Annotated in this window: 104 protein-coding genes, 1 tRNA gene, 1 pseudogene and 1 riboswitch (2 of these 107 only partly in view); of the genes and pseudogenes, 28 read left to right on the top strand and 78 right to left on the bottom strand. The window is 43.5% G+C overall.

The features are described 5' to 3' along the window. A protein-coding gene (mnmA, locus tag IGI66_RS04410) for a tRNA 2-thiouridine(34) synthase MnmA (RefSeq protein WP_114524043.1) crosses the window boundary here: on the bottom strand, positions 1-233 show its start. 886 nt of this gene lie to the left of the window's left edge; the window shows 233 of its 1,119 coding nt (coding positions 1-233); the start codon lies at positions 231-233; the stop codon falls past the left edge of the window. 181 nt (positions 234-414) lie between these two features. On the opposite strand from mnmA, the gene IGI66_RS04405 reads away from it, so the two are divergent. Genes IGI66_RS04405 through IGI66_RS04395 form a run of 3 tightly spaced genes read left to right on the top strand, consistent with a single transcriptional unit; the run spans position 415 to position 2,685 of the window. Further along, the gene (locus IGI66_RS04405) at positions 415-783 is read left to right on the top strand and encodes a GntR family transcriptional regulator (RefSeq protein ID WP_010781448.1); all 369 of its coding nucleotides are present in this window, start codon (positions 415-417) and stop codon (positions 781-783) included. Positions 784-788: 5 nt separating this feature from the next. Further along, positions 789-2,165 carry a PH domain-containing protein gene (locus IGI66_RS04400; protein WP_438847747.1) on the top strand — a complete coding sequence of 459 codons (1,377 nt, stop codon included), beginning with the start codon at positions 789-791 and terminating at the stop codon, positions 2,163-2,165. A gap of 22 nt (positions 2,166-2,187) precedes the next feature. Then, positions 2,188-2,685 (top strand): GNAT family N-acetyltransferase, encoded by a 498-nt coding sequence (locus tag IGI66_RS04395; RefSeq protein WP_314580558.1) that lies wholly within the window; start codon positions 2,188-2,190, stop codon positions 2,683-2,685. 58 nt (positions 2,686-2,743) lie between these two features. On the opposite strand, the gene lepB is transcribed toward IGI66_RS04395, so the two are convergent. The 7 genes from lepB to IGI66_RS04360 form a co-directional block, all read right to left on the bottom strand. Then, entirely contained in the window at positions 2,744-3,286 is a 543-nt protein-coding gene (gene lepB, locus IGI66_RS04390; RefSeq protein WP_114524039.1) for a signal peptidase I, read from the bottom strand. A 174-nt stretch (positions 3,287-3,460) separates the two neighbouring features. Continuing rightward, positions 3,461-4,066, bottom strand: a complete 606-nt coding sequence (locus IGI66_RS04385) for a metallophosphoesterase family protein (protein WP_435934095.1) — start codon at positions 4,064-4,066, stop codon at positions 3,461-3,463. Between the two features lie 138 nt (positions 4,067-4,204). After that, positions 4,205-4,849: a hypothetical protein gene (locus tag IGI66_RS04380; protein WP_314580553.1), complete on the bottom strand. Its 645-nt coding sequence runs from the start codon at positions 4,847-4,849 to the stop codon at positions 4,205-4,207. Positions 4,850-5,094: 245 nt separating this feature from the next. Continuing rightward, entirely contained in the window at positions 5,095-5,442 is a 348-nt protein-coding gene (locus IGI66_RS04375; RefSeq protein WP_010781454.1) for a DUF1831 domain-containing protein, read from the bottom strand. 64 nt (positions 5,443-5,506) lie between these two features. Then, entirely contained in the window at positions 5,507-6,652 is a 1,146-nt protein-coding gene (locus IGI66_RS04370) for a cysteine desulfurase family protein (protein WP_438847744.1), read from the bottom strand. Between the two features lie 316 nt (positions 6,653-6,968). Continuing rightward, positions 6,969-7,940: a ribose-phosphate diphosphokinase gene (locus tag IGI66_RS04365; RefSeq protein ID WP_010781456.1), complete on the bottom strand. Its 972-nt coding sequence runs from the start codon at positions 7,938-7,940 to the stop codon at positions 6,969-6,971. Between the two features lie 43 nt (positions 7,941-7,983). Next, positions 7,984-8,547: a hypothetical protein gene (locus IGI66_RS04360; RefSeq protein WP_010781457.1), complete on the bottom strand. Its 564-nt coding sequence runs from the start codon at positions 8,545-8,547 to the stop codon at positions 7,984-7,986. A 146-nt stretch (positions 8,548-8,693) separates the two neighbouring features. Between IGI66_RS04360 and IGI66_RS04355 the strand changes: the two genes are divergently transcribed. Continuing rightward, complete coding sequence (locus IGI66_RS04355) at positions 8,694-10,601, top strand: M13 family metallopeptidase (RefSeq protein ID WP_438847741.1); 1,908 nt, start codon at positions 8,694-8,696, stop codon at positions 10,599-10,601. Positions 10,602-10,650: 49 nt separating this feature from the next. Here the strand turns inward: IGI66_RS04355 and IGI66_RS04350 are convergent, their stop codons facing one another. From IGI66_RS04350 to IGI66_RS04320, 7 genes are all read right to left on the bottom strand, one after another. Continuing rightward, entirely contained in the window at positions 10,651-11,487 is an 837-nt protein-coding gene (locus IGI66_RS04350; RefSeq protein ID WP_010781459.1) for an SDR family NAD(P)-dependent oxidoreductase, read from the bottom strand. A gap of 96 nt (positions 11,488-11,583) precedes the next feature. Further along, positions 11,584-12,201, bottom strand: a complete 618-nt coding sequence (locus tag IGI66_RS04345; protein WP_438847739.1) for a hypothetical protein — start codon at positions 12,199-12,201, stop codon at positions 11,584-11,586. Between the two features lie 42 nt (positions 12,202-12,243). Then, positions 12,244-14,364, bottom strand: a complete 2,121-nt coding sequence (locus IGI66_RS04340; RefSeq protein WP_086305571.1) for a hydantoinase/oxoprolinase family protein — start codon at positions 14,362-14,364, stop codon at positions 12,244-12,246. A gap of 37 nt (positions 14,365-14,401) precedes the next feature. Further along, positions 14,402-15,730, bottom strand: coding sequence for a citrate transporter (locus tag IGI66_RS04335; RefSeq protein ID WP_086305570.1), 1,329 nt, complete (start codon positions 15,728-15,730; stop codon positions 14,402-14,404). A 245-nt stretch (positions 15,731-15,975) separates the two neighbouring features. After that, positions 15,976-17,265: an MFS transporter gene (locus IGI66_RS04330; protein WP_367377695.1), complete on the bottom strand. Its 1,290-nt coding sequence runs from the start codon at positions 17,263-17,265 to the stop codon at positions 15,976-15,978. A gap of 74 nt (positions 17,266-17,339) precedes the next feature. Further along, the gene (locus IGI66_RS04325) at positions 17,340-18,188 is read right to left on the bottom strand and encodes a shikimate 5-dehydrogenase (protein ID WP_010781464.1); all 849 of its coding nucleotides are present in this window, start codon (positions 18,186-18,188) and stop codon (positions 17,340-17,342) included. A gap of 18 nt (positions 18,189-18,206) precedes the next feature. Continuing rightward, positions 18,207-19,061: a sugar phosphate isomerase/epimerase family protein gene (locus IGI66_RS04320; protein WP_010781465.1), complete on the bottom strand. Its 855-nt coding sequence runs from the start codon at positions 19,059-19,061 to the stop codon at positions 18,207-18,209. 262 nt (positions 19,062-19,323) lie between these two features. Between IGI66_RS04320 and IGI66_RS04315 the strand changes: the two genes are divergently transcribed. Further along, positions 19,324-20,226, top strand: a complete 903-nt coding sequence (locus IGI66_RS04315) for a LysR family transcriptional regulator (protein ID WP_010781466.1) — start codon at positions 19,324-19,326, stop codon at positions 20,224-20,226. Between the two features lie 61 nt (positions 20,227-20,287). On the opposite strand, the gene IGI66_RS04310 is transcribed toward IGI66_RS04315, so the two are convergent. Next, positions 20,288-21,028 carry a hypothetical protein gene (locus IGI66_RS04310; protein ID WP_438847735.1) on the bottom strand — a complete coding sequence of 247 codons (741 nt, stop codon included), beginning with the start codon at positions 21,026-21,028 and terminating at the stop codon, positions 20,288-20,290. 180 nt (positions 21,029-21,208) lie between these two features. After that, a riboswitch (THF riboswitch) is annotated at positions 21,209-21,305 on the top strand. Positions 21,306-21,341: 36 nt separating this feature from the next. Between IGI66_RS04310 and IGI66_RS04305 the strand changes: the two genes are divergently transcribed. The 3 genes and pseudogenes from IGI66_RS04305 to IGI66_RS04295 form a co-directional block, all read left to right on the top strand. Then, positions 21,342-21,872 (top strand): folate family ECF transporter S component, encoded by a 531-nt coding sequence (locus tag IGI66_RS04305; RefSeq protein WP_010781468.1) that lies wholly within the window; start codon positions 21,342-21,344, stop codon positions 21,870-21,872. 184 nt (positions 21,873-22,056) lie between these two features. Next, positions 22,057-22,956 (top strand): oligosaccharide biosynthesis protein Alg14, encoded by a 900-nt coding sequence (locus IGI66_RS04300; RefSeq protein WP_114525333.1) that lies wholly within the window; start codon positions 22,057-22,059, stop codon positions 22,954-22,956. Between the two features lie 9 nt (positions 22,957-22,965). Continuing rightward, positions 22,966-23,058: pseudogene (locus tag IGI66_RS04295) on the top strand (helix-turn-helix domain-containing protein); the annotation flags it as partial. Positions 23,059-23,137: 79 nt separating this feature from the next. Here IGI66_RS04295 and IGI66_RS04290 read toward each other — a convergent pair. The 17 genes from IGI66_RS04290 to IGI66_RS04210 form a co-directional block, all read right to left on the bottom strand. Continuing rightward, the gene (locus IGI66_RS04290; RefSeq protein ID WP_438847733.1) at positions 23,138-23,956 is read right to left on the bottom strand and encodes a CatB-related O-acetyltransferase; all 819 of its coding nucleotides are present in this window, start codon (positions 23,954-23,956) and stop codon (positions 23,138-23,140) included. Between the two features lie 89 nt (positions 23,957-24,045). Continuing rightward, a complete protein-coding gene (locus IGI66_RS04285; protein WP_438847731.1) occupies positions 24,046-25,527 on the bottom strand; it encodes a hypothetical protein in 1,482 nt (493 codons plus the stop codon). 16 nt (positions 25,528-25,543) lie between these two features. Continuing rightward, the gene (locus IGI66_RS04280; protein ID WP_438847729.1) at positions 25,544-27,604 is read right to left on the bottom strand and encodes a Mur ligase family protein; all 2,061 of its coding nucleotides are present in this window, start codon (positions 27,602-27,604) and stop codon (positions 25,544-25,546) included. A gap of 209 nt (positions 27,605-27,813) precedes the next feature. Further along, complete coding sequence (locus tag IGI66_RS04275) at positions 27,814-29,610, bottom strand: CapA family protein (RefSeq protein ID WP_438847727.1); 1,797 nt, start codon at positions 29,608-29,610, stop codon at positions 27,814-27,816. After that, on the bottom strand, positions 29,603-31,120 hold the full coding sequence (locus tag IGI66_RS04270; RefSeq protein WP_438847725.1) for a glycosyltransferase: 1,518 nt from the start codon (positions 31,118-31,120) through the stop codon (positions 29,603-29,605). Before IGI66_RS04270 ends, IGI66_RS04275 begins: the two co-directional genes overlap by 8 nt. A 207-nt stretch (positions 31,121-31,327) precedes the next feature. Beyond that, a complete protein-coding gene (locus IGI66_RS04265; RefSeq protein ID WP_316407348.1) occupies positions 31,328-32,044 on the bottom strand; it encodes a helix-turn-helix domain-containing protein in 717 nt (238 codons plus the stop codon). Positions 32,045-32,059: 15 nt separating this feature from the next. Further along, the gene (locus IGI66_RS04260; protein ID WP_438847723.1) at positions 32,060-34,027 is read right to left on the bottom strand and encodes a hypothetical protein; all 1,968 of its coding nucleotides are present in this window, start codon (positions 34,025-34,027) and stop codon (positions 32,060-32,062) included. 62 nt (positions 34,028-34,089) lie between these two features. Next, a complete protein-coding gene (locus IGI66_RS04255; protein ID WP_438847722.1) occupies positions 34,090-34,791 on the bottom strand; it encodes a class A sortase in 702 nt (233 codons plus the stop codon). 66 nt (positions 34,792-34,857) lie between these two features. Continuing rightward, positions 34,858-40,101 carry a MucBP domain-containing protein gene (locus IGI66_RS04250; RefSeq protein ID WP_438847720.1) on the bottom strand — a complete coding sequence of 1,748 codons (5,244 nt, stop codon included), beginning with the start codon at positions 40,099-40,101 and terminating at the stop codon, positions 34,858-34,860. Between the two features lie 81 nt (positions 40,102-40,182). Continuing rightward, entirely contained in the window at positions 40,183-46,119 is a 5,937-nt protein-coding gene (locus IGI66_RS04245; RefSeq protein ID WP_438847719.1) for a MucBP domain-containing protein, read from the bottom strand. 59 nt (positions 46,120-46,178) lie between these two features. Continuing rightward, positions 46,179-47,825 (bottom strand): hypothetical protein, encoded by a 1,647-nt coding sequence (locus IGI66_RS04240; protein ID WP_438847717.1) that lies wholly within the window; start codon positions 47,823-47,825, stop codon positions 46,179-46,181. 30 nt (positions 47,826-47,855) lie between these two features. Continuing rightward, positions 47,856-48,146, bottom strand: coding sequence for a hypothetical protein (locus IGI66_RS04235; RefSeq protein WP_316407978.1), 291 nt, complete (start codon positions 48,144-48,146; stop codon positions 47,856-47,858). 15 nt (positions 48,147-48,161) lie between these two features. Then, positions 48,162-48,884, bottom strand: coding sequence for a DivIVA domain-containing protein (locus IGI66_RS04230; protein ID WP_438847715.1), 723 nt, complete (start codon positions 48,882-48,884; stop codon positions 48,162-48,164). A gap of 17 nt (positions 48,885-48,901) precedes the next feature. Next, the gene (locus IGI66_RS04225) at positions 48,902-49,501 is read right to left on the bottom strand and encodes a DivIVA domain-containing protein (RefSeq protein ID WP_316407975.1); all 600 of its coding nucleotides are present in this window, start codon (positions 49,499-49,501) and stop codon (positions 48,902-48,904) included. Between the two features lie 9 nt (positions 49,502-49,510). Next, a complete protein-coding gene (locus IGI66_RS04220) occupies positions 49,511-50,926 on the bottom strand; it encodes a glucosaminidase domain-containing protein (RefSeq protein WP_438849274.1) in 1,416 nt (471 codons plus the stop codon). A gap of 201 nt (positions 50,927-51,127) precedes the next feature. Further along, positions 51,128-51,529: a DUF1149 family protein gene (locus tag IGI66_RS04215; protein ID WP_438847712.1), complete on the bottom strand. Its 402-nt coding sequence runs from the start codon at positions 51,527-51,529 to the stop codon at positions 51,128-51,130. Between the two features lie 426 nt (positions 51,530-51,955). Beyond that, positions 51,956-53,062: a tyrosine-type recombinase/integrase gene (locus IGI66_RS04210; RefSeq protein ID WP_438847711.1), complete on the bottom strand. Its 1,107-nt coding sequence runs from the start codon at positions 53,060-53,062 to the stop codon at positions 51,956-51,958. Between the two features lie 554 nt (positions 53,063-53,616). On the opposite strand from IGI66_RS04210, the gene IGI66_RS04205 reads away from it, so the two are divergent. The 5 genes from IGI66_RS04205 to IGI66_RS04185 all read left to right on the top strand — a co-directional run bounded on the left by IGI66_RS04205 (position 53,617) and on the right by IGI66_RS04185 (position 56,190). Next, positions 53,617-54,342 carry a hypothetical protein gene (locus IGI66_RS04205; RefSeq protein ID WP_367377694.1) on the top strand — a complete coding sequence of 242 codons (726 nt, stop codon included), beginning with the start codon at positions 53,617-53,619 and terminating at the stop codon, positions 54,340-54,342. Between the two features lie 297 nt (positions 54,343-54,639). Further along, on the top strand, positions 54,640-54,843 hold the full coding sequence (locus IGI66_RS04200) for a hypothetical protein (RefSeq protein ID WP_044926420.1): 204 nt from the start codon (positions 54,640-54,642) through the stop codon (positions 54,841-54,843). Positions 54,844-54,864: 21 nt separating this feature from the next. Next, positions 54,865-55,083: a DUF2922 family protein gene (locus IGI66_RS04195; protein ID WP_010781474.1), complete on the top strand. Its 219-nt coding sequence runs from the start codon at positions 54,865-54,867 to the stop codon at positions 55,081-55,083. Between the two features lie 64 nt (positions 55,084-55,147). Continuing rightward, positions 55,148-55,537, top strand: a complete 390-nt coding sequence (locus IGI66_RS04190) for a hypothetical protein (protein WP_086305564.1) — start codon at positions 55,148-55,150, stop codon at positions 55,535-55,537. Positions 55,538-55,590: 53 nt separating this feature from the next. Next, complete coding sequence (locus IGI66_RS04185; RefSeq protein WP_438847708.1) at positions 55,591-56,190, top strand: DUF2922 family protein; 600 nt, start codon at positions 55,591-55,593, stop codon at positions 56,188-56,190. A 665-nt stretch (positions 56,191-56,855) separates the two neighbouring features. On the opposite strand, the gene IGI66_RS04180 is transcribed toward IGI66_RS04185, so the two are convergent. The 6 genes from IGI66_RS04180 to IGI66_RS04155 all read right to left on the bottom strand — a co-directional run bounded on the left by IGI66_RS04180 (position 56,856) and on the right by IGI66_RS04155 (position 61,296). Then, complete coding sequence (locus IGI66_RS04180) at positions 56,856-57,182, bottom strand: hypothetical protein (protein WP_438847706.1); 327 nt, start codon at positions 57,180-57,182, stop codon at positions 56,856-56,858. A gap of 56 nt (positions 57,183-57,238) precedes the next feature. Beyond that, positions 57,239-57,967, bottom strand: coding sequence for a helix-turn-helix domain-containing protein (locus IGI66_RS04175; RefSeq protein WP_438847704.1), 729 nt, complete (start codon positions 57,965-57,967; stop codon positions 57,239-57,241). Positions 57,968-58,187: 220 nt separating this feature from the next. Beyond that, complete coding sequence (gene efp, locus IGI66_RS04170; RefSeq protein WP_010781479.1) at positions 58,188-58,751, bottom strand: elongation factor P; 564 nt, start codon at positions 58,749-58,751, stop codon at positions 58,188-58,190. 181 nt (positions 58,752-58,932) lie between these two features. Continuing rightward, positions 58,933-59,553: a YczE/YyaS/YitT family protein gene (locus IGI66_RS04165; RefSeq protein WP_010781480.1), complete on the bottom strand. Its 621-nt coding sequence runs from the start codon at positions 59,551-59,553 to the stop codon at positions 58,933-58,935. A gap of 354 nt (positions 59,554-59,907) precedes the next feature. Then, positions 59,908-60,405 (bottom strand): HD domain-containing protein, encoded by a 498-nt coding sequence (locus IGI66_RS04160; protein ID WP_010781481.1) that lies wholly within the window; start codon positions 60,403-60,405, stop codon positions 59,908-59,910. Positions 60,406-60,534: 129 nt separating this feature from the next. Further along, positions 60,535-61,296: a TrmH family RNA methyltransferase gene (locus IGI66_RS04155; RefSeq protein WP_086305561.1), complete on the bottom strand. Its 762-nt coding sequence runs from the start codon at positions 61,294-61,296 to the stop codon at positions 60,535-60,537. A 139-nt stretch (positions 61,297-61,435) separates the two neighbouring features. Here IGI66_RS04155 and IGI66_RS04150 point away from each other — a divergent pair, with 139 nt between their 5' ends. Beyond that, entirely contained in the window at positions 61,436-61,708 is a 273-nt protein-coding gene (locus tag IGI66_RS04150; protein ID WP_086305560.1) for an acylphosphatase, read from the top strand. 104 nt (positions 61,709-61,812) lie between these two features. Continuing rightward, a complete protein-coding gene (yidC, locus tag IGI66_RS04145) occupies positions 61,813-62,748 on the top strand; it encodes a membrane protein insertase YidC (protein WP_438847702.1) in 936 nt (311 codons plus the stop codon). A gap of 127 nt (positions 62,749-62,875) precedes the next feature. Here the strand turns inward: yidC and IGI66_RS04140 are convergent, their stop codons facing one another. The 6 genes from IGI66_RS04140 to IGI66_RS04115 all read right to left on the bottom strand — a co-directional run bounded on the left by IGI66_RS04140 (position 62,876) and on the right by IGI66_RS04115 (position 67,381). Continuing rightward, positions 62,876-64,075, bottom strand: coding sequence for an ABC transporter permease (locus IGI66_RS04140; protein WP_086305559.1), 1,200 nt, complete (start codon positions 64,073-64,075; stop codon positions 62,876-62,878). Continuing rightward, a complete protein-coding gene (locus IGI66_RS04135) occupies positions 64,072-64,758 on the bottom strand; it encodes an ABC transporter ATP-binding protein (protein ID WP_114524026.1) in 687 nt (228 codons plus the stop codon). The genes IGI66_RS04140 and IGI66_RS04135 overlap by 4 nt, the downstream gene beginning before the upstream one ends. Beyond that, on the bottom strand, positions 64,759-65,976 hold the full coding sequence (locus IGI66_RS04130) for an efflux RND transporter periplasmic adaptor subunit (RefSeq protein WP_438847699.1): 1,218 nt from the start codon (positions 65,974-65,976) through the stop codon (positions 64,759-64,761). It abuts the gene before it with no gap. Between the two features lie 3 nt (positions 65,977-65,979). Next, on the bottom strand, positions 65,980-66,453 hold the full coding sequence (locus IGI66_RS04125; RefSeq protein WP_114524024.1) for a hypothetical protein: 474 nt from the start codon (positions 66,451-66,453) through the stop codon (positions 65,980-65,982). A 169-nt stretch (positions 66,454-66,622) separates the two neighbouring features. Beyond that, entirely contained in the window at positions 66,623-67,060 is a 438-nt protein-coding gene (locus IGI66_RS04120) for a hypothetical protein (protein ID WP_301517066.1), read from the bottom strand. 249 nt (positions 67,061-67,309) lie between these two features. Beyond that, positions 67,310-67,381 (bottom strand) — tRNA-Glu (locus IGI66_RS04115). Between the two features lie 242 nt (positions 67,382-67,623). Here IGI66_RS04115 and IGI66_RS04110 point away from each other — a divergent pair. From IGI66_RS04110 to IGI66_RS04090, 5 genes are all read left to right on the top strand, one after another. Further along, positions 67,624-68,253, top strand: a complete 630-nt coding sequence (locus IGI66_RS04110; protein ID WP_010781490.1) for a CBS domain-containing protein — start codon at positions 67,624-67,626, stop codon at positions 68,251-68,253. 11 nt (positions 68,254-68,264) lie between these two features. Continuing rightward, on the top strand, positions 68,265-69,077 hold the full coding sequence (locus IGI66_RS04105; RefSeq protein ID WP_316407950.1) for a pyruvate, water dikinase regulatory protein: 813 nt from the start codon (positions 68,265-68,267) through the stop codon (positions 69,075-69,077). Between the two features lie 122 nt (positions 69,078-69,199). Further along, entirely contained in the window at positions 69,200-71,134 is a 1,935-nt protein-coding gene (locus IGI66_RS04100) for a fructose-1,6-bisphosphatase (protein WP_438847696.1), read from the top strand. A 113-nt stretch (positions 71,135-71,247) separates the two neighbouring features. Then, the gene (locus IGI66_RS04095; RefSeq protein ID WP_086305554.1) at positions 71,248-72,189 is read left to right on the top strand and encodes an AEC family transporter; all 942 of its coding nucleotides are present in this window, start codon (positions 71,248-71,250) and stop codon (positions 72,187-72,189) included. A 21-nt stretch (positions 72,190-72,210) separates the two neighbouring features. Next, complete coding sequence (locus IGI66_RS04090) at positions 72,211-72,984, top strand: hypothetical protein (protein ID WP_438847694.1); 774 nt, start codon at positions 72,211-72,213, stop codon at positions 72,982-72,984. A 49-nt stretch (positions 72,985-73,033) separates the two neighbouring features. On the opposite strand, the gene glyS is transcribed toward IGI66_RS04090, so the two are convergent. The 11 genes from glyS to hisG all read right to left on the bottom strand — a co-directional run bounded on the left by glyS (position 73,034) and on the right by hisG (position 84,664). After that, positions 73,034-75,112: a glycine--tRNA ligase subunit beta gene (gene glyS / locus IGI66_RS04085; protein WP_438847692.1), complete on the bottom strand. Its 2,079-nt coding sequence runs from the start codon at positions 75,110-75,112 to the stop codon at positions 73,034-73,036. Between the two features lies 1 nt (position 75,113). Beyond that, a complete protein-coding gene (glyQ, locus tag IGI66_RS04080; protein WP_086305552.1) occupies positions 75,114-76,001 on the bottom strand; it encodes a glycine--tRNA ligase subunit alpha in 888 nt (295 codons plus the stop codon). A 572-nt stretch (positions 76,002-76,573) separates the two neighbouring features. Further along, complete coding sequence (locus IGI66_RS04075) at positions 76,574-77,401, bottom strand: histidinol-phosphatase HisJ family protein (protein ID WP_314580478.1); 828 nt, start codon at positions 77,399-77,401, stop codon at positions 76,574-76,576. A 24-nt stretch (positions 77,402-77,425) separates the two neighbouring features. Further along, positions 77,426-78,058 (bottom strand): bifunctional phosphoribosyl-AMP cyclohydrolase/phosphoribosyl-ATP diphosphatase HisIE, encoded by a 633-nt coding sequence (hisIE, locus tag IGI66_RS04070; RefSeq protein WP_438847690.1) that lies wholly within the window; start codon positions 78,056-78,058, stop codon positions 77,426-77,428. A gap of 12 nt (positions 78,059-78,070) precedes the next feature. Then, complete coding sequence (hisF, locus tag IGI66_RS04065; RefSeq protein ID WP_086305549.1) at positions 78,071-78,829, bottom strand: imidazole glycerol phosphate synthase subunit HisF; 759 nt, start codon at positions 78,827-78,829, stop codon at positions 78,071-78,073. Beyond that, entirely contained in the window at positions 78,826-79,548 is a 723-nt protein-coding gene (gene hisA, locus IGI66_RS04060; RefSeq protein ID WP_438847688.1) for a 1-(5-phosphoribosyl)-5-[(5-phosphoribosylamino)methylideneamino]imidazole-4-carboxamide isomerase, read from the bottom strand. Before hisA ends, hisF begins: the two co-directional genes overlap by 4 nt. Beyond that, positions 79,545-80,171 (bottom strand): imidazole glycerol phosphate synthase subunit HisH, encoded by a 627-nt coding sequence (hisH, locus tag IGI66_RS04055; RefSeq protein ID WP_438847686.1) that lies wholly within the window; start codon positions 80,169-80,171, stop codon positions 79,545-79,547. The genes hisA and hisH overlap by 4 nt, the downstream gene beginning before the upstream one ends. Positions 80,172-80,182: 11 nt before the next feature. Next, positions 80,183-80,776: an imidazoleglycerol-phosphate dehydratase HisB gene (hisB, locus tag IGI66_RS04050; protein ID WP_288226781.1), complete on the bottom strand. Its 594-nt coding sequence runs from the start codon at positions 80,774-80,776 to the stop codon at positions 80,183-80,185. Beyond that, positions 80,773-81,831, bottom strand: a complete 1,059-nt coding sequence (hisC, locus tag IGI66_RS04045; protein WP_438847684.1) for a histidinol-phosphate transaminase — start codon at positions 81,829-81,831, stop codon at positions 80,773-80,775. Before hisC ends, hisB begins: the two co-directional genes overlap by 4 nt. Continuing rightward, positions 81,828-83,108, bottom strand: coding sequence for a histidinol dehydrogenase (gene hisD, locus IGI66_RS04040; protein ID WP_438847682.1), 1,281 nt, complete (start codon positions 83,106-83,108; stop codon positions 81,828-81,830). The genes hisC and hisD overlap by 4 nt, the downstream gene beginning before the upstream one ends. Then, positions 83,105-84,664, bottom strand: a complete 1,560-nt coding sequence (hisG, locus tag IGI66_RS04035; RefSeq protein ID WP_438847680.1) for an ATP phosphoribosyltransferase — start codon at positions 84,662-84,664, stop codon at positions 83,105-83,107. The genes hisD and hisG overlap by 4 nt, the downstream gene beginning before the upstream one ends. Positions 84,665-84,880: 216 nt before the next feature. On the opposite strand from hisG, the gene IGI66_RS04030 reads away from it, so the two are divergent. After that, positions 84,881-85,288 carry a hypothetical protein gene (locus IGI66_RS04030; RefSeq protein WP_438847678.1) on the top strand — a complete coding sequence of 136 codons (408 nt, stop codon included), beginning with the start codon at positions 84,881-84,883 and terminating at the stop codon, positions 85,286-85,288. Continuing rightward, the gene (locus tag IGI66_RS04025; RefSeq protein ID WP_438847677.1) at positions 85,288-85,662 is read left to right on the top strand and encodes a hypothetical protein; all 375 of its coding nucleotides are present in this window, start codon (positions 85,288-85,290) and stop codon (positions 85,660-85,662) included. Before IGI66_RS04030 ends, IGI66_RS04025 begins: the two co-directional genes overlap by 1 nt. A gap of 27 nt (positions 85,663-85,689) precedes the next feature. Here the strand turns inward: IGI66_RS04025 and recO are convergent, their stop codons facing one another. From recO to IGI66_RS03980, 9 genes are all read right to left on the bottom strand, one after another. Beyond that, positions 85,690-86,469 (bottom strand): DNA repair protein RecO, encoded by a 780-nt coding sequence (recO, locus tag IGI66_RS04020; protein WP_010781507.1) that lies wholly within the window; start codon positions 86,467-86,469, stop codon positions 85,690-85,692. A 59-nt stretch (positions 86,470-86,528) separates the two neighbouring features. Continuing rightward, entirely contained in the window at positions 86,529-87,428 is a 900-nt protein-coding gene (era, locus tag IGI66_RS04015) for a GTPase Era (protein WP_086305539.1), read from the bottom strand. Between the two features lie 32 nt (positions 87,429-87,460). Next, positions 87,461-87,859, bottom strand: a complete 399-nt coding sequence (locus IGI66_RS04010; RefSeq protein WP_010781509.1) for a diacylglycerol kinase family protein — start codon at positions 87,857-87,859, stop codon at positions 87,461-87,463. Then, positions 87,837-88,310 carry an rRNA maturation RNase YbeY gene (gene ybeY / locus IGI66_RS04005; protein WP_010781510.1) on the bottom strand — a complete coding sequence of 158 codons (474 nt, stop codon included), beginning with the start codon at positions 88,308-88,310 and terminating at the stop codon, positions 87,837-87,839. The genes IGI66_RS04010 and ybeY overlap by 23 nt, the downstream gene beginning before the upstream one ends. After that, positions 88,310-90,514: an HD family phosphohydrolase gene (locus tag IGI66_RS04000; protein WP_010781511.1), complete on the bottom strand. Its 2,205-nt coding sequence runs from the start codon at positions 90,512-90,514 to the stop codon at positions 88,310-88,312. The genes ybeY and IGI66_RS04000 overlap by 1 nt, the downstream gene beginning before the upstream one ends. Before the next feature lie 15 nt (positions 90,515-90,529). Beyond that, positions 90,530-91,450 (bottom strand): PhoH family protein, encoded by a 921-nt coding sequence (locus IGI66_RS03995; protein WP_044926416.1) that lies wholly within the window; start codon positions 91,448-91,450, stop codon positions 90,530-90,532. Between the two features lie 580 nt (positions 91,451-92,030). Next, entirely contained in the window at positions 92,031-92,477 is a 447-nt protein-coding gene (locus IGI66_RS03990) for a GatB/YqeY domain-containing protein (protein WP_010781513.1), read from the bottom strand. Positions 92,478-92,498: 21 nt separating this feature from the next. After that, positions 92,499-92,675, bottom strand: a complete 177-nt coding sequence (rpsU, locus tag IGI66_RS03985; protein WP_002356740.1) for a 30S ribosomal protein S21 — start codon at positions 92,673-92,675, stop codon at positions 92,499-92,501. Between the two features lie 138 nt (positions 92,676-92,813). After that, positions 92,814-93,251, bottom strand: a complete 438-nt coding sequence (locus IGI66_RS03980) for a Fur family transcriptional regulator (protein ID WP_010781514.1) — start codon at positions 93,249-93,251, stop codon at positions 92,814-92,816. 85 nt (positions 93,252-93,336) lie between these two features. Between IGI66_RS03980 and IGI66_RS03975 the strand changes: the two genes are divergently transcribed. Beyond that, the gene (locus IGI66_RS03975; RefSeq protein WP_010781515.1) at positions 93,337-94,191 is read left to right on the top strand and encodes a pyruvate, water dikinase regulatory protein; all 855 of its coding nucleotides are present in this window, start codon (positions 93,337-93,339) and stop codon (positions 94,189-94,191) included. A gap of 5 nt (positions 94,192-94,196) precedes the next feature. Here the strand turns inward: IGI66_RS03975 and IGI66_RS03970 are convergent, their stop codons facing one another. The 10 genes from IGI66_RS03970 to IGI66_RS03925 form a co-directional block, all read right to left on the bottom strand. Beyond that, entirely contained in the window at positions 94,197-95,123 is a 927-nt protein-coding gene (locus IGI66_RS03970; RefSeq protein WP_438847672.1) for a homoserine O-succinyltransferase, read from the bottom strand. A 3-nt stretch (positions 95,124-95,126) separates the two neighbouring features. Further along, entirely contained in the window at positions 95,127-96,398 is a 1,272-nt protein-coding gene (locus IGI66_RS03965; RefSeq protein WP_114524007.1) for an O-acetylhomoserine aminocarboxypropyltransferase/cysteine synthase family protein, read from the bottom strand. Positions 96,399-96,991: 593 nt separating this feature from the next. Next, complete coding sequence (gene thrB, locus IGI66_RS03960; RefSeq protein WP_086305537.1) at positions 96,992-97,855, bottom strand: homoserine kinase; 864 nt, start codon at positions 97,853-97,855, stop codon at positions 96,992-96,994. Further along, a complete protein-coding gene (gene thrC, locus IGI66_RS03955; protein ID WP_010781519.1) occupies positions 97,852-98,910 on the bottom strand; it encodes a threonine synthase in 1,059 nt (352 codons plus the stop codon). Before thrC ends, thrB begins: the two co-directional genes overlap by 4 nt. A 2-nt stretch (positions 98,911-98,912) precedes the next feature. Next, positions 98,913-100,202 carry a homoserine dehydrogenase gene (locus tag IGI66_RS03950; RefSeq protein ID WP_010781520.1) on the bottom strand — a complete coding sequence of 430 codons (1,290 nt, stop codon included), beginning with the start codon at positions 100,200-100,202 and terminating at the stop codon, positions 98,913-98,915. A gap of 127 nt (positions 100,203-100,329) precedes the next feature. Beyond that, positions 100,330-100,617 (bottom strand): ArsR/SmtB family transcription factor, encoded by a 288-nt coding sequence (locus IGI66_RS03945; protein WP_010781521.1) that lies wholly within the window; start codon positions 100,615-100,617, stop codon positions 100,330-100,332. Between the two features lie 13 nt (positions 100,618-100,630). Further along, positions 100,631-102,355 (bottom strand): phospho-sugar mutase, encoded by a 1,725-nt coding sequence (locus IGI66_RS03940; RefSeq protein WP_438847668.1) that lies wholly within the window; start codon positions 102,353-102,355, stop codon positions 100,631-100,633. Between the two features lie 178 nt (positions 102,356-102,533). Further along, positions 102,534-104,924 carry a DEAD/DEAH box helicase family protein gene (locus IGI66_RS03935; RefSeq protein ID WP_438847666.1) on the bottom strand — a complete coding sequence of 797 codons (2,391 nt, stop codon included), beginning with the start codon at positions 104,922-104,924 and terminating at the stop codon, positions 102,534-102,536. A gap of 189 nt (positions 104,925-105,113) precedes the next feature. After that, entirely contained in the window at positions 105,114-106,028 is a 915-nt protein-coding gene (gene trxB / locus IGI66_RS03930) for a thioredoxin-disulfide reductase (protein ID WP_010781524.1), read from the bottom strand. Between the two features lie 211 nt (positions 106,029-106,239). Further along, on the bottom strand, positions 106,240-106,458 hold the full coding sequence (locus IGI66_RS03925; protein WP_010781525.1) for a YneF family protein: 219 nt from the start codon (positions 106,456-106,458) through the stop codon (positions 106,240-106,242). A gap of 297 nt (positions 106,459-106,755) precedes the next feature. Between IGI66_RS03925 and proB the strand changes: the two genes are divergently transcribed. Both proB and IGI66_RS03915 read left to right on the top strand, forming a co-directional pair. Beyond that, complete coding sequence (gene proB, locus IGI66_RS03920; RefSeq protein WP_010781526.1) at positions 106,756-107,556, top strand: glutamate 5-kinase; 801 nt, start codon at positions 106,756-106,758, stop codon at positions 107,554-107,556. A 5-nt stretch (positions 107,557-107,561) separates the two neighbouring features. Next, on the top strand, positions 107,562-108,809 hold the full coding sequence (locus IGI66_RS03915) for a glutamate-5-semialdehyde dehydrogenase (protein WP_438847663.1): 1,248 nt from the start codon (positions 107,562-107,564) through the stop codon (positions 108,807-108,809). A 41-nt stretch (positions 108,810-108,850) separates the two neighbouring features. Here IGI66_RS03915 and IGI66_RS03910 read toward each other — a convergent pair whose 3' ends face one another. The 3 genes from IGI66_RS03910 to tyrS all read right to left on the bottom strand — a co-directional run bounded on the left by IGI66_RS03910 (position 108,851) and on the right by tyrS (position 112,036). Then, complete coding sequence (locus IGI66_RS03910; RefSeq protein ID WP_086305530.1) at positions 108,851-109,741, bottom strand: deoxyribonuclease IV; 891 nt, start codon at positions 109,739-109,741, stop codon at positions 108,851-108,853. 23 nt (positions 109,742-109,764) lie between these two features. Beyond that, positions 109,765-110,670, bottom strand: a complete 906-nt coding sequence (locus tag IGI66_RS03905) for an AEC family transporter (protein ID WP_438847661.1) — start codon at positions 110,668-110,670, stop codon at positions 109,765-109,767. A 103-nt stretch (positions 110,671-110,773) separates the two neighbouring features. Beyond that, the gene (gene tyrS, locus IGI66_RS03900; protein WP_010781530.1) at positions 110,774-112,036 is read right to left on the bottom strand and encodes a tyrosine--tRNA ligase; all 1,263 of its coding nucleotides are present in this window, start codon (positions 112,034-112,036) and stop codon (positions 110,774-110,776) included. 333 nt (positions 112,037-112,369) lie between these two features. On the opposite strand from tyrS, the gene IGI66_RS03895 reads away from it, so the two are divergent. The 3 genes from IGI66_RS03895 to IGI66_RS03885 form a co-directional block, all read left to right on the top strand. Then, the gene (locus IGI66_RS03895; protein WP_114524000.1) at positions 112,370-114,745 is read left to right on the top strand and encodes a transglycosylase domain-containing protein; all 2,376 of its coding nucleotides are present in this window, start codon (positions 112,370-112,372) and stop codon (positions 114,743-114,745) included. A 150-nt stretch (positions 114,746-114,895) separates the two neighbouring features. Further along, the gene (locus IGI66_RS03890; protein ID WP_114523999.1) at positions 114,896-115,117 is read left to right on the top strand and encodes a DUF2829 domain-containing protein; all 222 of its coding nucleotides are present in this window, start codon (positions 114,896-114,898) and stop codon (positions 115,115-115,117) included. Further along, positions 115,114-115,343, top strand: the 5' portion of a protein-coding gene (locus IGI66_RS03885) for a 3-oxoacyl-ACP reductase (RefSeq protein WP_010781533.1). The gene runs 523 nt beyond the window's last position; the window shows 230 of its 753 coding nt (coding positions 1-230); it begins with the start codon at positions 115,114-115,116; the stop codon falls past the right edge of the window. The genes IGI66_RS03890 and IGI66_RS03885 overlap by 4 nt, the downstream gene beginning before the upstream one ends.

Here is a 115,343-nt window from a genome sequence, read left to right as displayed (position 1 = left end):
TATTCCTTTTCAAAATTGACAGAGTAATAAGGAATGCCGATTTGGGCAGCGACTTTCGCCACGTCCTTATAATCTTCTGTCGCGGTACAAACACCATTTTCGTCAGTGTCGTCCCAATTTTTCATAAAAATGCCGACTACATCATAGCCTTGTTCCTTTAACAACAAAGCTGTCACTGATGAATCGACGCCGCCGCTCATTCCTACGACGACTCGTGTGTTGCTGTTAGACACAGTATCACCATCATTTCAATATAGATTCCGAAAACTCTACGATTTGAAGGTCGCAACTTTTCAGTATGACGAATTATACAACATAAATCTTAAATTTTCGATAGATATTCCTTTATATTATTTTTATTTGTCTTTTTGTATTGTTTGTATTAATATAAATAATACAAAGGAGGGCAAGTAAATGATTATAGAAATTGATTCCCGTTCCGAAGAACCCATCTATTTGCAATTGCGGAAACAGATCATTATCGGTATCGCCCGTGGTGAGTTGAAGCCAAACGAGCAACTGCCGACCGTCCGCCAGTTTGCCGATGAACTAGGAGTAAACACGATGACTGTCTCTAAGGGCTATCAGCAATTGCGGGAGGAAGGCTATCTGATCACGGATCGGCGGAAAGGAACTTTGGTCGCTTCTTTGCCTGTCACCTCTAAGAAAACAGACGAGGAACAATTAACATTAGTGTTGGCAGAACTTTATTTGTCTGAACCTGACGAAAAAGCGATCCAAGAAAAGGTCAAAAAAATAGTAACGAGTTTTGGAAAGGAGTAAGGCGGATGTTCGAATTTATTCTGTTGCTTATATTGATTTTTTGCAACTTTATCATGGCCTTCGTTAGCTCTTTAGCCGCGAAGCCGCATAACTATGTGATCGTGGAAAATACTTTTCCAGCAGATAAAATGGAGGAGCCGCAAGTACTAGCCTTTCGTAAAGACTATCGAAAGCGCCAATTTCAGTTGGCCTTTGGTTTGAGTATTGCTGCTTTTCTTCTCCTCATACCAATGAAAGAATCCCTCTTCATGCTGCTGTTTTTCTTTCTTCTGTATCTCAGCATTGGTTCTGCGTATTTACTGCAACTTCGCTACATTCGTAGAGGTCGGCAATTGATCGTTGCGAATCAGTGGCAGTTGACCGAGCAGCCGATTCGTGTGGATACAAAATTGGTTCTTGAGAAAAATCGAAAATTGGTATCCCCTTGGTGGTTTGTTTTATCCATCGGTTCACTGATTTTATTGACCGCTCTGACCGCTCGACAAGGTGCAGGAAGCTTAACTTGGATCTTATTTGGTGTCTGCAGCGTCGCGCTGGTTCTCTTTATTCTGAGCTGGGCATCGATCAAGCGCCTGCCGACTCGAGCACTCACTGACGATTCGTCCATTAATCAGCAATACAATGACCTGACAAAATTTTATTGGTCAACATTCATTGTGGCAACGAGCGTTTTCATTAATCTCATTGCCTATATTCCAATACTGACCATGAACAGCAGCAGTCGTCTATTTAGTGTCCTGATGATCAGCGAATTCTTGCTTATTTTTCTTTTTTGCGGGCTGACCTTCTGGTGGTTGTTCCGTTTACGTACGAAGCAAGACCAATTATTGGCGCAAACACCGAGCTTTCGGTATGCAGGAGACGATTACTATTGGCGTTACGGAATATACTGCAATCCAGATGATCGTCGTTTGATGATCCCTGACCGTATTGGCATGAATTTGACGATCAACTTAGGGCGAATCGGCGGAAAAATTTTTCTTGCTTCTGTTCCGCTTCTTCTCATTGTCGCTATGGTTGTCTCTGTTGGGCCTCTGTATATCTTGGACTATCATCCCGATCCCTTGACTTATCAGCTCCAGCAAAAATCGATTCGTTTGGATGGTCCGCTTACTAAAGAACAAAAAATTTCTTACGATGAGATCAAAACAGTTGCGTTGATCGAGACTCTCCCCGATTCTGGAATGAAGATCAATGGCTTAGGGACGAAAGATTACGCCCTCGGAAGTTTTAAAATCGATGGCAAGCCCGCCTCTCTCTTCGTGGATCATCGTTCCAAACCAATCTTAAAGATTTCGACAAACGAACGCGATTACTATTATACGAATATCAAACCAGCCGTTACTAAAAAGGCGTATCAGCAAATCCAGTCTCACCGTTAAAAATCAAAAGGAGAAGAACCCAATGACACAAACTGTTCGAGTGATCCGCTTAAGAGAACACCCTGAAAAGATTGATTCCATCCTGTCCTATGTAAAAAAGCAATGGGCTTCTGAAGAAACAACAGCCGTCTATGAGGACTGTCTGACCCACGCATTAACGACAAAAAACGTGCTTCCCCAATGGTATGCGTTGATGGCTGGTGAAGAGATCATTGGGTGTGCCGGCCTTATCACAAATGATTTCATCAGCAGAATGGACCTATGGCCTTGGCTTTGTGCTGTTTATGTCGATACGCAGCATCGCGGACACTTTTTAAGTAAAATACTCATTGAGAGCGTCGAAGAAGACGCACGCAGGTTCGGGTTTGAGAATCTTTTTCTCGCGACGGATCATGAAGGTCTCTATGAAAAAATGGCTTTCCACTATATCGGCGATGGCTATCATCCATGGGGAGAACACTCGCGGATTTACAAAAAGAGCCTTCGAGAAACTTTTAACGAAGCCGCCATCCGCGAGTGATCCTTTTAAAAAAAAATAGACAGACGACTCTTTATAAGCCGTCTGTCTATTTATTTTTTTATTCTACTTTTCCCATTCGTTCGATCGGCCAGAAGACAAATTTCACATTGGTCAGAATATCGTCTTGATCGATCATGCCAATCATACGGCCATCTTTTGAAATTCGACGGTTGTCGCCTAAAACAAACAGCTTTCCTTCTGGAACATTCTGCTCCCCAAACAACTCCTGCAAATCAAAATCGGTCGTTAACGGCAAGCCATCCGTAACTTTTTCTTTGTATTCGTCCAAATAAGGCTCGCTGTATTTCTTGCCATTAATATAAAGCTGATCCTCTTTGTAAGCGACAGTATCCCCGGGCAATCCGATCACTCGCTTGACATATTCGGCGCCGGGATTGTCCGGAGCTGGAAATGTCACGATATCAAATCGGTCGAGGGCGGTATGCTTCAATCCAAACATTCGCTCCCCATTATTCAGCGTCGGCTTCATCGAATCTCCCACCGCTTCGACGGGGGTGAAGACAAACCTGCGCAGTGCGATCACTAAGCCGACCATCAGAACATAAAATAGAATCGTCTTGATTATTTCCTTTTTGTTCACTTTCGGGCTCCTCTCTTGCTTTTATGTTATCCGTTCCTTCAAATTTACCACAAACCCCTTGTCACGAAAACAGTGCTTCCGTTTTTCGTTATTCATTTTTTTGATTCGCTGTAAACTTTACGAAAAGGTAAAAAAACATGAAAAAGGCATCGACTGTTCAATGCCTCGCCTGTACTATTTTAATTTCTTGATTTCTGCTTCTTTGTATTCCGCGATCTCGTCAATCAAATTTTCAGAGATCGGCGTTCCGAATGGCAGGGGTGCTTTTAAAAATCCTCGTTCAGGCGCGTCTACCCCAACATTGATATCCTCCGCGATCGGCATACTGTAATTATGAATATGTCCATGGAGATTCCGAATATTTAACGTCTTGCCTAAGAGCATCGGATAATGGGTCAAATAATATTGATGATGGTTAAATTTTACGATCGCGCCCACATCGTGAAAGACAAATTTGTCTTCTCCATTCTCAAGCTTTGGATCATGGGCCGCCAAATAATTGAAAAAAGTCCGAGAATCATGGTTTCCTTTGATAAAAATAATACGACCGTTTAATTGCACCAACTGTTCTAAAATTTCTGGAAAGCCTTTTTCATAGTTCGGATGCATCGCCACATCTCCTAGGTGATAGACCGTGTCCCTTTCATTCACGACAGCGTTCCACGCACGGATCATTTGCTGATTCATCTCGTCCACAGAATCAAATAAACGCGGCGCAAAGTCATTATCTCCTAATAAATTCTCATGAAAAAAATGCGTATCTGAGATAAAATATTTCATTCCATTCACCTACAAACGAATTCAGATTGTTTCTTATAGTTTACCATCTCTTCTAAAAAAATGCGCTTGACTGTTCCTTTGTTTTATAAATTTCTATCCATGATTGGAGAAAGCAGCCAAAGAAAAAAGACCACCAACTTATACTTGGTAGCCTTGTTTTTGTAAAAGTGCTTGATATTTTAATTTGATAATAGAAAGAACTGCTTCTAACTGTGTTAGATCTTCCACTTTGCTGGTATCGAATTCCCGCGTGCGTTTGAAGGATTTTCCAGTGTCGATCAAATGAAACACTTGGTTCCACTTCTCAAATTCAGAAAGCGTGTTGAAGTTGGCGATGGGAAAGGCCGCGCCATCGCAAATTTCCCACAAGCGGAAAATCAAAAAGGCCGTGTCGATGACTTCCATTCGTTGCCTCTTCTTCGTACAAGTCACGATCACTTTTTCAGGATTGTATTCCAAGTACCAATCTAAAAGAATGAAAAAGGCTTCCCAACGGTACGTGTCTTTAAACATTCGCTGTGTATCTGGCATATCTCGAAAAATCAGCGGAATCAAATACTGCTTTTTATATTTCCAACAAGGGATTCCATCGATAAAATAATCAACATAACGTGTTAAATAGCTATTTCCTTCATAATCACTAATATAATAATCTTCCACCCCATATTTTTGAAACTCTTTCGTCAGCTTGGCGCAGTCTTCGATCGAGACGGTTAGGCCAGATAAGAGACGGAAATCAGAAATAATTTTGTGATGATCGATCGTATGTACCTTTTGAACCAACTTGTCACCTTCATTTCCAGCTATTTTCTTATTATAAGTGTACCATAATCTTCTGAATTTTAAGCTTATCAGCCTTAAAATTTTTCCCAAAAAAAGATGAATATAGCAAAATAGACACAGAAATATAATAACAGCGCGTTTTAAAACACGAATCAATAAAAAAATATTAGCTTTTTATAATCGCTAAATAATTTCGCAAAAAAAAAGGAAGACCTTATCCTCTTCGATAAGATCTTCCGTCTTCTTTAGACTTCCTCTTTGACAAACAATCCACGCTCGATCATTCCATCCATTAGGAAATAGAATTTTTCTTGAACCATTTCTTGTCGTTCATCTTTAAAAATATCCACTGTTTTCAGACCATTGGCAGTCGTTACAGACATTTTCATTGTGCTGATATCTTTTGATACCGTAATTTTCAATTTGAATCCTTCTTTACTTTGGGGCGTTGCCTGTAATGGACGGATCAATTGGAAATTACCTGAAGTTGTCTCAGTAAATCCATTGTCTCGCAAGGTATATTTTTTAGCGGTCGGCGCCAATGCGTAGTGATACTTTGAACCTTTGATCGTTGTTGTCTTCGTAAATGCCATTTGCTCACCTCATCATTTTTTCTTTTCACTCTTAATTATAAAGATAAGTTTCAGGCATTTCAATCTACTTTGTCAGTTCGTGCAAACTCGCGACGAGTTGTTCCGCAAAATAATCGACTTGTTCGATTGTATTCCCGTAACCAAAACTGACGCGCAACGATTCTTTGACTTCGATCGCGCCTTCGCCGTACATTGCCTCTAATACATGAGAAGGATCGATCGTCCCTGCGGTACAAGCAGAACCCGTAGAAACAGCAATGCCCTTCAAGTCTAGCTTCATCAACAACAAGTCGTTGACGATCCCAGTAAAGCGGAGATTCAAAACGTGAGGCAGCTTATTGTTCAAATCACCATTCATGTGATAATCAACCCCTGCTTGATCAAGTGTGGTCAATACTTTTTGAGTGAATTGTTCGTAGAGTTTTTGACGTTTTTCACGTTCAGCCTCTGTCAGCAGTTCTACCGCTTTAGCCATTCCGCAAACCCCTGCCAAGTTTTCAGTTCCTGCACGGCGTTTTTCTTCTTGTTCCCCACCGTGAAGCAATGGCTGCAATTTGGCCTCATCACTTTTATACAAAAAACCAACACCCTTTGGTCCATTGATCTTATGCGCAGAAATACTTAAGAAATCAACGCCTAATTCACGAGGACGAATGAATTGATTCCCGTAGGCTTGGACGGCATCCGTGTGAAAATAAGCAGGATGGTCCTTTAACCGCTCCCCGATTTCTTGAATCGGCATCAAATTACCGATCTCATTGTTTCCATACATGATAGAAACCAAGATCGTATCGGGGCGTAGGCTTTCCTCAAGATCCTTTAAGGAAATCCTCCCTTTGCGATCAACTGGCAAATACGTCACTTCAAATCCTTGAGTTTCCAGATACTTCATTGAATTGATGACTGCTGGGTGTTCAATTTGTGTCGTGATCAAGTGACGGCCTTCATTTTGACGACCAAAGGCGGTCTCTAGAATCACTGTATTATCTCCTTCGGTCCCGCCGCTGTTGAAAATGATCTCATGGTATTTTACACCAAGACTTTTCCCGATCACTTCACGAGCCATCTCTAATTTCCCTGCAGCTTGTCGTCCAAAAGAATGAATACTTGAGGGGTTCCCAAATGTTTCATTCATCACTTCTGTCATCGTTTCGATTACTTCTGGATGCATCGGACTTGTTGCCGCATGATCTAAATAAATAGTTTCCACAAACCTTCAAACCTTTCTATACGTCAGGATTAACAAATCTGCTCAATAGAGAAGCACCAAGCAGATACTATTTTTCGCATCCGTCCACCGATGCTTCTAGCAATAAGACATATTTCGGTCAAAATCGCTTAGAAGCACAATCATTGGGTGCATAGATGAAGCTTAGTATCTCCTTGGTGCTTCGTAAATTTGAACAACATTTGCTTATTGATCAATTATTCGTTTTTCTATGTCGCACATTCTGAAGCTTGGAACAGAGAGTGCTCTGACTGTCAGTCAATTTGTGGGTGAATCACCCGCAGGAGGATAGACAGTTTTATTCAAAATCCTTTTGTTCCATCGTAAACAACGGACTAACGGATTCATTTTGATGGATTCGTTTCACTGCTTCTCCCATCAGCATCGCACTGCTGATAATGGATAATTTCTCAGGATGACGCTCAGGTGCCGTCAAAACGGAGTCTGTGATACAAATATCTTTGATCTCAGTCGCATCCAAATTGGCTTTTGCTGGAGGTGAAAGCAACCCGTGAGAAGCGCAGGCAACGACTTCCTTCGCCCCTGCCTTTTTCAAGGTTCTTGATGCATTAGAGAAGACTTCACCCGTGTTCAAGATGTCATCTACCATAATACAACAGCGGCCTTCTACATCTCCGATCACGTACCCAGAATCTGGATTGCCCTCTTCGGCAACATCTACGATCGCGATCGCTGTATCTAAGTATTCCGCTAGGCTGCGGGCACGCTGCACCCCGCTGTTTTTAGGAGAAACCACCACATAATCATCCCCAACCATCCCGCGGCGACGATAATAATGGGCAAATAAAGGCATCGTGAACAAATTGTCTACAGGAATATCGAAGAATCCTTGCACTTGCACCGTGTGTAAATCAAGTGTCAACACTCTTGTCGCACCTGCGTCTGAAAGTAAATTCGCAACCAGTTTTGCAGTAATTGGCTCATGTGGTTTTGCCGTACGATCCTGTCTCGCATACCCATAATAAGGCAGAACGACATTGATCGTTTTTGCACTTGCTCGTTTTAATGCATCGATCATGATCAATAATTCCATGTAATAATCATTTACCGGCTCATTGGTCGACTGGATCAAATACACATCAAATCCTCGCACTGTTTCTTCTAGATTGATGGCGATCTCTCCATCACTGAATTGCTTGACAGTACTTCTCCCTAACGGCACGCCACAGACATCGGCGATTTTTTCAGCCAATGGTCTGTTCCCATTAAGACTAAAAATTTTAAATTTTTCCTTACTTTCTTCTGACATGGTGTCCCTCCAAGTATTTTTGTAACACCAGTTTAACATATTTTCAGTTATTTGCTGTAGCATTTACTTTTTTTAAGGAGATTGTGCCATTCCCCCACTCAGCCGGGATCACAGCCTCGCTCTTGCCCCAGTTGTCATGGATTTTATAAAACCGATCGCCCGCCGAGGTCTCCATGAATCCATGAACGACGACCCAATGATTTTTGTAGGTGCTGCCCCTTAGTTGTAAAAGACCGATCATGACCGGCTCGCCTCCTAATAGGCGCTTGGTCACCCGCTGCCAAGAACCCACCATCGTCCCGCGGGCACGGTAAGGAATGCGGTAGCGACGAAAGAAACGATTCAAACCGATCGAAATCTGCAGCGGCACTGTCGGGAAGTCCACCGGCTGAAGCATTGGTTTCAACGCACGAATCAGTTCTTCTTTTTGTTTGCTGTTCTTTTTTCTCAGTCCCGCGGGCAAACAGGCAACATCAATCTGATCCTGCCAATACGCCAACAACACGCTGCTGGCATAGGTCCCGCATAAAAAGCCTCGCGGTGTCTTCCACTCGCGATACGTTTCAAAGCTTTTCAGGTCATACCAGTGATCCTTTAAATAGTCCATCGCTTCCACCACCAAATCATTTTCTTTTGTGTATCTTCTTAAGATATATCATAATAGATAGTAGCTGAAAGAACTAGAAAAAGATCATGGACATTGCCAGAGACTTTTTAGTTTTCAACTTATTAAAGAATTAGGAGGAGTCTATTTTGGATAATACTAAGATCACAGAAGATTTATACGAAGCCGTCAACGGCGAATGGATCGAGCATGCAACGATCCCAGCAGATAAGCCTGCAACAGGCGGCTTTCAAGACCTCGTCGATGAGATCGACGACTTGTTGATGGCTGATACAAAAAAGATGAGCGCGAATCCTTCTGCCATTCCAAACGATTTAATGAAGGAATACATTGCTTATTTCCAATTGGCAAACGACTATCAAAAACGCGATGAAGACGGCGCTGCACCCCTTCTTCCCTTATTGAGAAAAGTGGAAGACATTGAAGCGCTCGCAGATTTAGAAGAGCAATTAACCAGTTGGGTCATCGAAGGACTGCCGTTACCTTTTGGAGTCGATGTGGATGCAGACATGAAAAACACAACGATCAATGCCTTATTCGCAGGTGCGCCTGGACTGATTTTGCCAGATAAGACCTACTATGAAGAAGGCCATCCGCAAGCGCCGCAGCTTTTGGCGATCTTTAAGGAAATGACGATGACGCTCTTTACTCTTGCCGGCTTCGACGCGGAAAAGGCAGAAAAAATCACAGAGGAAGCCTTGCGTTACGACAAATTACTGGCCCCTCATGTAAAAAGTGCGGAGGAAAATGCCGACTACAGCAAGATGTACAATCCTGAAAGCGGCGAAGAATTTATCAAGCACAGCCAACACTTGGATTTAAAGAAATTATTGATCGGGCTGATCGGTGAGATTCCTGAAAAAATCATCGTAACGGAACCGGCCTATTTTGAAAAATTGGATACCTTAGTAAATCCTGATACCTTCCAAGAAATGAAAAGCTGGATGCTGGTCATGACCATCAACGCATTGACCGGTTACCTGAGTGAAGAATTTCGTCAAGTCGGCGGAACATACAGCCGTGCCCTTTCTGGCGCTCCCGAGGCACGTCCGAAGGAAAAAGCAGCGTTCTACCTCGCCTCTGGTCGTTTTGATCAGATCGTTGGGGATTATTATGGAAAAACTTATTTCGGCGAACAAGCCAAAAAAGATGTCGAACAAATGGTACGACGGATGGTGGGGATCTACCAAGAACGCTTGAGCAGTAATACGTGGCTTAGTGAAGCGACCCGTGAAAAAGCGATAGTCAAACTAAACACGCTGGGCATCCACGTCGGCTACCCAGAGACGATTCCGCCCATCTACACACAATACAAGGTAACACCTGTAGAACAAGGCGGTACTCTTTTGAGCAATGCCCTGCACTTCAGTCAATTAAAACGAAAAGACGATTACGCAAAATGGAACAAACCCGTGGAACGTGACGAATGGGAAATGAGCGCAGATACTGTGAATGCCTATTACCATCCCTTCCGCAATATCATCGTCTTCCCAGCAGCGATCCTCCAAGCACCCTTCTACAGTTTGGAACAATCAAGCAGCGAGAATTTCGGTGGGATCGGCGCGGTGATCGCCCATGAAATCTCCCACGCTTTTGACAACAATGGGTCACTCTTTGATGAGTATGGAAACCTAAACAACTGGTGGACAGAAGACGATCGGACTCGTTTCCAAGAGTTAGCTGATCAAATGATCGCTGAATTTGATGGCCTAGAGATCGCTGGCGGGAAAGTCAACGGCAAACTGACTGTTTCAGAAAACATTGCGGATGCAGGGGGATTAAGCTGTGCGTTAGAGGCAGCGAAGAAAGATCACGATGTTGATTTGAAGGGCTTCTTTATCAACTGGGCAACGATCTGGCGCATGAAGGCACGGCAAGAATACACGCAATTGCTGCTTTCTATCGATGTTCATGCACCGAACAAATTACGGGCAAATGTCCAAGTGAAAAATTTAGCCGATTTCTATGACACATTTAACATTCAGCCAACAGATGCCATGTACTTGGCACCTGAAAAACGCGTACGTATTTGGTAATAGAAAAAAAGGGTTTGACAATTTTACTGTCAGACCCCTTTGTTTATGCCTATGCTTTTGGTTTCTTTGAGTCGATCGCGTATTGGCGACGTCCACCTGGTTTTGGTACAAGATCGCCGATCATGTTGCCGAAGCCGCCTTCTACACGTAATTCATGACCATTTGTGTAGTCTGAACGTTTGCTGGCAAGGTATAATACCGCATTTGCAATATCTTGTACTTCGCCGATACGACGGTTGGCAGTCATTCTTCTTCTGCCTTCTTCCACTTCTGCATCTTCATAGAATTTAGTTGATAATGGTGTTTTAACGAAACATGGCAAGACACAGTTGCTGCGTACGCCATATTGTCCCCATTCACCAGCGATCATCTTAGATAGCATATTCACGCCGGCTTTACTTGGGCTGTATGCTCCTGAGTATGTTTCGGGAGCGATCGAAGCGATCGTCGAGATATGGACCATGCGACCTGATTGTTGTTCGATCATCACGCGTCCGATACGTTGTGAGACTAAGAAGTACCCTGTCAAGTTTACATCGATCGTCCGTTTCCATTCCTCTAATGCTAAGTCTTCCAATGGGCTGAATGTTAAAATCGCTGCAGTTTGAACCAATACGTCGATTCTGCCAAAGTCTTCTTTGACTGTTTTCGCCAAGGCATCTACTTGCTCTTCGACTGTTGAATTGCACGAATAGCCTTTCGCTTTGACGCCGTATTTGTTCGCTAATTCTTTCGCGTAGCTTTCTGTTGCTTCTTCATTCAAATCGACTAAGGCCAAGTTGGCTTTTTGTTCCGCAAAATCATTAGCGATTTTCCGTCCCATGCCCCCTAAAGCTCCTGTGATAACTACGACGTCTCCTGCTAAATCTAACCATGTGTTTTCCATTCTTTCCGCTCCGTTCTTTTATGTAATCTTTCTTTAAATATACTGAATCCGTTCCCAGGATACTAATTCTTTTTTTCAATCAATCTATAGTCTTGTTCAATCAATCACCAATAACCGCTTGATCAGCGTCTCGCTGTACTCGGGTGCGACCGGATCGAGCAGCACGATATTTAATAGAACCGGTGAAAAATCCAGCTCTAACACGGACTGAGCAAAGCTCATCGCCGCAATTTCACTTAACGCGTGTAACCGTGCATGCCGCTTAAAGGGCCCTGTTTGGTAGCTTAAATTTTTTTGAATCGTGAACAACTGCTGCTGATTTTCAATAAAGTGATACAGCTCATGAGCCAATAAAATATCTTCTACTTGCTGATCCTTTAAGAAGTCATATTTCTTCAAGGAAGGCGCCGCTGCCTTCAAAAGACTTTGATTGATCCGAATGCGATCAGGCAGTTGAAATTCCGCAAAAACATAGCGAAAGCTCTCCGCTTTTATTTCTTCCTCAAAATAATCGATCGTGATCTTTTCTTGCTCACAATACGCACGCAGATCCTTAGCGGGCACTTGAGCCGCGGCGGCTTTTCCACAGTCGATCGCTTGATACAAAAGAGTTGAGCGCTGTTCTTCAGGGATTTTTCTGTAAAGATGATCCTGCGACAATAACCCCTGCGCATAAGTCGCATCGCTTAACTCAAGCAACGCAACAATATCCATCCGCAGCGCCCCCTCCTTCTTTGTTAGCTTTTCTCGTTGTCGCTAAATATAGCGATTCGCGGCAATAATAATGATCTCATCCGTCCCCAGAATCTCACTCATTTCAATCTCCATCAGCATGGTTAATTGAGAAAAATCTGTACTAGAAAAATCCAATAGCCGCGGACCAACGCAGAAATAATAATCCGGTCGAATAATCAAATCACTTTGATAGTTCGCCATGCTTTCCCATAATTGATTGACTACTTCAAAATAGCTTTGGATCGTCGTTTTGACTACTTTGGCGTGCTCGCGCTGTACGCGAATAAAGCCTTTTTTGTCAATAACTCGGATCGCATCCCCTTTTTTCGTTTTTGCCCCGTAAATAGCAAAATGATCTGTCGTATCCAATAATCTGACTTGATCAGAGGGCAATCGGAAGTCCTGGATCGCGATCTCTCGTGCCTCCGCTTCAGTTGCTGCACTTTGAAGTTCCGTTGCCTGTGCCGCGGTCGATCCTGAGGCGCGGGCAGTGATTTTTTGTGTTTGAGGATCGATCTCGATATGGACCTCGACACTGTCCTCTGTTGCACCACTCTCGATCGCCATATCGGTCACTTCTTGTTTGATTGCTTGGATATCCTGCTTCGTGGGACTAGGCACGATTCGCTCAACGACATCCTGAACAGCCGCTAATGCCACTCCAATCGAGGAAATGACCTCCGCGTTTTCTGGTATCTTATAGTTGAGGGCCATCCGTTCAGCCGCATACTTGATCAAGGCAGCGACACCGCCGCCGACACCGACTAACGTCATTTGGTTCTTCTCAAGCTGGTATTTCTTTGCTAATGACTGGATCACAGGCTCGATCTTTTCGACTGCTTTGGTCAATATCTGGTGCGCGACATCTTCAATAGACACATTGAGATAGTCAGCCAAAGGTGCCATCGCTTTTCTTGCAGAGGCGACGTTCCCGTAACAAAAATCGTCATCCGTCACATAGCCCAATACGTTGGCAGCACAAGAATTGGTTATCGTGATGCGTTTTCCATTTGCTAAGCGAATGGCAACATAGTCTTCCGGGTCCCCCTCCTTCGGCGAATAAAGCTCCAATTGAGGGTCGACGATTTCTTCTTCCGGTGTATAAACAGCGTATTCCAAGCCGGCGATATGCGCACTGCGGGGGCCGACATCCTTTACACCGCTCTTATTCACACGGATCATACTGCCGCCAGCGACACCCAATACTCGAACATCCAACGAATTCACATACGTCTTATGCCCAGATATCTCCGAGTAGTCGATCACAGGTCGACCGTTTTTGATCACCCCTAAATTTGTTGAGGTCCCGCCCACTTCAAAATAGATACCGTTAGACGTGCGCAGATACATCAACGCGCCCATCACACTTGCCGCCGGACCTGACAGCATCGTCAGTACCGGACGTTTTTTCATCTCGACAACATCCATCAGACCGCCATCTCCCCGCATGATCATCAAGGGAACATCCACCCCTGATGAACGAACACTGCGCTCAGTCGAATTCGCTGTTTCCAGCATTTTCGGTAAAATCGAGGCATTGATCGTCGCTGTTCGCGTCCGCCGAGAGAGTCCGTAAAGCTTGGTCATCTCTGAAGCAAGTGTCACTGGAATATTTTTTTTGCGAGCAACTGCTGCAATCTTTTCTTCTAAGTTGAGATTATCTACGCCGAATGCCGCAGAAGCGACTAAAACATCCATTCCTTCTGCCAGCAACTCGTCAACAATCGGAGCGATTTCTTCTTCGGTTAGATTTTTTTGCGAAATGAATCGCGACATTACGTGGATACTTCTTCCTGTGCCTAGATCAATATCCTTCAAATTTGTTTGCGGTCGTGCCAGCCAGCCTTCGAGCCCAGGTTTCGCTGTGCTGATGATCCCGATATTGGCAACGTCCCCTTCTAATAAGGCATTTGTCGCCTGCGTCGTACTGTGGGCCACGAAGACGACTTCCTCTGGCGCAATATCAAACTCCTCTAAACATTTCAAAAAGGAACGAACGACACCTTCAGCAACACCTTGCTCGCTGTCATGCGTCGTTTTCACGGAAGATTTCCCGATAATTTCTTGAGTATCATTGTCGATAGCTACTGCTTTCGTATGCGTACCGCCGACATCGATCCCGATCCGAACACGTCGTTTCATGTTGAGACCTGCCTTTCCTAAATTCTCTCTTCTAACTCTAAAGTGGATTGTTGAGGAAGAAGTTTGCGACTTCTAAAATCAATGCCACCATTGTTCCTGGAATCAATGCCACTTTCATGTAATCCACTGCATTGATACGATTGAAGCCCAATCCCCAAGCATTCCAAGAAATCGTAATATCAAAATGAGCCATGCCGATCAGGACAGAAGCAAACAAAGGATACAAGAAAGTGGTTGGAAAGTTGGTCGTTTGACTGACTACTGCCAGCAAGGCAGCGCCTGAACCAATCAATGAAAGCGGGCCCTTGAACCAAGTCAACGGTGCTAAAATCCCAAACGCGATACACAGGATCAACGGCGATGAAGGAATCCAACTGCCGATGATCTCTTGGAAATAAGGTGCCGCATAGACGGCCGCATCATTGAACATCGCTAAGGTGATCCAAAAAGCGATCAGCGCCGACATATCTTTTACACCCTCGGTAAAGATGCGAGAAATGGTTCGACAGATCTCTCGGAAGTTCCCCGACAGCCCACCGCAGACACCTAGTCCGTATAAGCTGGCTAAGATAAAGCATAAGATGACTGGCAGTTTAAAGACGATCACGCCCACTACAGGCAAGAACGGAGTGATCAAAGAGATCCCCGGTGCATCCACCACTTCAGATTGTTTGGTCGCTGCCCAAGAATACGTAAGATTTTCCATTTTCAGATAGATCATTGACGCCAACGAAACGACGGTGATCATTACCGCAAAGGCCAAAATGCCAAAGGGAAAATAGTCATTGTACGTGTACTCTTGTCCTCCATTGGAATTCAAAAAGAAGGCTGAGTATTGCCCAAAATTGATGGGATTCAAAAAGATCCCCGCCGCGACCGACCCCGTAAAGGAGAAGAATCCGACCACTTTTGGAATACCGATGGAAAACAAGATCGGCAAGACGATCACCGCGATCGCGATCACGGACCCGCCGCCTGTCATCGAAGTAAAGATAAACCCGCTGATCACATTCACGATCGCGAGAATCACCGCAGGATTGTCTCCGCCAAGCTCGACACTTTTTCGAATGATCGTGGCCGCGATACCGGTATCCAAGAGGATTCTCCCAAAGAAGGCCCCTAAGAAAATGTTCATGACCGATGCGCCATATTTTTCAGGCGCCGTTTGATACACCTGACGCAGCATATCGTGAACCGTCAATCCATCAAAGGCCGCATTAGGCGACAGCAGATTCCCGATGATCGGCAAAAAAGTCCAAATCGTAGCCATGATGAAAAACCCGATCATCAAGTTATGTCCTTTAATACAATAAATGACCATTCCCGCGAAGGAACAGATGAGTAATAGTCCAATTAAAATATCCATGAGGACCTCCTAAAATAGCTAGCGTCCAACGACGGACACCTGTTGATACTGATGATACACGAAAAAGACGTGCATTTACCAGGTTCTTTTTGGAGCTGCAACAGGAACTGCGCTGATACCCATGCAGTTCGATTTGATTCTTAGATCAGAAACACGTATTACGTCTCTCTGTTTGTTGTAAAAACAGGTGCAAGACGCGGAACGAGGAGGTGACTCTATTCAGTCATACCTCCTCTGCTCTGCAATTAATCACGCATTTTTTCAAAGGCACTATAGCCGAATACTTTTTTGTGTTGCCCTAACAGATAGACCATCATAACAGTGGCTGTTAGTGCCGCCACTAAAAGCAAGCCCATCATGATGTAGATCGCTTGTTTTTCACCCACTGATTTCGTCATCGCAGAAACGATGAACGGCAAGAAGGTACTAGCAAATCCCATGAACGTATAGTAAATCCCCGTATTTCTTCCTTTTGGTCCCGGGCAGAATAGCTGACGCAGCCCTAACCCTGTTTGCAACGCACCACCTGAGGCAAAGAAGCCTAATGCTGCGATACCGATGTAGATCACTGCCGGCTGACGGATCAGTAAGACGATCGCCAAGGCCAACGCTGTGAAGACAGAATCGATCACGAGAACCTTTAATGGGTTCCAACGCAATTTACCCATCATGAATGCCCAGAATACAACGGCGATGATCCCGCCAAAGGTGTAGATCGATGTTAAGCCCGCCGCTTGAAGTTCCGTCAAGCCGGCATTGCTTAAGCCAAAAGCTTTCGTGTATTGCTGTGCACCATACATGATGAACATACATAAGAAGGCATAGAACATTGTAATGAAATTGACTAAAATATTTGGTTTTACTAACATTTTTGCTTTAGCAGCTTCGATTTCTTGTTTGATCGCATCGGAGTGACTGCCGCTTGAATCCTCTTGATCGCCGCCGCCCTTCATCATGTCGTCATAAGCGAATGGTGAGAATGCCGCTAAGACCAGACAGCCGATAGATAGCGCCAATGGAATGATCACGCTTAATTGAGGAGAACCCATGTTAGTGAAGTTCACTACCATCAATGGATAAACGATTCCGGCTAATGAAACGAACAACTTGATCCCTAACAAAGCAGAACCTGCATATTTTGGTGCAGCTTCTTGAACGGCTGGGTACAATGAAGCATCCCAGAAGCCAGAAGTCGCAACACCTGCCATAAAGGCACAGATCGAAGCGATCAGCATGCTTGGACTTAATAGTAAGCCGGCAAAACAGATGATATACAGAACCGCGCCCCCGATCGCCATTTTCTTCCGGCCGATCTTGTCGGACACTTCTCCGCCGATCCATACAGAAATAAATTTACCAAAACCAGTTGCAGTAATTGCTAGCGAAACGGCAGCAGCTCCAGCCGTCGCATCCGTGTATCCCCATTTTTCATAAAAGTAAGGCATATTTTGACTAAGAATAAGTGCTTGCATCCCATGTGTAAAGTAGCACAAGTAAGTTGTCACTAATGACATGATATATTTTTTCGATCTCATCCCTACACTCCTAATTTGTGTTAGTATAATTTCTTTCCGTACACCCTTTTTTCAGCATGTACGGAAAGATTCGCTTACGGCCGAACGGGTAATTCTTGGTCTGTAAAAATCTTGAACGCTGCTTTCCCTTGTCCCAGCAACATTCCTTCGCCAGTAACTGTCTTACAGCCCTTCGCTGACGCGTCATTGATCAATTGCGTCTTCGGCGGGTTGTAGATAGCATCTGCGACGATCAATTTTTCATGAAGCATGCTTGTATCGCTGATCGGTGTTCTCGTTGAGCCTGCGCCCATACCAACTGTTGTTCCATTTACTAAGACATCCGCTTCTGCGATTTTTTGCTTCAATAGATCCGCATCGCCTAGATCATGGATCGCTACCGCCAATTCTGGGTAGAATTTCTTGATGCGTGCAACAGTTTCTTCTCCCTTAACAAAGAAATCATCTTTGATATTGAAAATATCGATCGCCGCTGCTTCTTCGATCGCTAATTGTACTTGGATCGCTGTCGCCGCACCGCCTGTACCGATAACGACAAATTTCTTGCCCTTCGGATCAACGTCGTTTGCTTTCAAGTTATCGACAAAGCCGATCCCATCAGTGATATGCCCCGTTAATTTGCCATCCTCATTTTTGAAGGTATTGATGGCGCCTACCATTTGAGCCGCTGGTGATAATTCATCCATATATTTCGCCGCTTCACCTTTACAAGGCATCGTGACATTCCCGCCAGGCATATTGAATGTGCGAACGGATTGGAACGCATGTGCCACTTCTTCTATTTGTACATCGAACGCAAGGTATACAGCATCGATCCCTAATTGTTCAAAGCCATAATTGTACATCGCTGGTGATCCTGAATGCCCAACCGGACTTCCGATCAATCCATATAAGTGTGTTTTACCTGATACGCCTTCTAACATTTTTTTATCCACCTTTTTTTAATCTTCTAGTAATTCTGGCCACGCTTGTTTGATCACATCAATACTTGTGTCGTAGTTCATTTGTGCTGCTTTTTCATAGCCTAAGCTCAAGATCGGATCAGAAATAACTTCTGTCCCAATAACGCGAGGCTCGATGCCGTGTTCTTTGATTGCTTTCAAGAAGCCAACCGTATCGCCCCAGCCAGTTCCTGGGCATAGACGGTCATGCATTGATTCGTCACGTAAGATCGTATCCGGGTAGCGACGTTCTAACACATCACAGATTTGAACAGAAACAACTTTTTCTGCTGGAACATCTTTTAAATCTTCTGCTAATGTTTCAGCACGTGCCCAATGCCACGTATCTAGAATCAACATGCCGTTGTCACAGCCTGCTTCCTTCACGATATTCCATGCACTTGCTAAATCTGGTACACCGCTGTAAGGCATAAATTCTAAGCCGATCACTAATTCCTTCGCCCGTGCACACAATTCTTTAAAGGCTTGGATATGAACTTCTGCTGGATATTTTTCCATCAAGCCGCAGTTGATATGCCCTACGCCGAACAGACGCGCCATATGATACACCGTTTGTTCTTTGAATTGCTGTAACAATGTCTCAGGCGTTTCTTGAGTCTTATTAGGGTCTGCCCATAAAGTGATGTATTCCACTTCTGTGACTTTCATATCGTTTTCTTCTAAGATTTCCAACATGCGGTCATCTGAATAACCTTGTTTCACTGCCAACATATACGTTTCAGCACGTAAGCCGATGCCATCAAAGCCTGCTGCTTTTGCGATTTTTACCCGTTCTTCAAAATCAATTTCCATACCTAATGTATAAGAGCTGATCGTCAATGGTACCTTTTTCATTTCATTTCCTCCTAAAATTATAGCGAATTTTCTAAAAGTTATTTCTTTCACATGCAGAGCTGCAGTCTCCTAATGTATGAAAGCTTTTTTTGTTGCGAAATCCGTACCTTTCATAATGTATCGGCTTTCACAATCAAATCTTGCCTTCATTTTAACGTGCAGCATTTCAAAATTCTAATTGGTTTTTCTCGTAGAATCTATAGGTAAAAGATATAGGTTTTGCTATACTTATAAAAAAGAGCATATACATAGGAGAAGAGCTATGAATCTACAGCATTTAAAATATTTTGATGTGCTGGCCCGTGAGCAGCATTATACACGCTCCAGCAAACTCTTGAACGTCACACAGCCCAGCTTGAGCAACGCGATCGCCTCTCTCGAAGACGAACTTGGGATCACGCTGTTTGAAAAAAAAGGCCGGAATGTCGTATTGACCAAGCCCGGCATGATTTTTCAAGATTATGTCTCCCGTACATTAGGAACACTCGACGATGGGATCGAGACTGTCACCAAGATCAGTAAGGGCAGCGGGTTTATCAGCTTCGCCTTCTTACCCGTTCTGGGCACCACCTTTGTGCCAAAATTAGTCCGTGACTTCCATGACGCGAACCCCGACAAAGAAATTCTCTTTGACTTTCACACTTCTTCGGGTGTCACTAGAGAGATCGTGGATGGCATCAAAAACATGCACTACGATATTGGGATCTCTTCCTATCTGCCGGACGAACCCAGCGTGGAGTTCTTGCCCATTGCCGGTCAGGAGCTGGTCGTCATCGCACCCTTGGATCACCCGTTGGCCCAGTTCGATGCGATCTACTTGGAGCAAACGCAGCCCTATGAACAGATCGGATTCAGTAAAAGCAGCGGCTTGCGAAATGTGATCGACGAAACCTTCAAGAAAAATAATTGCAGCTATAATATCGTCTATGAAGTGACGGTGGATCAAGTCATCGCAGGCCTGGTCAGTCAAGGCTTCGGTATTGCTGTCGTGCCGAATATGTACATTTTGAAGCACCTGCCGCTAAAAACGATTCATTTGAAAAACGTGATGCTCGATCGCTCCTTCTATTTGGTCACCAATAAAGAAGCCTATCTGACACCCGCCGTCATTAATTTCAAGGAATTCGTGCTCGCACATTCTGATCCAAAAGAAATCGTCTATTAATATAGTAGAAACTTTTTTAATAACAAAGAAGCAGGAAGGGATCTCCCTCCTGCTTCTTTGATTATTGCGCTTCTTCCTGTTCTTTTTTGGCCTTCGCCTTTCTCCGCTTCAAAAATGCTTCATCATCGTCTTCATCTGCGTAAAACTCCATGATCGACATGCGCCCGCATTTGCGAAACTCCAATTCGTGGAACCGACGAATGCCATTCTTTTGAAAAATACTTAGCCGCATCAGTGTCGTCAGCAAGATAAAATAACGGTCGTTCGACATGCCGACATCCGCGTTCCGAAATTTTTGCACGATCTTGCGTCCATTTTCATCTCTGAAAGCAGCATGGTACGCATAGCTATATCGTTCCATCTCATTCTCGGAACGATCCGATTCGCTCAAGTAATTTTCATAGAGCCAGATTTTTCTTTTGTTCGTTGGCGCCGCCGCTGCTCGAACGGCTGCTGTCTCAGGACGAATCTTATGGGTCCACTCAGAAAATTCCCTGCGGTTCTTAAATAATCGATCCCGCACCACTTCCCATTCATCGTAGGTAAAAAAATCATAGAAATACAGACAATAGTCCCGCAAATGATCTGTCGGTTCCGCTGTCATAAAGAGTTCTTTGAATAAGTCCTTGCAGACAAACGAATAATTGTCCATGGTGATGGCATTAAATAAAAGAACGGCCACCCCATATTCCACCACTGATTCCGTATCATGGGTCTCCGAATAATACTGACTGATCCTCTTTTCAAGGTTCCCACGCTTCATGGAAAATAATTGTCTTTCTCCCAAAGGTTTGATCGCCATGTTCTGCCCTCTTTCCTAATAATCGTTGTAAATCTATCATACCTCTAAATGAGGCGAAAAATTACCCTTCTTTATTCACAAAAAAAAAATTCCTGAGTACTTTTTTCTTCAGAATGAAAAGATTGTATACTGCCTCTTTCTATGCTAGTATTTTTTTCGGGGGATCTCCCCCAAAAATAAATCAGAGTAGGAAATAAAGCGTCAAGTGCCGGAGGGATGGGATGTTGCCCTTTGGACGAAAGACTTTGTCTGCGGTTTTATTTTCGCATTCGCTGCATGAAGAATGTAGCAGCTCTATAAGGAGATGCTAGAAATGAAGAAACACCTCGATGCTAGAAGCATCACAACGATGGCGCTATTGATCGCCATGATGGTCACTTTGTCCCGAATCTTAGGAATCGAGACGCAATTTGTCAAAGTCAGCTTTACCTTTATCCCAGAGATCATTATGGGCATGCTCTTCGGTCCATTCTGGACAGGGATCGGTTCGGTCATCGCTGATTTTATCGGAATGTCGCTTTTCGCAAAGGCCCCATTTTTCATCGGCTTCACCATCAATGCCTTTCTTGAAGGAGCCATCTACGGATACTTCTTTTATAAGAAAGAAATTACATGGAAAAATTCGATTCAGTCTGTATTAGTAACGACGGTCGTGATCAATTTGATCTTGACGCCGCTATGGCTGGCATTGATGTACCATGTGCCATTGACTAGCTGGGTGATCTGGGCACCACGTTTGATCAAGACCGTGATCTGGATACCTATCCAAGCCATCATCACCTATTTCTTAGGCGGTGTCTTGCCTTACAAACAGTGGATCTCACGCTTTAATCGCGCCCATTAATTTTTAGAATTTTATTATATTTAAGTGAATGTAGTTATTTACTTCACACGAATTTTCCTTTTGGAGACTGTCTCATCCCATAGACAGTCTCCATTTTTGTGTTATTTTTCTCAAGCATAATTATCGCTATTCATTTTGGAAAGCGCTATGCTATGAAAAATCCAATATGAAAGCTGGGAGAAAAATGAAAAATTCAGATGTTTTGATCGTCCCTAAAGACCGTTCACTATACTTTTTCCCTGCCATATCAGAAATGAGTGTTTGTTCAGGGAAAGAACTGCTCACCGCCAGCAATGACTATTTACGTCATTACTTGAAAGAGTTTCAATTGATCATCTTTTTAGACTACGGCTTTGAACCCGCGATGGCAGAGCGTATTCGCCCCTTCACAAAAGCAAAAATCGTTTTATTTTTCTGGAATCATTTCAAGTTGGAACACTATCGAAAATTAAATGCTGCTCAAAAAGAGCCTGCCATTGATGAGATCTATCACTTCGATCCCTTAGAAGCACGAGACCTCGGATTGAAGCACAATAGTTCCTTTTACACACAATCTGTCGGAGAACCCTTCCACGATACAGACTACGACATCTTTTTTGGTGCGAACGACAATGGACGCAGAGAACAAGCCATGGCTTTAAAGGACCGCTTCGAGTCCCTCGGCCTGTCCACCTTTTATCATATACTGCCTAAACGCGGTAATGAACAAGATGGCTACTTGCCCTACACAGATTACCTGAAGCTCGTCAAAAGCAGCAAAGGGATCTTGGAGATTCTCCGATCCGGTCAATACGGCGTGACCCTTCGGACCTTTGAATCCCTTTATCTTCAGAAAAAATTGGTTACCGCCAATGAGATGCTGCCATTTTACCGGATGTACGATCCAAGAAACGTTTTTATGATCGGCCCAGACCTGAGCCAACTGACCGCATTCTTGAATATCCCTTACCAGCCCGCAGACCAAGCCATTCTCGACTTCTTTGAAGCAAAGAACTGGGTCAATCGCTTCATTGATTACGATCCACAGCTATTCGAAGAGTTCGAATATTACCCAGAGCTGATGAAACATGAGAGCGCGTTGTAGCCAATACAAAAAGCCAAAGGTGTCCGCTTCAACACGTTGGAAAGTATTTGTAAGATTTTACAGTGCCAGCCAGGAGATATTATTGAGTATGTGGAAGAATAAGTAAAAGCCGTGCGGGTGCACGGCTTTTTTGCTTGATAAATAGTCAATTCACTCAACAGCTCTGATCAATAGAAAGGATTCAATGACAAAAATCGTTATTGCTTAAATAATCAGGCGTATATGCTTTTAATCTTTGCGCGATTTGTAACGTCTCAACCTTATTAATAAAGTCAACAATCGTCTCATCTCCACTGATTGTTGAAAATTGTCCAAAATCATATTGCCACCACTTGATTTCCAATAACTTTTGAACTACATCTGGAGGAAATCTGAACCGAATAATCTTAGCTGGAACGCCTCCCACAACAGCATACGGAGGCACATCTTTTGTTACCGTTGAATTTGCAGCGATGACTGCCCCATCATGCACAACGATTCCTTTGGAACTAAATGTCACATTTCCACCTATCCAAACGTCGTTTCCAATAACGATTGGCCCAGACTTTATGGTATTGGGAACATCCAGAAACAGTGAATGGTACTTTTCTTTATAGTTACGAATCGATGCACTATTTCTTTCATACGTTACATAAGAAGTCGTAAACCTAGATGTAGAGTGGTTTTGCCCCATAAGTCGGACCCCAGGCGCAATCGATGTGTATCTCCCTACAATTGTATTGATAGGCAAATTACTTCGGCTATAACTAAAAGAGCCCATTGTATGAATGTGATTCCCACCAACAAAAGTAGTAAACGGTTCAACAACAGCATTTGAGCCAACAAAAATATGATCTTTGTCTACAATCCAACGGCTTTGATGATCCGTTAACCTAGAAAAGACACTTTTTTCTCGTAAAAGAGCGTCATAGTCCTCCGTAAAAAGAATTTTTCTATATAAAATATTCGCTTCGTAAGAAATTTCCTTTTGGAAAAATGTGATTCCTTTGATATTCTCCACAATTATCTCCCACCTTAACGCTTGATTCTGTAAACATGACAATGAGTCCTCGATCATCAATGATATTTTTATCCTTACATGAAGGTAGCTTATTCAAGATACCCTCCTCTTGCTTGTATAATCTTCTCTCCAACGATCCTGGAAAAAGCTTTTGCAATGGTATTTGAGCTTGGTAAAAATAAGAAGTGCAATGCATCCCAAAAACTAATGACATCACCTTCGTATAATCGTGGTCCGCTTCCCCCCGAAATGTCGAATGCCTTGATTTGAAAGGTCTCATTTAAATTATGAACATTGTCTAAAACGATGAGTGCATTTATCATTTTAGTCATAGAAGCTGGTGGAATTTTTTGATTTTCATTGATCTCGTATAGGGATTCTGGTGGACAAAGAGTATAAAAGTGTGGATTTCCTCTTGGTAAGACGATCACACTTCCAGATTTTGCCTTGTATGTTTCTAATGGCGCATAATCTGGATCGCTCTTTTTCTTCTTTGCAGTATCTACCAATACCTTCATGGCTTCGTAGCAATCTGTCTTGCCGGTATCTCCTGAAGCCCCCATGACAGATGCTAGATACAATTCTCCTTCTTTGTCTTTTACCAGTGCGACCGAATTGAATACTCTATTCAGGATAGTGCCAGACTTTCCACCAAGAATAGTGTAAGATTTCTCAAAATTTTCATCTTGAACGGTAGCCATAACATTGATTTCTCTAGTATTCTTTCCACGAATAGTTGCTTTATGTTCCTTCTTTCCCCAAATCGACAAAATTTCTTTGTATCCTATTGCGTTCAGAACCAACTTCAAGATATCTCTAGAAGTAGAGAGGTGTCCCCTCTGTCTAAAACCATTGATATTTTTCAAAGTCGTATTCTTCATCCCTAAAAGTTTTGCTTTATTATTCATTTCTTCTAAGAAGACAGTTAATGCCACCTCATCCGGTACTTTATCTGGTACTTCAATAAACGCCAAATTTTTATTTAATTTTCCGTCCAATAATGAGAACGTTTCTTTCATGGATAAATAGAGGCCTTCTTCATCTTGCCGATCAGGTAAGACTTCTTCAAATGTTTTTGAATTAGGTTCTTTCCCTCTGCCATACAATTCTGTTAAATCGATTACTGTTAGTCGTCTTATGCTACCTGCTCCATCTGCCCCGTGAATACTTCCAGCAAAGACCAACTGCTTTTCTTGCAAGTCTTCTGAAGTATGAAGGACATTCGTGACAGTCTCAAATCCTTTCGTTACGCGTTTTAAGCCCATGTTGGGATTTCCATACTGGAAGTTGCCTCTAAAGTAGACTCCAAAGAGACCTTTTACATATCTAGTCACTCGTACCTCAAATCTTACAAAGTATTGATGATTTGGTTTTAAAGTAATAGATTGACAAATCTGCGAGGAAACGGAGGAATCCACGATCAAGCTTCCACACCCATCTTCATCTTCTTCTATAGAGACGCTTCCAGCATTTACATGCCAACCGTTAAGCTCTTCCTTCCACCAGGAATTTTTTAGAACATTTGGAATCCGCTCTTGATATTTATTGATTTCTCGTTCTTCATAATCCAATTCTCAGCCCTCATTTTTACTGAATTTTTTCTTTTTCCAACATATCTACTACTTCATAAAATCCGATTCCGTGTGAGCCCTTCACAAAAATAAAGGAATCGTCTGTAACTGATTTTCTTATTTCCTCCACGATTTTTTCTTTGGTCTCACAGTGTATACAATTCTCGTTTTCTATTGTCAGATATTTGAAAGGTTCACCATAAAGGAGTACTTTATCAGCTAAAGAAGCATTTATATAAGGTTCTAATCGCAGGTGTTCTTTCTTTGTATGGTTTGCAAGGTCGGCTACTTCTCCTAGTACAAGCAAAGATTTTCCAGTGTAAAAATCCTTTTTACTCGTGAAATGTTTGATCCCGTTGATCGTCGCCTCGATCGAACTATTATGAGTATCGTCAATCAAGGTAACAGTTTTATCATTTATGACCTGTTCTTTAGGACGTAAGATTCGCTCAAAGCTTTCGTAACTATTGAACTTATTCGCATAATTTTCTGATTTAAGCCCTAAACATTCAATTGCTAGTAATGCGCCCATCGCATTTTGAATCTGCCCATCGCTATCCGTCTTCAGCATGAAACTAATTTCCTTACCATTCAGAACAAGTGTCACTTCTGTCCCATTCTTCATGATATGTTTGTCTTTTAAATAGCAGTCCAAGGACTGATCAGTCATGCTGTACATGCGAATCGTCAAATTCAGAGAGGCTGCTGCTCCAATGAAATCTTTTAAATACTGCTTAGGGATATCTCCATTAATGACCGCATATCCGCCTTCCTTTACACCATAAAAAATCTGTTTTTTTATCCCCAAATTACGCTGTATCCCCGTCCCTGCATGAGCACTCCCAAAAGACGGAATAATCGCGACATCTGGCCTCCAGAAATAAGAATTATTTCCATATGCAAGGGGAGTCATTGAAGACGCAGCACCTTCGTACACGATGAAATCCAGATTATTTGAAATTCCTAAACTTAAGCTAAAGGTCGGATAGTGCATATTTGCATTAGATAGATTTTCTAAAACAGTCCCCGTATCTCCAAGTAGATGGCTCATCATCAATCGAGTAGAGGATTTCCCCGCACTTCCAGTTATTCCTATTGATTTTCCTTTATATATCTCACTCATATATGAAATATACTCATAGCTGAATAGAAGACTGTCTGGAACAATATATTGTGGAATCGTATTTTTCAAAGAGACAATAGGTTCATCCGTGACAATAAGAGAAATATTTTCTTTTTGTTTCGATTTTTCAATCAAGACATTCGAATGATAATTTCTTGTGGTGTAGGGGATCATGGACTTATAATGGGCAGCCGATAAAGATACTACGGCAACATTATCGAATCCTCGTATATCGATCATAGATAAATCTTGAATCACATGCTCGACTTTTTTCATGTCCCTCGCTAATTCTTCATTTAAAAAATAACCTTGGAAGTGCTGTTTTAACCACCCACTAAAAGTTTCACTATATCTTGATTCATCTAGATTTTTTAGAGAAATATTGCTGTTTGCTTCACGCTCATTGAGAGCAAAATTCACTACATCAGACCCATCGTCCCCATTGATAACCAAAACACATTCCAACTTTTTATTGTTTCTTCTAAAAATAAAGCCTTCATTTTGATTCGTGCCCCAAAAAATACTTGATACTATAGAAGGATGATCTTCGAAAATAATTGGGGGGATGATTCTTTTTCCTTGAATCCTATGTGCACTATTTTTAATGAAAGAGTGGCTAACCGCACTTAACTCTAAAAATGCTAGGCCAATTTTATAATAATCGTAAATATTCGTTCGCTGGGCAGTATTCTTTCTTCCTATTGGCGCAAGTCTGGAGAACACAGAGATGTTCATCTGATTGGCTAATTGATTGATTTTTTGTCTTGCATTTTCATAGCCGCCATACACTTCAAACAATGCTGAGATACAGTCTGGCGCGTTAAACGAAATTGCTTGATTTAGTACTTCTGAAAGCAATCGTACTTCTCCCGCTTGTCCTCTTGTAGAGCGTAGGGAGCCAAACTCTTTTTGTACCTCCCTTGTAAAAGTTATTTCATGATCTGGAGACAGCACTCCATTCTCAATATCCTTTAAAACTAGCAAGTACAATAAAAGATGCATCGTGCCCCATTTGGAACAACGATTTCCTGCTGGTCTTTCATTTAGGATCTTTTCTGAATTAAAAATTAATTTTGTTTTTTGATATAAGATGCTTCCTACAAAATTGTCGTTATCCTTCACTGATTAACAGCCCCTCTCATGGATCTATTGAGTTATTCAAACTATTTATCTAACACTATCTCTAAGTAATTCTCTTTGATCATCCATTTGTCGAGAGAAGATTTTTCTCTTTTCAGAAATTGCACAACCTCTGAAAAATGAACTTCACTCACAAAATTAGGCTGCCATTTTGTGTCTCTGTTATTGGAATAAATAGGTCTCAGAAGAAGCTTTATCTGTTCATTTTCTACTTTCAATTCAGCGATCATTCCATAGGGAACGGACTGAGGATACCCGTCATATTCGCCATCACTATTAAAAAAGCCGTTTCCGATACTATAAACAACAGGAACATTCGAAATTTCATCAATTTTCTGCAACGTGTGCGGTCCATGACCAATAATTAAATCTGCCCCTGCTTGCACGACTTTTTTTGCTAAATATACTTGAAGCTTCGATGTCATATTGAAGTCAACGCCCCAATGAGGAGAAACAATGACAAAATTTTCTGGATGTTGTTCTTTTTCCCATCGAATTTGTTCGAGTAGTACACCATCTAAACAGTTCACGCCCGACTTGCTTACACCTGGATAGAAATCAAAATAACGATAATTCCCTTGTCGATACCAGTACGCATTAAATATGACGATCTCCTTATTGTTTGATTTGATCCGTAATGGCTGAGAGGCTTCTTTTAAATTCTCACCTATCCCTGCAAAAGCGATTTTACTTTTTGCCAACGCCTTCTTAGTCGAACAGATTCCTGACTCCCCATAATCAGCTAAATGATTATTTGCAAGAAGCAAGGCATGGATGTTCGCTTTTTTAAGCGCCTTCACAGTCGGTGTTGGGTAACCACCTAAAACAAATTTTTTTAATTCCCATAGCCTAGCGTCTTCTCGATCTTCCACCAATGCAGCCTCGAAGTTCGCAATATTTAATGATGCTTTTTTTAAATAGGATTTCAGCGGTTTGAAACAGTAATCATAGCCTTCTTCAACCAGAGGGTCCCATCTTTTTGCTTTCGTTCTACGATCTGAATAAAATTCGCCTGGATAAGTATCCCCAATGATATTCATCGTAAATGACTCTTTTTTTATTGAAATATCGACTTTTTCACTTTGAAGATACTCATGCTTAGTCAACGGTATTTCATTTAATAACAAACAATCGACCAAATAGTCTCGCGTATACATATTGGGTGCATTCGCAACAATCACAAGTGATCGCTCTTTTCCCCTACTATTGATTCCAATAATCGTATGAGGATTTTCCCAAGAGAGCGCGTGATTTAATTGCCCACTCTTCACTGTAAAATCAGCTGATAAAATATGCCTTCCTTTATAAATCATTTCTGTAGTGGCAAGCATTTGTAAATATTCTGCTCGTAGAGATACCAGCTTCTTACCAAGAATGATCAAGTCATCCATTGTATAATACTGCTCCAGTGAGGATTTTTTTCCTGAGACATTCTCTAAACAAGGAGAAGGCGTGTCTGCTTTATACTGGTCAAAATAAGCACTTATTTTTTTTTTAGTTTTCTCTGTAATCATTTTTGCCATCGCAAATATCGTCGAAGTTTTTTGAGTAATCAATGCCAGTTGAATCAATTCAAGAGCGACACATTCTTCCCCTTCAGCAAAGAACGACGAACCATCTAGTTTCGCCTCTCTTTCAATAAACGCGTCAATCCGCACTTTGTCAGTGGGAACTATTTTTCTATTCTCCATTAACTTCAGAAATGTGTAAGTGACATATTGTGGACCCAATCCTTTATCGTTGACTATCACTGGTACTCCAAACCAATGTGAAATTTCGTCTGTATCTAACGCTACCTTTATTCCCTGATAATTACTCATGCGCTTTGTACCCTTCCACAAAAATAATTTGCTCCCATTTATCCAAGATTCGTTGTTTTGAGAATTCCTTTGATTTTTTAAAGGACTCTTTTGAAAAGTCATCATATTGTTTCGCATCACTTAATAGATGAATAACTTTTCTGGCTAACTCGTCGATACAGCTATTTGTAACCAAGTATCCAGAGGAGCCAGAATCGATCATTTCCCTTGGTCCGTAATTGATATCATATGAGATCGCTGGAATACCATACGAAATTCCCTCTAATAAAGCTAAGCAAAATCCTTCAAAACGACTCGTCAATAATATAAGGTGCATTTTTTTGTATTCCTCATCCAAATCAAGTAAATAGCCACGAAATTTAACTGCTTCCTTTAGATTTAATTGATTCGTCAGACGAATCAATTCTTTTTCTGTCTTATAATTTTCTCTTCCGTCTCCAAAACCATAAAGATGCAATTCTGTAAAAGGAAGAATTGAATGAATGATTTTAAATGCCTTGATTACATGATCCAGTCTTTTTTCCTCGTAATATCTTGCGACTACACCAATTTTTATAGGTTTCTTTCGTACTATGTTTGAACGGTTTTTTCGCACATCTTTTCGTATCCCAACTGGAATGCACACAAATTTCTCTGCATTATTAAAGCGTAATGCAAGATCCGCCTGCTGTTGCCCTGTTGAACAAACCACGTAGTCAAATTTATCAAGATCAGAAAAGACTTCTCTGTAGGGTCCTGAGATTCTCCCTTTCTGAGAATCTGTTCCTAAATAATGCTTGCTGTGAAGAATCGCAATTTTTTTTCCAACTTCTGAAACCTGTATCAAAGCATCCGCTACCAAGATATTTTTATCAGAAATAACTGTGTCTTTTTTTGTAAGAAGTTTACGCAGAAAGAAGATGATCAACTCTTTCTCTTGTTTTAGAACTGTGGATGTTCCTTCTTTTTCATGGACCTTGATCAACAAATTTTCATTCTTTTTTTCATGATCATAGAACTTTTCTATACAAGTGATTCCCTTTGGCGAGAAATACCGTTCATTTATTATCTGAAGATTCTCATCTAATAGACTTTCACAAGAAAGAAAGCCTCTAGAATCAAATAGCTGTCTCTTTTTCTTTTTACCGTTCTCATCGAAATAATTGATATATTTAACTTGCTCGTCTTCATTCAGATGTGCGTAAGCAATATAGGTGTTCTCTTGATAGACACGATAATCGTTTATTTGTCCTACTCGTTTAAAGGAATAATTTTCTTCTGGAAAAATATCACTGAGAACTACAGATGTATACTCACTGAAGCTTTCGGCTTCTTGCAAGAAGTCATACATATTTACATAGTCTTCGGAAGCCAGCCCATACATTTTTGTCATCTCACTGAGTTGCGTATTATATCGAATCGTGACCAATTTACTTTGGTATTTTTCTTTTAATAAATTGTGCCTTTGAATTGCTGCACTCTCAATTCCGGTTAGTTGCCTTCCTATATTGACATTTAAGTGATAAATCATGTTTTCCCTCACATTTTTCTATTTTAATAGGATTTCCCTCTTATTCAGCCCGCTCCTGACCTCCCCTTCAATCAACACAACCCGTAAAATTATTTTCCCCACATGATTTTCTTTATTTCTTATTTTTCGAGTGTATTTTACTGATTTTTCGGTAAGGAAGAAGCCGCTGGGGTGGCGGCTTACGTCGGTAGTATTTGCGGCTTATATTTAAAGTTCGATGACCTTTAGTTCGCCTGAGACTTCATCGGTTTCGAGGCGTAATTTGATTGGATCGATCCGATAGCCGCGCCCCCAGGAGGTTTCGAGGCAGGATTCATCGAAGCCGTAATTCGCCAATTTGCTTTTGATGCTGCGAATGATGCCGGACAGGCGGCTCTCTTTTGATTTGGTTGGCGGTTCTCCCCAGAGCTTCTCCGACAGGTCTTCTCTTGAAATGTATTTCTTGCCAGATTCTTGTAGAATCTTAAAGACTTGCAGTTCTTGATTGGAGAAATTGATCAAGAGATTCTCCAGACGGGCTTCTTGGGTGTTCGAGGTCTCCCAGACCTTCTTCGGACACCGCTGGTCGCAGGCGATCAATTCTTCCCGAAGCTCATCGAAGTGGGTGTTCTGAGACAGGAAGCCTTGAACCCCTAATTCTTTCCAGGTGTGGATCATTTCTGGTGTCAACTGGTTCTTAGTCTTACGGAAAATCGCACAACTGAAATTTTGAAACAATGGTAAAATCTTGGTTACTTCTTGGTCAGAAATCGTTTCGCTGAAGATCAGCGTTTCAAAATAATTCAAGTCCATTCCAAAGTAATCTTTCGTCTGTAATTCACGTAAAAATTTTTTGCTGCACAGTATCTCATGACCAAGGTCGTTCACTTCTCGAACGAAATCTTGTTCAAAGGCTAGACTTTTCGTTAATAGTAGAATGGTCAATGATTTCTCCCCCTTTTATTGCTGCCTATCAGTGAAATTGGCTTCGTGGGCCAGTTGATCCACTTTATTTTCCAGATCAGCGTAAATCTCCAAGACCGCTTCTTTTGATTCAGCGACTTCTCTTAGGATTTTCTTTGCACTGTTGGCGATGTTTTCGACTTCCAATTCTGCGGTCCCAATAAGGTGCTTTGCTTCGACCTGTGCTTCTTCGATCGTGCGGTTGGCTTGTTTCTTCGCCGTGAAGAGCACTTCTCCGATCTCAAGCTGTGATTGTGTGACTTCTTGCTTCAGTGTGATATTTTTCTCCATGAGCTCGTTGATTTGATTGCGTGCTTGGAGAAGCGCGTCTGGATCACATTCGATCACTTCGTCATTTTTCGCTTGTAACTGTTCCTTCAACGTATCCGCTTCTTCTTGTTTTTGCTGTAGGCGCTGCTCGTAGTCCTGCATCGTTTCATAGAGTGCATCCTTCTCTGCTTGGACTTTTTGAGATTGGTTCGTTAGGTCACCGTATTTCTGATTCAATTCGACGAGGGCCTTCTTTTGCGTGCCAAGCTGTGTCATCAGCTCTGTGACTTTCGCGGCTTCTTGCTTGAGTTCGACGAGCTGCTTTTCCTTTTCCAAAAGGGCATTTTCTAAGCTGGTGTTTCTTTCGATCAATTTTTGATTGATATTGCCGTTTTCGATCTGCTCCTCCAGCTTGATGATCTCCTCCTGCGCTTGGAACAGGGCATTCGCTAATGCTTCTCGCTCTTCCTTAAACTGTTTTTGGATCGTTTGTTTTTCTTCGTCTAATTGTTGGACCATCTCTTTCGTCTCCTGCATAGCTGCCGTCCGCTCCTCTAATTGTTTAGTCTTTTTCTTTTCCTGGATCAAGTGGGTCTCCATATCTGAATAATTGCTCTTCAAGTCGGTAAGCTGCTTCGTCAAGGCGGCTGTCTGCTGCGTCAACTGCTGATTTTTTAGCTGCTCCTTCTTTAATGCTTCCTGAGTTTGACTCAACGATTGCTCTTGGGTCTTGGTCTTATTTTTTAGCGCGGCACAGGCGGTATCCAGTTCCTTCTTCTCTAAAAATACTTGCTCAGATCGCGTCTTTAATTTGCGCATCTCCGCTTCCTGTCCATCGATCACCGCTTGGTTTTTCTTCTGCGCTTCCTTCATTTTCATGACGATCGGATGCTGCTCCTCGTTCTCCTTCGCCAGGGCTTCAAGTTCTTGGATCGTTTTTTCACAGTCAGAGACCTTAGCCTGCTGCGCTTCTAGCTCTCGGATCAGGCGAGTGATCTGCTCTTCCTTTTGCTTCTTCTCTGAGACACTCTGACTCGCCAGTGCGGTCAGTTCTTTGGTCTTCTCCGCAAAACGCTGCTCTAGCTTCGTGTAGTCCTGTTGAAACACGGTCAATTTTTCTACCGCTGCTTTTCTTGACGCTTCTTGCTTTTCTAACGCTTCGGCATCCTTCTGGACCTTGTCCTTGAGTGCCCGCTGGTCATTTTTCAATTCAGTGATTTGATGATTCAATTGCTTTTCGATCACTGCTTTTTGCTTCTTCGTCTCTTCCAATTGCCGTTGGTTGACGAGCAATTGATGCGTCAGCTTTTTGATCTGTTCTGTTAGGTCACCGATCTCTTTGCGCCGATCCGAATCTTGCCACAAACGCTTTTGCAGCGTTTCGATCTGTTCCTGACTAGTCGCACGTTCTTCTTTGATCGTGTTCTTTAGCTGTTCGTTTTCCCACTTTTCCTGATAAAGCTCTTCTACGTGTTTGGCTTGGATCTCTTTCAGCTCTGCGATCGTCTTATTGAGCCGCTGACTATCCTCTTGATAGCTTTTTTGCTGCTGCGTCGCGTCTCTTAGCTGCTCCCGTAACTGCTGGATCTCAAGAATCTTCTTCTCGATCGTCTCGCGGTTTCTTTCTAGCTCCTCGTTCGTATACGCTTTTTCCATTTCGCTTTTTTGAAACAGCCACCCCGTCTTTTTCGCCATTCCCTTTTTCCTTTCCACTCGTTTTCTTAGAAACGATTGATACTCCCTTTATATGTGCACATTCAATACGTCTTCATAGGCAAATCAAATGCGGCTGCAGCTTCTTCAGTGATCTCATCCATCGGCTCGATACGCTCCAGCTCCCCCTGAACGACCAGACGCGTCGTCGCGTAGATATCGCCGCACGTCAGCAGAGTGATCAACTGCCGTTTGGGATCAACATCCAGTACATCCACGGCACTCGGATCTACCTTCTCTTTCCAAATCGCCACATATGTATAGACATTGGTCAAATCCGTGAGATAGATCCTGTCCCCTAGCCGGACTTCCTCCAGCGGTGTAAACAATAAGTCGGCCCGATCCGAACGATGACTCGCGATGCCATAATTTCCCTCGCCCATCTCCTGATCCGGCGACAATGTCCCCGCACCATAGTACAAGCCATCATTTTCCAGCCCTTTGAATACTGGCAGACAGATCCCGACACGCGGCACCGCCACACTGGCGATCACCGGCAGCTTCTTGCTCGTTCCCTTCAATTGCGACTGCGCCACGGCATTCAAATTCAGCGGCTCAACCGCATCAAAATCAAAGGGCACCTCTTTTTTCTCGTTCTCTTCTATCTCTTCTTTGGTCACGTTAGAGATCTCGTACGCTTCTGTCGTCTTTTCGATAAAGAAGTTTTTGACCGGCTTGTTAAAAAGAAACAAGCAGCCCGCCAGAATAAGCACGGTCCCTATTCCTCCAATGATCCTTTGCTTCATCTCATTCTCCTAATAGACAAAGGGCGGATCGAATCCCTTGCATCCGCCCTTTGAAAAAACCTTCGTTTATTCTTTTTTCCGTTGCTTGTCTTGACGACGCCGCCGGACAAATCCTGCAAGCCCCGCAGCCAACGCACCTAATCCAGGGATGCGATAGATCAGTTGATCCTCTGCCATTCCTGTTTTCGGCAACGAACCACTCGCCGCAGCCTTGCCAGAACCAGATGACAGTGTACCCTTCGTACCAGAATTTTCAGTCTGGACCTTCACCGTTACCGTCTTCTCATCATCGGAATCCGAATCGCTGTCTGAATCCGAGTCGCTGTCTGAGCCCGAGTCACTGTCCGAATCTGAGTCACTATCCGAATCTGAGTCACTGTCTGAATCTGAGTCGCTATCCGAATCCGAGTCGCTATCTGAGTCTGAGTCGCTGTCCGAATCTGAATCACTATCTGAATCGGAATCACTATCTGAGTCCGAATCGCTATCGGAATCCGAATCGCTGTCTGAATCTGAGTCACTATCCGAATCCGAGTCACTGTCTGAGTCCGAATCGCTGTCTGAATCCGAGTCACTGTCTGAGTCCGAATCACTTTCAGAGTCTCCCTGAACAACAGTGCTGGTTGTAGAACTTTCTTTATCTGCCTTACCTTCTTGATGACCGATAATTTTCGCAGTTACCGTGTCGCCATCCTCCAGTGTCTGACCTGTCACCCTTGCATACTCTTTCGCCAGTTGGCTCATGTCATAGTAGAACTCCCCATTCGGATTCACGTCGATCCCGCTGACAATGAGCTGACCGTTAACATAAATGTCTACAGTGTAGGTTCTGTCATGATCTAGATTTTGATCCGGTACCTTCCCAGAAATAACGGTATCCCCTGGCGATAATGGATCTAACGTCGGCGGATTCACTACCCAATTCTCGTAATCACTGTCGGCATCTGAATCACTATCTGAGTCTGAGTCGCTGTCCGAGTCTGAATCGCTGTCTGAATCCGAATCACTGTCTGAATCCGAATCACTATCTGAATCCGAATCGCTGTCGGAGTCTGAGTCACTATCCGAATCGGAATCGCTATCCGAATCGGAATCACTGTCTGAATCCGAGTCGCTATCCGAATCCGAGTCACTATCCGAGTCCGAATCGCTGTCCGAGTCTGAGTCACTGTCCGAGTCTGAATCGCTATCCGAGTCTGAATCACTATCTGAATCCGAGTCACTGTCCGAATCTGAGTCACTGTCCGAATCCGAGTCACTATCCGAGTCTGAGTCACTATCCGAGTCTGAGTCACTATCCGAGTCTGAATCGCTGTCGGAGTCTGAATCACTATCCGAATCCGAGTCACTGTCCGAATCCGAATCACTGTCTGAGTCCGAGTCACTATCCGAGTCTGAGTCACTGTCCGAGTCCGAATCGCTATCTGAATCTGAGTCGCTGTCCGAATCCGAATCACTGTCTGAGTCCGAATCGCTATCCGAGTCTGAGTCACTGTCTGAATCCGAATCACTGTCTGAGTCTGAGTCCGAATCGCTATCTGAATCCGAGTCGCTGTCTGAGTCTGAATCGCTGTCCGAGTCCGAATCACTATCCGAATCACTGTCTGAATCCGAATCACTGTCTGAGTCTGAGTCGCTATCTGAATCCGAATCACTATCCGAATCCGAGTCACTGTCTGAATCCGAATCGCTGTCCGAGTCTGAGTCACTGTCTGAATCGCTATCTGAATCCGAGTCGCTGTCTGAATCCGAGTCACTATCCGAATCTGAGTCACTGTCTGAATCCGAATCGCTGTCCGAGTCTGAGTCACTGTCTGAATCCGAGTCACTGTCGGAGTCTGAATCGCTATCCGAATCTGAGTCGCTATCCGAATCCGAGTCGCTATCTGAATCTGAGTCGCTATCTGAATCTGAGTCGCTATCCGAATCCGAATCACTATCTGAATCCGAGTCACTATCCGAGTCCGAATCACTATCCGAATCGGAATCGCTATCTGAGTCCGAATCACTATCCGAATCACTGTCCGAATCCGAGTCGCTATCTGAGTCTGAGTCGCTGTCCGAATCTGAGTCACTATCCGAGTCTGAATCGCTGTCCGAATCCGAATCGCTGTCCGAATCCGAATCACTGTCGGAGTCTGAATCGCTATCTGAATCCGAGTCACTATCACTATCGGAATCGCTGTCTGAGTCTGAGTCACTATCTGAATCTGAGTCGCTATCCGAGTCTGAGTCGCTATCTGAGTCTGAATCACTGTCCGAATCTGAATCACTATCGGAGTCTGAGTCACTATCTGAATCCGAGTCGCTATCCGAGTCTGAATCGCTATCTGAATCCGAGTCGCTATCCGAGTCTGAATCGCTATCCGAGTCTGAATCGCTATCTGAATCTGAATCACTATCCGAGTCTGAGTCGCTATCTGAGTCTGAATCGCTATCCGAGTCCGAATCGCTATCCGAATCCGAGTCACTATCTGAATCTGAATCGCTATCTGAATCTGAGTCGCTATCCGAGTCTGAGTCGCTGTCTGAGTCCGAGTCACTATCTGAGTCTGAATCACTATCCGAATCTGAGTCGCTGTCCGAATCTGAATCACTATCCGAGTCCGAGTCACTATCCGAATCCGAGTCGCTATCCGAATCTGAATCACTGTCTGAATCCGAGTCACTATCCGAATCCGAGTCACTGTCTGAGTCTGAATCGCTATCCGAATCTGAGTCGCTGTCCGAATCTGAGTCGCTATCTGAGTCTGAGTCGCTATCCGAATCCGAGTCGCTATCTGAATCCGAGTCACTATCTGAGTCTGAGTCGCTGTCCGAATCGGAATCGCTATCCGAATCTGAATCACTGTCTGAATCCGAGTCGCTATCCGAATCTGAATCACTGTCTGAATCCGAGTCACTATCCGAATCCGAGTCACTATCCGAGTCCGAATCGCTGTCCGAGTCTGAGTCACTGTCCGAGTCTGAATCGCTATCCGAATCCGAGTCGCTATCTGAATCTGAATCGCTGTCTGAATCTGAATCACTGTCTGAATCCGAGTCACTATCCGAATCCGAGTCACTATCCGAGTCCGAATCGCTATCCGAATCTGAATCGCTATCTGAGTCTGAGTCACTATCCGAGTCTGAATCACTATCCGAGTCTGAGTCGCTGTCCGAATCTGAATCGCTATCCGAGTCTGAGTCACTATCCGAATCCGAATCGCTATCATCATCTTTCACATACTTAACAGTCGTATCTTCATGTGGATCATCAATATCTGGCGCTTTATATCCTTTTGAAGGATCATCCGAATCAATAAGTTCTAGCTCTTCGCCTTGATCATCTACAGCTGTAAATCCCGGAACATATGGAACAATTTGATTTTCTTGTACTAATTCCTTTCCAGTCACCACGTAGCTGATTTCCTCTGGTCCATTAAACGTCGGATCATCACTAACTAAAACAAACCTTCCTACCGCTCTATAGACACATGTAATCTCTGAGTACCCATCACGGTCTACGGTCATGTCCGCATCTGATTTGTCTTCATCTATTCCTTGATAGAGATAATTCGTTGGGTATGCGATAAAATTCTCAATAAAATCAGGCGTGATTTCAAAATCTACAACAGTATTGAAGGTGTCACTAGGGCGAATGGTATTTCCATTGACATCCACGTAGTGAAATTCCAATACTGCATCATTCGGAGAATACACATACGTCACGACAGATGTGCCATCCTCATTTACTTTCATATCTTCGTCAGAGCTGCTATCGATTTCTTTGAAGGTATAGCCCTCGATCTCTTGTTCTTTCAGAACGATCTCTCCGCCGACACCCGCTTCTTCTACTTGCTCTTGTTCTAACGTTTCGCCTTTTTCATTCACATAGCGGTGTGTCACAGTTGCTTTGTTGGTCGTATAGACATAGATCACGACGGAATTTCCGCTGCGATCCACGATCATGTCGCTGTCGGAGCCTTCCCCCATCTTCAAGAAAGCATGATCCTCAATATCGAGCTTTCGTTCTGGTATCTCTGCATCAACAGTTGATTGTTCGGTATGTTCTGGCGAAAGGATTGCGCCATTTTCGTCGATATAGCGATAGGTGATCGTCCCTCGGTTCGCCTTATAATAGTAGACAACGACAGAGCTGCCGTCTTCATCCACCTTCATATCCGAATCTGAAGCCTCTTTATCTTCTCTATTGTAGGTATACCCTTCAATGAAGATTTTTTCGTGAGGGATCAAGTTTCCTGATACCGCGTCCTTTACAACATCAGGAATCACATTTTTCCCTGAATCGTCAATATAGCGATAAGTTACCTTCGTTTTAACCGCTGTTCCTTTTTGGTCTGAGAGCGGCCCTGGTACCCCAAGAACATCTATTTCATTCTCAATATTGGCTACCTTCTCGTTGACATCATTCGTCAATCTCTCAAGTTCTTCTATAGTCACTGTAGGTGGGATTGCCAGTGTATTTTGCTTTCCAGCTTTAAGCGCTGCGATGGCTGAGCCCAAATAATTTTGATAGCTCCATTCCATCCCAAATTGACTTCCAAAATCTACATAGGTTTCACCCCATGTTGCTGTATTTGCCCGATCCACTGCCGCATCTTTTCTTCGAGATACTGCGGGTACAGCAGCTTTCAATGCATTTGCCGCATCAGATACAGAGACCTTCGAATTATGATTTGTTGGATTATCGATTTGGGCTTGAAGCAATTTCTGGATCAATGCAGCGATTTCCGGTTCATTTTGCACCGTATCTGCCACTCGCAAAGCGGGCTGAACGATCTCCACATCGACTTTGATTTCTAAGTCAGATTTTCTAGATTCCGCTTCTGTAAAATTGATGGCATCAGAAGGGACGGTCATCGTCACTTCTTTCGTTGGTTTCGTCTCTGTTTGTGTTTCAACGTTTGGTGTTTCTACCGTTTCTTCTTTCTGCGGTTGTTGAGTTACTTCTTGAACTACTTCCTTGTTCTCAGTAGGCGACACATTTGATTCGACCGTGTCTGGTGCAACGGGAACTTCCATAGATGGCGCCGATTCATCTGGTACTTCTTCTGGTAAAACAGATTCCTCCACTGGCTGTTCAATAACTTCTGGTTCTATTGGCGGCGAATCCTCTTGGGGATCGACAGCTTGCTGGATCGCCATTGGGTCTACGGCTTCGACCGCCGAAGCAGAGGATGACCCACCCAGGATCATTGCGCTGATGACGCTGCTTTTGACGACCCAGTTCTTCTTGACCTTGTGCATACGGTATCTGCGATAGGCATTCTTCGCTGTCTTCTTCACTTGGTACTGTCTGTTTTTCATTCTTATCCTCCCTGCTTTAGAAAAGGGGTCACGCTCCTTTGAATACAGAACGTGACCCCTTACTAAATGGACATCTACGACTTAGGCTTTGTTCTCTCCCTTTCTGCGTTTCTTCGGTCCGCCATAGAAGGCTAATCCCATCGAAACTAAACCTAATCCAGCAACAGAATAAAGCATTTGGTCATCATTTGTATTTGTACTTGGCAGTTTCTTCGCACTTGATCCATTACCAGAAGTTGAAGCCAAACCATTATTATTATTTGAATTATCCAAAGGCTTAACATTGAACCCTTTTCTTCCAGGGTCATTAGGATCAAGAGGATCAGTACCATCTTTCACTTCTTGTCCATCATTAATACCATCACCATCAGTATCTGGATTCAATGGGTCGGTACCATGTTTTTTCTCTTCACCGTCGGTTAATCCATCGCCATCACTATCCGGATTTCTAGGATTCGTACCATCTTTGACTTCTTCTCCATCTTTAACACCATCACCATCGGTATCTGGATTCAACGGATCAGTATTATGTTCTTTCTCTTGTCCGTCTGTTAAACCATCACCATCAGTATCTGGATTCAATGGGTCGGTGCCATCTTCTACTTCTTGACCATCCTTAACACCATCACCATCAGTATCCGGATTTAGTGGGTCAGTCCCTATTTCTTTTTCCTGACCATCAGTCAATCCATCACCATCGGTATCTGGATTTAACGGATCAGTGCCATCTTTGATTTCCTGACCATCATTTACACCGTCACCGTCGGTATCTGGATTATTCGGGTCAGTTCCTATTTCTTCCTCTTTCCAGTCTGGAATACCATCACCGTCAGTATCTTTATTAGGATCGGTTACATCACTGTCCGAATCTGAGTCTGAGTCGCTGTCTGAATCCGAGTCTGAGTCACTATCGGAATCACTGTCTGAATCGCTATCGGAATCACTGTCTGAATCCGAATCTGAATCGCTATCAGAGTCGCTGTCTGAATCACTATCGGAATCACTGTCTGAATCGCTATCGGAATCGCTGTCCGAATCCGAATCTGAGTCGCTATCGGAATCACTATCAGAATCCGAGTCTGAATCGCTATCGGAATCACTGTCTGAATCCGAATCGGAGTCGCTATCCGAATCGCTGTCTGAATCGCTGTCCGAGTCTGAATCACTATCGGAATCGCTGTCTGAATCCGAGTCTGAGTCGCTATCTGAATCGCTGTCTGAATCTGAGTCCGAATCACTATCAGAATCGCTGTCTGAATCTGAGTCTGAATCGCTATCAGAATCACTGTCTGAATCTGAGTCCGAATCACTATCGGAATCGCTGTCTGAATCTGAGTCTGAGTCGCTATCGGAATCGCTGTCTGAATCTGAGTCTGAGTCGCTATCTGAATCACTATCTGAATCTGAGTCTGAATCGCTATCAGAGTCGCTGTCTGAATCGCTGTCTGAGTCGCTATCGGAATCACTGTCTGAATCTGAGTCTGAATCGCTATCAGAGTCGCTGTCTGAATCCGAGTCTGAGTCGCTATCGGAATCACTGTCTGAATCTGAGTCTGAGTCGCTATCGGAATCACTGTCTGAATCTGAGTCTGAGTCGCTATCGGAATCACTGTCTGAATCTGAGTCTGAGTCGCTATCGGAATCACTGTCTGAATCTGAGTCTGAGTCGCTATCGGAGTCACTGTCTGAATCGCTATCCGAATCGCTGTCTGAATCTGAGTCCGAATCTGAGTCCGAATCTGAATCCGAGTCTGAGTCGCTATCGGAATCACTGTCTGAATCCGAGTCTGAGTCGCTATCGGAATCACTGTCTGAATCCGAGTCTGAGTCGCTATCAGAATCACTGTCTGAATCCGAATCTGAGTCTGAGTCGCTATCGGAATCACTGTCTGAATCTGAGTCTGAGTCCGAATCTGAATCGCTATCGGAATCACTGTCTGAATCTGAGTCTGAATCACTATCGGAATCACTGTCTGAATCTGAATCCGAGTCACTATCGGAGTCGCTGTCTGAATCGCTGTCTGAATCTGAGTCTGAATCACTATCGGAATCACTGTCTGAATCTGAATCCGAGTCACTATCGGAGTCGCTGTCTGAATCGCTGTCTGAATCTGAGTCTGAATCACTATCGGAATCACTGTCTGAATCTGAGTCTGAGTCGCTATCTGAATCACTGTCTGAATCCGAATCTGAATCACTATCTGAATCGCTGTCTGAATCTGAGTCTGAGTCGCTATCTGAATCACTGTCTGAATCCGAATCTGAGTCTGAGTCGCTATCGGAATCGCTGTCTGAATCCGAATCTGAGTCTGAATCACTATCGGAATCGCTGTCTGAATCCGAATCTGAATCGCTATCTGAATCACTGTCCGAATCTGAGTCTGAGTCGCTATCTGAATCGCTGTCTGAATCCGAGTCTGAGTCGCTATCAGAGTCGCTGTCTGAATCCGAGTCTGAGTCGCTATCGGAATCACTGTCTGAATCCGAGTCCGAGTCGCTATCTGAATCACTATCCGAATCTGAGTCTGAGTCGCTATCTGAATCACTGTCCGAATCTGAGTCTGAGTCGCTATCTGAATCACTGTCCGAATCCGAGTCTGAATCACTATCGGAATCGCTGTCTGAATCTGAGTCTGAGTCGCTATCTGAATCACTGTCTGAATCTGAATCTGAGTCGCTATCGGAATCGCTGTCTGAATCCGAGTCCAAGTCGCTATCTGAATCACTATCCGAATCTGAGTCTGAGTCGCTATCTGAATCACTGTCTGAATCTGAATCTGAGTCTGAGTCGCTATCTGAATCACTGTCCGAATCTGAGTCTGAATCACTATCGGAATCACTATCGGAATCGCTGTCTGAATCCGAATCTGAGTCGCTATCCGAATCACTGTCTGAATCTGAATCCGAGTCACTATCAGAATCACTGTCTGAATCTGAGTCTGAATCCGAGTCGCTATCGGAATCACTGTCTGAATCTGAGTCTGAATCCGAGTCGCTATCGGAATCACTGTCTGAATCTGAGTCTGAGTCCGAATCTGAATCGCTATCGGAATCACTGTCTGAATCCGAATCTGAGTCGCTATCGGAATCGCTGTCCGAATCTGAGTCCGAGTCGCTATCGGAATCACTGTCTGAATCCGAGTCTGAGTCACTATCCGAATCGCTGTCTGAATCCGAGTCCGAATCACTATCCGAATCATCATCATCATCTTCTACATATTTAATGACTGTATCTTCTTTTGGATCGTCAATAATTGGCGCCTTATATCCTGCTTCTGGATCATGTTCATCTATTAACTCTAACTCATTGCCATTTTTATCCGTAGCCGTATAGCCAGGTACATATGGAATATACAACGAATATTCAGGATCATTTGGATCTAATGTTCCAGTTGGATTGTTTTCGTCATTAGGATATATAATAAAGTCCCACTCAGGATTAAAATCTTGACTTTCACTTTCAGGTACAAAGCCACCCATAGGCACGTAAATATAGGTTACTTCAGAATCCCCTTCTGGTTGCACAACTGTATCCGAGCTTCCATCTGTCCTATCATATACAAATCTGTCAGCAGTTTTTATATTATCTGCAATCGTATCGTTGACTTTAGCGTCAACCGTTTCAGCATCAGCAACTATATTCCCATGTTCATCAACGTAGTTGTAAATAATTCTGGCATCATTCGCTACTAGCGTCCAAACAGTGTCTTCAGTTTTATCATCCACTCGTATCGTTGAACCTGTTGTTAAAGTATCTCCATTCGCATCTTCATAATGATAGCCCACTGGCGCCCCAGGAACATATAGATCATCAACATTAATTAAATCATCTTGAATTGTATAATACTCACCATACAGTTTTTCATTACCAATTATCGAGTCATTGAAAAGCAATTGTCCTACTTCTTGATAAACGTACACTACATCTGGTGTTGGATCATCATAACTTCCATTCGCATTGTCTGGTCGTTTAGTGAGAAAATAATTCAAATGTCGATAATCTCTAGCTTGTGTTACGTACCTCTGCCCAAATTTACCAGTTAATGTACGGTTGTCAGCTACATTGATATCCTCATCTCCGTCACCATCCCCATCACGATCAATCATATACTTAAGATCGACTGAGGAATCATTTGCTGTGTAGTAGTATGTAACTTCTGTCGTTTCTCCCTCTTCAGGGAAAGTTACATTCATTGCACCAGTTTCTGGATTCGCTCCATTCGGAAGTCTAGTTTTATCTAACGTATACCCTCTCACAACTAAGTCATCAGCAGTAATATCCGTTGATTGTCCAGGCCAATCAGCTCTGTTAGTTACTGATCTAATTGCATTTCCTACTTGATCTTCAAATTTAATTTTAATTTGACTTTGTCCCTCTACCGTTATTTTGTTTGGTGTTGTTATATAAGAATTATTACTACTATGACCGGTAGAATCGGTATATTCGACATTAATATTATGAGTGACGGTATCATCTGGAAAAGTATATTCATTTGCTGATCTAGAGTCTACAATTTGTGTGCTATATATATGATTTATTTTTCTTACAAGCTCAGGATCTTCATAAGTTACTCCAAATTTCAGTTCAAAGAATTCAACAGGTGTTGAAATTCCATTTCTTTCGACACATTCTTTATACTCTTTGGAGTCTATTAACTTGAATCCACTGCTTGAAATGTCCACATTTCTCGCATGTGTGTAAGTTCCATCAGAATTTCTTATAGTAGTATAAGTGTTCGTCCCCGCTGCTTCTAAGTAACTTTGTACTTGTTCATCTGAGGAATCTATTGGTACTTCCACATAGGTAAAAGTATCACCTGTTAAATTGAATCCTGGGAAAAACATCCCACCATCTCCAACAGGCGAAGGAAAGGATACCTTACTGTGTGTCGTTTCAATGTTTTCTCTGTTCATTCCAGGATAACTTATTAAATCATCGCCAGCACTAAAACTCATTCTTTCAATCTGTACTATATGATTTTCTGTATTGGATGGAGTACCACCTAAAAGTGCATGCACAACTGATTCAGTATCTGTATATACATGATAGAGAATATACCCTTGTGGTTTAGTATAAATAGCGTCATTCTTAGCGACCCCCCAACCAATAGCTCCTCCCGAAAATGAACTTGTAACTTTTTCTATTTCTTGTCCATCTAAATAGATATTGAACGTAAGGCAACGTATAGTATTAGTAGTTGTATCATAATAATAGGGAAATTCTTTTAATCCTATTGAATTTAATAATGATGTAATATTCTTAGTTCCACTTATTGATTCAGATATTTCTAATACAAAACCTGACTCATCAGATGCATATTCAATATTCCCAACTCCTGGTACTGATCCCTTTAATCCAAAAAAACAGCTTTTTTCTCTACCAGAAGTCAAGCTTTCAGTATCATCTGTAATGGGAATAAAAATCTTATCTCCAATATTTATTTCGTTACTAGTATTATCGATAGTTAATTTAATTCTCAAACTATTATCAAATTCATTACTCGAATAATTAGAACTTGCTAGTTCACCATCAATTGTTACCCTCTCTATATCCGAGACTATCACTTCAGTATCTTGATTCGCAACCCAAGTCTTCGTTCCATCTCCATTATCAACCGCACGAGATTGTTTTCTCTCAGATTTATTTGTTTTCGAAGCATCATTAGTACTATTTGTTGTTTTGTCCTCAGTACTTTCAGTAGTCTTCTCTTCTTCCTCCACCGATTCCTCTGTCTCAGTAGCCACTGTCTCTACAGGTACTTCCGGCACGGTAGACTCCACCGTTTGCATGGATTCTTCTTGGACGTCTGCTAGACTTTTTACCTCGGTCTCTTCTCCCGAATCGACTTCTTCTGTTTCTGCCGCAAAGGCTAAGTGCGGTACCATTGGTGCGCCGACGGACCCAACGATCATGGCGCCTGCGACCCCGCTTTTTACAACCCAATGCTTCTTCACCTTATGCATTTTGTATTTTTTTATCGGCTCGCGGCGATAAATGATTCTTTTTTCATTGCTCATCAGTAATAACCCCTTCTTTCTCTTGTTAAGTTTCTTGGTGCGATGAATATGCGTGGTGATTATTTATAGAAATAATCGTAAAAATTAATCAAGCCGCTTAAGAAATGTTCTTGATCGTCGATACGCATCCGAAACTTGTCGTGTCGCGTGTAGAATCCGTGCACGATCTTCTTCGGACACTTCATAAACATGGCCATCTCAGGAAACATAACCCCCTTTTCGATCTCGATTTCAGCACGTTTGACGGCGACTTGCCGGAGCCGCCAAAAGTCTATTTTAGAAACAAAGGTCGTAAACGCCCCTTGTGTAAAATAGCTGGTGTCTTGGAGCTTATCGGTCATCTTGATGGCTGCCATCAGCAGCTCTAAGAGGGTGGGATAAGCGGTGTCGCGAAACTCAATGAAATTCAAGTTCTCGAAGGCGTTTTTCAGCCCGAACTCGTAGTATTTCTGGTCATTAAGGTATAACAAAATCTCATTGGTGGCGTAACTTAACCAATGATCGTGGTAGCGTTCGTACTGTTTTTCAACGAACCGGTCGAATAATTTCTTAGCCAAGGCCAAATGCCGGTCGTTCTGCGTGATCGCGTAGCCTCGCAGGATACTGAAGACGGCTTCCCCATCGTAGTAGATGATATTGAATTTCTTCTTCGTCTCTAGTTCCTCATTGAGGATATGGGTCGTTTCTCCTTCGTCATTGACGAAACGGTCGTCGATCCCTTGAATCAACTGATTGATGATGGGCTCATATTTTTTATTGCCCGTGATCGTCTGGAACTTCGCCATCGCTAGGATCGCCAAAGCCTGTGCTCCTAACTTGATGGAGATTCCTGATCGTGCCTGCTCCTTCACGTAATGGGCGCCGTCCTTTTCTAATAGAAGATTCTGGACGCCCCAGTCCAGAGCCTGCTCCGAGCGCTTCAGCTCTTCGTCTTTTCCGAGGTATTCCTGTGCCTCCAGTAAGGCATAGACACTGGAGAAATGCCGGACAGAGTTATAGCCGGTCAGTGAATAATCGTAGGTCGGATAATAGCCGTAAATGAACTGACCCGAATCCTTGATCTGCCGGAATAAAAAGTCTTCTCCGTGGGCGATCGCGTGATCGATCTGCTTTGGCAATAGGCCGTGATTCGTCTCCCGCATCCCTTCTTGATTGGGCTTCGTGGAGAGCTTGATCCAGGCGCCGTCTTCAAAATAGAACCCCTGCGTCGTGAAAAGATAGAACGTTCGTTGTTTCAATCGTTCTCTCAACGAGGTCTGGTATTTTCGCTGCATGTATTTTTCCAAATTCGCTGTATTGATCGACAGCTCTGGATTATTGAAGCCGACACGATGTTTCTTCGACGGTCGGATCAGGGCGCTGCCCATGAGCTCTTCTCCGAGAAAAGCGGTCCGAAATTTCCGATCAAAGGCGATCCCTGTGCGGAAATAATTGTTCCGCGGTACTAGCGCTAGGCGCCGCATCAGATCGGCGTAGCTGTATTCCTGACAGTGGGTCACGACATCGACCCGAATGTGCGGGGCATCGACTGTGCTTAGTTCCCCCTTCATCCAGTGGATGCAGGCTTCTAAGGTCTCTCCCCGAAAGTTCTTGACCCTTGCCCGTTCGTTTCCATTAGAAACAGAAAGAAACAGATGCTTCTGCTTCGTTTCGATGGGCACGTATTTGAGCTGTTTGACTAGTTTTTCTATGCTGACTTCTTTCACCGTTACTCCCCTTATGCGTTAAATTGATCGTTACCAGCGGCCTCGCTGCGGCCCCCAGTTTTTCTGGATCGGTTTGCATTTTTTTCCGACCCGGTCTGGATGGTCGTCGGTATCTGCTTCCCATGGATACAGACCGTTCTCATCCTTTTGATACGTCGCTTCGATCAGGATGTTCTCTTCTTCTTGCGTGATTTTTCTTCGCGAATAGCGAATCTTCAGATAGCTGATGGTCATCACGAGGACCATCGCCGGAAAGACGTAGCGGCGAATCTTGACCTTCTCCAAGAAATCGAAAACGACGATAAACTGTTCAAAATCCATCTGGGTCGTCACCTCCTAGCCAATCAGTTTGGATGTTAAGTTTGTCACCTTATTCCCAGAGTCTTCACTCAGCGGTTGGCTCAGTAGTTCATTTTCTTCGATAAATTCATTGAGCTCTTCTTCGTATTTTTGCAGCAGGCGATTTCTCAGTGTCATGAATTCGCTCTTTAATAGCTGCGCCTCTCGTGAAAAACGTTCCTTTTCTGCAAGAACGTCTTGGTATTGGAGGTCCAATTCGAAGAGGCTCTTCTTTTTGTTCGCGATCAGGACATTCAGATGCTCCTGATCGTGGACTAGCTCGTCGATGTCGATCTGAAGGTTCAGCAGGTGATTCATCTTCGTGGTCTCTGCTTCTTGCAGGATCGCGTCGCGTTCACGCTTGGCCTGCTCCAGCAAAAGCTGCGCCTCCATCTGCACGGTATCCGCGGTTTTTTGCGCCAGCTCCTTCATCTTGTCTAGCTCGTAGACCTCCGATTCGATCGAGCGGAACCGTTCATTTTCAGATTTTAGCTGCATGTTCTTGATACTAAGCTGCTGCGCGCTCCATTTTTGGTTCTCAATGGTCTCTTTCAATTCGGCAATTTTATCCTGATAGACGATCGCATCGCTCTCGCTGACTTGATAGGATTCGTAATCTTCGACGATATGCTTCATGAAATCTTTGACATCGCCGACACGATACCCGAACAGTTGGCGGCGAAATGTCATTCCGCGGATATCTCGTGGTTTAAAATGCATCCTTTTGCCCCTTTACCTTAATCATTTGCTTCATCGGTCATCGTCTCGTAATTCTCGCGAATCACGGACATCAACCGAACATACTCCTGTTTGACCGTATCGATGGAGGCGACGATCATCCGCTCGCTGCCGATCAGCTCAGAGAGACTGGTCACGACTTCGGATTCGATCTCTTTTCGCTTGGCTTCCATCTTCTTCAATTGCTGCGCATAGTACTCATCCGCGTTGGTCTTGATGACCGCCGCTTCTTCCTTCGCCTGCTTCTCGATTCGCAGCGCGACCTTCTGAGACAAGGAAAGCGCGGTATCTTCATTCAAATTATTGGACACGCTAGTGGTCTGGAAGGTGTTGATCTGTGTCTTCAAGGCTTGGTTTTCCTGTCTGAACTTCTCCAGTGTCGCCTCGTGCGCGTCTTTTTGTTCGTCGAGCTTTTTCAGGAGTTCGTCCTTTTCCTGTTGAAGCTCCTCGTTGTCTGTCTTGCTTTTTTCTAATTGTCGTTGATACGAGCCATAGTCTTTGGCGACGTAGCTGAGAAAATCATCGACATCCTTCTTCTTGTATCCCATTGCACCACTTGGGAATGTCAGGTTCTTGAGTCCATCAATACTAAATTTCATACGACCCTCTTAAAACAGGAGAGTCGATGGGTCGACTAACCGTGCTTGACTGAGTGATCCGTCGAGACAGACTTCAAAGTGCAGGTGACTGCCGGTGCTGTTGCCAGTGCTGCCTACATAGCCGATGATCTGTCCTTGTTCTACCTGATCGCCAGGCTTGACGATGTATTGCGATTGATGGGCATACAGTGTCGTCATGCCGCCTTCGTGCTCGATGACCGCGTAATTCCCCCATGAATAATGGAACTCTGCTGTTTTGACGATGCCCGCTTTACTGGCATAGATCGGTTCCCCTTGCGCGGCTGCCATGTCTAGTCCCCGATGGAACTCCCCGCCGCGAGTACCGTATGGGCTAGAGATCGTGTAATTCTCTACAGGGACTGCGAAGCCTTGCGTCCCGACTGGAAGCGCGGCTTTTTCCTTGTCGTATTCCGTCAGATCATAGGTCTCAATCAAGCCATTCAGCTTCTTGTTATAAGAGGTATCTGTCGCATATCGACCCGTTAAGAATTTCGTGGCTTCTTCATAGGTCTTGGCATTGGTCTTCCAGACACCGCTGTAAAAATCGCTGTTGCCTGATAGTCCTTCCTTCATCAGCTTGGCATAATCTTCAAAGCTTTCCTCGTAATTCTCGTAGGCTCGAAACGCGGCTTGAATCGTGGTCATGGTGCCGTTGCCTGTATCCTCTTGTGTGTTGAAGGTGGCACTCTTGCCTTTGTGACTGCCCTTGATCCCGAACAAATTGTAATTCGGCGCTTGGGCTAATTGACTCTGACCAGACGCAGATTCCAAGATGGCTTGCGCGATCATGACTGAAGCGTACAGGTCTTCCTTTTGTCCGATCTTCCGTGCGGGCTCACCGACCTTCTTGATGAAGCTCTCTACAGATTCGTCCTTCTCAAAATGAAGGGTCCCGTCACTGGCTGCGGAAGTCGTATGCGTGTAAATTCCTACTGACTGCCATGCGCCTTGATCGATGACAGGCGGCGCTGCGGGTGCAGGCTGCACGTCTTCCACTGCTGGCGCTTCTTCAGGCACTTCTGCTGTCGGAGGCGTTTCCGGCTTTTCGGGTTCCGCCGGTTTCGCTGGTTCGGTTGGTTTGACAGGCTTCTCAGGTTCTGTTGGCTTATTCGGTTCACTTGGCTCGACAGGCTTCTCTGGCTCAATTGGTGTTTCGGGTTCGATCGGCGTTTCTGGTTCTGTCGGTTCCACTGGATCTACGGGCACTTCTGGTTCCTCTGGCTCCGCGGGTGTTTCCGGTTCTACTGGTGTTTCTGTCTCCGTTTGGTTCGATTCCCCAGGTGTCTCTGTTCCTTCTGCGGCTTCATTTTCAGTCGGTGCCTCTGGGTTCTCTGGTGTCACGGAAGTTGTCGGTGTCTCTGCGGCATCATTGGTCGTCTGTGTCTGTTCTACTGTGGGCGCCATGCTATCCTGTGCCGCACTTTCCTCTGCACCAAAAGCGACAGGTGCTTGATTCAGTAAGATCGAAGCCGAGCCGATCAGCGTCGTCGCACCTCGTACTCCGACTTTGACAAATCCCGGCTGGTAGCGTCTTGAACGATAGACTGTTCGCAAACTCTTTTGATAGTAGTTCTTCTTTCTCAACTTAAACTCCCCTTTTTCTTCCTATACATTTTCCATTGTCTGGGTATTCATTTGATCAAATTGAACCTTGACCCCCGGTTCATCCAAAGCAATCTCGCTCACCTCGTAGGTCAGTCGTCGAACTAAAAGAAAGAGCGGCATCAGCAGCTCATCCAGCTCTTCTTTACTCAGATCCTCTTGTGTCTCCACTTTCTGGTCGGTCACGATGTTCACCTGCCCCAAACTGCCAGAAATAACAAAGGCCTCGAAGACCATATCAAAATCTAAGCGTATTCCAAGCGTACTTGTATTCTCCTGATCTGAGGGGTACGCTATTCTTAATGGAGTAATATGAATTTTGAAGCTGGTTTCATACTCCTCGTATTCTTCTTTTGCTTGGTAGTGGAAAGAATTCACTTTGGGTTTGTAACGCTCAATATTCATAAAAACCTCCCTTATTTAATATGTTTCACCCATTTGCTTTGGGATAAGTCTTTGCTTATTTACCTGTAAATAATTTTTAAAAATAGGAAAAGAACAAATAAAAACTATTTTCATTCGAAAATTAATTACTAAAAATGGCAAAAACGGACAGAAAATTGGACGAATCATTCTTAGTCTTACAAAAAACTAGAAAAACCCTAAAATCCTTGGTGTGAAAAGGATCTCAGAGTTGGTTGACGAGCAGTGACGGCTCATTTATAAAGTTATTTAAAATAACAAAATCTCTTTTAAAAAAATAGTTAATATTAGAAAAAAATTAATCTTACAAGAAAAACATCCATAAAGTAAGCGCTTTCTTAGAAAATAAAAAAAGATTTCCTCAAAAAGTCCGCCTTATTTTTTAAAAAAACGTCCTTTATTGATTCTTTATCCGATTAATTTTGTCATTTCACAAATGACTTGGACTCGTTGTTCGAGCATAGCGTCGACATACGTGTCCAGCGTCATCTGCGTGGAGGCGTGCCCTAAAAGCGCGCTAACAGAAGGAATATCACGATTTGCTTCTAAGCAGCGCGTCGCAAATGTATGGCGCAACTGATGAAAATGAATCGTAGATAGCCCTGCTTTTTCTCTGACTTTGTGAAAATGATAAGTGAGGAGTCGAGGCTCGCATGGTTGCCCATTGGTAGAGAAAACAAAGCCGCCTCTTGAACTCTTTTTATGCTTGAGCAGTAACTTCTTTAATGTTGGTCCAATTGGAATCACTCGCACAGATGCCTCTGTCTTTGAGTCGGTAAAGACTAATTGTGTCCGTCTTTCCACCTCATTGATTGCTTGGATACGTTGATACGTGTGCTGTACATGAATGAGATTCGTGTCAAAATCGATGTCCGACCATTTGAGCGCCGCAATTTCCCCGATCCGCATTCCAGAATGTAAGGCTAATAAAACGGGGATGCCGTAGCCTCGTTTTTCGTTGGCTGCTACGTCCATGATTTTTTTCTGCTCGTTCAGTGTCAATGCACGGACTTTCGTTTTCTTCACTTTTGGAATCTTGATCTCAGAGAATGGATTAGACGTGATCTTTCTTAATCGCTTCGCATGATTCAAGCATTTGTTCAGTATTCTGAAAACCACTTGAATCGTTGATCTGGCAAGCTTCTTTTGCAGTCTTCCCAACAACTCTTTTCCCGTATCCAATGTGATTTCGTTCAATGAAACATCTTGGATCATCGGAAAAACATATTTGGTCAATTTATAATAATAACTAGAAAATGTCGAAGGTTTGACCTCTCCTTTTATTTCTTCCAGCCAATTGATCGTCCATTCCTCAAACGTTTCCGCCGAGCTTCCTTGGACTTCCTGCAATGTTTGGTATTTGATTTTTAATGGATACAGTTTCTGTTTGACTTCAGTGTAGCTTTTCCCGTAAACATACCCGTATTTTATTCTTCCATTGATTTTCCGACCCTTCGGAAATCGGCCTTCCCATCGGCCATCTTTTCGTAAGTAAATGTTCTCGCCTTTTCTCACTATTTAATTCCTCCTAAATTTGACGGCTAAATAGACGGTTTATTTTGTCCGAATATCTCAAATAAATCTCAAAAAACCCCCAGAAACAAATAATGATTAAGCGTGTTATTTTTGTCATTAATTAAAAATAATTATTTTTATGAATAATATTGATTATTAATAACCCTTAATTTATAATAGATTTACAAATGAATTTAAAAACGATGAATAAATAAGTTAAATCATTTTTTTGATTCTAATTTGTTTCTAGTTTTTTGTAAGACTAAGTAATAATCCTTGAAAATACTTTTGCCAATAGTAATCCTAGCCAACGAATTATTTTAGCATTTTTCTCAAATATTATAAATATATTTCTTGATTACTAATAAATTGTTCATTTATTCTTTACGAGATTGGTTAACGGAAAATTGGAGGCGAACGCGTGTATAAATATCAGCGCGCGTTCATTTTTGTGTTTTCTTTAATTTTCAATTAAAAAATAAAAAAACAAATTTTTGGTTTTGTGGAGTATAGTTTTAGGTGAGCACAGAGAAGGTGCTTAAAGGAGGATGTATATGAATACGAGTAAAAGGTTGGATGTTTTAGAGGATAAGTTATGGTCGAGTTTGTGGGAGCAGTATTATGAAAGCGCTACATCGTTTGATCCGTTGAAGGTTCAGGTCATCAACTGTATCATTCCGAGTCCGAGAGAGGCGGGGGCGTTGATCTTTTCCGACGAAGGGATCTCCTTTAGTCAGATGAATCCGCAGAAGACGTTGCGTCGTTTTGCGTCGGCCCATTGTTTCCCTGAATACAAGATTCTTTCTCGCTGTCTGAAAAATAATGGGAATTTTGGGAAATATAAGTTCCCGTGGGTCTGTGCCTTCTTTGCCTTGTTTCCTTTGGAGGGGTCGGAAACCACGATTTGGCTGAATCCTGCGAAGATCGTAGACTTGAAAAAGATGCAGGAGTCCTATTATGTGGCGATCGAAAATGGACCGAAGCTCACCGTACCGATCCATCGGCGGCGGATCATCAGTAATGCTGAGGTGGCTTGTCTGGTATTGGCAACGATGCGCCGCGGGCATTTTCACTTTATCACGAAGGGCACGACACCGCTTGATTTTTTAGAATTGCCAGACACGCCTTTTGCGAAAGTCCTACGGGGACGGCTGAGCTTGCAGTATTTCCGCACCCCCATCGGCGAGCTGAATCGGCTCTATAATAAAGCTTACTCTCTTTACCATTGCAATGACCTGATCGAAAATCGTGAAGCGGTCGATAGGATCGGCTGGTACTAATGACTACAAAAAACACAGAAAGTGAAGGAACTTCTTCGCTTTCTGTGTTTTTTTGTGCTCCTGTCCATTTTTTGCCAAAACCTTTTATTTTATAGAAAATCAACGGCAAACGCAAATGGCAAATTGACTCCCCCTCCCCCCAATTTGACCTGTTTTTGCCAAAAAAGGGCCTTTTCACCCCCAAAACGAGTCATTTTAGGGGGGGAGGCGGTCATTTTGCGATTTGTTTCTTTTGGGAAAATCCTCTATCTTGTAGTCACCGGCCGGTACAAAAAAATCGAAACGGAGGAAACAACGATGCTACAAAAATTAGGCAGCAAATTACAGGTCCATATCGACCAAGGATTAGAAAAGATGAAGAAGGTCAATTTTCAACATGTGATCGATGATCCGTCAGAGGAAGCCATCCTAGAATTGGGTGAGATCTTAACGGAATTGTCCGCGGAAGACAGCTACTTGGACAGCGCGATCTTAACGACGCAAACACGCTACGTAAAATAACCTATAAAGGAGGAAGAAGAAATGAAAAAACTTGTCGCGAAATTCAAAACCAGCTCTGGAAAAGTACAGACCTGGAGCCTGGAAAACCCAACAACGACGAAAACACCGACTGAGATCAAAGGCTTGCTAGGACGTTTAGGCGACCTGAAGCTCTTCAAAAAGGACGATGCTTTCCTATTCAATACAGTTGACAGCGCCGCTTATGTCGAAACGACGGAACAAGAAATTTTTAAAGGCTAATCGCCAGGAGGTCGAGCGGGTACTCCCCGCTCCCCTCTATCAAGAAAAGGAAGGATGAGATTCGATGAGAATGAAGGACTTGGCACTCGATCATCGCCAGCTATTCACTTTGAAATTAGAAACATTGGAGAACCGGATCACGTGGTTCTATCAATTGACTCAAAACAGCACCAAAACGCTTCATTATATCTTGGCATTACGCGTGCGACATCAACTGGGAGCGAAAGAGTTTGCCCATGTTCTGAAGGATCTCGTTCGCTACATTTTCTTAAATACAAAAGCCACCCGCACGATGAAACGCTTCTTCTACTATTTCCAGGATTACTTCATGGCGCCTGAATGGCGTGCGCTGCGAATGAAGATGTTTCCTGCTAGAGACTATGTAGAAAAAGCCAAGACAGTTGTTCGTTCCTTGATTTCCCTTGTCCGTCCCGAAGAAACCAACGAACCGTGAGATCATTCTATCTACCTGCGCACACAAATAAACTAAAAGAAAGGAACTTTGACATGAGTATTGAGACGACAAATTTAGTAACGACCTTCGCAGATGGTGAAGGGCACACACATAACTGGACCTATAGAGACGTCGATACCAGCTTGACGCCGCAAGAAATGAAAGCAGCCTGCGAACTCTTGACGACCTTAGACATTTTTGAAAAGGATAGCGTAAAACTCTTTGATTCTGTGGTATCCGGCAAATTGGTAACGAAAAAAATCTCCCCTATTTTCGACAACGCAACAGACATTTCGGAGGAAGAGGATTCTTTTGAACCTGACGTGCCTTGCTTTCCTGTGGCAGCGGCTCAAGAGCTTGCTCCGCTTCCTGAAGCATTGGCTCCACAGCTTCCTATGCCCGTGGAGCGCCCGAAAGTGCCAGCGGTCGTACTTGCGGACACTGCGACGATTAACCAACCGTCATTAATAAAAAACGTTATGCCCATAGGTAATGAACGCACAACTTCCTGTAGTGAGTCTTCTGTACAGACCGCTTCGTCCTACCAAGCGAAGCCGGCTGAGAAGAAGCCGCGGAAAAAACTGCTGGATCGTCTGTTTCGACGGAAGAAAAACAAGGGAGAGCCCGACTCTTCACCAGATAGACGCGAGTAAGGTCTCTAAAGTGATCTTTGTTCGTCTCACTAGTGCTGCGTGCAGGTAGCCTCTCTTGTCGTCACCCTCCCCACTCGTGAAAGGAGGTGATCCTTTTGAGTGAGCTTATTCGTTATGTCCTCGCTCCCCTCTTTGTGGGGCTGATCGTTGCCCTCGTCAATCATTTACTGCGGGGGCACGATCCCTGACGACTGAAAAAAAGATCTGTATTGTCTCTATTAATGCAGAGTTAAAAAAAAATAATTTAATAACGATTGTTATTTTTTAAAAAAAGGAATTTCACACCGCAATCTTTTTTTGCTATAGTTATTTTAGAAAGTATCTTTATTAAGAATTGAGGCTATTTTTTGTTGCCCTTCCTATATGAAAACGGATATAGGCTGTTCTCATTCGAGAGGAATTACTCCTTAATGTTAGGTTGTTACGACCCTTAGCAACCTGCTCTCAACTTCTTGTTCATCCTTCTTGGATGGGACCCTTCTTTTTTAGAGATGCTTTCTTTTTATTATATTAGTGTAACTATTAGAAAAGAGGAAAAGACAATGCTTCAATTCACTACGAGTATTCCCACACGATTTGAATCCTTTGAAGATCAGCAATCCATTGATCAATTAATCTTTTTGAATAACAATTTTCCTACAAAAAGTCTGTATCCTGTGAGACTTTTACGCATTCAACAAAAGCGGTACATAGAAAGCTCCTATAGAGTACACGGGAGAAAATGGCATATCTGTCCCGGGTGTCTGCACCCCTTTTCTGAAGATCTTAACGACCACTGCTACACCTTCCGCCCGGATCATCTGAATCTCACCAGCAGCTTTTTCCAATTTGAATACGACGAATTCAGAAAAGTCATCCACTGCTGCTCGAAAGGGTGCTTGACGGCAAGCGCGACGATCTTCGCTCGTGACAGCCTCACCGCGAAAGGGCGAAAATATATCGCACCAAATAAAATCAATCGAGACATCCAAGACATCGTGCGTACGTTTCACTGATCGAAAAAAACTGGTAGAAAATACCGTGAGGTTTTCTACCAGCAGTGATCGTATCAGTTATTATTGACACTATCCCAGACAGCTTGAACCGCGCGGAGGTCTTCATTAAATTCTTTGGCATGTTCCTTTAGAATTTTCTTCGCTTCACTTGGTGGTGTATCCCCACTTACTCTTTCATAAGAAGGATTTCTTTCGTTTCTTTTGAAGCGCAGAGTAAAATCTGTAGACTTTGGAACATCTAATTTCATGCGATCGGCTTTTCCATAAAGACCTACATAGACGTAATCTCCATCGATACCTACATCGAAGGCGCTCCCTCGATAGGTAGAAACAGGGATATTGCCATTGTGCAGCGGCTCTAGATAGCGAAGGTCATGAGCCTGAAACGTATGCTTTCCTTTATGAAGATAATTATTTGCTTCCGTCTTATCCCAATCCTTCAACTTTTGATTTCTGGGATAGACTGCTGTGAACCAATAGAGATTGTAAAGTACAAATAATGCCACCAAAGCAAGACCTATACTCTTAATAATCTTGTAGCGTCCTAATTTTTTTCTTTCTGTCACAATGGTTTCCATGATCACCGGCTCCTCCTTGATTAATTGGTCTAAGGAGAGATCATACAGGTCGCTTAAATAAACGAGCTTTTCAATATCAGGAAATGTGCGTCCCGTTTCCCAACTTGAAACTGTCGTTCGGGAAACATTCAGCTTCATCGCCACCTCTTCCTGCGTCAAATTTCTCGTTGTTCGATGTTCTTTTAATTTTGATCCTATATCCATGATCGTCCTCCTGACCTATTAAAAGTATAGAGTATGAATGTCCCTTTATTGCGCTATGAATCGTGTCATAGCAGCTATGTCACAATTTGTAGCGTTGCTTTTCAGGAAAATTCGCAGCGTTTCTAGTAAAGGTTCATTTTCTATTTTGACATAAAAAAGCCATGACCGCGTGCGTCGACTCCTCATGGAAGTCCTCCCAGCGATCATGGTCTTTTCTTGATTATTTATTTGCGCGTTTTTGGTACGTACCTTCTTGAGTGTTGATTTCCAGCATTTCGCCTTCTTCGATAAAGTCAGGAACGTTCACGACTAAGCCTGTTTCCATGGTCGCAGGTTTGCCTGAACCAGTAACTGTCGCACCTTTGATGGATGGTTGAGTTTCAACCACTCGCAAAACAACGGACGTCGGCAATGTCAAACCGATCACTTCTTCACCGTAAAACTGGATTTTTACTTCCATATTTTCAAGTAAATACTTCATTTCTTCTTCAACTGTCGCAATTGGAATTTCGTATTGTTCATAAGTTTCTAGATCCATGAAAATCGCGATGTCATCTTGGCTGTACAAATATTGAACAGGCTTCGTTTCCATCATCGCTTTTTCAAATTTTTCATCTGGACGGAACGTCGTATCGTAAGTTGAACCTGTACGAACGTCACGCAATTTCATGCGCATAACGGTGTTTCCCTTACCAGGTTTGTGGTGGCTGGCATCTAACACTTTGATCAATTTGTCTCCTTGAACAAAAGTCATCCCTGCACGTAAATCGCTTGCTGCAATCATTAATAAGCACTCCTATTCCTATTTTTATCTGTTCGAATCGTTTTATTCGATGGATCGTTCTTCGTATGCGCTTTTTTTCTGCCGAAGCAGGAAATCATTCGCACCTCTCTACTATAAAATGAACCTTATTCATTGTAGCAAATAACCCATTCGGTTACTAGGAAAAAATCGCTTCCTTGCTTTATTTTGCTTGCTGTACACGGAAAAATTTCAGTTTTGGCAAGTGATTCAAGGTCATTTCCAACGAAGGACCCATCAATAATAATACGATCAGCGTCCCAAAGCCGATATGTCCGCCTAACAGGAAGCCCGCTAAAAAGATGATGGCATCTAAGACGATCCGTGCCACCTTCACCGAGCTCTTCAGCAATCGCTTCATCAAGACCATCAAACATTCATACGCCGCTGATCCAGCATCCGCCAGTAGATAGATCCCCGTCCCGATGCCGAACACGATCGATCCCGCGATGATCGACGGATAGCCCAGCCCATCAGGAATCGTATGCAAGATCCCCATCCCATCCAAGAGATTCAGGCAAAAACCGAGTCCAAAGCTATTGATGATACTTCCGATGCCGATCATTTTTCGATCATAAAAAAAGATGAACACTAAGACGATCCCACTGAACATCATACTCACCGTGCCGAACTGTAGGGAGACATGCTGAAGGATTCCTAACACCAATGTGCTGATCGCGTCTGCTCCCAATCCGCTGACGACGATCAAACGGACCCCTACCGCGGCGATAAATGTTCCGACGATGGCAAAAACTAACTGCTTTGCTATATTTGGTTTGATCACTTTGTTCCTCTCTTTCTTACAATCTAAATTAAGTCACGGCCAATACCAATGAACGATAAAACGAGTTGATAAACTGTTTTACCTAAAAGAGCCCTTACATTTTTTCCGTCTTACAAAGGGCATGGAAAAAATATTTTTCCACCTTCGTCCACATACTTCATTCTACTAAACCCTTCGTTCAAATACGAAGAATACGTTCAAGAATACCCGTTCCGAGAGAAATTACTGCGAAAATTTATCTGATCGCTGACTTATATAATAGGTATTCATTTTCCTAACCTGCTGAAGCAGGAAGAAAAACTGGCAAAACAAAGGCACCAAACAATTTTTTGTTTGGTGCCTGGAATTGTTCTGTTAGTTCCACTCTTTCTTCAAGCGTGCTTTGTAGGAATTGAAGCGGTCTACTATCGGCACAGCGGCTTCTTTGATGGCGCAGTATTTATCGACCATCGTTACGATGTAGCTTTCTTTGTATTTAGGGGGAGTGATCGTTGCGCCCCACATGTGCTTAATAATAATATCACGTTCTAAGTCTGACAACTCCGTGATTTTTTCTGCGTTTTTAACAGCGATTCGTGGATGCATGTAGGCATGCGATCCTTCGTCGAATTTCGTTGTGCGCCAGTCGTAGTAGAACAGATCGTGTAATAGACCTGCACGAGCAGTGGCTCTAGCATCGCCGTTGAATTGTTTTGCTAATTTGTAGCTATTATAAGAAACACTGATTGAGTGTTCCAACCGTGTTGAATGCATGTGTTGGATGTAATTTGCTAATTTTTGTACCTCTTCGGTAGCTAATAAATCTTCTATATAAGAAACGTATTCTTCATCATCACGCCAGTTTTCTGTCATGGATATAAAGCCCCTTTTCTTTGTCTCTGTCAAATAGTATAGCACGTGCCAGATTCATTGAATAGGCTTCCATGAGTTTGTGAATAAAGTTTAACAGTTCCTTAATATCGATTACCAAAATGTGAATTTTTACTTAAGTAAGTGGAACATTAACACGCCCGCCGCGATTCCAACGTTTAAAGATTCAGCTTTTCCTTTAATTGTAATATACACATTTTGGTCTGTCATGGCTAATAGTTCGGGCGACATCCCCTGACCTTCATTTCCCATGACCAAGGCAAAATCACTCATCTTCTCAACGGATAAGTAGTCTTTGGCTTGTTTGTCCAAGGCTGTGCCTACCACTGGATAGCCCTTCTCCTGAAACTGAGGAATGATGGCGGAAAGGTCACCGCTTCGAACAGACAGATGGTAGAGGCTTCCTTGTGTGCTGCGCAAGGTCTTTGGATTGTATAGATCGGCACTCCCCTGCCCTAGAAGGACGCCTGAAAAACCTGCCGCATCGGCTGTGCGGATCATGGTCCCAACATTGCCGGGGTCTTGCACATTGTCCAACAGCAGCCAAGCACCTGAAAACTCATCGTCTTCTTCTTGCGGCATCTCCGCGACAGCGATCATGCCTTGGGGTGTAGGCTGACTAGACAAGGCCTTCAGTACATCGTCAGAAACAAGGGAATAATCTGTCAGATGGGCTTCGATCCACTCAGACCATTCATTCAGTCCGCGTTGGCTGATGAAAACTTCTTTTAAGACCACCTCTGCGGCCTGCGCTTCTTGGATCAGATGGAAGCCTTCCAATAAATAGGTTTGGCTTTGTTGACGGTATTTTTTTTGCAATAATTTTTTGGTTTCTTTGATAAGGGTATTTTTAGTTGATTGGATCTCTTTCAAACTGTTTCCTCCACTTTTTTAGCTAGTTGTTTTCTAACATATGGCTCCGTCTGCCATTATAGCACGCGAATTCTTGTATCAACCAGCAAAAGTCGTTATCATAGTGAATAAGAGAAAAAAAGAATCAGGAGGGTTTCTTATGAAGAAGCATATAAATGTTACCGGACGTGTTCAGGGCGTGGGCTTCCGCTATACCACCTATCAGCTTGCGCTTGAGATCGGCTTGACCGGTACGGTGAAAAATGAAGAGGACGGCAGTGTGACGATCGAAGCTGTTGGAACAGAGGATCAGATGGCTCAGTTTTTAGAGAAGCTGGAGCACCCGCAAAATCCTTTTGCAAAAGTGTCCCATATCAGCCAATCGGAAGACCCTGGGATCAAGGACTACGATCAATTTCGGGTGGTCTATTAAAAAAATGACAAGGTTCCCTGATTTCCTCGAATTTCATTGAAAAGGCTTGAGTTATCTAGTATAGTATTTCCTGTATAAATTTTTATTAGCAGAGGAAGAAATAAATGACAAAATTTAAAAATTGGCTCTTGGGCTCCGGCCTCTTGGGCGTTCTTTTACTATTATCAGGCTGTGTTAAATCAAATAGTGATGGTACCCCAGATACATCAGGTCTTGTCTATCGAATGCTCGTTGTGCCATTGGAGAACTTTCTTAATTGGATGGTTCAAAACTTCAACTGGTCTTACGGATTAGCGATCATTGTATTAACGATCATCGTCCGCTTGATCATCTTGCCTTTGGGAATCAATCAATCCAAGAAATCATTGGTCCAATCGGAAAAAATGCAATCGATCAAACCACAGGTCGACGCAGCTCAAGCAAAAGTAAAACAAGCAACGACGCAAGAAGAACAAATGGAAGCACAGCGTGAAATGCAAGCTGTTTACAAGGAAAACAATGTCAGCATGATGGGCGGCATGGGCTGTCTGCCGCTGCTGATCCAAATGCCGATCTTCTCCGCGTTGTATTACACGGCACGTTTTTCTCAAGGTATCCAACATTCGACCTTCTTAGGGATCGACTTGGCAAAACCAAGTATCGCTCTCGTGGTCGTCGTAGGGATCGCCTACTTGCTCCAAGGCTACATCTCACTGATCGGTGTGCCGGAAGAACAAAAGAAAACGATGCGCAGCATGATGATCGCTTCACCATTGATGATCGTCTTCATGTCCTTCACCTCACCTGCTGGGGTGGCATTGTACTGGGTAGTCGGCGGTATCTTCAGTTGTATCCAAACCTTCATCACCAATGTCTTGATGCGTCCTCGTATCAAAGCGAAGATCCAAGAAGATTTGAAGAAGAACCCACCGAAACAAGTAGTAATGAAGCCAATCAAAAAGGCTGAGCCCGTACAACAAAAACAAGTGTCACAGCCTAAGAACAAAAATAAAAACAAAAACGCCAACGGACGCAACTCCGGGAAGCAACAACGTAAATAACCGATAAAAAGAGTGTCCTCATCATCACAGCCTAGACTGGATGATGAGGACACTCTTTTTTGTTCCTTATAGCTGATTGAAATGGCTCTCGATTTCTAGCGAAAGACCGATAGCTTTTTCGACCTATTTATCTAAGGATATCGATCAAATCTTTCTTCGCTGCTTCAGAGGCGGGCATCACTGAGAATACCAAACCGATTCCGCTTGAAACGCCGACTGCTAAACAAACTGTGAACAAATCAACGGATACCGAGATATCCATGACATTTCCGATCGCATAGGCCACGATCATCCCTAGAAGATAGCCGATGATCCCGCCGACAAGTGTCAAGGTCATGCCTTCCAGCAAGAATTGCAGGCGGATCGCGCCACGCGTTGCCCCTAATGCCCGACGTATCCCGATTTCTTTTGTTCGCTCAGAAACGGAGATATACATCATATTCATGACACCGACCCCTGCGATGAAAAGAGAGATCCCTGCTACCGCGCTGATGAAGAGTGTGATACTGCTTAAAACTTCACTGATCCCATCTGTCATCATCGCCATATTAGACACTTGGTATTCCCCTTGCTGACGCATCGCTCCGGCGTCTTGCAGTTTTTTGATGGCTTTGTCAGCGACTTTGTTCAACTGACTGCCGTCTGCTAATGTCAGGACGACCGAGCTTGTGTAGCGTTCATTCCCAAAGAAATGGACGTAGGTTTGTCGAGGGATCTGGATTTTCGTAGACCCCATGGAGAACATCGTCTCTTCCATCCCAGATGGAAATACCCCCACGATGGTGAAAACTTGATTGTCTAACGTAAAGCCGCGTCCGACCGCGCTTTTTGCTGTACCGAACAGGTCTTTTGCCAGCGACGAATCGATGGTCACGACTTTGCTTTGTGTCTGGTTGTCATACATGGAGATGCTGCGTCCATGGCTGACTGCTTTGCCTTTTTTCGAGACCACGCCGACACGGTAATTTTTCTTCTTATCCTTTACTTGAACGTCTTTATAAATATAGGACAAATCGTTCTTTGGATAGTTGACCGACTCCACGCCATCGATCGTTCTTAATATACTGAAGTCAGAATCTTGGATCATATCGATGTTGGAAGAATACAAGGCATCGTTGCTGGGGGCAAAATCAATCGTGACCTCCAGCTTGTCTGAGTCACTCGCAGTCAGACTCTCGATCGTGTCACGCTCAAACCCACGGCCAATCGACAGAATCGCGATCACCGCAGCGATCCCGATCACGATACCGAACATCGTCAGTGCGCTTCGTTTTTTGTTCTTAAAGATCGAGCCTAAGGAAGAACGCCAATTGACATAGAATTTCATTCGTCATTCACCGCCCTGTCCTCTGTGATCGCGCCGTCCCTGATCTTGACTAATCGTGTGCAATAGGGAACGACCTCTGGATCATGGGTCACTAGAAAAATCGTGACTTTGTCTTGGCGATTCAGTTCTTGGAATAGCTCCATGATCTCGTTGGAGGTATGGGTATCAAGCGCCCCCGTTGGTTCATCCGCGATAATGAACTTTGGCTGATTGATCAGCGCTCGTGCGATGGCCACACGTTGCTGCTGCCCACCGGATAGCTGTCTTGGACGTTTTTCTGCCTTGTCCGCGAGACCGACTTTTTCTAAGACTGTCATGACTTTTTTCTTTGTTTGATGGAAGCCGTAGCCGTTATAAAGAAGCGGCAATTCAACATTTTCATAGACTGTATAATTCTCGATCAGGCTGAAATTTTGAAAAACGAAGCCGACGATCTGATTCCGCGTTTTAGACAAACGGTCATCGGTGGTCGTGATCAGGTTTTCATCTTCAAATAAATATTGCCCCTCAAACTTCGTATCGATAAATCCTAAAAGGTTGATCAATGTGGATTTTCCTGAACCGGAAGGACCCATGATCGCGATCATCTCCCCAGCATCGGCCTTCAGATTGATGTCTTTCAGCACGTGCAAAGATTCCTCGTCGTTGCGGTAGTACTTGTTGATGTCTTTGAGTTCGATCATCTAATCCACCGCCAATTCCTGACCATCTCGCAAGGATTTATCAGGATTTGAAATGATGCGGTCGCCTTCTTTTAGTCCATCCTTCAAGAGATAGTAATCGCCTTTGTCCTCGACTTGAACCGTCACTTCCCGAACTTTTCCTTTGCGGTAGGCAAACACATAATGGGTGTCCCCTGTTTTTCTGACCGCCTTTTTCGGCACACGGATCTCGTTTAGCGGCATCACGACTTGAACATTGTAACCATATTGCAGTGTTTCTGTCGGTTTGACAATAAAGCTGTAATTCGAAACCGAGCTTGTTGTTCCCCCACCTGCGCCGGCTGCTTGTCCTGCGGCTTCACTGGCCCGATCCGGCAGCTTGTTGATGTGTGTGATCGTCCCTGCAATTTCTTGGTTTGTCGTGATTGGCTTGATCGTTACAGGGGCATCTTGTTTCACTTGCGGATAATCGTATTCGGACGCCTTCGCTTCGACCGTCACTTCATTGCTGACGACTTTCACGACTGGGACGGATGCTTCATTTTTCCCTTTTTCGTCAATATAAGCGGTGCCGCTCGTGGCGCTGGCGATCGTAGAGCTGACCTTTCCTCGGATCGTATTGACACTTTGCGACGCTGCGTTTAACTCCGCGTTGGCGCTGTTTAGTGCTTGGCGCGCTTGGACGACACCATCACTCGCCGCATCCAGGCTGCTTTCGTATTGGGCCTTTTCCTGTTTGTATTGCTCTTTATTGGCTGCGCCTTCTTCGCTGTTGCCATTGGTGTTGTTGTAGTTAGCGGTGGCTTCGTTCACTTTCTGCTGCTCTTTGGCTTGCTTGTCTTGCGCGATCGTCAGCATTTCCTGTGCATTCGCCACGGCTAGGTACAATTTATTTAAATTGGTGCTCTGTTCATCTGCCTGCTCTTGATATTGGGTATTTGTATAGCTGAGCAGTGTCGTTCCCTCTGTGACTTCTTGCCCATCCTGAACATTGATCTCAGAGATTTTGCCTAACGTTTGATCCAAATAATAATCCTGCGTATGGGTCGCTTCCACGATCCCATTGAAGGTCAGCGGATCAGATTTTTTTAAGGTGATCGTTTTGAATTGATTCTCTTCTACTTTCGTGCCGCGTGTTTGTGAATAGACGAAGATCCCGATAAAAAGGACCAACGCCAACACACCAGCTAAAATACTCCAACGGACTCTTTGCTTTTTCGTCATTTTTTTCTTTCTCATGCGCTACTCCTCGGGTTCTGCTTTAAATAAATGGACGATCACCAGTAATGCAGGCAATAAGAAGATCACCTGAAATACCGTCATAACGATCGTCATGATCGTATTGATATTCGTTCCTTCGATCTGCATCGTTGGCTGCGTGATCAATGATAGGGCCAGGCTCAGAAGGCTCCAACCGATCGAAACATAATAGGGCACTTTTGAAGGTGCGATCTCGTCGCTTAATTTTTTGTTGGCTTTAAAATAGAAGACGAGTAAAACAATCGACACGACCAATGACAGTACCGAGACGGCTTTTGTCAGCGGGCTGTTCATGTAATCCAACATCTGTCTCCCATAGTCTCCTAACATTTCATAATCTTTTGCATTCGGATTCAAGACTTTCGGCAACCCCATCACCCCAGTTGCTACCGAAAGGATTCCTAAAATAATTACTACTGTGTTCCACGTTTTTGCTTTTTTCAAATGCTTTTCCATTTAACCACTCCCATTCCACTTTTATTCATTCATTCATGAAATTGTCCATCCCCTAAGCAAAACATTTCACAAATTAATACCCATTATACTATTAAGTAACAGTCATTTTAAAGATTGATCTTGAAAAAGGCATTTTTTGTCCCAAACGTATAAGAATTGTTCCTAATAATTACATAAATATCAGTGTCATTAAAAAGAAAATACAAAGGAGACTCAATAGAATCACGATGGGAAGCAGGCGCTGCTTCTTACTGGTTAACCCGTAGCGCGTGCTTCGAAGCCTGTAGCTGAGCCCAATGATCGCACAATCAAATAAGAAGCTATCAACATGGACTGGGTCGTTGCTGATCAATCCGCCTGTAAGATACCTTCCTGGTGAAAGGATACTCACTATTTCTACAGGTACAGTGAATGACAACACAAGCTGGACAAGATGCACCACAAGAATGACCCCCATACTAATAGCGAACGCGTCCACCACTGTCCGTCGTTCCAGCTCGTCATAGCGATAAAACCGCAGAATGATTCGTATCAATGAAAACAATCCGATGAAGGAATACAAGGTGATTCCCCAAAAAATCAGTGTAAAAATACCATAAATAATCATGTTGCCCCTCCTTCAGTTAGATACCGTTTTTTTGTAGCTTCACGTATTTTTGGCGCGGGTACGCCTCCGCAACTTCAAGTAAAGATATCTTTACTAAATTGTACCTGTCCTTCTCGTTAAAGTAAAGATATCTTTACACAAAAAACGTTCTCCCATTGGAAGAGAGAACGTAGGAGGATTTAATTTATTTTTTTCCAAATAAAAAAATCCTTCTACCGATAGCGATCAGCAGAAAGACTTTTATCCTAATAACCCGTACGGGATTTGAACCCGTGCCTCCGCGCTGAGAACGCGGCGTCTTGACCCCTTGACTAACGGGTTAATTTATCAACAGAAAAAAGTATACTGCTAAATGCTTTTTTTAGAAAGTATTTACACTTGCTTTTCGCAAAGAATTCAATATGTGCTTATTTATCCATTTATGTTGTTTATATGCTTATTACGTGTATAATAGACTGTGTATTCACGTCGTATTTTTTTAGGTTATCGAGAAAAGAACGGACGCATGAAAAGACAATCAAAGACTTTTTTTATAGAAAATGAAGGCACCACTAGGAGGACTTATGAACTTATCACAAAGGCAAGAGAAAATCATTGAGATCGTGAAACGCGATCAACCCTTGAGTGGCGAGAAAATCGCTGAACACTTAGGAATCTCACATGCTACTTTACGGACTGACCTTTCCTTCTTAACAATGGCAGGCATTTTAGAGGCGAGCCCAAAGGTCGGCTATACCTACACAGGTGTGGGGATCGAGCAGTTTTTGTTCGATAAAATCTTTTCCGTCAAGGTCGAAGAGATTATGTTGTCCCCGCTGTTAACACCTCAGGACACGTCGATCCATGACGCGATCACCAATATGTTCATGTATGATGTTGGTTCGATCTATGTGACTGATAAAGAACAGCATCTCGTCGGTCTTTTGTCCCGCAAAGATTTATTGCGTGCGTCTTTAAACAGCAATCTGCAAAACACCCCCGTTGCGGTGGTCATGACGCGTGCGCCGCATCTGCAAACGTGTACGAAGGATTATACGATCTTGGAAGCTGGCGCTGTTTTGCTAGATTACCAAGTCGACTCTCTTCCTGTAGTTAGTGAAGACGATCCGAAAAAAGTGATTGGCAAAATTACGAAGTCTCGGATTTTTAATTATATTATGCAACAAGCCAAACAAACGGAAACCAATCGATAGGAGCGAAAAAAATGAAAAGAAGTGTACCATTATACATGATCTCTGATTCAGTCGGTGAGACCTCGCTGAAGTTAGTAAACGCCGCAGCAGCCCAATTTCCTTCAGTAGAATTTGATTTGTCGTATCGTTTTCCTTTTACGAAGGATGAAGACGAGTTAAAAAGCATTTTAGGGGATGCTCTAAAGGACGGCGCAGTCGTGATCACGACTCTGGTCAGCGACAATCTGACGAAGATCGTCACGGACTTTAGCGAACGAACAGGGCTTCAATGTATTAATTTAATGAATCCTTTCATGGAGATCGTTTATCAAAAAACGGGTGTGGCTCCTTTGCAGCAGGCAGGTGTCGTCCATAAATTGAATCAGGAATATTTTGACCGTGTCGCTGCGATCGAATTTGCGGTGAAGTATGATGACGGCAAAGATGCGAAAGGTTTTTTAGAGGCGGATCTTGTATTGCTTGGGATCTCTCGCACGTCGAAAACACCGTTAAGTATGTATCTTGCGAATAATCGCTTGAAGGTAGCAAACTTGCCGCTGATCCCTGAAGTCCCCTTGCCCGAACAAATCAAAGCAGTTCCAAAGGAGAAGATCGTTGGTCTGCTGATCGAACCAGAAGTTCAGAAAAAAATCCGTATGAGTCGGTTGAATTCCCTCGGCTTGGCTGAGAATTCTCGCTATTCAGATATCAATCGTATCAAAGAGGAAGTCGATTATGCCATGCGCGTTTACGATGAGTTGGGTGCCTTCACGTTAGATGTCACCAACAAATCGATCGAAGAATCTGCGACATTGATCTGCGAGTATTTAGACAATAATTTATAAGAACTATCCCTTCCCCGCATCGCAGACGTGTCTAAAGAAGTCCCTCGGTGACTTCTCTGCCTGCGTGGATTTTTTGAAGTTTATGCTGAAAAACGTTCTTACTATGGATAAGGAGCACATTTATGCTATCGACCCGCGAAAAGTATTATCAAATGTTGGAAAAAGAATTTCGCACCAGAGAGGCGGTCATGACCGAGTTGATCAACTTAGAAGCTATCATGCACTTGCCTAAAGGAACCGAACTTTACATTAGTGATATTCATGGGGAGTTCACCGCCTTCGACCATATTTTGCGGACAGGCGCAGGGAACATCAAAGAAAAGATCAGCCTGCTTTTTGGTGATCGGCTGACGGAGCACGAGAAGGACAAGCTGACGATCTTAGTCGCCTATCCAAAGGAAGCGCTGGCAGATCAGGCGTTTTATGCCTACCGTGACCGCTCATGGTATCGCAAAAAGATTCGCCAATTATTGGAGCTGCTGGCCTTTTGTTCAACAAAGTATACGCGCTCGAAAGTTCGGAAAGCGCTGCCCAAGCAATACGCCTATATCATTGAAGAATTGATGTATACTGATACGAATTATTCAGACAAGGCTGCCTACTTCGATCAAATTCTGGCGCACCTCCTCGACTTGGATCAAGGCAGACCGTTTATTGTCGCATTGTGTCAGAGTATCCAACGCTTAGTGGTGGACCACCTGCACGTCGTCGGCGATATCTATGACCGCGGACCGGAAGCAGACAAGGTGATGGACAGGCTTTGCCAGCACCCTTCCGTCGATATCCAGTGGGGCAACCATGACATTCTCTGGATCGGCGCTTACGCCGGGTCTCGTGCCTGCCTCATGACCTTATTAAGAATCGCCGCCCGCTACAATTATCTCTATGAGATCGAACAAGCCTATGCGCTGAACCTGCGTCCGCTCTTCATGCACGCAGAAGAACATTACGACAAAAATCCGATCTTCACACCAAAAGAGAAAAACAGCAGTGAGAGCTATTCGATCGAAAGCTTAGACAGTTTGGAAAAGGTTCATCAAGCGTTGTCGATCCTTCAATTTAAGCTGGAGGGGCAGTTGATCAAGCGTCACCCTGATTTTAAAATGGAAGACCGGTTATTGCTGGAGAAGATCGATTACGACAACGAAACGATCTCGCTTGATGGCAAAAGCTATCCGCTGCAGGGAAGCTGCTTCCAAACGTTGCAAAAGGATGTCCACGCACTGACGGAGCAGGAAGAATACGTCGTTGATACCTTACTGACCTCCTTCCAGCAATCGTCGAAGATGCAGGAACACATCCAACTGCTCCTGAACAAAGGCTCCATGTACCGCGTCTACAACCAGCACCTGCTCTTTCATGGCTGTCTGCCCTTGAAAAAAGACGGCAGCTTTTTGCCGCTGACTGTAGAAGGGACTGATTACGGCGGGAAGGACCTGCTGAATTTCTTTGAAGAACACATCCGCTCAGGCTGTCAAAGTCAGGAAAAGGACAGTTCTTCCGCGGATTGGATCTGGTATTGCTGGACTGGAAAGATCTCCCCGCAATTTGGAAAGAGCGCCATGACGACCTTTGAACGCTATTTTATTGCAGACAAGGCGACGCATAAGGAAATCAAAAACCCTTATTATCACTATCGGGATACGAAAGAAACGTGTCAGATGATCTTGGAGGAGTTTGCGCTGTATTCTCCTAATTCGCGGATCATCAACGGGCATACCCCTGTCAAGGTCCAAGATGGCGAATCTCCGATCAAGGGCGAGGGTATGCTGTTCGTCATCGACGGCGGGCTCTCAAAGGCGTATCAAAAGACGACCGGCATCGCAGGCTACTCCCTGCTGAATAATTCCTATGGCTTTCAGCTTGTGACCCATGATCCCTTTGAATCTGTCGAAAACCTCTTAGAAAAACAAGCCGACGAAACCTCGTTGAAGCGTGTGATCGATAAAGACCTGAAGCGGCTTCTGATCAAGGATACGACCGTCGGGGACAGCCTCGAAGAACAGATCGAAAATCTAACTGGCTTGCTTCATTATCAAGACAAAAACAACAGCTAACTCGTTATGAAAGAAGCGTCTTTCTAACTGGCTGAAGCAGAAAGAAAAACACGGGTGTCATCGGTGATTGATGGCGCTCGTGTTTTTCTGTATAGTAGATGCGAGGTGAAAAAATGGTTTCTGCATATATCAATATATTTTTTATTTTTGTCTTGATGTTCATCGGCTACGTGCTGACATATAAGCAATGGTTCTCCAATCAAATTGGCGATGCCTTCTCAAAGCTGGTCTTACAGATCGCACTGCCCTGTAATATGTTCCTGACGATCACGAAGAATTTTTCTCGTTCTGAATTTCTTCACTTGGTCAGCGGAATGGTGATCCCGCTGCTGTCGATGCTGCTGACCTTTGGGCTCAGCTTTGCCTATCGACGGCTCTTCAAGATCTCCTCTGCCCGCAAAGGGATCTTCTCTACGATGTTTACCTGCTCCAACACGATCTTCATTGGACTGCCCATCAACTTGGCGATCTTTGGTGAAAAGGCGGTGCCTTATGTACTGCTGTACTATATTGTAAATACTACGATTTTTTGGACGCTGGGCATTTATTTCATCGCTCGCGACAATCCGCAGATCGAACAGGCGACAGTTAATTTTCATCTAGTGCCCATCCTGAAAAAAATCTTTTCTCCTGCCCTGCTTGGGTTTCTGATCGGGCTCGCGGCGGTCTTGATCAATACTACCGTACCGGCTTCTCTTGCCACGTTTTTAGGATATCTTGCGAATCTGACGACACCTTTATCCATGTTCGTGATCGGGATCATTGTCTATAACGTCGGGATCAAGAACCTTACCTTGAACAAAGACATCCTTGGTGTGCTCATCGGACGCTATGTGATCTCCCCCTTGGTCGTTTGGCTTTTAGGTCAATGGATCATCGTGCCGCCGCTGATGCTCTCGGTCTTCATCATACAATCTGCGATGCCTGTCCAAAATTCTGTACCGATCTTGGCACGCTCCTACGATGCCGATCAACCGTTTGCGGCATCTTCTCTCGGCTATTCCGTCTTGCTTTATCTGGCGTATATCCCGCTTTTGCTAAAATTGATCCTATAAAAATATCAGAAAGGAAAAATTATGATTGAGAGAATTGCCACACAGATTAAAGAAAACTGGAAAGTATATCTTAAAAAAATAGGAATATTTATTGTAGTTACTTTATTTGGTTTTTTTCTAAATAATAAGTGGGACCTAATAGTTAATAAAGATGATAGGCCCCTGTATTTACAGTTAAAATCTTTCGAAATTCTAGAACCTGAGCCAAAGTCTATCAAGGATGGCATATCTAAATATAATATTCCTATGGTTGTACCTGATAAAGATGATTTTGGAAAACTATACTTTTCTTACAATGGAGTAGCTAACATTCGACTGAAAAGAATAACTGGTATTATTGATAAAGCATACGTATATTATAACGAAACAGAAACAGATACGGATTCTGAAAATATAGTCAAGAAGGGATTTCATCCTATTAGCTTTGATGCAACCCCAAATATTTTTATGAATGACTATCTCTTTAGATTTAATGTTTCCTTTATAAGTGAAAATAATGATGTGATAAAAGATTTTTATATCTTAACTAAAGGGAAAAATGATGAAATTAGAGTTTATACATTGTTAATAAAGATGTTAAGCCGTTCAAGTATTGATACTAGAGCAGGTTATCAATTTGATAAGTCTCTAAACGAGTTAGTTCTGCCTTCCATAATGGGATTTTATTTAGGGTCTCCCGATGAATTACTATCTCTAAACAAAGTCACTTTATCAAATGACCTGGAAATAAACATTGATCCCGAAATGCTCATTCAGCGAGCTGCAACCTTAAAATCATATTATTCGAACTTATAATTATTGAACATAGAAAAAACCTTCGAGTATTCCACTCGAAGGTTTTCTATTATTTTGTAATGATCTTGTCGATGCTTGCTAGGGCATTTGCCATGCGAGCGATGATCGCTAATTGATTCAAGCGATTGTCGCGAACTTTTTCGTCCTCTACCATGATCATCGTGTCGTTGAAGTAACGTTCGATCACTGGACGCAGGTTCGTCAAGGTTTGATAGTTTTCCGCCATGCTTTGGTTTGCGAATTCATCTTCGGCTTCCTTCACCGCGTCATACAATTCCTTTTCACTCGCATTCTCGAATAACGTTTGATCCACTTTGAACGTGATAGCGGACATATCCGCTTTTTTCGCCAAATTGATGACACGTGTCAAGGCTTCCATCGCTTCTTTGAAATGGGCATCCGTCACATGCTGATCAAAGATTTGCGCTGTTTTGAAGATCTGTACGAGATCATCTTGGCGTGAATCCACGACAGCATCGATCACGTCATGACGAATGTTTTGGATCTGCAGACGTTGACGCAGGCGCCCCTTAAAGAAGTCGATAAATTCTTTTTGGTCACGATTGAAGTGAATCCCGTAATCCAAGACATCCTCGTTGATCGCGTCGACGATCGCTCCTTGCATATCTGTGAATGGGAAGGTCCAGCCTTGAGCTTCCACGATCCGCACGATGCCGTATGTTTGACGACGTAATGCGTAAGGGTCATTTGAGCCGCTTGGGATCATTCCTACAGCAAAGAAACCTAAGACGCTGTCGATCTTATCTGCAATCGCTAAAACAGCACCGATCGCAGTTTGTGGCAGTGCGCCTTCTGATGAGATAGGCAAATAATGCTCGCGAATCGCTGTGGCAACAGCCGGCTTTTCACCCTTCAGCAACGCATATTTCTCACCCATGATTCCCTGCAATTCTGGGAACTCACCGACCATATTGGTCACGAGGTCGAATTTGTAGATTTCTGAAGCACGTTTCAAGTCCGTCAATTCTTCCTCACTCAAGCCGATTCGTTTTCCGATGACTTGGCTGATCTGACCCACACGCTGCATTTTTTCGTACATGCTGCCGATTTTTTCATGGAAAGTAACATTCTTCAATTTTTCAACACAGGCTTCGATAGACAATTTTTTGTCCTCTTCAAAGAAGAACTCGCCATCCTCTAAACGAGCGGCTAATACTTTTTGGTTCCCTTTGATGACATTATCTAATTTCACGCTGTTTCCGTTACGAACAGAAATGAAATGCGGAAGCAGCATCCCAGCTTGGTTGCGCACTTCAAAGTACCGTTGGTGTTCTTTCATAGAAGTGACAAGTACTTCCTCCGGTATAGACAAGAAGCGTTCTTCGAAATCACCGACAAATGCCGTTGGGTATTCGACGAGGTTGGTCACTTCTTCTAACAAATCGGGATCAAGGGGGATCACCCATTTGTTTTTCTCAGCGATCGCTTCGATTTGTTCTACGATAAGCTGTTGACGCTTATGGGCATCCGCAAGCACAAATTGCTCTTCTAATTTGCCTTCGTATTCACTTGGATCAGACAATTCGACTTGGTCTCCCAAGAAACGGTGGCCTTCAGTGGTGCGTCCTGTTTTCACGTCTAGCAATTCAAAAGGAATCACTTCGTCGTCCAGCAGTGCCACGATCCAGTGAATCGGACGGATGTATTCAAACATTGTGTCGCCCCAATGCATCATCGTTGGGAAATTCATGCTCTTCACGACATCTAAAAGCCCAGTCAACACTTCTTTGCTTTCTTTTCCGTGGATATATTTTGTGACATAGACATATTCCACACCGTTCAATTCACGGAATGTGATGGCATCTGTCGTCAGTCCCTGGCCGCGGACAAAGCCTTGGGCCGCTTTACTCCAATTGCCCTCTGCATCCAATGCGATCTTCTTGGCTGGTCCCTTCACTTCTTCTTGAACATCGTCTTGACGATCAGGGATCTTTGTTACACGGATCGCTAAACGCCGAGGCGTGGAGAAGGTCTCGATCGCTTCAAAGGTCAGGTTGTTCTCTGACAAAAAGTTTGAGACTTTTTCTTCTAATTGTTTGATACTTGGCCAAACCACGTGGGCTGGCATTTCTTCTAAACCGATTTCTAATAGTAGATTTTTCGCCATCTTATTTGCCCTCCTGATTCAATAATGGGAAGCCTAGTTTTTCCCGTTCAGCTACGAAGATTTTCGCCACCGAGCGCGCCATATTACGGATACGGGCTAAGTAGCCGGCACGTTCCGTCACCGATACTGCGCCGCGAGCGTCTAGTAAGTTAAAGGTGTGGCTGCATTTTAAAATATAATCGTACGCGGGATGCACCAAATTCTCATCCAAACAACGTTTCGCTTCTTTTTCAAATTTTTCAAAGTTATCTAAAAGCATCGCTTGGTCGCTTTCTTCGAAGGAATATTTTGAATGTTCATATTCCGGCTGCTTAAAGATTTCCCCGTATTTCACGCCTGTGCTCCATTCCAAGTCATAAACACTGTCCACTTCTTGGATGTAAGACGCCAAGCGTTCCAATCCATAGGTCAATTCAGAAGTCACTGGATTCACTTGCAGGCCGCCAACTTGTTGGAAGTACGTAAATTGAGTGATTTCCATGCCGTCAAGCCAGACTTCCCAACCAACACCGGCACAGCCCATCGAAGGGTTTTCCCAGTTGTCTTCCACGAAACGAATGTCGTGCTCTAAAGGATCGATCCCTAATAAACGCAGGCTGTCTAAATACAGCTCTTGGATATTTTTTGGTGAAGGCTTCATGACAACTTGGAATTGATGGTGTTGATACAGCCGGTTTGGATTTTCTCCGTAACGACCATCCGCTGGACGACGTGAAGGCTCTACATAGGCAGCGCGCCATGGTTCAGGTCCGATCGCTCGTAAAAATGTATACGGGCTCATCGTTCCCGCACCCTTTTCTGTGTCGTAGGCTTGCATCAGCATACAGCCGTTGTCAGACCAAAACTTTTGTAACGTCAAAATCATTTCTTGCACGGTTAATTTACTCATTCTGTTTCCTCCTGTTTTATTATTGAAGTTTATTTATCTTTCGACTTGCAGAGCAGCTAGCTCTTATTAAGGAATTTATTTTTCAAAAAACAGAAAAATAAGTGCCATTTTCACTGCGCATACGATTCCACTAACCGTACCGAAAGTACGGAGTGGAACTCGCAGTCGACTCAAAAGCCTAATGAAAATAAATTTTTTGCAAAATTTACATTTATCGTCGTCGACATATCATCCAACTAAACAGCTTTTCAAGATATTCAAAATAAAGACCTTATTTAGCTTCTCCGCTAGAATAAACTGCGAAAAGTTGGACTGACAAAAAAAGTCCCTATGCCGAAATAATCGGCATAGGGACGTATCAACGCGGTTCCACCCTACTTCCAAGCAAAGGCTTGGCAGCTTTCAATCGATGTGCTCACAAACGCCAACAAAATTTGTTTTCCCTTCAGGCTTCCACTGTCCCTGATTCGCTGTGTGTTCCACAAATTTTTAATTTGATCTTCGCACCTATTCAACTTGGTTCTATAATAGCGACACCAGACCCCTTTTGTCAAATCTTTCTGCTGAATAAGCTAGTTAAAAGGAATCGGCTGGAAAATGCCGTCTTTTAATTGCATCGTTTCAGTGAATCCGATCGACTGCAATAATTCAACGGTCTCAGGGAAATGACAGGTCAACGTGGTCGTTTCGTGGCTGTCACTCGTAATAATGATCGGACATTCCCGTTGCTTCAATTGTTTTAGCAGGAATGGATTCGGATAGGGTGTCTTTCGCCAATGTCGAGAGATCGCCCCCGTGTTGATCTCCACCATGCCGTCATAGGTCTGGATAATGTCGATCACATCATTCAACGCTTTCGAAGCGATCGCCTGATATTCTGCGCTGTTCTCATCCAACCATGGATTTTTCTCATTGAATTTCGTGATCAAGTCAAAATGCCCCACGATCTCCGAATGGTTTTGATCGATGTGTCTCACCACCGTATCGTAAAAATCCCGCACCATGTGCATTTTATCCCCTTGATACCAGTCATCCAGCGTCTTCATCAAGCTCTCAGGACTCTCATCTACGCTGCGGAATACTCCTTGTCGCGGCGGAAAATAGTGGACAGACCCAATCGTATAATCATACCCATAGATAGGATCAGCACTGTAATAATCCCATTCCAAGCCAATGCTGATGTTCAACTGACCCGCTAATTTTTCCTTTAAGTCCCGTAAAGCAGCTTGATACGCCCCTTCATTTTGGACACCGGGACAGCTTGGATCAAAAAGTGCCGGCGAATGACAGGTGAATCCTAGATCTGTAAACCCTAGAGCGATCGCGGCTTGCGCCATGTCCTCTAAGCTGTCTTTTCCATCACACCACGTGCTGTGGGTGTGGGCATTTGAATAAAACATCGCTAACCTCCAAAAAATTGACGTCTATTGCATCGGTTCTTGCTTCACTTTTTTATCGACAACATGGCGATTCGCTAATTCTTGGCGAACCTCTGTTACATCGATCCCCATTTCTACCATCAATACAAGAACATGATACACTAAATCGGAAATTTCGAAAACGGTTTCGATGCGATCTTCCTTCATCGCGCCGATCACGACTTCCGTAGACTCTTCTCCAACCTTCTTCAGGATTTTTTCGATGCCTTTTTCAAATAGATAACTCGTATAGCTGCCTTCTTGCGGCACTTCTTTGCGTCCTTTGACTAATTCGTACAACGCATCGATCGTTGCCTGCTCGTCTTTGCCGTATAATACGTCATTGAAGCAGCTCTCAGCGCCTGTGTGGCAGGCTGGACCCTCTTTTTTGACCTTCGCGACTAAAGCATCCTGATCGCAATCCAATTTCAGTGAAACCAAATGCTGATAGTTCCCACTAGTTTCCCCTTTGCGCCACAATTCCTTGCGACTGCGGGAATAGAAGGTCATCAATTGATCCTTTAATGTCAATTCATAGCTTTCTTGATTCATATAGGCTAACGTCAAGACTTCATTGGTCTCGGCATCCTGTACGATCACCGGGATCAAGCCTTGCTCGTCAAATTTCAACTCAGTCATGATGCGCCTCCTCTACACCATACGAACAGGAATCCCTGCCGTATTCAATTGTTTTTTCAGATCAGGGATCTTCACTTCACCATAATGGAAGATCGATGCAGCCAAACCAGCTTCAATCTTCGGCAACTGAAAAAGATCAATGAAATCTTCCATTTTCCCAGCGCCCCCAGAAGCCACGATCGGCAAGCTGGTGATCTCGCTGACTGCTTTCAGCAGCGCCAAATCAAACCCTTGCTTCACACCGTCTGTATCCATGCTGTTGATGACTAATTCTCCTGCACCTAACTGCTCTCCCTGGCGAATCCATTCTAACGCCTCTAGACCGGTATCTTCGCGGCCCCCTTTGGCAAAAACATGCCACTGCTCTCCAACACGACGAATATCCACCGACAGCACAACACACTGGCTGCCGTAACGTTTCGCGCCTTCTTCAATCAATTGAGGCCGTCGAATCGCTCCCGAATTGACACTGACCTTGTCCGCCCCGCAATTCAAGACCCGTTCAAAATCAGAGACCTCATTGATTCCGCCGCCGACCGTCAAAGGAATGAACACCTCCGACGCCACGCCCTTCAAAATATCAGTAAACAACCCGCGTTCTTCTGCTGAAGCCGTGATATCATAAAAGACTAATTCATCTGCCCCCTGCTCATTGTAAAATCGAGCCAAAGTAACTGGATCATTGACGTCTTTCAAGCCCGCGAAATTCACGCCCTTCACCACACGGCCATCTCGAACATCCAAACACGGAACAATACGTTTTGCGATCATTGCTCCTCCTCCTTACTAGCAGCCAAAACCTCTTCCAACTTTAACCCGCCATTGTACAAGGACTTGCCGACGATCGCACTTGAAACGCCCAGCTTTTTCAATCCTTTGATATCTTCCAAAGAAGCAACACCGCCAGAAGCGACGATTTCGATCTCCAACTGATTGAGCTTTTCATATAGGGGCAAGTTGATGCCGTCTCCTGTCCCATCTCGGGAAATCTCCGTAAAGATGATCGTCTCTGCGCCCCAGTCTACCAACTGCTGGCAAAAATCAAAGGCATCTGTTTCTGTTTTTTCTAGCCAACCCTCTACAGCAACTTTTCCCTCCTTGGCATCCACACCGACCGCAATCTTATGGCCGTATTTTTTTAACATCGCTTGTGTGAATACTGGATCTTTTTGCGCGACCGTCCCGAGAATCACCCGATCAACACCGGCAGAGAAGCAATGTTTGATGGTTTCTTCATCACGAATCCCGCCGCCAACTTCAACAAACAGGTTCGTATTCTCCACGATTTTTTTGGCGATCCCGAAGTAATGCAGTTTTCCCGCCTTCGCGCCATCCAAATCAACAAGATGCAGATACTTCGCGCCAGCTTTTTCAAAAGATTGCGCAAAAGCTACTGGATCGTCGCCAAACACTTCTTTTTGGTCGTAATCTCCTTGATACAGACGTACGACTTTTTCATCTAACAGGTCAATTGCTGGAAAAATTTTCATGCCGGCACCTCCGTAAATGCTTTTAAGATCTTCAACCCAACCTCGCCGCTCTTTTCCGGGTGGAATTGGGTTCCAAAGACATTCTTATTTTGAACGATTCCTGGAATTGAGAGCCCATACTCACTGTCGGCGACCAGATGCTCTTGGCAATCCGTCGCGTAATAGCTGTGGACATAGTAAACAAAATCATTTTCACCCAATGAGCGAACCAGTGGACTTTCAGGCTTTTTGACGTCTAAGCGATTCCAGCCGATCTGGGGAACCTTTAGATCGATCTTCGCTTGATCGAAGGCCTCGCGCATTGAGACGATCCGTCCCGGGATCAAGCCTAAACCAGGATGCTCGCCGAATTCTTCGCTTTTATCAAATAGAAGCTGCATACCTAAGCAAATCCCTAAAAAAGGTTTGCCAGAAGCCGCCAGCTCTTGAATCGGCGCCACTAAGGAGAGCTCCTCCAATTTCTTTCGTGCATCGCCAAAGGCACCGACACCGGGCAAGATGATCCGATCGGCCGCCTTTAATTCTTCGAGTGAACGTGTCACTTGGCATTCCACTCCCAAGTATTCCAATGAGCGCGACAAGCTAAACAAGTTGCCGACACCATAGTCAATAATCGCTAGCATAGGCTTCCCCCTTAATTTATCGTCCCTTTTGTCGATGGGATCTCATCTGGTGCGGCTTGGTTGATCGCCACTGCTTCCCCCAGTGCCCGCCCAAAGCCCTTGAAGCAGGCTTCCACGATGTGGTGGCTGTTCTTACCGGCGATTTGATGCAAATGGATGGTTGCGCCGATCTCCCGAGCAAAAGCGATGAAGAATTCTTCGACCAATTCAGTGTCAAACTGCTGACCGATCTTTTCACTAGGAATGTCCAGCTCGACGACCGCCATCCCGCGTCCGCTGATATCGATCGCTGCCATGACTAGGGCTTCGTCCATCGGCAACAACATACTGCCGTAGCGTTTGATCCCGCGACGTTCCCCCAAGCTATCGGAAAATGCCCGACCGATCGCGATGGCTACATCCTCTGTCGTATGGTGTGCATCCACTTCAATATCACCGTCACAGACCAGATCAAGATCAAAGCGTCCATGGCGTACAAATAATTCCAGCATATGATCCAAAAAACCGACACCCGTTTTGATGGTTTGCTGCCCAGTGCCGTCTACTGCTAAGGTCAATTGAATCTTCGTTTCCGATGTATTGCGCGTTACTTCTGCTTGTCTCATGCCTTCACCTCTTCTAATATGCTTCTCAAAGCCGCTGCCAATTGTTCCATTTGTTCTTGCGTTCCCACAGTGATCCGCAAATATTCTTTCGTCCGCGGCTGATTGAACCAGCGGACTAAAATTTTCCGTTCTCTCAAGGCTTGGAAGAGTGTTTCCCCGGCCATTTTTGGATGCCTCGCAAAGAGAAAGTTTCCCTGACTGTCTGTTTGTTCAAAGCCAAGGGCCGTCAATTCCTGCTTGCTCCATTCTCTTACTCGGATCGTTTCTTGGATCTTTTCATCTACATAGGCCTGCTCCTGCAAGACAGCGCCACCGGCTGCTTGGGTCAGGCTATTGATATTGTAAGGATTCAAGCTGAAACGCAGGCGGTTCATATCTGCGATCAGCGCCGCATTTCCGACACCAAAGCCTAAGCGCGCGCCAGCCAACTGACGTGATTTGGAGAAGGTGCCCACGACCAATAAATTTTTATAGCGATTGATCAAAGACACCATAGACTCGCCGCTAAAATCGATATAGGCTTCATCCACGATGACCAAACGTTCAGGATGCTTTTCGATAAAAGCGCAGATCTCTGTTTGTGACAGATATATTCCCGTTGGTGCATTCGGATTCGCAAAAATCACGGTTCCTGACAACGCATCATAATCTGTCAACTCAAGTGAAAAATCCTCCTTCAAAGGAACAACAGTCGCATCCACATGATACAAGCCGCTGTACACTTGATAAAATCCGTAGGTCACATCAGGGAAAGCGATGCCTTTTTCAGTAAAGCCTTGGAAAAGATACGAAAGGACCTCATCGCTGCCATTCCCTAGAAAAAGCTGCTTCTGCTCCACACCTAAATATTCCGCCAATGGCTTGGCTACCGCTTCTACCGCGATATCGGAATACCGATTCAATGTTTGAGAAGCTTCGGCAACTGCTGCTTGAACACTAGGCGCAGGCGGATACGGACTTTCATTCGTATTCAATTTGATGAAGCTTTCCTCATCCACCTGTTCACCTGGCGTATAAGGAACCAGCTCCTGAAATTTTTGGTTCAAAAATGTCATGCCTCTTCACCTCTTCGTACTTTCATCGACCGTGCGTGCCCCATCAACTCTTCCGTCTCCGCAAATAATTCCACCGCGTGAGCCGCTTCTCGCATCGCCTCTTCTGTGTAATACAAATAGCTGCTCTTCTTTACAAAGTCATCGACAGACAATGGCGAGTAAAAACGCGCCGTTCCTTCTGTCGGCAACGTGTGGTTCGGACCAGCAAAATAATCTCCTAAAACCTCTGGCGTATGGTGCCCTAAAAAGACGCTCCCGGCATTTTCCACTTTTCCTAACAGCGCAAAGGGCTCTGCCACCGCTAACTCGAGATGCTCCGGTGCGATTTGATTCGCGATCGACAGTCCTTCAGCCAGATCCTTCACCAAGATGATCTTCCCGTTGGTTTCAATGGCCGCTTCCGCGATCGCTCTTCTTGGCAGCGTCGCCAATTGCTGAGCGATTTCTGCCTGAACATCGTCGATCAAGGCTTCTTCCGTTGTCACCAGAATCGCTTGAGCCAATTTATCGTGCTCCGCCTGAGCTAAAAGATCTGCTGCGACCCAACGCGGATTCGCTGTATGATCCGCAACGATCAATACGTCACTGGGACCGGCGATCATGTCGATATCGACTTCCCCGTACACCATCTTTTTAGCAGTCGCTACGTAAATATTTCCCGGTCCGACGATTTTATCGACTTTGGGAATCGTTTCTGTTCCATAAGCAAGCGCCGCTACGCCATGCGCGCCGCCAACCTTGTACACATTGTCCACGCCCGCGATAGAAGCCGCCGCCAAAATAGCAGCAGGGACATTGCCCTCATGGTCTGTAGGCGTGATCATGACGATTTTTTTGACTCCGGCTATTTTTGCCGGCAGTACATCCATCAACACCGTACTAGGATAGGCTGCTGTTCCACCAGGCACATACACACCGACACGTGCCAACGGACTGATTCGCTGTCCCATCACCACGCCGTTTGGTTCCGTCGAAACAAACCCCTGACGAACCTGCTTCTTATGGAACGCCAAAATATTTTCTTTCGCCTGCGTCATCACTTCTAGCAATTCTGTCGAAACCGCCGACTTGGCCGCCTCGATCTCAGCCTCCGTGACAGCTAGCGACGACAATGTCACCTGATCGATTTCTTCGATGAGCTGATACAGTGCCTGATCGCCGCCTTTTTGCACACGTTCAATAATTTTCGTCACTACCGCTGAAACATCTGCTGTCTCAGAATAGCTTCGCGACAAAATAGCCGTTAATTGATCCTTTTTCGTCGAATAAACTCTCATAGCTGCTCCCTCACCTTCTCGATCACTCGCTGGATGCGTTCCTGTTTGAAGCGCCACGTCGCATGATTGATGATCATGCGTGCGGAAGACGGCGCAATATCCTGAATCACTTTTAGGTCATTTTCTTTCAGAGTGGTTCCTGTCTCGACAATGTCCACGATCACATCAGATAGTCCCAGCAACGGCGCCAACTCGATAGAGCCGTGCAAGTGGATCAGTTCCACCGAACGTCCCAGTCCTTCGTAGTATTTCCGAGTAATCTGAGGATACTTCGTTGAAACACGTAACGGTCGAGAAAAATCTTCCTCAAAATCATTATGCGCGGCAACCGCCAACCGACATTCCCCCATGTGCAGATCGAGAAATTCGATGACTTCGGCTTTGCTTTCCAATAAAATGTCCTTGCCAACAACCCCGATATCCGCGGCTCCATGCTCTACGTAAATAGCAACGTCACTAGGTTTTACCAAGAAGAAGCGCAGTTTATTCTTCTCGTCGCAAAAAATCAATTTACGATTCTCTTCAAAAACACCCTCTGAAGCCACTCCTGCTTTGGTGAACAGGTCATAAACGGCATCGCCCATCCGCCCTTTCGGTAAGGCAATATTTAAATAATCCGAGTCCTGCGTGTCATCCGGCAGTTTCTGACCCACATGATTCAGCTTCATCCCAAAGCCGATCGCCCCTTGATCCTTGCCCTGCCGACTCATCAAGCGGTCATAACGGCCGCCGTATAAAATAGTCTCCCGTGCTTCCTTGATAAAACCTTGAAACAGCAAGCCGCTATAGTAGTCGGCATCGTTCATGATAGAAAAATCAAGCCGCAGACGAATCTTGTTGGAGAGGTTGTCCTCCTGTAAAGCCTTGTACAATTGCTTCAATTCTTCTAATCCCGCTTGTGCTTGCGGATAATCTGCCAATAATACTTTTGCTCGCTGATATTTCGTTTCAAAATCTCCCGACAAACGCACCAGCTTCGCCAAATGCTCCGATTCTTCATCAGACAAGCCAGCTTTTTTCGTTAAGGTATCCATTCCGTGAGAACTCTTGTCCCGTAAACAATCCAGCACTTTCGGACGATCCTCTTCTGGGAAGCGTTCGCAGATGCCATTCAAGATCCCCATATGGGAAAGATCCAGCGTGCCTTCCCCCACCTGAGCCAAGCTTTCCCAAGCCAGCTTCAGTACTTCCAATTGATCTTCCCAAGTAATCTCATCAATGATCTCTAAACCGATCTGATAAATTTTTTGGTATTCCCCCGCCTGGCGGTCGTGGCGATAGACATCCTCGACATAATAAACTTTCCGTGCCTCTCCCGCGGGTGTATTTTTCGCGATCGAAAGCGTCACATCGGGTTTCAGAGCCATGGTTCGCCCGTCATTTCCCGTAAACGTTATAATGGAAGAATTTCGTAAAAAGTTATAGCTTTGCTGATAGTTGCTATACTCTTCGAAATTATTTAAGTGATAGGGATGAAAATGATGCTGAGTATACAACTTTCTTAACTCTAATTCGATTTGTTCTTCTGGTCTCAGGACTTCCCATAATTCTTCCACACTATCACTCCTTGATTTGATTGGATTTAGATTAGTTTTTTCTAACCATATTAATCACTTTATCATAAAATTGCAATGGAAACCTGCGAAGCTTTCTACTTTTAGGAAAATCACACAAAAAAAGAATTCTTTTTTCAATAGCCGATTCTCAGAATTTCTATCCGAAAGGCCCAGTATTTCTGCTATACTTTTAGCAATACGTTAGGAGGGATCATTATGTTTGCATCATCGAAAAGAGTACATCATAGATTTGAGTTATTTATTGCAGAGAATCCGAAGTTGTCTATCCTGCTACTGATCGTTACGTTGTCTGCCGTGCAAGGGATCGTAAATTTTTTCAGAGGTGCGCCTCTCCTTTCCAATCTCAGCTATATTTTTAGTTTGATTTGGTTCTACTCTATTGGCATTCTCGCTTCAAACTTTACGAAAAAGAAAACTGGGCAATTCTTTATTTGCTTTCTCCTTTCCTTCATTACATTGATCCTTCAAAGTATTTTTGAGAAAAGTCTCGTTGATCACACGTCGGTCTTCTTACTTGCGATCCTGGCACTTTTTATCGGCAGCTTATCTTGGCTGCTCACAGCTTCTCTGTCATCCAAAAGAACTAGACAGGAGAACGTTTAATGACACAGCGACATGTAAAACAAAGGAAAGACCAAAACCTTTTATTATTTCTAGGGGTATTTGTTGCAGCGCTTCTATTTGACTCGTTCCGCGACTTATTTCTACACGGCTGGTCAGCGAAACGTGCCTTTTCGATTGCCGTCGTTCTTTTTTTCTTACCCTTTTCCTATCTCATTGAGAAAAAGACGGATTGGACGAATAGAGCAAAGTTACTCGTTTATTTCTTTTACTTTTTGATCACTGGAACATTCGCCTCGGCTATCCTCTATCAGAATCACTTAACGGGAGAAATGCTTTTTCTCTATTGTTTCCTATCCTTCTTTGGCAGCCTCTCTTGGTTTGCTATTTGCAAACGATTGAAGACAAAAAAATAAGCTGCCGCACCGATTTGGTACAGCAGCTTATTCTTCCTCTTTTGGCTTTAAAACATCTTGCCATTCACTCATTTGATCAATGAATTTTTTACTTTTTAAATGCAGCCCGATATATTCTTCATACAATTGATCCAGCGTTTGCCGGATCGCTTTTTTTGTTTCCGGTTTTAGACTGATCGTATTGATCGTTTCGTAGGTGATACTGTTGAACATCCGAAGAAAATAAATCGCTCTCGGATCTGCATGGTAGCGATGAGGATCTAGATCCCAATGCTCCTGACACAAGATCCCGTTATACTTCGATGAAAAATCAAACGCGCCCGTTTTTTTGCCGCAGACTCCGCAAGCCTGCCAGTTCAATGAGACTCCAAAACGCTGCATGATCTGTATTTCATAGATGTTCATGATCGTCTCGCCGTCTTCACCATCATTCATTCGCTGCAACGCTTCTCTTGTAAAGCCATAAAGCGCTGGATCATAGACATGGTCTTCGATCGCCGCATCCGCTAACCCTAAAATATAGGACCCATAGGCATTTAAAAAAATGTCCTCTTGCAGCTTCCGCAACGGATGGATCTCCTTTGCACTGTTGAGAAAGGACAGTCCATCTGTTTTTAAATTCCCGATAAAGACAGCCTCGGTGAAGGGTTGAACAGCCGTCTGCAACGGATTATTCGCCCGATGAATGCCTTTGGCAAAGAACATCACCTTCCCAGCAGATTCAGTAAAAATCTTGATCAGCTTGTCCTTTTCCTTGTAATCACGACTGAATAGGATGATCCCCTTCGTCTCGCCGATTTGTGCCATAGATGTCCCTCCAATTTCATGAGAAAAGCTCCACGAAAAATTCGTGAAGCTCCGATCCATTAATAATCGTCTTTGCGATACCCGTAATCTTGCAAATACGTTTGTTTATCGCGCCAATCTTTTTGAACTTTGACCCATAACTCTAAATACACTTTATCAGCCAAGAGTGTTTCAATATCTTTGCGGGCTTGCGTCCCGATGTTTTTCAACATTTTGCCGCCTTTTCCGATAATGATCCCTTTTTGACTCGTCCGTTCCACGATGATCGTCGCTTGAATATGAACCTTATCGTTCTCGTCACGTTTCATCGACTCTGTAACGACCGCGACAGAATGCGGTACCTCGTCTCGTGTCAAACTCAAGACCTTTTCACGGATCAGTTCGGATACGATGAAGTATTCTGGATGGTCAGTGATTTGATCATCAGGGAAGTATTGTGGTCCTTCGTCCATTTGATCTACCAAGACCTCTAGCAGATGCTCCACATTGTTTCCTTCCGTTGCGGAGATTGGAATGATCTCTTTGAATTCCATGATCGTACGATAATCATCAATGATCGCTAACAATTCATCTGGATGGATCGTATCGATCTTATTGATCACTAAGTAAACAGGCACTTGTTGTTTGCTCAAGCGTTCCAAAATAAAGTCGTCCCCACGGCCGCGCTTTTGTTCAGCACTGACCATAAACATGATCGCATCCACTTCTCTTAGTGCACTGTAAGCCATCTCCACCATGTAGTCTCCTAAACGATGCTTAGGCTTATGGATGCCGGGTGTATCGATGAATACGATTTGTGCTTCAGGTATCGTGTATACCCCTTGGATCTTATTTCTTGTCGTTTGCGCTTTATCACTCATAATGGCGATTTTTTGCCCGACGATGCGATTCAGCAATGTTGACTTGCCCACATTCGGACGGCCAACGATTGCCACAAAGCCTGATTTATGTTCTGACATGTAAATGTTCCTTTCTGAACCTTAAGTACAGTTTACTTAAAGAAAAGCTCAATGATTTTTGGTAAAAAGATGATCACACCAACGATGATCGCAAATAGTGACGTCACCAACACTGCGCCTGCGGCCATGTCCTTGATCTTTTTTCCGATTGGATGGAAGTGGCAATCGGTCACCATATCCACCACATTCTCAAATACCGTGTTGATGATCTCAACGATCCAAACTAAGAAGACCGCCAAAAATATCCAGAGCCACTCCAACACGGAGACCCCTAATAAAAAAGCTACGAGAATCGCCATCAGCCCAAAAACGACATGGGCCCGCATATTGCGTTCTTCCTGGAAGACGGTCTTGATCCCCTGAATCGCAAATTCCAAAGAGGTAACAAAATGTTTGTTTTTTTCGGGTTTATCTTTTAAGTCCATAGGCATCTAATATCTCTTTCTGTAGACCAAACATCTCTTTTTCATCCTCAGGAGTCATATGGTCGTACCCATTGATATGTAAAAAACCGTGTACGGCTAAAAATCCTAATTCACGATCAAAACTGTGCCCGTAATCTTCTGCTTGTTCTCGCGCACGTTCTGTAGAGATCATGATGTCGCCCAGGTTCCGCGGCATCGGATTTTCTTCATCCATGATGATCGGAACCTCGTTTTCCCCTTCTTCTTCCAGTGCAAAACTAATGACATCGGTCGGTGCATCTTTGCCGCGATAGTCGCGATTGATGACTTGGATCGCCGCGTTGTCCATAAACGTCACAGACATTTCTGTATCTTCCGGTAGTTTTAAATAATCTGCCGCAAATTGCAGTACACCATCGATTTCTTGTATTTTTTCTTCAGAGACCTGCTCTGTTTCATCAATAAAAGTAATATCCATTATTCTGCCCCTTTTTTCTCTTGCTCTTCTTTCATCTTTTCAGCTTCTGATTGCATTCTTGGATACTTGATCCGTGAATGGAACGTGGAGCTCAATCCGCTGATCAATGATTTCTCAACGATTCGAATCTCTTTCAACGTCAACCCAGAATCATCCAGTTGCCCGTCGCTGATCCGTTCTTCGATTAAATTATGGACAAAATCCGTAATCTTATCAATCGAAGGATGGTCCATTGCTCTGACTGCTGCTTCACAACTGTCGGCAATGTTTACCACACCCGCTTCACGCGTTTGAGGCTTCGGTCCTGGATAACGAAATTCCGCTTCGGTTGTTTCAGGATTCCGCTCTTTTGCTTTAAAGTAGAAGAATTTCATCAACGTCGTTCCGTGATGCTGGTAACAAATATCAATGACCATTTGCGGCATTTTGTATTTTTTCAAAATTTTCGCGCCTTCGATCACATGACCGAAGATGATTTGCTTACTGTCTTCCGGCAACAGGAAGTTGTGGGGATTTTCAGCCCCCGTCGGAAGATTTTCAACGAAGAAATTCGCGTGACGGATCTTACCGATATCGTGATAATAACAAGCCACTCGTGTCAGCAGTGAACGCCCTCCGATCTCTGCTACCGCATTGGCACTAAGATTGGCGACCATCATTGAGTGATGGTACGTCCCCGGCGCTTCTTCCAACAATTGCTTCAGCAACGGATGGTTCGGGTTGCTTAACTCATTCAGCGTGATCACACCACTGTCTGTCACTAGAATCTCTATATACGGTTGAAGCCCCATGCCCATGATAAAGGACAGCATGCTAGCAGCGAATGCCCCCAGCAACAGGCCCCATGTCTGACTGTCCATAAAGGACATCCCTTGGTAAATACTCAATATGATCGACCAAACAATCGGGAAGGCCACGATCCACAGCATCGCTTGTTTTACTTGGTCAGACAGCCGTTTTTGTTTTACCATCACAGCCAATGTTCCAGAAAAGAGATACGTCATCAAAATGACTGGAAGCATGTTGGTACCGATGGCTTTGTAATAAATAAACAACGCAAAAACCGTTTGAAAAACTGCGGCCAAAGCGCCCGCCCGTCGATTGACAAAGACGGTCAAGATCAACGGCATAAAGGCTGCTGGGAAAAACAGCGCCAGATTATTCGACGTGCTCCCTTGGAAGGATTGCAAGATCTTCATAATAATGACACCAATGGTCATTGTTGCACTATAGAATAAAATGAAGCGCACACGTTGAAACTCCACTTCAAACTGACGACTGTAAAACCATAGAAGCACCCCTTGTAAAACAGCAGCTAAAATCATTGCGATCAATGGAAAAACCGAGGTGCTTGAACTCGTCAAGCCTAGCAGCTTCAACTTGTTAATAGCATTTGCGTCGATTTGACTGCCTTCACGAACGATTACCTCGCCTTGGAAGATCATGACTGGCTGAACAGATTCACTGGCTTGTTCCTTGAGCTCGTCTGTTCGCTTCTGGTTCAAAGAGTCATTGATGACGATGCCTTCTTCCAATAAATAGCGCATCGCTTGGTTTGCTTCATCCGTCAGATTTAACGCTTGGATCTTATCGATCGCTTGCTGTTTGTATTCAGCAAGGTCGCTCTGGCGAATCCGCTTCATCATTTGTTCATCTAACAACTTCAAGCTTTCCGTTCCGACCTTGTTCAAATCACTCGTACCCAATTGTACGACCGCTTGGTAAAAGTCTTCGGGAAGCTCTTGGTAAAAGGATACAGTATCAGGGTCTAACCCTTCAAAATTTTTCTTCACTGCCGCTACACGTTCATCAACAGTAGGCTGAGGGACCTTTTCGCCATCCTTTGCCTGAGAAACTTTGGTTTGATAATTTTTATCTAACTCGTTATTTGCCTTTTGAATAATCCCGATCAATTGGCTGATACGGTCATGCTGCGTCTGAGCAAGATCCGATTGATACGTGTACTCAGGCGTCACCGCCTCGGCAGCAAGCTGACGTTTCTGATCCGTCTCCGCTTTGTTTTCAATCGTTTTGTTGGCCCGAATACTCTCCGTAGCAACTTGACCTTCTTTGTAGTCCACGCTCTTTTGAAGCACGCTAGTAAGCATCGTCAAGACCAATATCGTTGAAAAGATCACTAAAATGATCGGTATAAATTTTGAACCTAACTTTTTCAGCAAGTTATTGATTGGTTGATTTAACATTCAATTCCCTCCTGACTACTTTTCTTGGTGTCGTAGGTTCTCTTGTTCATAGGCTTCGATGATCTCTGCAACAACCGGGTGTCTTACAACATCCCCCGTTTCAAAGTTTACGAAGCGAATTTTTTTGATTCCCTTTAACGTTCTTTCCGCATGGATCAGACCACTGACTTGGCCTCTCGGAAGGTCCACCTGAGAAGTATCTCCATTGACGATCATCTTAGAATTAAACCCAAGACGCGTCAAAAACATCTTCATTTGTGAGATCGTCGTATTTTGCGCCTCATCTAGAATAACGAACGCATCATCTAATGTACGTCCACGCATATAAGCCAAAGGCGCAATTTCGATGACGCCCCGCTCTAATAGACGGTTGGTATGCTCTACACCAAAAATTTGATGCAGCGCATCGTACATCGGACGCAAATACGGGTCTACCTTTTCCTTTAAATCGCCTGGCAAGAAGCCCAGACTTTCTCCTGCTTCTACTGCTGGACGCGTCAAAATAATGCGTTGGACTTCTCCCTTTTTCAACGCAGCAATAGCCATCACGATCGCCAGATACGTTTTCCCAGTTCCGGCTGGGCCAACACCAAATACTACATCTGATTTTCGTACGGCTGCAATATAGCGGCTCTGCCCAATATTTTTAGGGCGAATAGGCTTCCCATTACGATCCTTCAGCAATTCTTCTTCATACATCATAATAAATTCATCCAAGTGATCTTCGCGTGCGAGACGCAATGCGGTCATGACGTCAGGCGTAGCCACCTTGATGCCGCGATCAATCAGCAATTGCAATGTACGGATCACATCACCCACCAGCTTGGTTTCATCCTTTGGTCCAATAATCTGGATCATTTCACCGCGAGTATTGATCGTCGTTTCTGTATTATCTTCTAAAAATTTTATGTGCTTATCATGGGTACCTAAAAGCATACTGATGTCATCTTTCCCATCAAGCTTTATTTCTAACGACTCAAAATCGTTGCTATTCAACAAGCGCTCATCCCTTCGTAAATCATTCCTTCTTATAATACCACACTCTAAATAAAAGAAAAATTGTCTAAACTTTAGTTAAAAACAACCTAATAAACAAGTGAGCTTACTAAAAAAATGAGTCATTTCCAGCTAAATCCCGTCACTTACGAATAATGAGAGGGATTGACCAAATTTTTTTCTTGATTAGAGTTCCCCTATTATAATAGATGACTTCCATTTTTCAAGAGCCTAGCCAAGATTTCTCCCTTTGCATGCTTTTACCCCTACTAATATCCATTTATGTTGCCCAAGTTCTGAAAACTATAGAAGCCTAACGGGCAGCTAGCTCATTCTGTCTGAATTCATTTTTCCAAAAGCGGAAAAAATGATTTTATTTTCGTACGCATATCCTCCAACTAAACAGCTTGCTCACTGTTTGAATTTTATCAACTTTTTTTGACCTCATACTTTGTTAGACTGCGAAAAGTTGGACTGACAAAAAAAGCCGAGAGATTCTTCTCTCGGCTTTCATTATTGCTTACTTATTTAGAAGCTCTTTGACGATTGCATTGACTTGATTGCCATCGGCTTTACCTTTGACTTTCGGCATCACTGCGCCCATCACTTTACCAAATTCCTTTGGTGAAGTCGCTCCTGTTTTTGCAACTGCTTCTGTAACGATTGCACGGATCTCCTCTTCAGAAAGCTGAGCTGGCAAATAGTTTTCAACAATTACGATTTCCTTTTTGACTTTATCGGCCAAATCGGTGCGATCAGCTTTTTCAAACTCGGCTAAAGAGTCTCGACGCTGTTTCATCTCACGAGATAAAACTGTCAGTTCTTCTTCGTCGTTCAAATCCTGACCTTTTTTGATCTGCTCATTTTGAATCGAAGCTTTAAGCATCCGGATCACTTGCAAAGTCTCTTTGTCTTTTGCTCGCATCGCTTGCTTCATGTCTTCATTCAAGGTAGTAAGTAGTGACAATAGAATCACTCCGTTCACAGACTAGAATTTCTTACGTTTTCTAGCTGCTTCTGATTTTTTCTTACGTTTCACGCTTGGTTTTTCATAAAATTCACGTTTGCGAGATTCTTGTAGAGTCCCTGCTTTTGAAACGGAACGTTTGAAGCGACGAAGAGCATCGTCAAGAGATTCATTTTTACGAACCACTGTTTTTGACATATAAATTCCCTCCCTCCGGGCTTGAAATGTAACCGTTTTTGTTATTGAAATGTACTTCCAAACAACAAGACCGTCCATAAGTTATTATATCCAATGGGCTATTTTGAGTCAAGGCACTGAAGAATTTTAATTCTTAATTTATTCATTAACTTTTTGGCATTTTTCACATCGGCCGTATAGCTCAAAGCGATGTCCTTCAATTTCACAGCCATCCAGCTGTTCTTTAAAAAAGTTCATTGGGCACATGTGGATCTCTTTCGTCATTCCGCAAACGGTACATATAAAATGATGATGGTGCTCAAAATTTTCACTGCAACTGAATCGGAACTTCATTTCACCCTGTAATTCAGTATCCTCGATCAGGCCGATTTCACAAAATTCTCTCAAATTACGATAGACGGTATCATAGCTCAATCCTGGAAATTGATCGTTTAAATAATCATAGACTTCACGAGCAGCAACATAGCGATTGGATTTGATTAAATAATCGAGTAATGTTTCACGTTTTTTTGTGTATTTAAAGCCATTTTCTTTTACCTTCGACAAGGCCTTTTCTAATAAAGTCGTCTGTGTCATGGTATCCCTCGTTTCAAAGTGTAATGATTCCGAATAAACAATATGGTATAATAAATTATTCTTGATTGCAAGGGAGATTATTTTTATGAATAGCGAAAAACAAAATGAGTTAGTCACTATTTTCATCATCTCCGATTCTGCTGGGGAGACTGCATCTAAGCTTGCCCAAGCCTCGATGGCACAATACCCTACCGTAGAATTTTGTCTCTTCCGTCGTACCTTTGTTCACACGGAAGAATTATTGATGAAAGCTTTAAATGATGCAAAAGCCGAAAACGGTATGATCATTTATACATTGATCGATCCAAAATTAGCAAAAATCGCAAAGGAATTTTGTGAAGACAAAGACCTGTTTACAATGGACCTGTTGAATCCTGTCGTCAGCGAGATCGGCCGACGAGCACATCTTGAACCGACGGGCGAACGAGGTGCCTTGCACCATTTAAATGAAAATTACTTCAAACGGATCAAAGCGATGGAATTTGCAGTCAAATATGACGACGGAAAAGATCCCCGCGGATTTTTAGAAGCAGATGTTGTGCTGCTTGGCGTATCCAGAACTTCAAAAACGCCATTAAGTCTATATTTAGCAAATAAAAACTTAAAGGTCGCCAACTTGCCGTTGATACCGCAAGCGCATATTCCAAAACAACTCTTTGAAATTGATCCGAAAAAAATCGTCGGATTGACGAATGATCCAGAAGTGCTGATCGGTATCCGCAAAGAACGCATGCGTGCCTACGGATTGAATCCTGAAACAGCCTACTCCGATCGTGAAAAAATTCAAGCGGAGCTCAAATTTGCCAATGAGCTTTATCACAAATTGGGCTGTGAAATCATCAATGTTGCAACACTCTCTATTGAAGAGACCGCTGCTATGATCATGAGTGCCTTAGATTTAGAAGACCATAGTTATTACTTTATGGAAGAAGAAAGCTGAGATCTTTACGATCCCAGCTTTCTTTCTTCTTGTAATTCACGAATCCGCTCTAGACGATACGGAGTTATTTGATAGACGTCATTTAGCCAGTTGTGATAAAACAACTGTGCGTGAGCCCGCCAATAATTGTAGATTTTCCCGTTCTCATAATAATTTGCAGGCTTGGCCGTGTCCAATCCACGTTCATGATCCCGTAAGTATTCCTTTTCCAAGGTATCCGTTGCGTACTCGAAATGCCCCATTAGGAAAATGTCATGCTCATCTTCAGAGATCAAGATCGCTGATCGTTCGTTCTCATCTTTGGCGATTACCTTGATTTTTTTCTGACGAACTTGCTCTTCATTGATTCCCGTATAACGAGATTGCGGCATCCAAAAACGGTCATCAAAGCCTCTAAATAAACGAAAGTGGTGTTCAATGTCCTGTTTAAAGATTCCAAACAACTTCTCCTCAAAGGGAACCTTTTCCACTCCGAAATGATAATACAAACCGGCTTGTGCTCCCCAGCAAATATGCACGACCGACGTTACAGAAGTCTGGCTCCATGCCATAATTTCTGCCAGCTCCGACCAGTAATCCACTTCTTCAAACCTCATTTGTTCAATCGGAGCACCTGTGATGATCAATCCATCATAGCAAGACTCTCTCACCTGTGAAAACTCCAGATAAAACTTATCTAAATGATTTTTACTTGTATTTTTATGCTCATGGCTTGCTACCTTTAAAAAGTCCACATCGATCTGTAAAGGGCTCTGACTAATCAATCGCAACAGATGGATTTCGGTATCGATTTTATTCGGCATCAAATTCAAGATCACTAATTTCAGTGGACGAATGTCTTGATGCTCCGCTCGAGAGTTATCGATCGCAAAAATATCTTCAGATTCTAAAACAGACGTTGCTGGAAAATCTGGCTTCAAACGAATCGGCATACATTACCCCTCCAATTTGTCAAAAGCTTGGCGCAAGTCAGCAAGAATATCCTTTACATTCTCAATTCCACAGGATACACGAACCAATCCTGGAGAAATTCCCGCTTGATGCAGCTCTTCATCCGTCAGTTGACGATGTGTCGATGTTGCAGGATGCAATGCGCAGGTTCGTATGTCTGCTACGTGAACTTCTAATGACACTAATTCTAGCGCATCTAACCATTTCGCTGCTGTTTCTTTCCCATCTGCAAACTCAACTGAGATCACACCGCATAATCCGTTTGGAACATATTTTTGAGCCAATTCATAATTTTCATCGCTTTCCAATCCGGGATAATAAACCTTTTTAATCGCCGGCTGCTGGTTTAAAAAGTTCGCAATCGTCAATGCATTCTCATAATGACGATCCATCCGAACCGGCAAAGTTTCCATGCCAAGATTAAGTAGGAATGAATTTTGCGGAGACGGTGTCGCCCCTAGATCCCTCATCAGTTGAACACGCGCTTTCGTAATATAAGCAGCTTCTCCAAATTTTTCTGTGTATACGATTCCGTGGTACGTTTCATCTGGTTCCGAAAGCTGCGGGAATTTTCCGTTGTTCCAATCAAAATTTCCACCATCCACAATCACGCCACCTGTTTGCACTGCATGACCATCCAAATATTTTGTTGTACTATGGATAACGATATTTGCACCAAATTCGATAGGACGACAGAAGTATGGCGTCGCAAACGTGTTATCAATAATAAAGGGAACAGCTAATTCTTTGGCGATCGTCGCAAATTTTTCTTGGTCCAAAACTTTCACCGCAGGATTCGCGATCGTTTCACCAAAAATAGCTTTAGTGTTTGGTCTCGCCGCCTTCAGTATTTCTTCTTTTGAAGCATCTTGATCGATAAAAGTTACTTCGATACCCATCTTTCTGAATGTATGGGCAAATAGGTTGTAGGTCCCGCCATAGATGTAGCTGGAAGAAATCAAATGATCGCCGGCTTCTAAGATATTCAATACCGCATAGAAGGTAGCTGCTTGACCAGAAGATGTGCATAAGGCGCCCACCCCACCCTCAAGCGCTGCGATTTTTGCTTCCACTGCACCTGTCGTTGGGTTCGCCAACCGAGTATAAAAATAGCCGGCTGCTTCCAAATCAAACAATTTTCCGATCTCTTCCGTAGACTCATAAGCGTAGGTCGTGCTCTGAACAATTGGGAGCACCCGAGGTTCCCCATTCTCCGGTTGATAGCCTGCATGTAAACATTTTGTTTCAAATTCCATAATTATTCCCTCCTGTTTTCGATTGATTTTTTCATTTATTTTAATAAAATGCATGATTCTCATACGCATATGATTTCGCTATCCTGCTGAAGCTCACAGTCGATTCAGAATCCAATTGAGGTATAAATTTTTTACAAAATTTATTCTTATCTTCTTCGACATATCATTCTGCTAAACGAGTTATTCCATACATTTTCTAAGGCCCAATTCCCCGGTCGAATTGTACTAAACTGCGAAAATCAGAACTGACAGCTAATTCGAGTTAGAAGAGCCATTTTTCTAAAGAGCAGAAAAATGCATGATTCTCATACGCATATGATTTCACTATCCTGCTGAAGCAGGAAGTGAAACTCACAAAAAACTCCCGTCTTTTCATATTGAAAGGACGGGAGTGCCGTGGTACCACCTTAGTTTACCAGTCTCTTGCAAGACTGATCTTGTGTCGTATTGCTACGAACTGCTGTAACGGGCATTCCCGTGTCTGATAAAGACAATTGCTCCAAGGCCATCTTCCAATGAATCGCTGCTGCTTCTTCTCAATTCCCGAAGCTCTCTGTCAAGTCCGATTCCTTGTACTCTTCTCTTCAACGCAATTAAAATATTTGGACGCCTTCTTTTTCAACAGAAAGCACATCGATCATTGCTTCATGGTCAAAGGCTTTCAAGGCTGTGACCAGTTTTTCTGTATTCTCAGGCGGTGTCAAAACTAAGACTGTTGGACCTGCTCCGCTTAAAAAGCTGCCGTACCCGCCATAAACTTTACAAAACTCTCGAATTTTCTTCAAATGAGGAACTAAATGCTGGCGGTGACTTTCATGCAAAATGTCTCGCTCCATCATTTTTCCAGCTAAGGGCAAATTGCCGTTCAAAACTGCTGCGATCATAACATTCCCGATTGAACTGGCTTTTACCGCATCTCGATAAGACATTTCTTTAGGTAAAACAGCGCGACTTTCCGAGGTCAATAACTCATGATTTGGAATGAAGGCAATCACATCGCAATCAGGAAAGGCATGCTTCACAAAATTCACTTCATTATTGTTATAACTCGCCACTACAAAATCACCGCATATTGCTGGGGCGACATTGTCTGGATGCCCCTCGATTTTTGTCGCGTAAGTCACTTTTCTTTGCGGCGTCATCCCTAGATTTCCTAGTCGATTCGCTAGTTCGATTCCCGCTACAACGACGGATGAACTGCTGCCCAGACCTCGAGCGATCGGAATGTCTGAAGTCATCGTGATCTGGTGCGGTGTCAAGTTGGGCGCAAGATCTAACGCCGTTTGGATCAATAAATTCTGTTCATCAGAAGGAATCTCACTGCCTAACTGATGCTTGATCTGCCATTTTTTTGTTTCTGGACCGATATCGATCGTCAAATATTGGGAGAGCGCGATACCACATGAATCAAATCCTGGGCCTAAGTTTGCACTAGTGGCTGGGACGCGGATTTTCATAGAGAAGCCACTCCTTCACGTAAGTGTCGGCGCATGTCCTCCAAGTCACTCATCTTATTAATCGTGATCGTTGTTTCGTTGATTGCTGTATCTGGGTCTTTCAAGCCGTTTCCAGTGAAGACTGTCACTACCGTTTCACCAGGCTTGATCCGTCCATTTTTCACGTGCTGGATCACACCTGCCAGTGAAGCCGCTGAGCCTGGCTCAACAAAAACACCTTCTTGTGCTGCAACTTTGCGATAAGCATTCAAAATTTCCTCATCTGTCACTGAATCAATATGCCCCTTCGATTCGTCGCGGGCTGCTTCGGCCAACTTCCAGCTAGCTGGATTACCGATTCGGATTGCTGTAGCAACCGTTTCCGGCGCTTCAATAACTTCACCTCTCACGATCGCAGCGGCCCCCTCGGCTTCAAAACCGTGCATACGCGGCAAGGCTGTTCCTTTTTTCTCATGCCATTCTTTGAACCCTTTCCAGTAAGCAGAAATATTTCCAGCATTTCCCACAGGGATCGCCAATACATCTGGCGCTTTTTCTAGTTGTTCACAGATTTCAAAAGCGGCTGTTTTCTGTCCTTCTAAGCGGTATGGATTTACTGAATTGACTAACGCTACCGCTTCGGTCTCAGCAATATCACGAACTGCCTTTAGTGCTTCATCGAAATTTCCAGGGATCGAAATGATGTCCGCTCCGTAAGCAATCGCTTGGGCCAATTTACCCATCGCGATCTTGCCGTCAGGAATTACGACATACGCTTTGATACCCGCACGTGTGGCATAGGCAGCCGCGGCTGCACTCGTGTTGCCTGTCGATGCACAGATGATCGCCTTCGCACCATCCTCTACCGCTTTGGCAACTGCCATCACCATTCCGCGATCTTTAAATGATCCTGTAGGATTCAGCCCTTCATATTTTCCGTATAAGGTAATCCCCAGTTCTTCTGATAAATTCTTTAAAGGAATGAGCGGGGTATTTCCCTCCGCCAGAGCAATCTGAGGCGTTTTATCTGTGATTGGCAAATATTCTTTGTATTGCTTTAATAGACCTTCGTACATGTTTATTCCCCCATAACTTTCATCAACGATACTACTTTATATGTTGTTTTTTCTTTGATTTCTTCTTGGATTTGGTTCATCTTTGTCTCTGATGTCTCATGTGTGACCACGACAACACGTGCATTTTCCCCATCCGCTTTTTCCTGAACAACTTGTTCAAAACCTACTTGCGTCTGCGTCATAATCTCAGCAAGTTTCAAGAATTGTCCCGGTTCGTCCGGCATTTCCAGCGATAAAAAGTATTTACTAATATTTTCACTCGGCGACGTTAATTTAGTTGGCTGCGTATACCCTGTAAAACGATGGCCCACTGTATTTTTCTTCATCTTGTTAGCGATCGTCATCAGATCTGCAACGATACTTGTTGCTGTCGGACGTGCCCCCGCACCAGGTCCATAATACATGGACTCACCGATTCCTGAGCTCTTAACAAAAACAGCATTCATTTCATTGTGGATAGAGGCGAGTGGATGCGTATGAGGAACCAAAACGGGTCCGACTTCCACTGAGATCGTGTCCTCTTTTTTGATGGTTGAACCGATCAATTTAACGGTGTAACCTAGCTGGTCCGCCACCAGAACATCTTTTGCAGCGAGTCCTCGAATTCCTTTGATTTTGACTTGATCCATCGTAATAGACATACCAAATGCAAATTTACTTAAAATAACCATTTTATATGCCGCATCAATCCCGTCGACATCGTTTGTCGGATCGCTTTCCGCAAAGCCTAGTACCTGTGCTTCCTTCAATGTTTCCTCATACGTACGATGCTCCTGCACCATCTTTGTCAGCATATAGTTTGTTGTGCCGTTGACGATCCCTAGGACTTCAGTAATATCATCCGCCGCTAAACTGTTGGCGATCGTCCGCAAGATCGGGATACCGCCAGCAACGCTTGCTTCGTAGTACAAATTACGTTGCTGCTCACGTGCTAGATCCACTAGCTCACTGCCATGCTGAGCCAACAAGTCTTTGTTCGCTGTCACCACATGCTTGCCAGCTACTAAAGCTTCCTTGATGAATGTCTTAGCTGGTTCGATACGCCCCATAACCTCTACGACGATATCGATCTCTGGGTCATTCAGAATCGCGTCCAATTCGGTAACCAGTTCCAAATGATATTTCTCCGCTAACGCACTTTTGTCCTCATTCGGTCGAATCAAGGCTTTCGTTACAAGCAAGGGGCCGCCAATACTTTTTTCAATTTTCTCTTGATGATCTGCCAAAATCTCTAAGACACCGGTACCTACCACACCTAAACCTAATAAACCCACCTTGACTGCTTTTTCCATATTCCGCCTCCGTTAAATTACATTCGTATTAAAAGTAATTTCATCGTATTCTAATAGTTAGCTATCAGTATAACAAAATTTTTGTAAAAAAAAAGAGCTTTTCCAAAAATTTTGGAAAAGCCTCTCTTTATTGATGCAAGACGTGTCGAAAGGTCTGCTCTAGAACATCTAAGACATGCTGATCGTCTAGACTATAAAGCATCGCCTTTCCATCACGACGCGCTTTGACTAATCGGTTATCACGCAATAATTTTAATTGATGAGAGACCGCGGACTGCTCCATCGCTAATGTTTCACTGATCGATGACACATTCCGCTCTCCCTCTTTTAGGAACATTAAAATTTTTAACCGTGTCGGATCACTCAAAACTTTAAAAAATTGACTTACTGCTTGAAATTCTTCGTGTTCCTTCATTTATAGCCCTCATTTATTCAGCGATTTTACGGATTGCTTCCTCATAGGTCGCAATTTTTTCTGCAGCAGCCTCATGAGAATCGCCCTTCACGCCGATATAGAATTTGATTTTTGGTTCTGTACCAGAAGGTCGGATGGCTAACCACGTTTCATCTGCCAAGGTATATTTCAACACATCGGAGGATGGCATATCGATGGATTTCTCTGATCCGTCAGCACTCACAGCTTTTGATGTTTTGAAATCTTCCGTTAATACAATTGCTGTATTGGCAAACGATTTTGGTGATTCGCTCCGCAGGTTCCCCATGATCGCTTTGATTTCTTCGGCACCCTTTTCTCCGCTAAGTGTAACCGAAATAGTTTTTTCTGCATAGTAGCCGTATTCTTCAAAAATATCCTGCAACCCATCGTACAATGTCTTGCCTTGTTTTTTGTAATACGCAGCTACTTCAGCCAATAACACCAATGCTTGGATCGCATCCTTGTCACGAACAAATGATTTGATCAAATAGCCGTAGCTTTCTTCAAAGCCAAACATGAACGTTTGAGAATGGTCTTCTTCGTATTGTTGGATCTTTTCAGCAATAAACTTGAATCCAGTCAAAACATCGATCATTTTTACTTTATAAGAATCTGCGATAGTCGTTGCTAATTCACTCGAAACGATTGATTTCAAAACGACAGCATTTTCAGGTAATGTCCTTGCTTGTTTGTGCGCTTCTAAAATGTAGCGAATCATGATCGCACCGATCTGATTGCCCGTTAAGACTTCATAACGTCCATCTGGAAGACGAACAGCAGCGCCAAGACGATCGGCATCAGGATCTGTTGCGATCAACAGGTCTGCGCCTTCTTGTTCCCCCAATTTTATCGCATATTCAAACGCGGAATGCTCTTCAGGATTTGGTGATTTTACTGTTGAAAAATCTGGATCTGCAACAGCTTGTTCCGGTACCAGCACAAATTTTTCAAAACCAGCTTGCGCTAAAGCTTTTTCCCCCAGCATTTTCCCAGTGCCGTGTAATGGCGTGTAAACCAGCTTCAGTTCTTTGCCCATTTCGTTGATCAGCTCTTGATTGATCGTTACAGATTTGATTTCTTTCAAATATTCCGTATCGACCTCTTCGCCGATGATCGTGATCAATTCGCTGTCTTTGATTTCGTCATCAGATAATACTTCAATTTCTAACGGATTCTCCACATCTCGTACAAAACGAGTCAATGCATCTGCATCTTCTGGCGGCATTTGGCCCCCATCTTCCCCATAGACTTTGTAGCCATTGTACTCTGCCGGGTTATGAGATGCCGTGATCATGATCCCCGTGAAGGCATTTTCAAAACGAACGGCAAAAGATAATTCCGGTGTTGGCCGCAAGCTTTCAAATACAAATGATGGAATATCATGCTTAGCTAATGTTTTTGCTGCTTCCATAGCAAATTCTGGTGACATGTGGCGTGAATCATAGGCAATCGCTACACCACGACGTTTTGTCTCGGGATCTTGTGTATCCATAAAACGAGCCAATCCTTCTGTTGCTTGACGAATGGTAAAAATATTCATCCGATTGACACCAGGTCCTAAAACGCCTCGCATACCTGCTGTTCCAAATTCTAGCTGTTTATAAAATGCATCTTTTTTACGTTCTGGATCTTCCTCTAAATCTTGTAATTCTTTGCGCATTTTTTCATCTAATTTATCTGAATCAATCCATTGTTCATAAACTTGTTCCCAAGACATGAAACACACCTCTTTCAAAATTTTCTTACCATTTAAGTATACCATTAGTGTTATATTCAGCAAAGAAAACTTACATCATATTCGACTCGCTAGTAAAAAGAAATGCTATTTTTTGTAAAGATTCCCAGAAATACTCGTTTCGTTTATCCCCCTTATTATAAGAAAGATTCTTAAATTATCACCGCCAAATTTTCCGTTCGATAATGGCTAAGGTATCAGAAGCTTGCAGCGTATTCAATCGTGCACGGATCAACTGCTTCCGTCCAGAAATATTTTTTGTATAAAAGATCTCCGCGGATAGCCCCTGTTTTTTTACGGCTGACAAAAAGGTGTATGCTGCCTTTTTATTTTTACTGTAGCGGCTTGGTATTCCGAAGTATTCTTTTTTTATTTTTAGAAGATAGCGCGGCGTGTCGATCTCCCCCAGCAGTTCATCAGCCAATACATTGAATAATTTCTCTTGATGATAACTTGCGACGATTTCGCAGGAAAATGATGCTTCATTCCAATCAATGATCAGAGGTGTTTTCTCAGAAAGTATCCCTTCATCGAAGAGCAATCGATAAAGCGCTCGAATCAACTTCTCCCGCATCTGACAAGAGTTTTCCCAGCTTCTCCTTCTTTTTCTTTCTTTAAAATAGGATGGCAAAATCCCTCTAAAAAAGGCTTGGAACAGAGTTAACGTTTCGGTTCTCTTGACGTTCAACGAGAGTGCTTCACTCTGTCTATCCACTTCTTTCGGCTGACTTCGAACAAACAAAGGCATTGCCAATCGAGACCCTTGCTTCAAGGCGGTCTTCCAAAGCAAGAACTGCTTCTCCCGTTCTTTTGCTCGGTAAAGATTGTTTTGTGTGTAACCAGTGATCGCCTGGCTATCTGGTACATCGGGCAATTCGAACCGTTCAATCCCTGTGGTGATCATAGGTGAATCTTCCATCGAACTTAAGCCTTCAATATAGGTCAAACGCTTCAAAACAGATGAAAAATGTGGCTGTTCTGTAAAGGGGCTATTGGGATAAATAGCTCCGATATGCCAAATATTAGTGAATTTCTCCTCTCCAAATCGCCGCAATCCTCGGCCGCGAATCTGTTGCGTTTGCACATACGAACCGGCCGCATTTCCCATGATGATCGTATTGACAGCCGGACAATTCCACCCTTCACCTAGCAAGCTTACTGTCCCAATCAAAAGATGGATCTCCCCTGTGTTCAGCAGTTGCGTAGCCAGCGCCAATAAGTCACTGCGATTTTTATCCGTCATCGCTAGAAACCTATAGTCACCAAGCGTCTTTTCTCTTTGATATTCGCTATACGCTGAAAAATAGGCTTGGTAAAGTTTTTCATTGATAATGAGAAACTCACCGCAGACCGCTGCCAAAGAGGTTTCCGGGCGAATCAGGTCTTTTAGCGATAAGAAGGCCGGGGCAACCCCATATTCTAAATAAGCCTCTTTCCCAGCTAAAACTTCTTGCTTTATGTAATCAAAGAGGAGGACACACCGAAGTTCGGTTCCCAAATAGCTTTCTTCCTTCACCACGATATGTTCGATTGCTTCCTTCATTAACACGATAGTTGAATGATTCTTTTTTTCAAAATCAGGGAAAAGCTGGAGTTTTTCATCATACAACCAACCTCTTTTTGTGAGGGATTGAAACACCTTTAATTCTGGTGCTGCCTGATATAGATACTGGTACAAATCAACGAGACTTTTTCTTGTCTGCTGAGGGATAGTAAACTTGTTTCGCTTAGTTCCTAATACCCGCCAATGATCCTCACTGAATTGATAATTTTGCTCATTTAAATAGAATAAACAGCTCAAGTAACTCTCAAAATTTTCATAGATAAATTCTGTTTGGGTGAGGGGGTGTTGGATAAACTCCTGAATCAATAAAAAATCCGTCACTTCTTGCTGGCTGCAAAGAACCTTCACGATTTGATTTTGTTTCTCTAAGAATTCATCATATTGCGCCTGCAATTCCTTTGTAACGGGAGCCAAATAAACATAATCCTGATAAGGAGCAAGAACCTCTTCATTGATCAATTCAGAAACAGATATCTCTTCATCAATGGCTCCGGTCAGTCGAATGTACGTACGCCATTCCTTTTGATTTGCATCGAATGGCGGTGTCGCTGTCAGGGCCAGTGTCTGTACCCCCTCAGCCTCTTCTTTCAAATTCAGAAGCAGATCAGACCAGCTTTTCTTTAAATGATGTGATTCATCCATCACTAGAAAGCCAATTTCCTGTTTGGAAAAATAGTCTTGAAGTTCCTTTCTTTTACTATATACATCTTGATAAGTGGTAACAGTGATTCTTTTTGAAGAAAATAGGTCTTCTGAGAACTCCCATTGTGGAAAATTCTTCTGAATCACTTCGATCCATTGTTTTTTTAATAGTAATGAAGGGACGAGAATCAACGTTTTTCTTTGAATCTTCTCTACAAGCGCCATTCCTAAAATTGTTTTTCCTGATCCCGGTGGCGCAACGATGTGGATACTGTCATTATCCAAATAATGAGCCAATTGATCCATTACTCGTTGCTGGTATGCACGTAATTTTATCCTTGACACAGGCTTTCCTCCCACCGTTCTAACAATTATTTTTTAATCTCTCGCTGAAAGCGCGTAATAGTTTTGGACAATTGTAGCATGATTTCCCTTTTGATAGTTATTTAGTCAAAAAAAAGCATCTAATCAATGATTAGATACTCTTTTCCTTTTCTGATCACAGCCGACTGTTTAGTCGACTATACTCATATGTTAATCTTGTGCTTCAATGTATTTATAGACTTGTTGGCCTGCGATCCCGCCTTCACCAACAGCCGTCGTGATTTGACGCAGATCCTTTTCACGTGCATCGCCGATAGCGAAAACTCCAGGGATTTTCGTCTTCATTTCAGGATCTGTTTCGATCCATCCAGCAGCATTGGTGATCCCGCTAGCTTTAAACGGTTCTGTCAATGGTTCCAATCCTACATAAATGAAGGCACCATCCGCTGGTTCCAAATGAACTTCCTCCGTTTTAACGTTACGGATTTGCGCACCTGTCACCACCATCTCGTTTCCGACGATTTCTTCTACAACGCTGTCCCAAATAAATGAGATTTTTTCATTTGCAAACGCACGGTCTTGAATAATTTTTTGTGCTCGCAATTCATCCCGACGGTGAACAATAACGACCTCAGAGGCAAAGCGAGTTAAGTAGATCGCCTCTTCAACTGCTGAATCGCCACCGCCAACAACGATCAAACGTTTGTTGCGGAAAAAGGCACCATCACAAACCGCACAGTAAGATACACCGCGGCCAGCAAAAGATTCTTCTCCAGGCACACCCAATTTCCGATGGACACAGCCTGTCGCAATAATGATCGTTTTTGCTTCGTAGCTTTGTTCTTCCGTAATGACTTCTTTGTAATCCCCGTGATCTTTGATATCTTGGACAATTCCATAGGCATTTTCAGTCCCGAATTTCGAGACACCGTCATACATCTTCATCGCAAGTTCTGGACCCATGATCGATTCAAATCCCGGGTAATTTTCTACTTCAGCGGTATTGTTCATTTGTCCGCCTGGCGCACCACGTTCAATTAAAAGAACTTTTAAGTTCGATCGTGAAGCATATAAGGCTGCGGTCATCCCTGCTGGACCCGCGCCGATAATAATTACATCATACATTCAGACATTCCTCCCGTTCGCCTTTACTTTACAACCCAGATTATGTTCTGTCGACAAATCTGCTTACTTTTAGTAATTACATGCTTTTCTTCATCAGCCATGCCCATAAAAGATTCACGCGACTTTGCTCCAGCAGATTTGTTTTGGCAATTCTTTTCAGTGCTAATCAAAAAAGAAGGGCAATCATCAAACGACGATTGTCCTTTCAAAATTACTGTTGGTTTTTCATTTGCTGCATCATTTGACGAATCTTTTTCTCTGAAGGCTTTTGACCCATCGACATCATCATTTGGCGCAACATATCCTCATTGATTGGAGGATTCTTTTTGAAATAGTCTTGCATATATTTACGAGCTAAGAAGAAACCGCCGACAGCACCTAATAGTGCAGCGATTACTGCGATCAATACTACGATTCCAGTTGATACCATTTTCACCGCTCCTTTCCTGACACATTCTCATACATTTTACTAGAAGAGCTCACAAAAGAAAAGCCGTTTTAATGAACTTCAAATGCCTAAGTGGAATTTTATTTCAATCTTATCGCTTGTTTTATAAAGAATCCAATTTTTTTAAATGATAAAAAAATAAAGCGTGTTAGATTTCTTAAGTCCCAGATAAATAAAAAAAACCGAGAATTCGTAAATAATTGATGAAATATTAATTAGAATATGATAAAATCCAAAACAATATCTTCCTCGCTGGTGGCTAAGTGAAGAGGTGGAAACATGAGAGACTTTTTAAGATCCGTGAATCGGATCGTGGTGAAGATCGGGACGAGTTCCTTGATCCATCCAAACGGCAAGATCAATTTTGCTGGTATTGATCAATTAGCATTTGTACTCACTGACCTTTGTAATCAAGGGAAAGAAATAATATTAGTTTCATCCGGCGCCATCGGTGTTGGGATGGACAAACTCAGTATTCCAGAACGTCCGCAAGACATTCCAATACAACAAGCGGTTGCGGCGGTCGGGCAATCTGAGCTGATGCACATCTATAATCAGCGCTTCTTAGTTTATAGTCAGCAGACTGCGCAAGTTTTATTGACACGTGACGTCGTAGACTTTCCTGAGAGTCGCAAAAATGTAATCAACACATTGGAGCAGTTGCTTTCAATGGGAATCGTTCCTATTATCAACGAAAACGATACCGTCGCAGTCGACGAAATGGACCACACAAGAAAATTTGGGGACAATGATGAATTGTCAGCGATCGTCGCGCAATTGATGGACGCGGATGTCTTGATCATGTTAAGCGACATTGACGGCTTTTATTCTGATAATCCTTCAAAAAACAAGCAAGCCGTCCTATACTCGACCATTTCAACAATCAATCAAACGTTGATGGAACAAGCGGGCGGTGAAGGCAGTCGCTTTGGCACAGGTGGCATGGCTAGTAAATTGAGAGCCGCTCAAAGAGTCCTAGACTCTAACAGCGCGATGGTTTTGGCCAATGGCAAACCTCCACGAATAATTTTTGATATCTTAGCAGGTGTAGACGTCGGAACATTATTTAAGGAGGCTTAGATTGCATGGATAATTTAATGAATACGTTAGGAAAGCAGGCCAAGCGAGCAGCTCAGCAATTGAGTCAATTAGAAAGCCTGCAAAAAAATGATGTTTTGATACAGATGGCGCAAGATTTAGAAGAGCAGAGCGCTGCTCTTCTATCCGCAAACCAACGGGATTTGGATCGGGCGAAAGACCATGGGATTCCTGATCCTATGATTGATCGTCTGCGCTTGACGCCAGAACGAATCAACGAAATGGCTGAAGGCATCCGTCAAGTCGCCCAATTACCTGATCCCATTGGTGTGGTAGAAAAAATGTGGCGCACAGAGGACCAATTAACGATCGGGCAGCAACGTGTCCCTCTAGGAGTCATTGGGATCATCTTTGAGTCACGACCTAACGTCACGACTGATGCAGCTAGCTTGTGTTTCAAATCCGGTAATGCAGTCATTTTGCGTGGCGGCAAAGAAGCTTTCTTTTCAAATCAAGCACTCGTTGCCCTTATGCAAAAGACCCTGCGCGATCATCAATTGGACTCGGCAATGATCCAATTTGTCAACGATACTTCTCACGAGGTTGCCGCTGAGATGATGCATCTGAATGACTATCTAGATGTCTTGATTCCGCGAGGCGGCTCAGGCCTGATACAACGCGTTAAAACTAGTGCGACAGTTCCCGTCATTGAGACAGGGACTGGCAATAACCATGTGTACGTTGATTCGGCTGCACAACTAGAAATGGCTCTTGAAATTGTCAAAAATGCAAAGGCGCAACGCCCTTCTGTCTGCAATGCGATTGAAACACTGGTGGTCCATGAAAAGGTAGCAGCCGACTTTTTACCCTTGGTCGAAAAAGAGCTGACGCCACTTGTTGCCTTACGAGGAGACGCACATTCGCTGAAATATTTAAAACAGGCGGACTTGGCGACGGAATCCGATTGGTCTACAGAATTTTTGGATTATATTTTGGCGATAAAAATCGTCGCTTCTATTGATGAAGCCATCGAGCATATCAATCACTACAACTCAAAGCATTCAGAGGCTATCGTGACAGATAGTTATTCTAATGGACAAAAATTTCTAAAAGAAGTCGATGCGGCCGCTGTCTATATCAATGCGTCTACACGATTTACAGATGGGTTTAAGTTCGGCTTTGGTGCTGAGATCGGTATATCGACTCAAAAGCTTCATGCTCGCGGGCCGATGGGCCTAGAGCAGTTGACTTCAAGTAAATACATCATCTATGGTGATGGACAAATCAGAGAATAGCAAAAAGGGATGTGCTCGATTAATGAGCATACCCCTTTTTCTTATTGTGCTTGAATTTTATCCAACAAATCTGGATCAAATTTTTGTGATTTCAACATCGCGATTTCAAAGCCATAAGGTGGTTTTTGGTTCTTTTTATCTTCCCCAACGTAAGGTGTTTCTAGAATTTTAGCTAAATCTGTCAATTTTTCATGGTGGACGATACTATTCAACGCATCAAACCCAATCGTTCCAAAACCGATGTTTGCATGACGATCTTTATGGGAACCCATCGGATTTTTTGAATCATTCACGTGGATCACTTTCAAGCGATCCAAACCGATCACACGATCAAATTCTTCTAATACACCATCAAAATCTTCCTTGACATTATAGCCGGCATCGTTCGTGTGACACGTATCAAAGGTAACAGAAAGTTTCTCGTTCAATGTAACCCCATCAATAATATATGCCAGCTCTTCAAACGTCTTCCCTAATTCTGTTCCCTTGCCAGCCATTGTTTCCAGTGCGATTTGCGCGCGTTGATCTTTGGTCAGCACTTCATTCAATCCTTTGATGATTTGATCTAACCCAGCTTTTTCCCCAGCTCCTACATGAGCTCCTGGATGCAGCGTGATCTGCATCGCCCCTAAGGCTTCTGCACGCATGATCTCCTCTCTTAGAAATTGAACGGCAAATGGAAACATTTCTGGTTTTTTGGTATTTCCTAAATTGATGATGTAGGGTGCATGCATAACGATATTCGATAATCCATGTTCCTTCATGAATGCTTCCCCCGCTGGGATATTCATCTCTTCTACTGGTTTGCGGCGTGTATTTTGCGGTGCACCGCTATAAATCATAAACGTCGAGGCATCATAACTTGCCGCTTCTTGCGCCGCCCCTAGTAACATTTCTTTTCCCTTCATACTTACATGAGAACCTAATAACATAAAAACCTCCAGATTTTTTATTTTTATAGAACCAACAATAAACTTGTCATCAACGGTAAACTGATCAAAAAGCTGAGTGAGGAGGTGAACCCTACCACTTCTGCACGCATTCCCGCGGTCACACTGTTGATCACGCCAAATGTCGTGATCGGTCCTACAGAAACAAGACACAACACAGCTTTAATGATCGTCGGCAGCGGCAGGAACATGAACAAAACCGCTAATAAGACCCCACCTGCATACTTTATTATTAAGACGCGCCAAACTAAGGATAACTCTTTCTTCGGCAAGCGCAACTCTAGAAACAAGCCAATCATAAACATTGATAAAAATATATTCGCGTTCGCAATCGGTTCGACGACTTGGAAAACGGCTGCAGGTAGATCAATTTCAAAAATACGTAAGCACAACATGATCAAGTAGCAAAGAAACGGTACTGATCGCCCTAAACGGCCCATCACATTTTTCACACTTGGCCGCTTTTCATTGCTGCCGCTGATTCCTTCGATCACGACTGTTGATCCTCCTGCCAGCATGACACTGTTCCCAATATCAAAAAAGGATAAAATCGGGATCGCCTGCGGCATAAAGCTTTGAACAAATGGAATGGCAAAATTCCCAATATTGTACCCAGAAACACTGTACATCAAGAATTCTCGTTCGACCTGCTCCTGTTTTTTTGAAAAGAAATGTCCGATCACGATCATTACAATATTCAATAAGATTCCTGCTAAGATCAGCAATAGCAATTGATTTTCTACGTCAAGAGCGCGTAAATTAACAATGATCGCTGCCGGCAATGTCACATTCACAACGATTTTTGAGATCATCGAGCCGTCAGCCTTCACAAACAAGCTCAATCGTTTCGTTAAATACCCTATTAAAATAATACCAAATAAACCCAATGAGTTTAATAAAACTGCTCTCAAATACTCACTCCTAATCCGTATTAGCCGCTCTGAAACGCTTCCCTATCACTACATAGAAAGAGGATTGCTCCAAAAATTGGTACAATCCCTTCCACGAGTATAATTAAAATTGTAAAACAAAATATTTTTTCTTGCCGCGACGAACGACAACAAACGCATCTGCCAATTTATCTTCATCGCTTAATGTGTAAGACACATCCTGGACACGATCACCATTGATGTAGATCGCTCCATTGGTTATATCTTCTCGTGCTTGACGTTTCGATTTCTCGATCCCAGCAGTGAGCAGTATTTCAACTAGATTCAACTCATCTTCTGACTGAACTTCATAGCTCGGAACATTTTTGAATCCTTGTTTAATTTCTTCCGCATTCAAGTTCTTCACATCACCGCTGAACAGTGCTTCCGAAATATGCACGGCTTGATCATAGGCCTCTTCACCATGAACTAAGACCGTTACTTCTTTCGCTAACGCTTTTTGAGCTGCGCGTTGTTCAGGTGCCGCTGTGAATTCCTTTTCGATGGCTTCAATGGCTTCTAAACTCAAGAAAGTGAAGTACTTCAAGAATTTAACAGCATCGCGATCATCGGTATTGATCCAGAATTGGTAAAACTCATAAGGAGAAGTCTTTTCTGGGTCCAACCAAACGGCATTGCCTTCAGTTTTTCCGAATTTTGTTCCATCCGCCTTTGTAATCAATGGCATCGTTAATCCAAAGGCTTGTTTGCCCTCTTCACGACGAATTAATTCGATCCCTGATGTGATATTTCCCCATTGGTCGCTGCCGCCCAATTGTAACAAACAGCCATAGCGTTTGTTTAACTCATAAAAGTCATAGGCTTGCAGTAATTGGTACGCAAACTCCGTGTATGAAATCCCAGACTCGATACGGCGCTTCACGCTTTCCTTACTCATCATGTAATTAATCGTGAAGTTTTTACCAACATCACGTAGGAAGTCGATCAATTTTAATTCGCCCAACCACTCATAGTTGTTCGCTACGATCGCTGGATTTTCTTTATTTTCGAAATCAATGATTCCTGAAAGTTGGTTTTTAATGCTTTGCGACCAGTTTTGAACAGTATCCAGCGTGTTCAATTGACGCTCTGCATCTTTAAATGAAGGGTCCCCAATCATTCCTGTACCACCACCAACCAACGCGATCGGCACATGGCCGTTTTGTTGGAAACGACGCAACGTCAAGATCGGTAGTAAATGACCAATATGCAGGCTGTCTGCAGTAGGGTCAAAGCCGATATATAGTTTAACAGACTCTTCGTTTAATTGTTTTTCTAGGGCTGCTTCATCGGTTACTTGAAAAATTAAGCCACGGGCTTTTAGTTCTTGAAAAAAGTCTGAATGCATGTTTTGTCCTCCTAATTATTATTGCTGTTTTCACTAAAAAAAGTGAAACAGATGCACATTACGCATATCATTCCTGTAATGATTTATACTTTCCCATATTAACTGAAAAGACGTGGAAATAAAAGCTATTCACCAGATTTCTTCGAAGTTTTGTCTCTCGAAAAGGTGGAGCGAATGGCAAAAGCCGAACAATATAATAATGTTTGTTTTGTTTTACTTAACAATTAGTTGAAGTTTTGATTACAAACATTGCATCCGCTTGTTAATGGAAGTAAAACTTTGCTATAATTCAACAGATAATTAAAATGAATAGAATCTAATGAGGTGGACTTTTTGGCTCACAAGAAAAAAATAAAGAAGCAACCGAAAAAGAGCAACAGCAGAGCAAACGCTACTTTGGGCGGACCTTTTGCCCTGAATGTTTCGCTTCGAGTAATCAAGTCTCTCCTGCTCGGATTGATCGTTGTGCTTTTCTTAGGCGGTATGCTTGTAGTTGGTATTGGAGCTGGGTATTTTGCACACCTTGTTGAAGGTACGCCAACACCGACAAAATCAGAAATGAAGCAAAAGGTTGGCGATATCGCAGAATCATCTAAACTACTTTATTCTGACGATCGGGAACTGGCGACGATTCAAGCGGACCCCATTCGTGAAAAGATTAATTCAGATGAAATCTCTGAATGGGTAAAAAAAGCATTGGTCGCTACGGAGGATGAAAACTTCTATAAACACCACGGGGTCGTTCCAAAGGCTGTCGTACGTGCGCTGCTTGGTGAAGTGGTCGGCTTCGGAGCTGGTTCCGGCGGGTCGACGCTTACTCAACAATTGATCAAACAGCAAGTTTTGACCAACGAGACGTCCTTCAAACGGAAGGCCAACGAGATCGTCTTAGCATTGGACTTAGAGAAATATCTGAGCAAAGACGAGATTCTAACAGCCTACCTGAACGTCTCTCCTTTCGGTAGAAACAACAAAGGACAAAACATCGCTGGTGTAGAAGAAGCAGCCATTGGGATCTTCGGAAAGCATGCAAAGGATCTAAACCTGCCGCAATCTGCCTTTATCGCTGGATTGCCGCAAAGTCCGATTGTATACAGTCCCTACACCAACACGGGGGATTTGAAACAAGATTTTTCTTTAGGGATGGCTCGGAAAAATGATGTGCTTTTCAATATGTACCGTGAACAAATGATTTCTAAAAAAGAATATGACGATGCAAAAAACTATGATCTGTCCAAAGATTTCCAAGCTCGACAAGACATGGAAGTTCAGCAGCACGGCTTCTTATACTACACCGTTTATAATGAAGCAATCACGATCGTTGCTAAGCAGCAGGCCAAAGAAGACGGGATCAGTGATGCGGATTACGGCAAAGAAGAAGTTCGTAATCGTTACGTTGAACAAGCTAAAGTCAAAATGCAAAATCAAGGTTTGATCGTAAAATCAACGATCGACAAGAACATCTATGACGCGATGCAATTAGGCGTTGCTGAATATGGACAATATCTTGACGATGGTTCTGGTGCAACGATTGAACCGGGAACAGTTATGATGAACAACAAAACCGGTCGAATCTACGGGTTTGTCGGCAGTCGTGATTACAATACAAACCAAAACAATCATGCCTTCGATACCGTTCGGCAAGCAGGCTCGTCCATCAAACCGATGTTGGTCTATGGACCTGCTATTGATCAAGGTCTATTAGGCAGTCAATCGCGGATCGCTGACTATCCAATGAAGTATCAACATGGTGAGAATGCCGGAAAAGAATTGAAAAATGCTGAGAACAAAGGATCTAAAACCTTCCAAACGACACGGGAAGCATTGGTCCAATCTACAAATATCACAGCCTATCATGTTTATCAAGACATGCTGACTAATAAAGGCTCTGATCAATTTGCTTATGACAACTATCTGAAGAAGATGAACTACCCTACTTCAAACAACTGGGGCGTGGAGTCTGCGCCATTAGGAACGACAGAAGTCTCGACCCTGACTGAAGTGAATGGCTTCCAAACATTAGCAAATGACGGGGTGTATCAACAAGGATACCTGATCGACTCGATCACAGACAGTACCGGGAAAGAAATTTACAAACACAAAGAAAATCCTGTTCAAGTCTACTCCAAAGCAACGGCCTCAATCATGAATGATTTAATGCGCAGTGTGATCAATGAACAGCACACGACGCCATTTAAATCGATCTTAAGCGGTGTAAATTATCCGCTAAGTACGGCCGATTGGGTAGGAAAAACAGGAACAACGGATAATTATGCCGACAACTGGCTGGTCGTTTCCACTCCTACGATCACCTTAGGTACTTGGACTGGGCGAGACGACAACAAGCCGATGGTGGACGGTGCGGGAAATCGCACGGCGACCTATATGGCCTATCTCGCAGGACGAATCTATCAGGTAAATCCAAGCGTCTTCGGGGAAAACGAGAAATTCGAACTCTCTGGCGATGTGAAACAGACCAAAGTCTCTGAGTTTACTGGCTTGAAACCTGGCAAGGTCAGTCACAACGGAACAACGTATCAAGTACCGGGTGGTGAGACCACCTCACTATGGGCTAAAGATGGTCCAGCCGACAATACTTATGAGTTTGGTATCGGTGGAAATGACGATGATTACAAAACTTATTGGAATTCTCGAAACAAAACCAGTACTAAAAACAAAGATGACGACGACGCAAAAACAGATGACTAGATTTTATCTCCTCTTTACTTTTTTAAGTAGAGAGGTTTTTTGTGTTCTGCGCGTATAAATAGAACCCTCCCTGCTTTATCTACTTGTAGCGCTTCTGGCTTTTTGGTATTCTACCAACAGCAACTTTATTTTGAACGGAGGAAGAATAAAATGACTTTTGAAGCAATTTTACCTGAATTAAAAAACGGCGCTAAAATCATTCGTGAAGGCTGGGGCGGCTTTGAACTCTATGTAACATTGGTAGAAGGCGAGCAATTTGATGGCTCCCCCGTTACTCCTTATTTTTTGATCAAAACAGCCGACGAAGGATTCTCCAGCTTTGCACCAACGGTTTGCGATATTTTGGCAGATGATTGGAAAATCGTCGAATGATGACTTTTGATTTTTCTGATAAAACCGTCTTTGTCACAGGCGCTGCTTCTGGTATCGGGGCGGCTCAAGCCCACGCATTTTTAACTGCGGGTGCCCATGTTTTTGCCTTTGACCTGCAAGAAAAACCCCTTCTTGAACTACAAAAAAAATTCCCTGAACAGTTTTCTTTTTGTCTTGGGGATGTTCGTACTAAAACCGATTTGCAGCGAGCCATTCAAACCTGCCA

This window comes from Enterococcus sp. AZ048 (assembly GCF_051715125.1).
GTDB lineage: Bacteria > Bacillota > Bacilli > Lactobacillales > Enterococcaceae > Enterococcus_A > Enterococcus_A gilvus.
This window is presented reverse-complemented; position numbering and strand designations above follow the sequence as displayed.

Excerpts from the sequence above, each read along its gene's own strand:
- IGI66_RS04405 (WP_010781448.1), top strand. The coding sequence starts at position 415 with ATGATTATAGAAATTGATTCCCGTTCCGAAGAACCCATCTATTTGCAA.
- IGI66_RS04400 (WP_438847747.1), top strand. The coding sequence starts at position 789 with ATGTTCGAATTTATTCTGTTGCTTATATTGATTTTTTGCAACTTTATC.
- IGI66_RS04395 (WP_314580558.1), top strand. The coding sequence starts at position 2,188 with ATGACACAAACTGTTCGAGTGATCCGCTTAAGAGAACACCCTGAAAAG.
- IGI66_RS04385 (WP_435934095.1), bottom strand. The coding sequence starts at position 4,066 with ATGAAATATTTTATCTCAGATACGCATTTTTTTCATGAGAATTTATTA.
- IGI66_RS04375 (WP_010781454.1), bottom strand. The coding sequence starts at position 5,442 with ATGGCATTTACGAAGACAACAACGATCAAAGGTTCAAAGTATCACTAC.
- IGI66_RS04365 (WP_010781456.1), bottom strand. The coding sequence starts at position 7,940 with ATGTCAGAAGAAAGTAAGGAAAAATTTAAAATTTTTAGTCTTAATGGG.
- IGI66_RS04360 (WP_010781457.1), bottom strand. The coding sequence starts at position 8,547 with ATGGACTATTTAAAGGATCACTGGTATGACCTGAAAAGCTTTGAAACG.
- IGI66_RS04350 (WP_010781459.1), bottom strand. The coding sequence starts at position 11,487 with ATGGAAAACACATGGTTAGATTTAGCAGGAGACGTCGTAGTTATCACA.
- IGI66_RS04345 (WP_438847739.1), bottom strand. The coding sequence starts at position 12,201 with ATGGATATTGTTGCGTTGCTTGAGTTAAGCGATGCGACTTATGCGCAG.
- IGI66_RS04340 (WP_086305571.1), bottom strand. The coding sequence starts at position 14,364 with ATGAAACGACGTGTTCGGATCGGGATCGATGTCGGCGGTACGCATACG.
- IGI66_RS04335 (WP_086305570.1), bottom strand. The coding sequence starts at position 15,730 with ATGGATATTTTAATTGGACTATTACTCATCTGTTCCTTCGCGGGAATG.
- IGI66_RS04330 (WP_367377695.1), bottom strand. The coding sequence starts at position 17,265 with ATGAGATCGAAAAAATATATCATGTCATTAGTGACAACTTACTTGTGC.
- IGI66_RS04325 (WP_010781464.1), bottom strand. The coding sequence starts at position 18,188 with ATGTTAGAAGGCGTATCAGGTAAAACACACTTATATGGATTGATCGGA.
- IGI66_RS04320 (WP_010781465.1), bottom strand. The coding sequence starts at position 19,061 with ATGAAAAAGGTACCATTGACGATCAGCTCTTATACATTAGGTATGGAA.
- IGI66_RS04315 (WP_010781466.1), top strand. The coding sequence starts at position 19,324 with ATGAATCTACAGCATTTAAAATATTTTGATGTGCTGGCCCGTGAGCAG.
- IGI66_RS04310 (WP_438847735.1), bottom strand. The coding sequence starts at position 21,028 with ATGGCGATCAAACCTTTGGGAGAAAGACAATTATTTTCCATGAAGCGT.
- IGI66_RS04305 (WP_010781468.1), top strand. The coding sequence starts at position 21,342 with ATGAAGAAACACCTCGATGCTAGAAGCATCACAACGATGGCGCTATTG.
- IGI66_RS04300 (WP_114525333.1), top strand. The coding sequence starts at position 22,057 with ATGAAAAATTCAGATGTTTTGATCGTCCCTAAAGACCGTTCACTATAC.
- IGI66_RS04275 (WP_438847727.1), bottom strand. The coding sequence starts at position 29,610 with ATGAGTAATTATCAGGGAATAAAGGTAGCGTTAGATACAGACGAAATT.
- IGI66_RS04270 (WP_438847725.1), bottom strand. The coding sequence starts at position 31,120 with ATGATTTATCACTTAAATGTCAATATAGGAAGGCAACTAACCGGAATT.
- IGI66_RS04260 (WP_438847723.1), bottom strand. The coding sequence starts at position 34,027 with ATGGCGAAAAAGACGGGGTGGCTGTTTCAAAAAAGCGAAATGGAAAAA.
- IGI66_RS04255 (WP_438847722.1), bottom strand. The coding sequence starts at position 34,791 with ATGAAGCAAAGGATCATTGGAGGAATAGGGACCGTGCTTATTCTGGCG.
- IGI66_RS04250 (WP_438847720.1), bottom strand. The coding sequence starts at position 40,101 with ATGAAAAACAGACAGTACCAAGTGAAGAAGACAGCGAAGAATGCCTAT.
- IGI66_RS04245 (WP_438847719.1), bottom strand. The coding sequence starts at position 46,119 with ATGAGCAATGAAAAAAGAATCATTTATCGCCGCGAGCCGATAAAAAAA.
- IGI66_RS04235 (WP_316407978.1), bottom strand. The coding sequence starts at position 48,146 with ATGGATTTTGAACAGTTTATCGTCGTTTTCGATTTCTTGGAGAAGGTC.
- IGI66_RS04230 (WP_438847715.1), bottom strand. The coding sequence starts at position 48,884 with ATGCATTTTAAACCACGAGATATCCGCGGAATGACATTTCGCCGCCAA.
- IGI66_RS04225 (WP_316407975.1), bottom strand. The coding sequence starts at position 49,501 with ATGAAATTTAGTATTGATGGACTCAAGAACCTGACATTCCCAAGTGGT.
- IGI66_RS04220 (WP_438849274.1), bottom strand. The coding sequence starts at position 50,926 with ATGGCGCCCACAGTAGAACAGACACAGACGACCAATGATGCCGCAGAG.
- IGI66_RS04215 (WP_438847712.1), bottom strand. The coding sequence starts at position 51,529 with ATGAATATTGAGCGTTACAAACCCAAAGTGAATTCTTTCCACTACCAA.
- IGI66_RS04205 (WP_367377694.1), top strand. The coding sequence starts at position 53,617 with ATGAATACGAGTAAAAGGTTGGATGTTTTAGAGGATAAGTTATGGTCG.
- IGI66_RS04200 (WP_044926420.1), top strand. The coding sequence starts at position 54,640 with ATGCTACAAAAATTAGGCAGCAAATTACAGGTCCATATCGACCAAGGA.
- IGI66_RS04195 (WP_010781474.1), top strand. The coding sequence starts at position 54,865 with ATGAAAAAACTTGTCGCGAAATTCAAAACCAGCTCTGGAAAAGTACAG.
- IGI66_RS04190 (WP_086305564.1), top strand. The coding sequence starts at position 55,148 with ATGAGAATGAAGGACTTGGCACTCGATCATCGCCAGCTATTCACTTTG.
- IGI66_RS04185 (WP_438847708.1), top strand. The coding sequence starts at position 55,591 with ATGAGTATTGAGACGACAAATTTAGTAACGACCTTCGCAGATGGTGAA.
- IGI66_RS04175 (WP_438847704.1), bottom strand. The coding sequence starts at position 57,967 with ATGGATATAGGATCAAAATTAAAAGAACATCGAACAACGAGAAATTTG.
- efp (WP_010781479.1), bottom strand. The coding sequence starts at position 58,751 with ATGATTGCAGCAAGCGATTTACGTGCAGGGATGACTTTTGTTCAAGGA.
- IGI66_RS04160 (WP_010781481.1), bottom strand. The coding sequence starts at position 60,405 with ATGACAGAAAACTGGCGTGATGATGAAGAATACGTTTCTTATATAGAA.
- IGI66_RS04150 (WP_086305560.1), top strand. The coding sequence starts at position 61,436 with ATGAAGAAGCATATAAATGTTACCGGACGTGTTCAGGGCGTGGGCTTC.
- yidC (WP_438847702.1), top strand. The coding sequence starts at position 61,813 with ATGACAAAATTTAAAAATTGGCTCTTGGGCTCCGGCCTCTTGGGCGTT.
- IGI66_RS04140 (WP_086305559.1), bottom strand. The coding sequence starts at position 64,075 with ATGAAATTCTATGTCAATTGGCGTTCTTCCTTAGGCTCGATCTTTAAG.
- IGI66_RS04135 (WP_114524026.1), bottom strand. The coding sequence starts at position 64,758 with ATGATCGAACTCAAAGACATCAACAAGTACTACCGCAACGACGAGGAA.
- IGI66_RS04130 (WP_438847699.1), bottom strand. The coding sequence starts at position 65,976 with ATGAGAAAGAAAAAAATGACGAAAAAGCAAAGAGTCCGTTGGAGTATT.
- IGI66_RS04125 (WP_114524024.1), bottom strand. The coding sequence starts at position 66,453 with ATGGAAAAGCATTTGAAAAAAGCAAAAACGTGGAACACAGTAGTAATT.
- IGI66_RS04120 (WP_301517066.1), bottom strand. The coding sequence starts at position 67,060 with ATGATTATTTATGGTATTTTTACACTGATTTTTTGGGGAATCACCTTG.
- IGI66_RS04110 (WP_010781490.1), top strand. The coding sequence starts at position 67,624 with ATGAACTTATCACAAAGGCAAGAGAAAATCATTGAGATCGTGAAACGC.
- IGI66_RS04105 (WP_316407950.1), top strand. The coding sequence starts at position 68,265 with ATGAAAAGAAGTGTACCATTATACATGATCTCTGATTCAGTCGGTGAG.
- IGI66_RS04100 (WP_438847696.1), top strand. The coding sequence starts at position 69,200 with ATGCTATCGACCCGCGAAAAGTATTATCAAATGTTGGAAAAAGAATTT.
- IGI66_RS04095 (WP_086305554.1), top strand. The coding sequence starts at position 71,248 with ATGGTTTCTGCATATATCAATATATTTTTTATTTTTGTCTTGATGTTC.
- IGI66_RS04090 (WP_438847694.1), top strand. The coding sequence starts at position 72,211 with ATGATTGAGAGAATTGCCACACAGATTAAAGAAAACTGGAAAGTATAT.
- glyS (WP_438847692.1), bottom strand. The coding sequence starts at position 75,112 with ATGGCGAAAAATCTACTATTAGAAATCGGTTTAGAAGAAATGCCAGCC.
- glyQ (WP_086305552.1), bottom strand. The coding sequence starts at position 76,001 with ATGAGTAAATTAACCGTGCAAGAAATGATTTTGACGTTACAAAAGTTT.
- IGI66_RS04075 (WP_314580478.1), bottom strand. The coding sequence starts at position 77,401 with ATGTTTTATTCAAATGCCCACACCCACAGCACGTGGTGTGATGGAAAA.
- hisIE (WP_438847690.1), bottom strand. The coding sequence starts at position 78,058 with ATGACTGAGTTGAAATTTGACGAGCAAGGCTTGATCCCGGTGATCGTA.
- hisF (WP_086305549.1), bottom strand. The coding sequence starts at position 78,829 with ATGATCGCAAAACGTATTGTTCCGTGTTTGGATGTTCGAGATGGCCGT.
- hisA (WP_438847688.1), bottom strand. The coding sequence starts at position 79,548 with ATGAAAATTTTTCCAGCAATTGACCTGTTAGATGAAAAAGTCGTACGT.
- hisH (WP_438847686.1), bottom strand. The coding sequence starts at position 80,171 with ATGCTAGCGATTATTGACTATGGTGTCGGCAACTTGTTTAGCTTGTCG.
- hisB (WP_288226781.1), bottom strand. The coding sequence starts at position 80,776 with ATGAGACAAGCAGAAGTAACGCGCAATACATCGGAAACGAAGATTCAA.
- hisC (WP_438847684.1), bottom strand. The coding sequence starts at position 81,831 with ATGACATTTTTGAACCAAAAATTTCAGGAGCTGGTTCCTTATACGCCA.
- hisD (WP_438847682.1), bottom strand. The coding sequence starts at position 83,108 with ATGAGAGTTTATTCGACGAAAAAGGATCAATTAACGGCTATTTTGTCG.
- IGI66_RS04030 (WP_438847678.1), top strand. The coding sequence starts at position 84,881 with ATGTTTGCATCATCGAAAAGAGTACATCATAGATTTGAGTTATTTATT.
- IGI66_RS04025 (WP_438847677.1), top strand. The coding sequence starts at position 85,288 with ATGACACAGCGACATGTAAAACAAAGGAAAGACCAAAACCTTTTATTA.
- recO (WP_010781507.1), bottom strand. The coding sequence starts at position 86,469 with ATGGCACAAATCGGCGAGACGAAGGGGATCATCCTATTCAGTCGTGAT.
- era (WP_086305539.1), bottom strand. The coding sequence starts at position 87,428 with ATGTCAGAACATAAATCAGGCTTTGTGGCAATCGTTGGCCGTCCGAAT.
- IGI66_RS04010 (WP_010781509.1), bottom strand. The coding sequence starts at position 87,859 with ATGCCTATGGACTTAAAAGATAAACCCGAAAAAAACAAACATTTTGTT.
- ybeY (WP_010781510.1), bottom strand. The coding sequence starts at position 88,310 with ATGGATATTACTTTTATTGATGAAACAGAGCAGGTCTCTGAAGAAAAA.
- IGI66_RS04000 (WP_010781511.1), bottom strand. The coding sequence starts at position 90,514 with ATGTTAAATCAACCAATCAATAACTTGCTGAAAAAGTTAGGTTCAAAA.
- IGI66_RS03995 (WP_044926416.1), bottom strand. The coding sequence starts at position 91,450 with ATGCTTTTAGGTACCCATGATAAGCACATAAAATTTTTAGAAGATAAT.
- rpsU (WP_002356740.1), bottom strand. The coding sequence starts at position 92,675 with ATGTCAAAAACAGTGGTTCGTAAAAATGAATCTCTTGACGATGCTCTT.
- IGI66_RS03980 (WP_010781514.1), bottom strand. The coding sequence starts at position 93,251 with ATGACACAGACGACTTTATTAGAAAAGGCCTTGTCGAAGGTAAAAGAA.
- IGI66_RS03975 (WP_010781515.1), top strand. The coding sequence starts at position 93,337 with ATGAATAGCGAAAAACAAAATGAGTTAGTCACTATTTTCATCATCTCC.
- IGI66_RS03970 (WP_438847672.1), bottom strand. The coding sequence starts at position 95,123 with ATGCCGATTCGTTTGAAGCCAGATTTTCCAGCAACGTCTGTTTTAGAA.
- IGI66_RS03965 (WP_114524007.1), bottom strand. The coding sequence starts at position 96,398 with ATGGAATTTGAAACAAAATGTTTACATGCAGGCTATCAACCGGAGAAT.
- thrB (WP_086305537.1), bottom strand. The coding sequence starts at position 97,855 with ATGAAAATCCGCGTCCCAGCCACTAGTGCAAACTTAGGCCCAGGATTT.
- thrC (WP_010781519.1), bottom strand. The coding sequence starts at position 98,910 with ATGTACGAAGGTCTATTAAAGCAATACAAAGAATATTTGCCAATCACA.
- IGI66_RS03950 (WP_010781520.1), bottom strand. The coding sequence starts at position 100,202 with ATGGAAAAAGCAGTCAAGGTGGGTTTATTAGGTTTAGGTGTGGTAGGT.
- IGI66_RS03945 (WP_010781521.1), bottom strand. The coding sequence starts at position 100,617 with ATGAAGGAACACGAAGAATTTCAAGCAGTAAGTCAATTTTTTAAAGTT.
- IGI66_RS03940 (WP_438847668.1), bottom strand. The coding sequence starts at position 102,355 with ATGTCTTGGGAACAAGTTTATGAACAATGGATTGATTCAGATAAATTA.
- trxB (WP_010781524.1), bottom strand. The coding sequence starts at position 106,028 with ATGTATGATGTAATTATTATCGGCGCGGGTCCAGCAGGGATGACCGCA.
- IGI66_RS03925 (WP_010781525.1), bottom strand. The coding sequence starts at position 106,458 with ATGGTATCAACTGGAATCGTAGTATTGATCGCAGTAATCGCTGCACTA.
- proB (WP_010781526.1), top strand. The coding sequence starts at position 106,756 with ATGAGAGACTTTTTAAGATCCGTGAATCGGATCGTGGTGAAGATCGGG.
- IGI66_RS03915 (WP_438847663.1), top strand. The coding sequence starts at position 107,562 with ATGGATAATTTAATGAATACGTTAGGAAAGCAGGCCAAGCGAGCAGCT.
- IGI66_RS03910 (WP_086305530.1), bottom strand. The coding sequence starts at position 109,741 with ATGTTATTAGGTTCTCATGTAAGTATGAAGGGAAAAGAAATGTTACTA.
- tyrS (WP_010781530.1), bottom strand. The coding sequence starts at position 112,036 with ATGCATTCAGACTTTTTTCAAGAACTAAAAGCCCGTGGCTTAATTTTT.
- IGI66_RS03890 (WP_114523999.1), top strand. The coding sequence starts at position 114,896 with ATGACTTTTGAAGCAATTTTACCTGAATTAAAAAACGGCGCTAAAATC.